Source organism: Streptomyces fradiae (assembly GCF_041270065.1).
Lineage (GTDB): Bacteria > Actinomycetota > Actinomycetes > Streptomycetales > Streptomycetaceae > Streptomyces.
The window spans coordinates 3482144-3597486 of sequence record NZ_CP065958.1 but is presented as its reverse complement, the minus strand read 5'-3'; the positions used below and the strand labels follow the sequence as shown (position 1 = coordinate 3597486).

Sequence of the window (115343 nt, the reverse complement as noted above, 5' to 3'; positions counted from 1 at the left end):
CGGCCGGCCGGCCGGGGAATCAGGCGCGTCCTCGTGCGGGGCTCCCTCCGCCGTGGCTCCCTCGGCCCCCTCGTCCGGAGCCCCTCGGAGGAGTTCCGTGAGGAGGCGGACGGCGCCGCGCTTGTGGAGCGGGTCGTTGCCGTTGCCGCACTTGGGGGACTGGATGCAGGACGGGCAGCCGGCGTCGCACTCGCAGGAGGCGATGGCCTCGCGGGTGGCGTCGAGCCAGGCGCGGGCGGTGTGGAAGGCGCGCTCGGCGAAGCCGGCGCCGCCGGGGTGCCCGTCGTAGACGAAGACCGTCGGCAGCAGGGTGTCGGGGTGGAGCGGCACGGAGACGCCGCCGATGTCCCAGCGGTCGCAGGTGGCGAAGAGGGGGAGCATGCCGATGGAGGCGTGTTCGGCGGCGTGCAGGGCGCCGCCGAGGATCTCCGGGTTGATCCGGGCGGCGTCGAGCTGGTCCTCGGTGACCGTCCACCACACGGCCCGGGTGCGCAGGGTGCGGGGCGGCAGGTCGAGCTTGGTCTCGCCGAGCACCTCGCCGGTGATCAGACGGCGGCGGAGGAAGGAGACGACCTGGTTGGTGACCTCGACGGAGCCGTAGCAGAGGCGGCCGGCTCCCCAGGGGATCTCGGTGTCGGTGGACAGGACGGAGATGGAGGTGGTGTCGCGGGCGACGGTCGAATAGGGCGGGTTCGCCTCCTCGACGAGGGCCACGGAGTCCTTGAGGTCGAGCTCGCGGACGAGATAGGTGCGGCCCTGGTGGAGGTGGACGGCGCCCTCGTGGACGGCGGTGTGGGAGGCGGCCTCGTCGACCGTGCCGAGCAGCCGGCCGGTGCCGGCCTCGACGATCCGGACGGGGCTGCCCCCGCCGCCCCGGATGTCGGTGAGGTCGGCGGCCCGCTCGCGGCGGGTCCAGTACCAGCCGGTGGAGCGGCGGCGGAGCAGTCCGGCGGACTCCAGCTGGGGCAGCAGTCCGGGCACGGCCGGGCCGAAGAGGGCCAGGTCGGCGTCGGTGAGCGGCAGCTCGGCCGCGGCGGCGCACAGATGGGGGGCGAGGACGTAGGGGTTGTCGGGGTCGAGGACGGTGGACTCGACGGGCTGCTGGAAGATCGCCTCGGGGTGGTGGACCAGGAAGGTGTCCAGCGGGTCGTCGCGGGCCACCAGGACCGCGAGCGCGCCCTCGCCGGAGCGCCCGGCGCGGCCGGCCTGCTGCCACAGGGAGGCCCGGGTGCCGGGATAGCCGGCGATCACCACGGCGTCGAGTCCGGAGACGTCCACGCCGAGCTCCAGGGCGGTGGTGGCGGCCAGACCGAGGAGTTCGCCGGAGTGCAGGGCCTGCTCCAGGGCCCGCCGCTCCTCGGGCAGGTAGCCGCCCCGGTAGGCGGCGACCCGGCGGGCCAGGGAGCGGTCGACCTCGGCGAGACGTTCCTGGGCGATCACCGAGATCAGCTCGGCGCCGCGCCGGGAGCGTACGAAGGCGACCGAGCGGACGCCCTGCACGGTCAGGTCGGTCAGCAGGTCGGCGGTCTCGGCGGTGGCGGTGCGGCGGACCGGGGCGCCCTGCTCGCCGTGGAGCTCGGTCAGCGGCGGCTCCCACAGGGCGAAGACCAGTTCGCCGCGCGGGGAGGCGTCGTCGGCGACCTCGGTGACCGGGAGGCCGGTGAGGCGGCCGGCGGCGAGGGCGGGCTCGGCGGAGGTGGCCGAGGCCAGCAGGAACACCGGCTCGGAGCCGTAACGGGCACAGATCCGGCGCAGTCGGCGCAGCACCTGGGCGACGTGGGAGCCGAAGACGCCGCGGTAGGTGTGGCACTCGTCGACGACGACATAGCGCAGAGAGCGCAGGAAGGAGGACCAGCGGGGGTGGGACGGGAGGATGCCCCGGTGCAGCATGTCGGGGTTGGTGAGCACGTAGTTCGCGTACTGGCGGACCCACTCGCGTTCCTCGACCGGCGTGTCGCCGTCGTAGACGGCGGGGCGGATCCGGTTGCCGAGCGGGGCGGCGAGGGCGCGCACGGCGCGCCGCTGGTCGGCGGCGAGGGCCTTGGTGGGCGCGAGGTACAGGGCGGTGGCGCCGCGGCCGTTCGCGGCCTCGGAGCCGTCCAGGAGGGTGGAGAGGACGGGGGTGAGATAGGCGAGCGACTTGCCCGAGGCGGTTCCGGTGGCGATCACCACCGAGCTGCCGTCCAGGGCGTGCTCGGCGGCTTCCGCCTGGTGGGCCCAGGGATGCTCGATCCCGGCCTGCTCGACGGCCGCGATCACTTCCGCCCGGATGCGGTGCGGCCACACGGCATGCCGACCCTCGCGGGCGGGCATGTGCTCCGTATGAGTGATGCGCGCGGCCCGGCTCTCGCCTCGCGAGAGCCGGTCGAGGACCTCGCCGGGAGAGGGGCGGCTGCCCGTTTCTCCCGTGGGTCGGCGGGGGCGGTGATTCATGGCCATCGGCTCCGAGTGTGTCACCGGCGTGACGGACAATGCTCCCAAGGCGTCGTGCATGGCTGCCGGTAAGTGATTGAATGCCATCGCGGCCGGCGATCCGTCCCGTGGCTCCGCCCGGGAGACCCGAGGGACGGCCGCTCGATAGCTAGGTGCTGGAGGACCCGTGGACCTGTCTCTGTCGACTCGCACTGTGCCCGGCCCCAATGGCGACCGTACGGTCGTCGAGGTCGGTGGCGAGATTGATGTGTATACCGCGCCCAAGCTGCGCGAGCAGTTGGTCGAGTTGGTGAACGACGGCAGCTACCACCTGGTTGTCGACATGGAAGGCGTGGACTTCCTCGACTCGACCGGCCTCGGCGTGCTGGTGGGCGGTCTGAAGCGCGTGCGCGCGCATGAGGGATCGCTGCGCCTGGTGTGCAACCAGGAGCGCATTCTGAAGATCTTCCGGATCACCGGTCTGACCAAGGTGTTCCCGATCCACACCTCGGTCGAAGAGGCCATCAACGCGGCCGACTGAGCCCGCGCGGTCAGTCGTCGTCCCGTGCAGCCGCCGAGAATCCCAGGGGGATCGCATGGCCACCGTTGAACTGCTCTTCAGCGCCCAGCCCGAGCACGTCCGCACGGCCCGTCTGGTGGCCGCCGCGGTCGCGCGCCGGGCCGGGGTCGACGAGGCGGTCCTCGACGAGGTCCGGCTCGCCGTCGGCGAGGCCTGTTCCCGCGCGGTGGGGCTGCACCGCAGCAACGGGGTCACCACCCCCGTCCGAGTCGTCCTGACCGAGGAGGAGAAGTCCTTCTCCATCGAGGTCGGCGACGAGGTGCCCGGCGCGGGCGTGGCGGCAGCGGATGCCGCCGGTGTGCCCGGTGAGCGGGACGCGGCCCCGGCACCCGCCGAGGACTTCGACGACGCCGGCGGCGAGGACGAGATGGGTCTCGCGGTGATCCGCGGGCTCGTCGACGACGTGGAAGTGAGCGCCGGCGAGGACGGCGGCACCATCAGGATGAGCTGGCCCGCCAACCCGGACGCCGCGCTCGCCTGACCTCCGCCGCCCGGCCCGCCCGGCGCGACGGATCCGAGAACGAGAAGAGGCCCTGCCCCGCAGGGCCTCTTTTTCATGCCCCGGCCCACACCTCCGTTCGCGCCCGGGCGCCCGGTCGGGAATGCTTTGAGGGCATTACCGCATTCGGCGGTACTTGTGAGGTATTCGGGAATTACCATTGCGGCGACCTGTTTTGATCAGGTTTCCGTCCTTACAATCCGGCTTGTCTTGACCTCGCGTCGTCAAGGAGGACGGAATGGCGGGTCTCGCAGCCGCGGTGCTCACTCAGGAGAACCGCGTGATCGTGGTCGTCGTCGCGGGCGTCGCGCTCGCGGCGCTGGTCGTCGCCCAGCTCCTCGTCCGGCAGGTCCTCTCGGCCGGCGAGGGCACGGAGAAGATGAAGCAGATCGCGGCGGCGGTGCAGGAGGGCGCCAACGCGTATCTCGCCCGGCAGCTGCGCACCCTCGGCGTCTTCGCCGTCGTCGTGTTCTTCCTGCTGTTCCTGCTGCCCGCCGACGACTGGTCGCAGCGGGCCGGACGCTCGCTGTTCTTCCTGGTCGGCGCGCTTTTCTCGGCCGTCACCGGATATGTCGGCATGCGGCTCGCGGTACGGGCGAACGTCCGGGTCGCCGCGGCGGCCCGTGAGGCGACCCCGGCCGAGGGCGAACCGGCGAGGAACCTGACGGATGTGTCGCACCGGGCGATGAAGATCGCGTTTCGTACGGGTGGCGTGGTCGGCATGTTCACCGTCGGGCTCGGACTGCTCGGCGCGTCCTGCGTGGTGCTCGTCTACGCCGCCGACGCGCCGAAGGTCCTGGAGGGCTTCGGCCTGGGCGCCGCGCTCATCGCCATGTTCATGAGGGTCGGCGGCGGCATCTTCACCAAGGCCGCCGACGTCGGCGCCGACCTGGTCGGCAAGGTCGAGCAGGGCATCCCCGAGGACGACCCGCGCAACGCCGCCACCATCGCCGACAACGTGGGCGACAACGTCGGCGACTGCGCGGGCATGGCCGCCGACCTCTTCGAGTCGTACGCCGTGACCCTGGTCGCCGCGCTCATCCTCGGCAAGGCCGCCTTCGGCGACCTCGGCCTCGCCTTCCCGCTGCTCGTCCCGGCGATCGGCGTGGTCACCGCGATGATCGGCATCTTCGCGGTGGCCCCGCGGCGCACCGACCGCAGCGGGATGACCGCCATCAACCGCGGCTTCTTCCTCTCCGCGGTGATCTCCCTCGCCCTGGTGGCCGTTGTCGCCTTCGCCTATCTGCCGTCCTCCTACGCCGAGCTCGACGGCGTCACCGAGCCCGGCATCACCGCCCATGACGGCGACCCGCGGATCCTCGCCCTGGTCGCCGTCGCCATCGGCATCGTGCTCGCCGCGCTGATCCAGCAGCTCACCGGCTACTTCACGGAGACCGGCCGGCGCCCGGTCCGCGACATCGGCAAGTCCTCGCTCACCGGCCCCGCCACCGTCGTCCTCGCCGGCGTCTCCATCGGCCTGGAGTCGGCCGTCTACACGGCGCTGCTCATCGGCCTCGCCGTCTACGGCGCCTTCCTGCTCGGCGGCGCCTCCATCATGCTGGCGCTGTTCGCGGTGGCCCTGGCCGGCACCGGGCTGCTCACCACGGTCGGCGTGATCGTCGCCATGGACACCTTCGGACCGGTCTCCGACAACGCGCAGGGCATCGCCGAGATGTCCGGCGACGTGGAGGGCGCCGGGGCGCAGGTGCTCACCGACCTCGACGCCGTCGGCAACACCACCAAGGCGATCACCAAGGGCATCGCGATCGCCACCGCCGTCCTCGCCGCCTCCGCGCTCTTCGGCTCCTACCGGGACGCCATCGCGACCGCCGTCGCCGACGTCGGGGCCAGGGCCGGCGAGGCCAACCTCTCCATGGACATCTCGCAGCCCAACAACCTCTTCGGGATGATCCTCGGCGCCGCGGTCGTCTTCCTCTTCTCCGGACTCGCGATCAACGCCGTCTCCCGGTCGGCCGGGGCCGTGGTGTACGAGGTGCGGCGGCAGTTCCGCGAGCATCCCGGGATCATGGACTACACCGAGAAACCCGAGTACGGGCGGGTCGTCGACATCTGTACCAAGGACGCGCTGCGCGAGCTCGCCACGCCCGGGCTGCTCGCCGTCACGGCCCCGATCGCGGTCGGCTTCTCCCTCGGCGTCGGCGCGCTCGGCTCGTACCTCGCGGGCGCCATCGGCACCGGCGCGCTGATGGCCGTCTTCCTCGCCAACTCCGGCGGCGCCTGGGACAACGCCAAGAAGCTGGTGGAGGACGGGCACCACGGCGGCAAGGGCAGCGACGCGCACGCCGCGACCGTGATCGGCGACACCGTCGGCGACCCCTTCAAGGACACCGCGGGACCGGCGATCAACCCGCTCCTGAAGGTGATGAACCTGGTCGCGCTGCTGATCGCCCCGGCGGTCGTGCAGTTCAGCTTCGGGGCCGACGCGAGCCCCTGGCTGCGGGCCCTGGTCGCGGTGCTCGCGATCGGTGTGATCGTGGCGGCGGTCCGGGTCTCCAAGCGGCGTTCGGTGGCCGTCGGGGACGACGCGGCGGAGCGCGACGGGACGTCGAAGGGTGCCACCGTCGCACCGTGAACGGAGGCCCCCCAGAAGGTTGATGAGTTCTCGTCAAAGCAGGGGCGGACGGCACGTTCTGACGTGACGTCCGCCCCTGCTTCCTTGGTTCAAAAGGCTGCAATATCGGATGAATCAGTCGCACGATCGGTGGAAGCCGTCCGTCCGGCGTGTATGTTCCGGGGCCGAGAGCCTTGGAAGGGACCGATCCGGTGAACAAGAAGCTTGCGGCCGCACTGTCCGGCGGCGCGGTACTGGTGCTCGTGCTGTCCGGATGCAGCAGCGACGACGAGGGCGACAAGGTCAACGACTGGGCCAAGACGTTCTGCGACCAGGCGCAGCCGCAGATCCAGAAGCGGGCCAACGCCAACCAGCTGATCATCTCCACCGCGGCCGACAGCAAGCCCGAGACGATCAAGGCCGCCGACTCGAAGGCCTTCCAGGACATCGCCGACGCCGACCGGGCGCTCGCCAAGGCCGTCGAGAGCGCCGGCGCTCCGCCGGTCGACAACGGCCAGAAGATCCAGCAGGACGCCATCAAGGAGCTCAACGCCACGGCCGTGGCCTACGACGGGCTGAAGAAGCAGGTCGACGCGCTGGACACCACGAACCAGCAGAAGTTCGCGGACGGGCTCAAGGTCGTCTCCGACAACCTGGCGAAGATCCAGAACATGGACCAGGACGCCGTCGCCAAGCTCCAGGCCGGCGAGCTCGGCCAGGCCATGGCCAAGCAGCCCGGCTGCCAGACGCCGAAGGCGTCCGTGCCGCCGAGCGCCTCCCCCAAGGCCGGCGCCCCCGACGCGGGCACCAAGACCCCGGCGGCCAAGCCCTCGGCCTCGGCGAAGACCGAGGAGTAGGCCCCACAGGAAGCACCCGGGCTTCCGGGCACCCGGGCTTCCGGGCGCCCGGTGGCTCCGGGTCCCCTCGGGGTCGGCTCGGGGACGGTTCAGGGACGTCGGTGGCTGCCGATGTCGGTGGCGGCCGCCACAATGGGGCATGTGAGTACGACCAGCACGACCCCCAGCCTTCCGGTGCCCACGCACGCCGCCCGACTGCGCGAGGCCCTGCTCGCCGCCGACTTCACCGCCGACGGCCTGCTCGACCTGCTCGGCGCCCAGGCCTACGCGGCCCTCGCGCGCAGCGAGACCGTGCCCGCCCTGCGCGCCACCCGAGGGGACTCCCCGCTGGAGACCCTCGTCCGGCTCTTCCTGCTCCAGCAGGACGTCGACACGGCGCGGGCCACCGCCGCGCTCCCGCTCGACGAGGCCCTCGCCGACGGCTGGGTGACGGCCGAGGGCGGCGCGGTGCGCGCCACCGTCGACGTCCGGCCGTACGGAGGACCGGACGGCGAGGACTGGTTCATCGTCTCCGACCTCGGCTGCGCCGTCGGCGGCGCCGGCGGCATCGGCAAGCAGGGCCGTGACGTGGCCGGCGCGGCCGTCGTCCTCGGCGTCGGCGGGGCCTCCACCACCCTCGCCGGCATCACCGTCCGCACCCCGGTCGCCACCGCGCTCGACCTCGGCACCGGCTCCGGCATCCAGGCCCTGCACGCCGCGCAGCACGCCACCCTGGTCACCGCCACCGACCTCAACCCGCGGGCCCTGGACTTCACCCGGCTCACCCTCGCCCTCTCCGGGGCGCGCGGCGCCGAGCTGCTGACCGGCTCGCTCTTCGAGCCCGTCGACGGCGACACGTACGACCTGATCGTCTCCAACCCGCCGTTCGTGATCTCTCCCGGCGCCGGACTGACCTACCGGGACGGTGGGATGGGCGGCGACGACCTGTGCCGCACGCTCGTGCAGCAGGCCGGGGACCGGCTCAACGACGGCGGGTTCGCCCAGTTCCTCGCCAACTGGCAGCACATCGAGGGCGAGGAGTGGCAGGACCGGCTGCGCTCCTGGGTGCCGGCCGGCTGCGACGCCTGGATCGTGCAGCGCGAGATCCAGGACATCACCCAGTACACCGAGCTGTGGCTGCGTGACAGCGGCGACCACCAGGGCGACCCGGAGGCGTACCGCGCGGCGTACGGGCGGTGGCTCGACGAGTTCGAGGAGCGCAAGACCAAGGCGATCGGCTTCGGCTGGATCACCCTCCGCAAGAACGCCGCCGTCGCCGCCGGCGCGGTCGAGCCCTCGATCGTCGTCGAGGAGTGGCCGCACCCGGTCGAGCAGCCGCTCGGCGTCACCGTGCGGTCCCACTTCGAGCGTCAGGACTATCTGCGCGGCCACGACGACGCGGCCCTGCTCGCCGACTCCTTCGTCCTCGCGCCCGAGGTCGTGCAGGAGCAGGTCGGGCTGCCCGGCGCCGAGGACCCGGAGCACGTGCTGCTGCGGCAGAACCGGGGCATGCGCCGCGCCACCCGGGTCGACCACGTCGCCGCCGGCTTCGCGGGCGTCTGCGACGGGACGCTCAGCGCCGGACGCATCCTCGACGCGATCGGCCAGCTCACCGGCGAGGACCCGGTCATGCTGCGGGACCGCACCCCGCAGGCCATCCGGCTGCTCGTCGAGGAGGGCTTCCTGCTGCCGGCCGGCGACAGGGACGGGGGCGCTGCTTGATACGGATCGAGCTCGACGAGGCCGCGCTCGGCGCGACCCGGATCGCCATGAGCCCGCTGCGGGACGCCTTCTGCGCCCTCCACCTCCAGCTGCCCGGCCGCAGCCCCTCCTGGCCGTACCAGGAATGGGTGGGGCACGCCCGCGCGGTGTGGCGGGAGGACGACCGGCTGCGGCCGCTGTGGGAGCTGTTCGCCCAGAGCGCGGGCGAGTTCACGGACTTCCTGCTGCCCCAGCCGGTCGGCACCCCCGACGTGTACGAGGAGCTGGAGCTGCTGCGGGCCACCGAGCCGGCCGCCGTGCGCGCCCTCGCCGACCACTACTACCCCGGCCTGGCCGAAGCGCCGTTCCTGCGGCCCTTTCTGACGGACCCCGAGGCCGCGTGCGGGGCGCTCGCCGACGCGTACGCCGCCTGGTGGGAGGAGGCGATCGCCCCGTACTGGCCGGTGATGCGACGCCTTGTCGAGGACGAAGTCCTGGTCCGGGCCCGGACCTTCGCGACCGAGGGCGTCGACGCGCTGTTCAGCGGACTGGAGAGCCGGGCGCGCTGGCAGCGGCCGGTGCTCGAACTGACCAAGCACACCGAGGCGGAGTACGCGGCGGGGGAGCGGCGGCTCGTGCTCGTGCCGCTGGTCTTCGCCGAGGGCTGCCGGCTCTACTCGACCGACGACCCCGAGGTCCTCGCCGTCTCCTTCCAGGCCAGGGGCGCCGGCGCCCTGCGCGAACCGGCCGAGCCCGCGGCCGACGACCGGCTCGGGCTGCTCCTCGGCCGCGGCCGGGCCGCCGTGCTGCGCGAGCTGGGCGGACCGCTCACCACCGCCGGGCTCGCCGACCGGCTCGGCCTCGCGCCGAGTACCGTCTCCGAGCACCTGTCGCTGCTCGCCGGCGCGGGCGTCGTCACCCGCCACCGGGTGGGGCGCTCGGTCTACTACCAGCTGACGGACACCGGTCGTTCGCTGCTCGCGCTCCTCGCCGGGCAGGAAGTGCTGAGCGCGATCGCCTGACGAGTACCTGACGCGTACCTGACGATTCGGGCGCTCCCGAATCGATGGCCCGGGCCCGGCCGGCCTGGCCAGACTCCGCCCCATGCTCGCTATCGAGGCGGACGCACTGCGCCGCACCTACACCAGCAGGACGGGTTGGCTCCGGCCGCGCCGGACCGAGACCGAGGCCGTGCGCGGGGTCACCTTCGACGTGGCGCCCGGCGAACTCTTCGGCCTGCTCGGTCCGAACGGCGCCGGGAAGACCACCACGATCAAGATGCTCAACACGCTGCTGCTGCCGACCTCCGGCACGGCCCGGGTGTGCGGGCACGACGTGGCCCGCGACCCCGTCGCCGTGCGCCGGCGCATCGGCTATGTCTTCGGCGGCGACCGCGGCCTCTACGACCGGCTCAGCGCGCTCGACAACCTGCGCTACTTCGCCGAGCTGTACGGGGTCGAGGCCCGCGACCAGAAGCGGCGGATCGCCGAACTCCTCGACCTGGTCGGCCTCTCGGGCCGCGAACAGGAGCGCGTCGAGGGCTACTCGCGCGGCATGCGGCAGCGGCTGCACATCGCCCGCGGGCTGCTGCACCGGCCCGAGGTGCTGTTCCTCGACGAGCCGTCGATCGGTGTGGACCCGGTCGCCGCGCGCGATCTGCGCCGTACCGTCGCCGACCTCGCCGCCGGCGGCACCACCGTGCTGCTCACCACCCATTACATGGCCGAGGCCGACGAGTTGTGCGGCCGCGTCGCCGTCATCGCGGGCGGCCGGATTCGCGCCCTCGGCACGCCGGAGAGCCTCAAGGCCCGGGTCGGGGACCGGGACGTCCTGGAGATCGAGGTGTACGGGGTGGGTGAGGACGTGCTCGACGGCGTCCGGCGCGTGCCCGGCGTGCGGGGCGTCGCCGTGGAGGAGCGCGGCACCGCGCAGGCCCTCAGCGTGCAGACCGACCGGGGCGCCGAGCTGCACGCGCCGGTCCTGGCCGCGCTCGACGGCGTACGCGTCGGACGGGTCATCAGCCGCGAACCCTCCCTGGAGGACGCCTACATCGCCCTGGTGGAGGGCGAGGACTCCCCTGAGCCGGACCACGAACGGGCCGGCGAAGAGGCGCACGACCTGACGGAGATGACCGCGTGATCCGGGTCCTGCGGCTGATCGGCGTCGGCGTCCGCACCCATGTCTCGTACATGTCGCGCTCGCCGCTCGAGATCACCTTCGCCGTCCTCGTCCCGCTCGTCTACGCCACCCTCGCCGTCTACCTCTTCCGTGCCGCCGGGGACCCCGACCGGCTGCTCACCGCCTCCGTCGGCGCCGGCCTCATGGGCATCTGGGGCTCGGTGCTCTTCGGCTCCGGCGGCGCCGTGCAGAACCAGCGCTGGCTCGGCACCCTGGAGACCCTGGTCGCCGCGCCGACCCCGCTCGCCCTCGTCCTGCTGCCCGTCACCCTCGCGACCGCCGTCATCGGCACCTACGCCATGGGCGCGACGGTGCTGTGGGGCGTGGTCCTCTTCGGGGTGCCGCTGGACTTCGCGCATCCGCTGCTCTTCCTCCTCGCCGTCCCGGTCTGCGTGCTCTCCCTCGGGATGATGGGGCTGCTCCTGGCCGCCACCTTCGTGCTGCTGCGCAACGCCAACGCCCTGGCCAACCCGCTCGACACACCGATCTGGCTGCTCTCCGGGCTGCTCGTGCCGGTGACCGTGCTGCCCGCCTGGACCCAGCCGATCTCCTGGGCGCTGCCCACCACCTGGGGCGCGCGGGCGGTGCACGCGGCGACCTCCGGCGGCCCGTCCGCCGCGGAGGTCCTGGAACCGCTGCTCGTCGCCGCCGCGCTCGGCGCCGGTTACGCGTTCGCCGCCGTCCTCGTGCTCGGCCGGGTGGAGCGCCGGGCCCGGGCCGCCGCGTCCCTCGCCCTCGCCTGACCCGATGACGCCCATGGCCTCATGGCCCCGTAGCCCCATGGCCCGATGCCCCGAAAGGCCCTGCTGATGTTCCGTTTCCTCAGGCCGGCGCGGCTCGTTCTCGTCGGCGGAGCCCTCTCGTACCGCGCCCTGTTCAACTGGACGACCCCACCGATGTTCATCGGAACGCTGCTGGTGGGGCCGCTGCTCCAGGTCTTTTTCTTCGTCTTCCTCGGCCGGGAACTCGGGGTCGCCGACGACCGTTTCCATCTTGTCGGGAACGCCGTGCTCGCGGCTTCCGCCTCCTGCGTGTACGGCGGCACCATGGCCGTCGCCAACGAGCGCCGGTACGGCACCCTCGGGGCCGTCCTGCTCTCGCCCCGGCACCGGGTTCCGCTGTGGACCGGCCGCGCCCTGCCGTATGTCCTCAACGGGCTGCTCGTCAGCGTCGTCGTGCTCGCCGCCGCCGCGACGCTGCTCGGTCTGCCCGTGCCGGCCGGGGCACTGCCCGGGCTCGGTCTCGTGCTGCTCGCCGGGGCCGCCGCCTGCTCCGCCTTCGGGCTCGCGCTCGGCGCGCTCGGGCTGCGCTTCCGCGATGTGTTCCTGGTGTCCAACGTGGCGAGCTCCGCCCTGCTCCTGCTCACCGGCGCGGCGGTGCCCCGCGACACCCTGCCCGGCTGGATGCGCGCCACCGGCGAGCTGCTGCCGCTGACCCACGCGGCCGACGCGGCGCGCAGGCTCACCGCGGCCGGCGGGCTCGACGGGCGGCTGCTCGGCGCCGAGCTCCTCGTCGGCGCCGGGTACGCGGTCCTCGCGGTCGCCCTGCTCACCCTCTTCGAGCGCGGCAGCCGGCGCCGCGCCACGCTCGACGTCCTGTGACGCACATCCCCCGTGACAGACCTGCCCTGTGACGCACATCCCCTGTGACGGACGTCCCCTATGAGCTCCGGCTGAGCTCCGGCTGAGCACCGGCCGAGTACCGGCCATCCTCGTGAAACCGTTCGGGACCCTCCGCGCCGTTCACCGGGAATTCGCCCTCCTGACGCTGGGAGGTGCCAGCCTCGGCTCCGGAGCCCTTGAGGCCATGGGCGAGGGAACGTCGAGGGAACGGGGTACGGGCATGGAGAGCGGGCCGGCGATCTTCGCGGGAGCGGCGTTCACGCTGTTCGGGGCCGCACTGCTGCTCTGGACGGGGGTCCGGGTACGGCAGGGCGAGCCGGTCGCCCTCGGGGTCGCGCCGCGCGCCGCCGCGACCCTCGCCGTGCTCTTCGGCGGGGTCTTCGTGCTGCTCGGGATCTGGTGCTTCGGCCGGCTGTGACGTGCCCGCGCCGCCGACGTGACGCGGCCCCGTCCGGCAGTCCGGGCGGCAGGAAGGGCAGGAGTCGGGTTACCGTTCGAGTGGCCGTTGCGGGCTTTCACCGTTTGACACGGGGGCGGGTTGTACCGTCACACTCCGCAGCGACGGCAGCGTCACCGTGCGTGCCGCTGCCGTGCGTGCCAGCGCAGACCGCGTCGACCGGAGAGAAGAGCGAAGTTGTCCCCGACCAGCGAGACCGCACAGGGCGGCCGCCGACTCGTCATCGTCGAGTCGCCTGCCAAGGCGAAGACGATCAAGGGCTACCTCGGCCCCGGCTATGTCGTCGAGGCGAGCGTCGGGCACATCCGCGACCTCCCGAGCGGCGCCGCCGAGGTGCCCGAGAAGTACACCGGCGAGGTGCGCCGGCTCGGCGTCGACGTCGACCATGACTTCCAGCCCATCTATGTCGTCAACGCCGACAAGAAGGCGCAGGTCAGGAAGCTCAAGGAGCTGCTCGCCGAGTCCGACGAGCTCTTCCTCGCCACCGATGAGGACCGCGAGGGCGAGGCCATCGCGTGGCACCTCCAGGAAGTCCTGAAGCCCAAGGTGCCGGTGCACCGCATGGTCTTCCACGAGATCACCAAGGACGCCATCCAGCAGGCCGTGCGCAACCCGCGCGAGCTGAACAAGCGGATGGTCGACGCCCAGGAGACCCGCCGCATCCTCGACCGCCTCTACGGCTACGAGGTCTCGCCGGTCCTGTGGAAGAAGGTCATGCGCGGCCTGTCCGCGGGCCGCGTCCAGTCCGTCGCCACCCGGCTCGTCGTCGAGCGCGAGCGCGAGCGCATCGCCTTCCGCTCCGCCGAGTACTGGGACCTGACCGGCACCTTCGCCACCGGCCGCGCCGGCGACCCGTCCGACCCGTCCTCGCTCACCGCGCGGCTCGCGACGGTCGACGGCAAGCGCGTCGCGCAGGGCCGTGACTTCGGCGCCGACGGGCGGCTGAAGAGCGAGAGCGTGCTGCACCTCGACGAGGAGAAGGCCCGCGCGCTCGCCGCCTCCCTCGCCGACACCCGCTTCTCGGTCCGCTCGGTCGAGTCGAAGCCGTACCGCCGCTCCCCGTACGCCCCCTTCCGCACCACCACCCTCCAGCAGGAGGCCAGCCGCAAGCTCGGCTTCGGTGCGAAGGCGACCATGCAGGTGGCGCAGAAGCTGTACGAGAACGGCTTCATCACCTACATGCGTACGGACTCCACCGTGCTCTCCGACACCGCGGTCGGCGCGGCCCGCGCGCAGGTCACGCAGCTCTACGGCGCCGACTACCTGCCGGACAAGCCGCGCGTCTACGCGGGCAAGGTCAAGAACGCGCAGGAGGCGCACGAGGCGATCCGGCCGTCGGGCGACCGTTTCCGCACTCCCGCGGAGACCGGCCTGACCGGCGACCAGTTCAAGCTCTACGAGCTGATCTGGAAGCGGACCGTCGCCTCCCAGATGAAGGACGCGACCGGGAACTCGGTCACCGTGAAGATCGGCGGCACCGCCGCCGACGGCCGCGACGCCGAGTTCACGGCCTCCGGCAAGACCATCACCTTCCACGGCTTCATGAAGGCCTACGTGGAGGGCGCCGACGACCCGAACGCGGAGCTCGACGACCGCGAGCGGCGGCTGCCGCAGGTCGCCGAGGGCGACGCGCTGACCGCCCAGGAGATCACCGCCGACGGGCACGCCACCAAGCCGCCCGCCCGCTACACCGAGGCCACCCTGGTCAAGGAGCTGGAAGAGCGCGAGATCGGCCGCCCGTCGACGTACGCCTCGATCATCGGCACCATCCTCGACCGCGGCTACGTCTTCAAGAAGGGCACGGCCCTCGTGCCGTCCTTCCTCTCCTTCGCCGTGGTCAACCTCCTGGAGAAGCACTTCGGGCGGCTCGTCGACTACGACTTCACCGCCCGCATGGAGGACGACCTCGACCGCATCGCGCGCGGCGAGGCCCAGTCCGTGCCGTGGCTGAAGCGTTTCTACTTCGGCGAGGGCGGCGGACCCGGCGCCGGCGAGGGCTCCGGCGCCGCCGACGCCGGCAACGGCGACGGCGACCACCTCGGAGGCCTCAAGGAACTGGTCACCGACCTCGGCGCCATCGACGCCCGCGAGATCTCCTCCTTCCCCGTCGGCAACGGCATCGTGCTGCGCGTCGGCCGCTACGGCCCGTACGTCGAGCGCGGCGAGAAGGACCAGGAGGGCCACCAGCGCGCCGACGTGCCCGACGACCTGGCGCCCGACGAGCTCACCGTCGAGTACGCCGAGGAGCTGCTCGCCAAGCCGAGCGGCGACTTCGAGCTGGGCACCGACCCGGTCAGCGGCCACCAGATCGTCGCGAAGGCCGGCCGCTACGGCCCGTACGTGACGGAGATCCTCCCCGAGGACACCCCGAAGACCGGCAAGAACGCGGTCAAGCCGCGCACCGCCTCCCTCTTCAAGACGATGTCGATCGACACCGTCACCCTCGAAGAGGCGCTCAAGCTGATGTCGCTGCCGCGCGTCGTCGGCACCGACGCCGAGGGCGTGGAGATCACCGCGCAGAACGGCCGCTACGGCCCGTACCTCAAGAAGGGCACCGACTCGCGGTCGCTGACCAGCGAGGACCAGCTCTTCACCATCACGCTGGACGAGGCGCTGGCGATCTACGCCCAGCCCAAGCAGCGTGGCCGGGCCGCCGCCAAGCCGCCGCTGAAGGAGCTCGGCACCGACCCCGTCAGCGAGAAGCCCGTGGTCGTCAAGGACGGGCGCTTCGGTCCGTACGTGACGGACGGCGAGACCAACGCCACCCTGCGCACCGGCGACAGCGTGGAGACGATCACGCCCGAGCGCGGCTACGAGCTGCTCGCCGAGAAGCGCGCCAAGGGCCCGGCGAAGAAGACCGCCAAGAAGGCGCCCGCGAAGAAGACGGCCGCCAAGAAGACCACGGCGGCGAAGAAGACGACCACGGCGAAGAAGACGGCCGCCAAGAAGACCACGACGGCCAAGAAGACGACGACGGCGAAGGCCGCTGCCGCGAAGAAGACGGCGGCCGCCAAGCCGGAGTGACGTCCGGCCGACAAGCCGGAGTGACACTCGTCGCACCAGGCTTGTCGTACGACGGGGGGTGCGGGCCGACCGGGCCCGCACCCCCCCGTCTGTTTGTTCGGGCGAAGGCCACGGGGAGCTGGGCCGTCCGGATAGGGTGGACGGATGACGCGAGCTGAGCAGCCAGAAACCGACGCCGCACTCGTCGCCGATTCCCGGGAGCGTGCCGTACGGGCCCTCCTGCGCCATCAGCCCCTGCGGAGGCTGTGGAGCGCGCAGCTCGTCGGCGGCACGGGCGACGCACTCGCCCTCCTCGTCCTGGTCCTGCTCGGCCTCCAGGCGTCCTTCGTCGGCGGTGCCCTCGGCGGCGGCGTCCGGGGCGCGGCCCTCGCCGTCGCCGCCGTGGTCGGCGCGCGGCTGCTCGCCGCCGTCCTCTTCGGCGCCGCCCTGCTCGGCCCGCTCACCGCGCTGACCGCGCCGAGCGGCCCGCTCGACCGCCGGTGGACCATGATCGGCGCCGACGGGGTGCGGATCGCGCTGCTGATCGTCGCCCCGCTGTGGATCGACTGGACCCCGGACAGCGCGCTGTGGTTCCTCCTCGGCACCGTCTTCGTGGCCGGCGCCGCCGAGCGCCTGTGGACCATCGCCAAGGACGGCGCGGCGCCCGCGCTGCTGCCCGACCCGCCGATCGAGGGCGCCGCCGTCCGGCCGCTGCCCGACCACCTCGGCGCGCTGCGCACGCTCAGCCTGCGCACCGGTTTCCTCGCCGTGCCCGCCGGCGCCGCCGTACTGCTGCTCGCCACCCTCGTCGGCAACCTGCTCGGCAGCGGCATCGACTGGTTCTCGCAGCACCAGGCCGCGCTCGGCTCGTACGTCGCCGCCGGCCTGTTCACCGCGTCCGTGAACGTCCTCGCCTTCCTCCAGCTGCCCGGCGGCCAGACCCCGCGGCCCCGCTCGCCCCTGGAGGGCCTGCGCCGTCCGACCTCCGGTGAGCCGGGCGCCGAGAAGCGCCCCGAGAAGGGCCGCACCGGCGCCCTCGGGCTGCTCGTCCTCGCCTGCGCCACCGTCGCCTGCGCGATCGCCGCCGCGGCCGCCGTCTCCGTACTGCAGGCCTTCGACCTGGGCGGCGGGCCCGTCACCTTCGCCCTGCTGATCCTCGCGCTCAGCGGCGGCACCGCCGTCGGCATCCGCACCGCCGGATCCGTCCTCAGCGTGCTGTCCCGGCGCCGGCTGCTCGCCCTCGCCATCACCGTCACCGGCATCGCGCTGCTCGCCATGGGCCTGGTGCCCGACACCGCGACCGTGCTGGCGCTCGCCGCCCTTGCCGGTTACGCCGCCGGGGTCGCCGCCGGTACCGGGCACGGCCTCGTCGACCAGGAGACCGAGGAGGCCCGCCGGCCCCGGGTCACCGAGCACCTGCAGGCCGTCGCCCGCGTCGGCATGGGCATCGGCGCGCTCGCCGCCCCGCTGCTCGCCGCCGCGATCGGCCCGCACCGGCTCGCCTCCGGCGACTTCGTCTTCGCCCACGGCGGCGCCGCCTTCACCCTGATGCTGGTCGGCGCGCTGCTGCTGCCGGTCGCCGCACTCGTCCTCGCCAAGACCGACGACCGCTCCGGCGTCCCGCTCCGCCGCGACCTGCGCGACGCGCTGCGCGGCGCAGACCCGGTCCAGGCGCCCTCGCCGACCGGCTTCTTCATCGCCCTGGAGGGCGGCGACGGCGCCGGCAAGTCCACCCAGGTCGAGGCGCTCGCCGAGTGGATCCGCGCCAAGGGCCACGAGGTCGTCGTCACCCGCGAGCCCGGCGCCACCCCGATCGGCAAGCGGCTCCGCATGATCCTGCTCGACGTCTCCAGCGCCGGACTGTCCAACCGTGCCGAGGCGCTGCTGTACGCGGCCGACCGCGCCGAGCACGTCGACTCCCTGGTCCGGCCCGCCCTGGAGCGGGGCGCCGTGGTGATCTCCGACCGCTACATCGACTCGTCCGTCGCCTACCAGGGCGCCGGCCGCGACCTGTCCGCGACCGAGATCAGCCGCATCAACCGCTGGGCCACCGGCGGGCTCGTCCCGCACCTCACCGTGCTCCTCGACGTCTCCCCGGAGACCGCCCGCGAGCGCTTCACCGAGGCCCCCGACCGGCTGGAGTCCGAGCCGCCCGAGTTCCACGCGCGCGTGCGGGCCGGTTTCCTCGCCCTCGCCGCCGGCGACCCCGGCCGCTACCTCGTGGTCGACGCCGGCCAGGAGCCCGCGGCCGTCACCACCGTCGTACGCCACCGGCTCGACCGGATGCTGCCGCTGTCCGCGGCCGAGGTGAAGGCCCAGGAGGAGGCCCGCCGCCAGGCCGAGGAGGAGGCCCGGCGGAAGGCCGAGGAAGAGGCCGCGCGCAAGGCCGAGGAGGAGCGCCTGGAGCGCGAGCGCCAGGAGCAGCTCGCCAAGCTGCGCGCCGAGGAGGAGGCCCGCCGCAAGGCGGAGGAGGAAGAGGCCCGCCGCCTTGAGGCCGAGCGCCAGGCGGAGGAGGCCCGGCAGCGCGCCGAGGAGGCCCGGATCGCGGCCGAGGAGGAGCGCAAGCGGCGCGCGGCCGAGGAGAAGGCCCGCCGCGAGGAGGAGGAACGCCGCCGCAAGCAGGCCGAGGAGGAGGCCCGGCTGCGGGCCGAGGCCGAGGAGCGCCGCAAGGAGAAGCAGCGCAAGGCCGAGGAGGCCCTGATCCGCGCCGAGGAGGCCCGCCGCCTGGCGGAGGCCGCCACGGCGAAGGCGGCGGAGGAGGCGGCCCGCAAGGCCGCCGAGGAAGCCGCCCGGAAGTCCGCGGCGGAAGAGGCCGAGGCCGTGCGGCTCGCGGCGGAGGCGCAGCGCAAGGCGGCGGAGGTGAAGGCGGCTGCGGCGGCCGCCGAGGCGAAGCGTCTGCAGGAGTCGGCGAACGAGGTCACGGTCGAGACGCCGGTGGTGAAGCCGGAGGCGGCACCGGACGTGAAGTCGGCCGTGGATCCCGCCGTGGATCCCGCCGTGGACGAGGCGCCGACCGTCTCGCCGAACGAGGTCACCGTGCCCACCCCGATCGTGCGGCTCGACGAGGAGACCACGGTCATCCCGCGGATCCGGGAGACCCGGGAGACGCGGGATCCCCGCGAGACCGTCCGCGAGAGCGCTCGCGAGACTCCGGCGGTGGACGAGACCGCTGTGCTGCCGGCCGTGCAGGGCGACGAGCCGGCCGACCGGGTCCCGCAGGGCTTCTTCCGTGACGAGGCGGCCCGGGAAGCGGACGCGGGGCCGAACGACCGGACCCGCGAGCTGCCTCAGCTGGACGAGCAGGGCCGGCCGCGCCGCCGCTCCGACTGGGCGGAGGAGACCCCGCTCGACGACCTGCCGACGCTCGCCGACGAACTGCTCGGCGGCTTCGGGGACGACGACGAGGAGCGCCGCCGCCGGCGCTGACGGCCGGGGTGCGCTTGACGGCCGGGGTGTCAGTGCGGTGCCCCACAATGGAACGCGTACGTGCAGCGCGTACCTGAGGAGGGGCATCGGGCATGGCCGTATGGGACGACCTCGTGGGGCAGCCGCGGGTCGAGGAGCAGCTGGCCGCCGCCGCGCGCGACGCCGACGCGCTCGTGACCGCGCATGCCGCCGGCGAGCCCGCTCCCGACGCGTCCAAGATGACCCACGCCTGGCTGTTCACCGGGCCCCCCGGGGCCGGCCGGGACACGGCGGCGCGGGCGTTCGCGGCGGCGCTGCAGTGCGTGAGCCCGGACCGGGCGCTCGGAGGGGCGCCGGGCTGCGGCTTCTGCGACGGCTGCCACACGGCGCTCGTCGGTACGCACGCGGACGTGGAGGTGGTCCGCACCGACCTGCTCTCCATCGGCGTGAAGGAGACCCGCGACCTGGTCCGGCGGGCCCAGCTGTCCCCGGCCGGCGGGCGCTGGCAGGTCATCGTCCTGGAGGACGCCGACCGGCTCACCGAGGGCGCGGCCAATGTGCTCCTGAAGGCCGTGGAGGAGCCCGCGCCGCGCACCGTGTGGCTGCTGTGCGCACCGTCCCTGGAGGACGTGCTGCCGACCATCCGGTCCCGCTGCCGGCACCTGTCGCTGACCACTCCTTCGGTGGACGCCGTCGCCGACCTGCTGATCCGCCGGGACGGGATCGAGCCGGAGCGGGCGCACGCCGCGGCCCGCGCCACCCAGGGACACATCGACCGCGCGCGGCGGCTCGCCACCGACGAGCGGGCGCGGGCCCGCCGCGCCGTGGTGCTGAAGCTGCCGCTGCGGGTCGGCGACGTCGGCGGCGGCCTGCGGGCCGCCCAGGAGCTGATCGACGCGGCGGCCGAGGACGCCAAGCAGGTCGCCGAGGAGGTCGACGTCAAGGAGACCGAGGAGCTGAAGGCCGCGCTCGGCGCCGCCCAGGGCGGCCGGATGCCGCGCGGCACGGCCGGGGCGATGAAGGAGCTGGAGGAGCGCCAGAAGCGCCGCCGCACCCGCACCCAGCGCGACAGCCTCGACCTCGCGCTCTCCGACCTGACCGGCTTCTACCGCGACGTGCTCGCCCTGCAGCTGCGCGCGGCGTCGGCCCTGGCCAACGAGGACGTACGGGACTCCCTGGAGCAGATCGCCCGCGACACGCCGCCCGAGCGCACCCTGCGCCGGATCGAGGCGGTCCTCGCCTGCCGCGAGGCGCTCGACCGGAACGTGGCGCCGCTGCTCGCGGTGGAGGCGATGACGATGGCGCTGCGGGACTGACCGTCCACAGGTTCCGCGGGGGATCGTCCACAGGGGCGGAGTTGTCCACAGGGCCGATTGGACACGTTCCGTACCTGCCCCGATACGCTCCGGGAATGGACTCCAGGCGCCTGCTCCGCATCTCCGCCACGGCCCTCACGGCCGCCGGGCTCATCCTCTCCGGCTGCTCGACGAGCGGCAGTGACGCGGCCGCGCCGTCGTCTTCCGCCTCCGCCTCCGCCTCCGCTTCCGGGTCCCGGTCCGCGTCCACGTCCGCGTCCTCGGCCGGGCTGCGGGCGTACTACGGCCAGAAGGTGACCTGGCGGGACTGCGGCGTGCCGGGCTTCCAGTGCGGCACCGTGCACGTCCCGCTGGACTACGCGAAGCCGGCCGGCGCGCGGGTCGACCTGGCGATCTCGCGGGTGAAGGCGACCGGCCCCGGCAAGCGCCTCGGCTCGCTCCTGGTGAACCCGGGCGGGCCCGGCGGCTCGGCCGTCGGCTACCTCCAGGGGTACGCGGGCATCGGCTACCCCGCCCCGATTCGCGCGCGGTACGACATCGTGGGCGTCGACCCGCGCGGGGTGGCCCGCAGCGAGCCGGTGGAGTGCCTGACCGGGCCGCAGATGGACGCGTACACGCAGGTGGACGTCACCCCGGACAGCGCCGCCGAACAGAACGCGCTCGCCGACTCGTACAAGGACTTCGCGGCGGCCTGCGAGAAGCGCTCGGGCAAGGTCCTCCCGCATGTCTCCACCGTGGAGGCGGCGCGCGACATGGACATCGTGCGGGCGGTCCTGGGCGACGAGAAGCTGACGTACGTGGGCGCCTCGTACGGCACCTTCCTGGGCGCGACGTACGCGGAGCTGTTCCCCGACCGGACCGGGCGGCTTGTCCTGGACGGGGCGATGGACCCGTCGCTGACCGCCGAGCAGCTGAACCGGGAGCAGACCGCCGGCTTCGAGACCGCGATCAACGCGTTCGCCGCGGACTGCGTGAAGCAGATCGACTGCCCGCTCGGCACCGCGTCCGCCCCGGCCGCCCTCGACGCCCTGAAGCGCTTCTTCCGCGAGGTCGACGCCAAGCCGGTCCCGACGGGCGAGAGCCGCGAGCTCGGCGAGTCCCTGGCCACCACCGGGGTGATCGCCGCGATGTACGACGAGTCCGCCTGGCCGCAGCTGCACGAGGCGCTGACCCGGGCGATGGGCGGCGAGGGCTCGGCGCTGCTCGCGCTGGCCGACTCGTACTACGAGCGGGAGGCGGACGGCTCGTACGCCAACCTGATGGACGCGAACGCCGCCGTGAACTGCCTCGACCTCCCGCCCGCCTTCCCCGCGGGCCCCACGGACGTCGAGAAGGCGGTCCCGTCCTTCGAGCAGGCCTCCTCCGTCTTCGGCCGCAACCTCGCCTGGGCCGCCCTGAACTGCACCTACTGGCCCGCCCGGGCCACCGGCAGCCCCCACCGCATCACCGCCGAGGGCGCCGCCCCGATCGTCGTCGTCGGCACCACCCGCGACCCCGCCACCCCCTACAAGTGGGCCCGCTCCCTCGCCGCCCAGCTCTCCTCCGGCACCCTCCTCACCTACGAGGGCGACGGCCACACCGCCTACGGCCGCGGCAGCGACTGCATCGACACCGCGATCAACACCTACCTCCTCGAAGGCACCCCTCCCCAGAACGGAAAGCGCTGCTCATAGCCCCTCCCCCCACCGCTCCGACCCGTGGTCGGAGCACCCCCGGAAACTGTGTAGACTTGGCGACGCTGCTGCACCCACCATGGGACCGCACGGCATGCCGCCTTAGCTCAGTTGGCCAGAGCAACGCACTCGTAATGCGTAGGTCTCGGGTTCGAATCCCGAAGGCGGCTCAGAGAAACCCCAGGTCACACAGCCCGTGACCTGGGGTTTTCTGTTGCTCGGGGCATGGCGGGGCACACGGCCGGAGTGCCGTGACTTTGCTTGCGTGAGCGATGCGTGAGCGGAGCGGATCCAAGCAACCACTTCTTGGGCTTCTTCCGTGCGTTCTTCTTGGCCTTGGCCTTGGCCTGGCTGCCTTCCCCCTGGTCTTACGGGCCCTCTCCCGTCGGTCATGCTGGGATGCCTCGCCACACGCCAGGCGTGCTACAGGGTGTCACCGGCCGTTGCTGTGAATGCTCATTTAAGACAAGAAGAACTGAGACTGGTGTGTCGGGCTATCAGCACTGAGATAATTCGTGTATGCCCAGTTCAGGAAGGACCGGAGCCGCACCGCGTGAGAGTGGCCCCGCAGGCGGCAGTGACCCTGCCCTCAACCGGTTGAAGGCAGTGCTGGGTGACTGGCGTGGCTCCCTGCTCGACCTCGGCAGGCGCAACCGTCTACTGAACTTCCGTCACACGAGGACCGCCACCCTGGAGATCACAGCACCCGATGCCTCCGCCGTGCTGGCTGGGCTCGCTCGTGGCTGGGTCTTCACTCCCGTCGGGGATAGCGACCCTGCCGAGGGGAGCATGGGCGGCGGGGAGGGAGAGGGGGAGGCTTCGGGCGGCGGCCGGACTATCTACGGGTACGGTTCCCCTTCCGCAGTGGGCGACCCCGATCGCGCCTCCGGCTTGGTGACGCAGAAGAGCACGCAGGCAGGGCTGGACGCGTCGCTCTACCAACTGCGCCAGAAGTCCGGCCAGATGTACAACGACTTCGGCCTGTGGGTGCTCTGGCTCGGCGTCGGCATGCTGGACTGGCGGGAGGAGGGCGCCGAGGAGACGAGTTCTGCTCCGCTGCTGCTCGTACCCGTGGAGCTTCGCCGGGACGGCCGACGGCAGATGCGTCTGCACATGGCGGAGAACCAGGACCGGATTCTCAACCCCGCACTCGCGGTCAAGGTGGATCGACTGGGCGTCGAATGGGGGTCGGTCGCCGACTGTGACGTGACTGATCCTGGAGCGGTTTTTGCCGCCGCCCGGGAAATCGCGCGAGGACAAGACGGCTGGTCGGTTGACGAGCGCGTGGTGCTTGGCCTCTTCGCCTCGCACAAGGAGGCCATGTACCAGGACCTCCAGCAGAATGAGGCGTGCATCCTCGCTCATCCGCTGGTCCGGGCCGTCGGCCTTGGACCCGATGCGGGGCTGCCCGACGATCTGATCGGCTTCGAGCCGCCCGAGCTCGACCGCATCGACGAGATCCAGCTGCCCGAGCGGACGCCGCTCGTGCTGGACGCGGACTCCTCACAGCGGCAGTGCATCGCGGCAGCGCTGGAGGGCCGTTCCTTCGTGATGAGCGGTCCGCCCGGTACCGGCAAGAGCCAGACGATCACCAACATGATCGCTGCACTCATGCACGCCGGCCGTTCCGTCCTCTTCGTCAGCGAGAAGGCCGCGGCGCTCGACGTGGTTCGTAACAGGCTGCGAGGCGTCGGCCTTGGGGACTTCGTCATGGCCCTGCACAGCGGTGACACCAGCAAGAAAGCCGTAGCGACGGAGCTCGAGCGGGTGCTGACCACCGAGGTGCGGATCACTGGGGCGGCCGAGCACGAACTCGACCGGGCCCGTCGGCTGCGCGAGGAACTGTCGGCCTACGCGGCGGCGATGAACCAGACGCGTGACCTGCTCGGCCGCTCCCTCCACGATGTCCTGGGTCGTCTGGTCCTTCTGGAGCAGGCGGACACCCCGCAGTTCACCCTCGGCGCCAAGAGCACCGCCACGGTCCGGCGGCTTGGCGCCGGGGAGCTCCAGGCGCTCATTGGAGCCGCCGGCGCTGTCAGCAGGGCCTGGCGCCCGGCAGCGGAGGGCGAGGCGTTCGTCTGGCGGGGGCTGAAGGGGACCTCCGCCGCCCCCACCACGGTCCTCGCCGAGGCCGCCGAAGCGCTTGCAGACCTCCTCACGGCTGCCGAGCGTCGTCCGTTTGCGGCCACGATTCCCGAACTGCGTACCGTGCACGACATACGGCAGACCGTACGGATGCTGGAAGCGGGCTTGCCCGACCGGGACCAGGCCACGGTTGGCGCGGTCGGTGGCGGACTCGCAGACGAGCTGCCTGGAAGCCTCGCCCAGCTTGCCGAGTTGTTCGGACTACCCAAGCCAGACGCACCTCAAGCCGCGTTCGGCCTATTGGAACTCGCCGATCTGACCTCCGCTGCGAAGCGGCCTCCTGCGCGATGGTTCGACGAAGAAGGACTGCACGAGGCACATCGAGCGGCTCAGGAGCTGCGGGACGCGTTCGCCGCCCGCGCTGCCGCCTGTGCGGCAGCGCGGGATGTCTTCAGCGAACAGGTGCTGGAGGTCGAACAGCTGCCCGCGTTGGCTGGGAGGTTCACCGAACAGCATCGAGGCGTGCTCGCGCGTTTGTCCGGCCAGTACCGGGAGGATCGTGCGGCGGTAGCCGCGCTGACGCGCGACGGGGCCTGGCACAAGACGCTGCCCCAGCGACTCAACGACGCACTGGCCTGGCAGAACGCTGCGGCCGAGGTGGCTCGGCTGGTGGCACACCACGAGGCGGCGCTGGGCGGCTATGTTCCCCGCGACGAAGACGAATTGCCCGCCCTGGATGCGGTGCTGGCCACAGCGGACCGCATCGCGGAACTCACCCGCGGGATGGCTCACCGGGACCTTTTGACCGCCCGCCTGGCCGACGGCACTGAGCCTGACCAGCTGCCAGGGCTGCTGGCTCGTAGCATTCGGGGCGCACTGGCAGGCTGGTGTACCGCGGCGATGCGACGCGCCGCTCGCTGGTCGGAGTCCTCGACTGCGCTGCACGACCTCTTCGAGGAGTCCCGCCAGGTCCAGTTGTCCTTTGCCCTGTTCGGTACCTTCGATCAGGCCCAGCAGGCCGTCGACGAACTCCGAGCCGACCCGCGCGGCCCGGAGGAATGGCAGGCGTACCGCTCCGGACTGGACGTCCTGGCCCATCACAGTGTCGACGAACTCGTCCCGCGTGCCGTCGAACGAGGTGTCCTGCCGGAGCGGTTGCCTGCGATTGTTGAGCAGGCGGTGCTGAAGTGCTGGGCCGACGACCTCTTGGCCACGGACACCAGGCTCACCACCACCCGCTCCATGGACTTGGACGCTCGGGTGGCGGACTTCCAGGAGGCTGACCGCCGGCTGGTCGCTGCCGCGAGTGGAGCCGTGATTGAGGCGTGCAACAAGCGTCGACCGCGCCGGTTCAGCGGTGGGGCGGCCGCGGTGATCAAGCGACAGGCGGAGCTGAAGCGACGCCACATGCCGGTGCGAGAACTGCTCGGCCGGACCCGTGAAGTCGTCCGACTGATCAAGCCGTGCTTCATGATGAGCCCGCTGACTGTGAGCCAGTTCCTGCCTTCCGATTATCACTTTGACGTGGTCATCTTCGACGAGGCATCACAGGTTCGCCCAGCCGACGCCGTCAACTGCGTATACCGGGCGGACTCCCTGGTCGTGGCCGGCGATGAGAAGCAGCTGCCGCCCACTTCCTTCTTCGACGCGGCCGTCGAGGATGACTCTGACGAGTACGACGAGGACGTCCCCGACACCTTCGAGTCGCTGTTGCATGCCTGTAAGGCGGGCGCTCTGCGAGAGCTTTCCTTGCGTTGGCACTATCGCAGCCGTCACGAAGACCTGATCACTTTCAGTAATAGGTCCTTCTACAGCAACTCGATGGTGACGTTCCCGGGAGCAATGGACCACGGCAACGACATCGGCGTCGAGTTCTTCCCCGCACAGGGCGTCTACGACCGGGGTGGTCGACGCGACAACCGCGTGGAGGCGGATTTCGTCGCCCGGCGGGTCATCCATCATTTCGACACCCGCCCCGGCCGCACCCTGGGCGTCATCGCTCTCTCTCAGGCCCAGGCGGCAGCCATCGACCAGGCCGTCCAGCAGGCCCGGCTGCTTCGCCCCGACCTGGACCGTTGCTTTACCGAGGATCGACTCGACGGGTTCTTCGTCAAGAATCTCGAATCCGTCCAGGGCGACGAGCGCGACGTCATGATCATGTCGATCGGGTACGGACCCGATGAGCATGGCAAGTTCGGAATGAACTTCGGGCCGATCAACAAAGGGGGCGGCTGGCGGCGCCTCAACGTTGCTGTCACCCGGGCGCGCTTCCGCATGGAGGTCGTCGCGTCCTTCCGGGGCAGTGGCCTGGCCGACAGTGCGAACGAGAGCGTTCAGCACCTCAAGCGGTATCTCGAGTATGCCGAGAACGGCCACGCCGTCCTTGCGCAGGACGTGACACAGGCCGACGCCGAGCCGGACAGTCCCTTCGAGGAGTCCGTCCTTCGGGTGCTGCGCGACTGGGGCTACCGCGTGCAGCCTCAGGTCGGCGTCGCTGGGTACCGCATCGACATCGGCGTGCGCCATCCGGAGTTCCCCGGCACCTACGCGCTCGGCATCGAGTGCGACGGTGCGATGTACCACTCGTCCAGGACGGCTCGCGACCGCGACCGGCTGCGGGAAGAGGTGCTCGCCGGTTTGGGCTGGCGGCTGCACCGCATCTGGGGCACTGACTGGTATCGCGGCCGGGCTGCCGCCGAGCTGAGATTGCGTGAGGCGGTCGAGCTGGCGGTCGAGCGTGGACTGACGTCGGGCTCTGCCTCGACGGAGCCAAGGACGCGCCCGACGGTGGCTGCCGAGGGCGACAGTGTGGGGGATGTCTCGGGCACCAGGGCGGTTTCCCCACTCTCCGGCGTGTCGGTGGCGCCCGGCGCCCCGGGACCGGGAGACGACACGCCTCCGACCGCCGCAGCGGATCACGAGCGCGTTCCGGTCGACACCGAGCCCGACCGGCCGTGGAGTTCTCTGTACGAGACATGCGAGATGACCGTGACCTCGCCGTACGAACTGCACACCCCGGAAGCCCGGCCCGCGCTGCGAAATCTTCTGACCAGGGTCATCGGGATTGAGGGCCCCGTCCACGAAGAGCTGTTGGTGCAGCGCGCCAAGGAGGCGTGGGGCGTGGCCCGGGCGGGTAACAGGATCCGCGACAACGTGCGGGAAGTGGTGCGCGGTCTCGTCCGCTCGGGGCAGGTCACCCCTGATGGGTACTTTCTGGACGTGGCAGGCAGGGAGGAACTTTATGCCCGCGTTCCAGAAGAGGGCGACCCCCCTCGCAAGGCGGCGCACATTGCTCCGGTTGAACGGCAGCTTGCGCTATACGAACTTGCCGTGGAGTGCCCGGGCATGTCGCGGGATGAACTAGTCAGACACGCAGGCGAGTTCTTCGGCTGGCGCCGCATGGGTCGAGACATCCGCAGCTTCCTGGACTCCGACATCGATGACCTGCACCGCCGGGGCAGGCTCAGGGAGGCGAACGGGCACATTACGGCGGTCGGGGGACAGGAACCGACCTGATGGCCATGTTTCGAGAGGGGTCTGAATGATCTTGCGGCCCCTCGTATGCGCAGGTCTCGAGATCGAATCGCAAGTCGGCTTAGAGAAACCCCAGGTCACACAGCCCGTGACCTGGGGATTTCTATTGTTCGGGGCATGACAGGGCACACGGCTGGGGTGCCGCAGGTTTGCGTGCGTGAGCGGAGGGGCCGTCAGCCCTTCTTGGCGGCCTTCTTGGCCTTGCCCTTCTTCCCCTTGGCCTTCGCCTTCGCGGCGCGCTTGGCGTCCTTGGCGGCCTTGCTGGCCTGCGCTTCCTGCTCGGCCTTGCGCTGGAGGGGGACCAACTTCGCGGTGGCTTCGGCGGCGCTCTTGCCGACGTGGGGGAGCACGCTCTGGTAGATGTCGCGCGTGATCCGGGTGTCGCTGTGCCCGAGCGTGTCCGACACGATTTTGATGTCGATGTGGGCGGCCAGCATGAGCGTGGCCGCCCCGTGCCGGAGATCGTGGAGCCGAATCGGCGGCAGCCCGGAAGCGGCGACGAGCCGCTCGAACAGATCCGTCACCTTGCCTGGGTGGAGCCAGGAGCCGTCCTCCTGAGTGAAGACGAGCCCGGTGTTCACCCAGGCCGACCCCCACTCCAAACGGTCGGCTTCCTGCTGCTTGCGGTGCCGCTCCAGGACGCCGACGGTGTCGTCATCGAGCGCGACGATGCGGAAGCCGCTGTCGGTCTTCGGCTCGGACGCCTCGACCTCCCACCCGTCCTGGACGAGCTGCCCAGTCACGGTGAGGGAGTGCTGGTCGAGGTTGGTCTCCGACCAGGGCTGACCGCACGCCTCACCACGCCGCAGCCCGCGGAACGCGATCAGGTGCCACATCGCGTACAGACGGTCGTCGGCGACGAAGTCGAGGAAGGCGCCGGTCTGTTCCGGTGTCCAGACCATCACGGGGGACGGCTTCTCACCGGTCTGCTCCCACTTGGCGACCCGCTCGTCGGTCCACACGAGCGCCTTCGGCTTCCGCACCGGGTCGATCTCGACGTGGGCCGCAGGGTTGAACGTGATGATCTGCTGCCCGATCGCGTCATTCAGGGACGCGCGGAGCGTGGCCTTCACGTGCTGGCGCGTGGCAGGGCCGGTCACCCGACGGAAGGCCGGCATCTCGTCGATCGCCGCCTTCAGCGCCCTCCGGCGAGCACGGTTCTCGGCCCCCTTCCACGGGATGGTCGCCAACTCCTCTACGGCCGCTCGCCGCTGGGCGTTCTGCTCCAGGACCTCGGCGTTGCCGTCGGCGATGGCCGTGAACATCTCGCTCAGGTGGCTTACGCGCAGCCTGTCGAGGCGCCGGTGCCCGATGTGCGGCTTGAGGTGCACGCGGATGTCGGTCTCGTACCGGCTGATGCCTGACTTCCGGATCCGCTTGCCCGCCAGCCACCGGTCCAGCCACTCGGCGACTGTCAGGCTGCCGACGAGGTCCTGGCCGGCCTTGAGGCGTCGGCGGGTCTCCTCCACGTCGGGCAGGGGTAGCTTCTCGCCGCTGACCTCCGCCAGCATCTCGGCGAGCAGCTGGATGCCTTCGGGGTCGTCGGTCTCGGCGAGCCCGAGCAGGGCACGCACGTGGTCGAGGTCGGCCTGTGCCGCCTTGGCGTTGGTGTAGCCGCCACGGGCGAACGACCGCCTGCTGCCGTCCTCGCGGGGTGGCAGCTCCTGGCGTATGGAGTAGGTGCAGTGGTTCCTGCTGTTGCGCTTGGGGCAGGAAGCGCCGAGTTCCTTGCCGGACTTGGGGTCGCGGCAGGAGCAGCGGCGGTAGGTAGAACCCTTCAAATGTCTTCCTCTTCGTAGCCGTCGTCGAACGGGCTCATGAACCGGGTTCGCATCAGATGCGGGGGTGTGCCGCCCTCCTCACGGATGGAGGCGCGTAGGCTGCGCAGCCGTTGTTTGGCGAGCGCTGCTCTTTCTGCGTAGAAGGCTTGGGCGCTGAGGGCCTCTTCGCGTTGAGTGGGGTTGCTGGCCGATTTGGCCTTCCAGGCTTCGTGTTGCTCGCTGGATTCGGCGGCATTGAGGGCCTGCTGCTCGCTCTCGTGCCGATGGAATAGGCGCAGCATGCGATCGAGAGCGAGCGGCTCACCGGGTTCGGCGCCGGTGAACCACCGCATGGCGCCCCAGGTCTGCTCGCTGTCGCGCAGGGGGAGTTTCTGAACCCTTTCGACGTAGCCGACGGGGTAGATCAGGCAGATCGGGTTCGTGTGGAGTGCCTCGGCCAGCACCATGACGTCGACCAAGGGGAGGCTGGCCCGGCGGCCTGACTCCATGTTGGCGATCACGTTGCGCGGGATCCGGTGGCCGATTTCCTCACAGGCATCGGCCAGCTCTTGGGCGCTCATGCCCAATTCCTTCCTGCGTCGCCGCACCTCCTTGGCCACGGTTGCCATGACCTGGTCCACCCACTCTGGGACGTCGTCCTCGTCTTCATCATCGAATCCATGTTGTGTCATGGAGACACATTAGCTCGAACAGGCTTGTTTCTCGTAGGCCCGGAGCCGGACGTGAGGACCGCGTTCGCCGACGGCTGTGACGAGAGGAGCGCTGCGTGCGCGAGAACCCGACTGAAACCGGGTCGAAGGGGATGGGTCGCGGGGAGATATTGGCCCTGCCGGCAGCCATTGACCTGGACACCAGCAACCGTGCGCTGGGTCTCGGGCGAAGCAAGGGCTACGAGCTGGCCAAGCGGGGCGAGTACCCGTGCAAGGTCCTGCGGCTGGGCAAGGCGTACCGCGTGGTGACCGCAGACCTGGTGAACCTGCTGGGACTGGCCGCTTGAGGGCGAGAGAAGGTAGCAGACCATTCTGCGCGGAGCTGACACAGAAACGCTGGACTGTGCCAGGGGTCGGACGTACTGTTCGTCGTCGCCCGGCTCCTCCAAGGGCTCACGGCAAACAAGTGAGCCCCCGACGCGCCAACGTCGGAGGCCCCGGCAACGTCCCCACCCGCAATCACACGGTCAACCCGAGTGGCCAGCACGCACGCGGCCACACGAGAAGGAGCTGCCCCTTGGAACCTACGACATCCACGCCCCCTGCCGCACCTGCCAAGGCGACTTGGCCCGCGGTCGCGGTCCCCGGCCAGCCCGGCGCCCACTTGCAAGACGCGCCGACTCGGGGCCTCGACACGGCCGTCGAAGGCCCCGCTGAGGCGGAAGTTCCCCCGCCCGCACCGTCGACCCCCGCGTCAGAGGGGGAGGCGATCCTGGACGAGCTGCGCGCCACGATCCGCCGGTACGTAGTGATGCCCAGCGAGGAGGCCCTGACCGCCGCCACGCTGTGGGCGGCGGCCACACACCTCCAGACGGTGTGGCAGCACGCCCCGCGCCTCGCGGTAGTCGGACCGGCGAGGCGGTGCGGGAAGTCGCGGCTGCTGGAGGTCCTGATCGAGGCGGTCCACGAACCGCTGATCACGGTCAACGCGTCCGCGGCGGCGATCTTCCGCTCGATCAGCGAGGGCAACCCGCCGACCCTGCTGGTGGACGAAGTCGACACGATCTTCGGGTCGGCGAAAGTCGCGGAGAAGAACGAGGAGATGCGCGGCCTGCTCAACGCGGGACATCAGCGCAACCGCCCCACCCTGCGCGTCTCGGGCCCGAACCACGACGTGCAGAAGTTCTCCACCTTCGCCATGGCCGCCCTGGCCGGCATCGGCGACCTGCCCGACACGATCATGGACCGGTCCGTGGTCATCCGCATGCGCCGCCGCGCCCGCAGCGAGAAGGTCGCCTCCTGGCGCTACGGCCGCGACGACCTGGCGGTCAGGGCACTGCGCGAGCGGTTGGCGGCCTGGCTGGCCAGCGTCCGCGACGAGGCCACCGCGCTGGAGCCCAAGCTCCCTGTCGACGACCGCGCAGCCGACACGTGGGAGCCGTTGATCAGCGTCGCCGATCTCGCGGGCGGACGCTGGCCGATGATCGCCCGTACGGCGTGCAAGGCCATGACGGACTACGAGTCCGGACGGGACCAGGACGGCGGGCTGAAGATCCGCATCCTGACCGACATCCGGAAAGCCTTCGCCAGCGTCGGCAATCCGCCCGCGCTGCGGACCACCCACTTGCTGGACCTCCTCAACGCCGACCCAGAGGCGCCGTGGTCCGAGCACAGCCCCAAGGGGCTCACCCCGCGCGGCCTGCAGATCCTGCTCGATGACTACGGCATCGGCTCGGGCAACCGCCGCTTCCCCGACGGCAACCAGGCCAAGGGCTTCACCCCCGCGCAGTTCACCGACGCCTGGACCCGGTACTGCCCGCCGGAGAATCCCGCCGCAGAGGCGCCGTCCGCCACCAGCGCCTGACCCTCCACGTCTCGTCCCACTCGTCCCCGTGCAGGTCAGCGCGGGGACGGGTGGGGGAGGCGCAACGAGTCGACTCGACATCACCAACTTGCTGACCTGGTGAAACCTCCCGGCGGAGGCATGCACAGCCCGTAAGGCGGCTCCCAGGACGCGCGAGTCGACACCCGTACCAACTCGTACCCCACTCGTCTCACCGACTGCCCGGCACGCGCTATCGGCCGGGTGCAACGAGTCGACTCGACATCAGCCGAGCACCCGTACCTGCCCTGACCAGCGACAGGACGAGTGGGACGAGTCCCCACCCTCCACAGCCACCCAGTCCGGTGGCCACACCTCAGCCCTTGGAGCGCACCCGCTTGACCACACCCACCCCCACGCACAAAACCACCCGAGCCGAGAGGTACGTGCTGGCCGCCGCCGGATTCGTGATCGTCGCTCTGACCGCCGCAGGCTTCTGGCTCTCGTACGCCCACCTGGCCGAGGTCGCCGGACGCCACGGCCTGGGCAACGCCCCAGAACGCCAGTGGGCATGGCCCGCCACCCTCGACGCGTTCATCGTCTCCGGCGAGCTCCTGATGCTCCGCGCCAGCCTGCGCCGGGTGACCGACTGGTGGGCGATCGCCCTGACCGCCACCGGCTCCCTCGGTTCCATCGCCCTGAACGTGGCCGGCGTCTACGGCACACGCGGCACCACCGAGGTCCCGCTCCTGGACTACGTGATCGCCGCCATCCCCCCAGCCGCCGCCCTCATGGCCTTCGGTGCCCTGATGCGGCAGATCCACCAGCACGTCGCCGAACCCGCAACCCCACGTCCCTCGGACGACCGCCACCACCCTGCGGCGATCGCCGCCCAGCTCCCGCCCGACGATGGGCAAGCCGTCGGACGCCAGCCCGCACCCGCGGGCGAGGAGCCGGAGGATTCCGGTGACAACGCCGCCGAGGCTGCCGAGGAGTCGGACCTGGATGCCGGTCCGCACAAAGCCGACCCGCCCGCCGTCCCCTCCCGGAAGGTCGGCCGACCCACAACCGGTGACCTGGACGAGTTCCTCGCGATCGTGGAGAAACTGGAAGGGAAGCCGACGTTGAAGCAGATGCGGGCGGCCATCGAAGCCGAGGGTCACTCGATCAGCAACGAGCGCCTGGGGAAGGTGAAGAAGGATCTCGTGGGCCTCCGCAGGCAGCAAGCCCTCAGCGGAACCGCCCCCGGATACTGACCGATATTCACCGCAGGTCAACGCCGGTAAGGCCGGACGGGGACCGTGGCTGCCTGCTGGCCACGGTCCCCGGCGATCACCGTAGAACCTGCGTCCCCGACCACCGGCCCCCGCCCCCAGCCGGCGACCCGTACCCCACGGTCCCCTGCACCGGGGCAGCCATCTGCGTATTCCGGGGACCGTCGGACTTCCGGTCATCTCCTCGCTGACCGCGCGCCGCAACCTCTGCCAACGCTGCTGGCGCCGCCTGCCGACCCCGCCTGTCCCCGTATCGCCAGCAGCCACCCCCGCATCGGAGAAGCACCCTGTGACGCTCGACCCGAACGCCCCCGACTCCACGCCCTCGCCGGTCTCGAAATCGCCTAGGCTGACAGACCGTTGGCAGCGTGCGTTTGGGATGACGGCCCCTGGCGGAGCCAGTAGTACCCCGAGTCCGACTCAAGGCCGGCCTTCGGGGATCTCCGCCCCAGGGGTGGCGGAGACGGCCCAGCGCCAGGGGGCGCAGGACCGCGGGGTCGGGTCCGAGGGCGGCCCCGACCAGGACAAGCTCCACGCCGTCCAGCGCGAGATCCTCCGCACCGAGCCCAGCCTCCAGCCCGCCGCCGGCGAGCCGTCGGTGCAGTGCGTCCAGCCCACGATCCGCCGCTTCACCGGCAACAAGCGCACCGACCGCGTCGGCCCGCTGCGCTTCACCCGCACCGAGCGCGCCCGCCTGATCGAGGCCGCCGCCGAGCACAACTACAAGGGCGAATCCGGCCTCGCCGCCGACATCGTCCTGGCCTTCATCGACGGCCGGTTCACCGCCAACCTCCCCCTGTCCGAAGACCGACGTCGCACCCACGTCTTCCGCGCTCAGGTCCTCCGCCAGTGCAACCGCATCGGCGTCAACATCAACCAGATCGCCCGCGCCCTGAACAGCGACCTCACCCCGCCCGACATACGCCAGCGTCTCGACGAACTCCACGACCTGCTCACGGTGATCGCCGAGGCCCTGCGCGAGCCCGCCGACCCGAGGGAGGTCCGACAGCCGTGATCGCTGCCATCAAGCCCTCCGGCGCCAACACCCGTGGTCTGCTCGCCTACCTCTACGGCCCCGGCCGCCACGACGAGCACACCGACCCGCACATCGTGGCCGGCTTCGCCATGCTCGCCATGCCCGACCCCGGCCGCGACGAGAACGCCACCCTCACCCAGCTCGCCCGCTACCTCGACGAACCCGTACGCCTCCGCAACAGCGAGTTCGGCAAGAAGATCACCGACCACGTCTGGCACTGCCCCGTCCGCGCCGCTCCCGAGGACCGCCAGCTCTCCGACGCGGAGTGGGGCGAGATCGCCCAGCGCATCGTCGCCGCGGCCGGCATCGCCCCCGAAGGCGACGACCTGTCCTGCCGCTGGATCGCAGTACGCCACGTCGACGACCACATCCACATCCTCGCCACCACCGTCCGCGAGGACGGCCGCCGCCCCAAGCTCCACGACAGCGGCATCCACGTCGGCGACGCCTGCCGCCAGATCGAGAAGGACTACGGCCTGCGCCGCCTGAAGAAGGGCGACCGCACCGGCACCCGCGCTCCCACCCAGGCCGAGATGCACAAGGCCCAGCGCCTCGGCTGGGAACAGACCAGCCGCGAATGGCTCCAGGACCGCATCCGCGCCGCCATCCCCCACGCCCGCACCGCCGAGGAACTCCTCGCCTACCTCGAAGCCGACGGCATCGCGATCAAGACCAGGCGCGGCCCCTCCGGAGACCTCCTCGGCTACGCCGCAGGCCGCCCCGGCGACCTCAACAAGGACGGCGAACAGATCTTCCACCCCGGAGGGAAGATCGCCCCCGACCTCACCCTCCCCAAACTCCAGGCCCGCCTCGAAGCCGGCCAACCCGAGGAGCACCCCACCGCCCGCCGCAACCGCCCGACCACCGCCTGGCACCAGGCCACCGAATCCCTCGACACCTTCCGCACCGACCTCGCCGACGACACCCACGCCCAGGCGCACATCACCGCCCTCGGCGAACTCCTCGAAGCCACCGCCCAGAAGGCCCCCACCCACCTCCGCGCCGAACTCCAAGCCGCTTCGAAGGCATTCGCACGCGCCCAGCGCTCCCAGATCCGTGCGGAAGACCGCGCCGCCCACGCCATCCGCCACGCGGCCCGCGACATCGTCCACACTGCCACCGGCCCCGACGGCAGCGCCCTCGCCGCCCTGATCGCAGCCCTCCTGTGGGCCGGGATCATCGCCAACCGCTGGCACGAGGCCAAGGGCCACGCCCACCAAGCCGACGCCGCCCGCCGAGCCCTCCACCACCTACAGGCAGCCGCTGACCAGGCCCTCACCTCCACGCTCGTCGTACTCGAACAGCATCAACCGAAGCAGGAGACCCGTCGCATACTCGCCCACGACGTACGCGCCGCCGTCCCCAGCCACGCAGAGCGCATCCTCACCGACCCCAGCTGGCCCGCCCTCGCCGCCCTCCTGGCCGACGCGGAGGCCCGAGGCCACCAACCCCACCAGCTACTCAAGGAGGCCGCAGCCCAGCGCGAACTGGCCACAGCCCGCCAACCCGCCCGTGTTCTGATCACCCGCCTCCAGCACACCAGCCGCAACCCAAGCCCCAACCCCCGGGCTGAAGCCGCGCGCCTCCGCACCATGGCGTCGGTGACCGGCCAGCAGGCCACCGCCACACTGCCGCCAGCAGCACCCGGAGGCCGACCCAACCGCCCGCGACGCTGACCCCTGGAATCTCGCCATTGGCACCCGCCCTGCACCCCCAGCAGGTCACGTTTTCCCCCGCAGCACACCGCAGCTGTGCTCAGGTGGGTCGGCCGCTACTGTGGCCGCCCTCCGGGCCCGAGGCCCACAGGCGGATCCGGACGCGATCGCCGGGAGAGGGCCGATATGTATAGCCGACGATCCCCGGTTAGCCAAACCGGGGATTCCCCAGACCATTTACATACACGGGCCCGCGCCCAACTCCACCCAGACGCACAGCACCCGCACGGTGCTGTCGGCACACCCACACCACAAGGAGCACCACCCTGAAGGTCCACCCCACCGCTGCCATGTTCCCGCCGCTCACCAACGAGGAGCTCCACGAGCTGACCGAGTCGATCAGGACCCAAGGCCTGCGCCACCCGATCGTCCTCGGCCCCGATGGAACCCTCCTCGACGGCCGCCACCGACTCGCCGTCTGCAAGGCCCTCGGAGTCGAACCCCGCTTCACCACCTATGAGGGCGGTGATCCCGACGGATACGCCCTGTCCGTCAACATCCGCCAGCGCAACCTGACCACGGGACAGGCGGCGATGATCGCCACCAAGGCCCAAGCCGCCACCGAGACGAACGAGCACCCCTCCCCCGAGGAGGGGATGCGCTCCCTCAGTGAGAAGACCGGTGTCTCCATTGGCCGACTGGAGCTGGCCGACATGGTCATGCGACATGAGCCCAAGCTCGTTGAGCCGGTCATCATGCGTACTGTCAGTCTGGACAAGGCCCACGAGATCGCACTCACCAACAAGGTCCGTGCACAAGTCAGCCAGCAGCACCTCGCCCGCCTGCGCACCGATGCCCCTGACCTCGCCGACCGCGTCATCGCGGGTGAACTCACGGCGTTTCAGGCATGGAACAAGCACCAGGGGCGCATCAAGGAAGACGCACGGCAGCGCAGGGTCGCGACCTATCTCCTGTGCGATGTCGTAACGTCTCTGGCGCAGACGCGCGGCTCCAGGACCTTTGCGAGGTATGACCCCCAGTACGAGGCACCGCGCCGCGCTGTCACCCGCGAGACCATCGCCCACGCGATGACCGCGCTCACGGAAATGGACGCCGTATGGCGGGAGCGCAACCTCCCGTAGCTTGGCGTGAACGTCGACAAGCTGCCCCCACCGCCAGACCGGCGGCGGGGGCAGTGGCACGTCCGGCCGCGATCAGGGGGTGAGGCGGTTCGGTCCGCGGAAGAGGAAGGCCGCCTCGCGGATGGAGTCCAGTCCGAGCATCACCATCAGGATCCGGCCCAGGCCGGCGCCGAGACCGCCGTGCGGCGGGCACCCGAAGCGGAAGATGTTCAGGTAGTCCTGCATCGGCTCGGTGCTCATGCCTTTGTCCTCGGCCTGCTTCAGCAGGACGTCGGAGCGGTGCTCGCGCTGGGCCCCGGTGGTGACCTCCAGCCCTTTCCAGAGCAGGTCGAAGCTGAGCGTCAGGTCCGGTCGGTCCGCCGGGCGCATGTGGTAGAAGGGCCGGATGCTTGCCGGGTAGTGCGTGATGAACGCGAACTCGTGCCCGGTCTGCTCCTTCATGTGCGCTGCGATCCGGCGCTCGCCGTCCGGGTCCAGGTCCTCCTTCACCCCTTCGGGGTCCCAGCCGCCGGCCCGCAGGACTGCCTGGGCCTCGGCCATAGTGATCCGCGGGAACGGCGTCTCCGGAACCGCGACCTCGACCCCGAAGACTTCGCGGATCCGCTCACCGTGGACCTCGGCCACCTTGGCGATGGCGTGGGCGAGCATCTGCTCCTCGAAGGCCATCACGTCCTCGACGTCGTCGATCCACGACAGCTCCACGTCCACACCGGTGAACTCGGTCGCGTGCCGGGACGTGAACGACGGCTCGGCACGGAAGACTGGACCGATCTCGAAGACCCGGTCGATGCCGGCGGCCACCGCCATCTGCTTGTAGAACTGCGGCGACTGCGCCAGGTAGGCCGACCGGTCGAAGTACCCGAGCTTGAACACTTCCGCCCCGGACTCCGAGGCGGTCCCCATCAGCTTCGGGGTGTGCATCTCGGTGCAGCCGTGTTCCATGGCGTACTCGCGCAGCCCCTGCTCCAGGGTCGTCTGCACGGTGAACACGAGCTGCGCGGTCTCGCGCTTGCGGACGTCGAGGAACCGCCAGTCGAGCCGGTGCTCGGGCCCGGTGTGCTCGTCGATCGGCAGCGGCGTCTCCGCCAGGTTCAGCACCTCGACCGACTCGGGGACGAGCTCCAGACCGCCGAGCTTGACCTGGGCCGCGTCCACGACGCGGCCGGTGATCCGTACGGCGGACTCCGGTGTGAGGGACTCGAGCACGGCCTCCAGCGGGCCGCCGTCGCGCTTGTGGGTCACCTGGGCCATGCCGGAGTGGTCGCGCAGGATCACGAACTGCATCTTGCGCTGCAGCCGGAGTGCGTTCACCCAGCCGGACACGGAGACGGTCTGGTCGATGTGGCCGCGTAGGTCAGAGGTCAGAACGCGGCTCGTCGTGTGGATCACCGCAGCCCTCCAGGGGCGTCGTCATGATCCCTTGGGAGTGCGGGCGAGAAGGGAACTCGCGGTACCACCGCACTTTCGCCGCCACCCGAGGGCAGCAGCCTCATTCAGCCCGATGACGGGGGCGAACCGGCGGGGCATTGGGCCAGGTGGCCGTTCCTCCCCGCGCTCAGGAGGGTCTTCACCTTGGGCGCGAGTCCGCCTTCCCAGCTACCGGCGGCTCTCTCTGCTCGCGTGATCCTTGGCTACTCGTCTCCATCAACGCGTTGGGCAAGAGGGTAGGAAGCGGGCGCGATACCCGCAACGCAATAGGCGCGTGCTCCGACCCCGCTGGGCCTCCCGCAACGGAAGCCCAATGAGGCGTGCGCCAGTCGGCTACTTGGTTGCGACGACGTACACGCTCGCCCACTGCCGCTTGGGGTTGGCCATGTTGGGGTCGAAGTCCCACGGTTCGACGGTGACGAAGCCGGCCTCGGTGAACAGCTGGCTGAGCTTCTCGAAGTCGTACGCCCAGTAGTGCGGGTTGTACGTGGGGTCGTCGTCCTGGTCTCGGAAGACGTAGTTGATCAGGTCCAGGTAGGTGTTGATGTCCTTGCGGCAGTCCCGTTTGGCGTACCAACGGGAGATCATCTCCCCGGCCTGCTCGGCGCTGGCGGGGTACGAGCCGAGGACGAAGGCCGCGTCCGGCACTCCCGTGATGAGACGGCCGCCGGCCGCCAGGACGCGGTGGGCCTCGCGGGCGTACTGCTTCGCGGACATCGGGTAGTCGATGTGCTCCAGGAAGTGCTCGGAGAACAGCACCTCCACCGAGTCGTCCTGGAACGGGATCCCCTCCCGGACGTCCCAGAGCAGGTCGGCGGGCGGCACTGCGTCGATGTTGAAGAAGCCGTCGATGCGGTGAGCTCCGCCGCCGACCTGGACCTTCTTCGGCGTGGAGTCGAGCTGGCCTGAGGGGAAAGCGTTCTGGCTGGTGCGGTGGTAGCGGCTGAGCTCGATCTCCTTGGCGGTGGCACGGAGGGTACGTGCCAGACCGTGGCTGGTGGCCGGGTCGGCGAGGAGAGCGGTGATCTGTTCGCCGAGGAGATCGATGGAGGAGCCGTCCGTACGGTGGGCATTCATCAGCCTTGCGTCCTCTCGCGTCAGGTGGCGGCAGGGGTGGGTGAGGTCCACTGGTTGTTGCGCATGAGCGTGTACTTGATGTCGACCAGGCGCGGCGCGATGGTCAGCGTCAGTTCCTCGGTGGGATGGAGCCGGCCGTTGTCGTCCTGCTCGGCGCGCCAGACGCGGTAGTCGAGATCGGGGTACGCGGGATTGATGCCGATCTCGCCCTTGGGGATCGTGCCGTTGAAGGGCGCGATGATGTCCATGTGGTTCCAGTAGTTCCACGCCTGGAGCGCCTTGTGCTGGTCGAAGTAGAAGTAGAAGTCCGGGTAGCGGCCGAAGGTCCGCAGCTCGCGGTGGATCAGGTGGCCGAGGAGCGGTCCGAGCTGGGTGGAGAGGCTGTCGAACTCCCAGCGGGTGTGGTGCCAGGCGTCCGGGATCTGCCCGGGAGTGAACAACCGGGCCGCGACGAGGTGGCTGATCCGCCCGGTGAGGTAGGCGCGGGCGTGGGCGGCGTCGAGACCGGGGTCGATCCGGGCGAGGAGCGTGTCCAGCTCATCGGGGGAAGGCCGGAACTTCGCGAGATCGAACTTGCCTGCCATGTGGGGGAAGGACGCGAAGAGCATGTCCTTGTAGAGCCAGTTGTTGAACTCGCCGAGCTCGGCCCGTTGCCTGGTCTGCGGCGTGGTGGAGTGCAGCATCAGGTACTCCGCCAGGGCCTCGAAGTACACGTATCCGAGGATGGGCAGGCGGGGGATCGTCTCGTCCAGGAGCCGCAGGAACGTGGCGGGCTGGACGGTGGCGCCCTGGTAGGCGACGGCAGCCGCCAGGGCGAGGAAGGCCGTGGAGTTCTTGATCCTGCTGACGGTTGACTCGCGCAGCTGGTGCCGCTCGGTCTTGGAGAGCAAGTACTCCAGGCGGATGTAGATCTGGAGGTGGATCGAGCCGAGGCGGAGGTAGTCCACGCCGGCCAGCCCGCGGTACGCCTGGGGCGGCAGGTTGATCTCGAAGATCAGCGGAGTGGGTACGCGCTGGGGTGCGCCGGCCTTCGCCACGAAGGCCGGCGCCTCCCTGGTGAGCACATACTCGGCGAGGTTGTGCATCCGGTACCCGCGCTCGGTCGGAGTGAGGGGCGCGCAGTACACGCTGCCGACCAGGCAGCCACCAGAGGGGTAGAGCGAGCCGTGCTCGCTGATCTGCTCCAGGGCGTGCGTGACGTGCAGCAGGTGGAGCTTGCCGTCCCCGCCCAGAGCCCGGAACAGGGCGTTGTCCCGGAGCAGCCAGCCGTTGGGAGTCTCGGCGACGAGCCTGTTCTCCCACGCGGCGGCCTGTTCGGAGAGCGGGTCCCGGCCGTCGGAGGGGCTGGGGATGAGGGTCGAGTCGAAGAAGGCGTGGGCGTCGGCCCACTGCTCGTAGGCGTCGAGGAAGTCCATCAGCCGGTCAGCTCCAGCTGCTCAAGTCCTGCGAGTACCGCATCCGCGCTGGTCGCCCCGGCCAGCCACGCGGTCTCGGACCGGACAACGAGCTCGAAGGCGGTCGTACGTAAGCCACTGAAGGCTTCGGACCGGACTTGAGCGGGGTCCGGCCACCAGCGCAGCTTCGGCAGCCGGTAGCGGTCCAGGGCGTCCGCGGCCTTGAGGAGGTCGCAGACGGCCTCGGCGCGGGCGTGGTCTGCATGATCGTCCTCGGAGAAGGCGTCGTACGGCAGGTCGTGCAGACGCACGGCCGTCGCGGCGGCCATGATCCGGCTGGGCGTCGCCACGAGCCCGAAATGGGACCAGACGGTGTCGGCGTTGTCCGTGAGCCAGATGGCGGCACGCGCCCCGTGGCCTCGGTCGTCCTTATCGTGGAGGCGCCGGCAGTCGTGCACAGCGGCGGCCAGGACCAGCGTGGCGGTGTCGTCGTCGCTGAGCCCGGCCGCCTCCGCGAGCAGCGCGGCCACAGCGGCAGTGCGCATCGCGTGCCGGATCCCGTGGAGGGAGTTGAGGCACTTCTCCTCGGCGAGCCACCCGGAAGGGATGGCCGAGCGGGAAAGGAGCCTCTGCGAGGTCGCTCGCAGCCGGGGAGGCGGGCCGTCCGAGAGGACCGGCCGGTTCGCGGCGATCCAGCGGACGGTGGCGGGATCGGTGTACTGGTGGTGCGGTAGCTGCTTGCGTGCAGCCAGCTCGACCAGACTGTCGGCCGGCGAGGTCGTGCTCATCGGGCCCACCCCCTCGGTGGTCTGCGACAGCGGATGCCTAGCTGACGGACGCGGCTTGGGCCGCCTTCTCCTTGCGGGCCTGCTCGGTGGCCTCGAATGCGGCCGTGAACTCGGCGAGCTCCTCCTCGGTCATGAGGTGCACGCCCAGCTCGTCGGCCACGGCGCCGATGCGGGCGACGGCCTCGTCCCGCGCGGTGGCGCTGGCCTCGTCGTCGAGCAGCACCTCGAACTCCGCGTGGTGCCCCCAGGCTTCGCTCCACTTCACGGCGATCTCGACACCGCGGAAGCGGAAGTTGTGGCGCTGGTTGAACGCCTGGTGCATGGTGTCCTCGAAGCCGAGGGCGTTGAAGATCCGCACGGCGGCCGGAACGTCCTCGCGGCCGATGGCGAACTCGGTCTCCGGGAAAGCGGCGCCCTGCCCGATCTTGCTGGCCTTGAGGGTGACCTTCGCGGAGCCGGCCGCGATGTTGTCCGTGACCTTCAGCAGCTGATCGGGCAGCACGTAGAAGTGGATGGTCTTGTCGTCGCAGCCGAGGTCCTCGGCCTCCCGCGTCAGACGTTCGACGAGCTGCTCGTGCGCGTCCTTGTCGAAGCGGGCGCGCATCTCGATCTCGATGGCCACAGTGGCTCCCTTACGGAATTGGGCATGGGCGATCCGCCCGAGCCAGGCGAAGCGGGGCTGGCTCAGTTCAGTGCGGTGTGCGATTGATCAAGCGTCCGGGCGGTGCGGTACGCAGGTACGTGCCGCACCGCCCGGCGGGGATGAGCGTCAGGCGAGCTCGCCGAAGCGGTCACGCACGACGCCCTCGTGCAGGTAGTTCGGGAGCGGCACGCCGCCGACGGACACGCGCTTGGTGGCGACGTGCTCTTCGGTCTCGTCCGGGAAGCCCTCCAGCAGCTGGAGGCACTGCGCCACCCACTCGCGGGACTTCTCCCAGTCGCCGGTGTCACGGCTGCGGACGGCGAGCGCGAAGGCGGTCTCGGCCGCGGCCCATCGGTCGGTGGGCAGCTCCTGCTGGAAGATGTTCTCCAGCTCGGCCAGGGAAGCGACGCGGGTCGGGTTGGTCATGACGTCTTCTCTCCTACGTTGGTGCCTGGTGGTGTTCAACGCGTCGACAGCCGATAGGTGACCTCGGGAGGGCTCAGTACGTGAAGATCTCCGCGAGGGTGCGGTAGTCGTGCAGCTCGTCCTTGCCGAACCACAGCTCGACCTCCTGGTCGGCCTCGGCCTTGTTGCCGGAGGCGTGCACCAGGTTCGCGACGGCCTTGCCGGAGGCCGCGCTGGCGCCCCGGCTGTAGTGCGAGAAGTCGCCGCGAACCGTGCCGGCGGGGGCCTCGTTCGGGTACGTGCTGCCGACGATCTTGCGTACGGTAGCGACGGCGTCGAAGCCCTCCAGCACGAGCGCGATGACCGGGCCCTGCTGCATGAACGTGGAGGTGAGGTTGTAGACGTCGGCGCCGAGCCGCTCCTCCAGGTCGAAGTAGTGGCGCCGGGTGAATTCGGCTTCCATCTGCTTCATCTTGATGCCGACGATCTTCAGTGCTGCGTCCTCGAACCGGGCGATGATCTTTCCGGCGTATCCACGAACCATCGCGTCGGGCTTGAGAAGGACGAGCGTGCGCTCCACGGTGTTTTCCTGATCCTGGGCCATCGGTTCCCTTTCAGCTTTCAGGCAAGCCATATGACGGGCGCTCGGCGCCTCGCCCGCCTGAGGTTACCGGCGTCGAAACCCCCTTCTCTGCCAGTTAGTTGACAGATGTAAGGCTTATCGGCCAAGCGGCCGAGACTGTCGTTCGACGAGGGCCCAGTGCAGCTGCTCCAGGCGGAAAACGCACTTCCTGCACGCGTGGATCTCGACCTCGACATCGCCCACGGCGATGGATCCGATGACGGTCACCTCGACGTCGAGCCGTTCGCAGCGGAAGCAGCTTCCAGCGGCCCACTCGAACCGCTGCCACAGCTGCTGAGGCTTCACGCGGCTGGCTGGCCGCGCGCCGGCCGGAGGCCGTCGATCGGCGCCGTCCACTCCTTTCCGCCGCCCTCCGGCCGCAGCCAGGCGCTCGTGGGCGGCTTCTCGGAGTAGTAAGGCCACGGCTGCACCTCACCTCGACGGCCGGTGCCCGTGTCGATCACCAGCGCGCGGACCGTGAGCCAGTCCGGCAGCGAACTCCAGCCAGCCGCGGCTTCGACGGTCACGGGGCGCTGCGATACGACCTGGACCGCTCCTGCGGGGGCTTGCGGTGCGGGCTTCACGGCTGTGGCATCTCCGATCTCTCTGCCTGAAGAAGACGGGTGGAACGGACGGGCGTCATTAGCCAAAGCCAGTTGATGCAGGACGAGTTGTTCGCATCTCCCAGCGGTGTTCTCGGTCTGCTGCGACAGTAGCCAGGGCTTCCGGCGGCACCCCGGAAAAACCTTCCGGGGTTCACTTCGGCCACGAGGTGATGATCAGGACATGCGAGGTATGACAGAGAACCTGACCATCGGCGAGCGCGTCGCCTGGTATCGGCGTCGGCGTGGCCTGTCCCAAGAGGTGTTGGCCGGCCTTGTCGGCCGCACCACGGACTGGCTGAGCAAAGCGGAGAACAACCGGATCGAGCTCGATCGCCTCTCGGTGATCACCTCACTCGCCGACGCCCTCGATGTCTCCCTTGGAGACCTGCTTGCCGAGCCGGCCCTCATGGAGTGGTCGGCCGACAGCGGTCACCACACGGTTCCAGCGCTGCGGGAAACGCTCATGGACTACAAGCAGCTTGCCCCTTTACTCGGAGCCGCCAGCGGCGAGGAACCGCCCGCCCTGCGGGACCTTCGAGGCAACGTGGGCGACGTGCTCGATGCCTACCAGGCATCTCGGTACGGCTTCGCCACCCGACGTCTCCCCCTTGTCCTGGCCGATGCCCTCGCCGCGTCCCGCGCCTACTCGGGGCACGAGGCGGAGGAGGCCCACGCCCTGCTCGCTCTCGCCTACCACGGCGCCGCCATGGTGCTGGGCAAGGTCGGAGAGTCCGAGCTGGCATGGATCGCCGCGGATCGCGGTCTGGCAGCAGCGCAGCTCAGCGGCCGCAGTGAAGTTACGGGATCGCTCTTCCGCGCGGTCACGCACTGCCTCCTGGCCACCGGCCGCTTCACAGCCGCGGTCCAGCTGGTGAACGACGCGGCAGCCGTCATGCAGCCGGAGCTGGGCAACGCCAACGACGAGTACCTCTCGGTGTACGGCACGCTGTTCCTCACCGGCGCGATGGCTGCCGCACGGGCAGAAGACCGGGCGACCACGCAGACCTTCCTCCGCGAGGCGAACGAGACCGCCCAACGACTCGGCGCCGACGCCAACCACATGTGGACGGCCTTCGGCCCGACCAACGTGGCCATCCACTGCGTGGCCACCGCCGGCGAACTCGGCGACATCCAGATTGCTGCGGACCTGGGCTCACGAATCGACACGACTGCCCTGCCCGTGGAGCGACGCGTACGGCACAGTCTCGAAGTCGCCAGGGCGCTGAGCTCATGGAACCGCACCGACGAAGCCCTGGCTGTCCTACTGGAAGCGGAACAGGCCGCCCCCGAGCAGGTGCGCCACCACTACCTGAGCCGGGAGCTGGTCATCGGCTGGATACGCGGTACCAGGGGCCGGCCTGCCCATCCCGTCGCAGACCTGGCCCGCAGACTGGGCATTGTCGCGGGCGGCTAGAGTCCGAGCCGTGAGCGAGAACGAGCACGAAGCGAAGATGGCCCGCCCCCGCATGGCAGCCGGCGCTCTCTTCTTCGACGAGGAAGATCGAGTCCTCCTCGTCGAGCCGTCCTACAAGGACTACCGCGACATCCCCGGTGGCTACGTCGAGGAGGGGGAGTCGCCCCGACAGGCGTGTGTGCGCGAGGTCCAGGAGGAACTCGGCATCACGCCGCACATCGGCCGCCTCTTGGTCGTCGACTGGGCACCGAACCCCGGCGAGGGAGACAAGGTCCTCTACCTCTTCGACGGCGGCTGTCTGACCGCCGACGACCGCCGACAGATCGCCCTGCAAGCGGACGAGCTCCGCGGCTACGACTTCCACGACGCCGACCAGGTGCCGGACCTCACCATTCCTCGCCTCGCGCGGCGAATCACCGCAGGCATCCAGGCCCAGACGAACGGCCTGACCGAGTATCTCGAGCACGGGGAGCCCCCGACGAGAGGCCACTGACCACTTACCGCATTGCGGCAAGCCCATGGGGCAGCCTGTTCTCGCCGAGGGGCTCGGCTCGTCCTGACGAGCCCGGTCCGAAGCGGAGACGGCCATCGCGTCGCCGACCTCCAGGGTCAGTGAACCGGTTCAGCTGGCAGCCAGCAGTGGCATTGATCGCCAGTGATCCGCGAGCGAGCAAGCCAGACAACGGGTGCTCCAGGCCCAGATTCCAGCATCCGTCCGCCCCGTGTCGGTACTTAGCCCGAAGACGACCCTGCTGTCCGCCAGGATTCGACTCAACTCGGCACCCAGCGACCCCGCCTGGCAGTAGGCTGATCTACCAGCCAGCAACGCTGCGCACGTCACCGTCACCTACAGCGCTCTACAGAGATATTGATCTTGTCGGTGGAATGAGCGAGGCTTTCTGGTGGGTGTGTTCGGAGAGGGTGGAGAATGATGGAGTTCATCCCCGGCGTTGGCGCCGGGTCTTTGCTGCGGTCTGAGCTGCTTGCCGATGGTCGGTCGACCCGGATAGGTGCGATTCACCAGATCGACTACGGCCAGGCCGTCGTGCTAACTCACGACCGCTGGAAGTTCGACGCCGGTGGCATTTCGCAGTTCTCGTTTCTCCTCGCGACCGCACAGGACGTCAATGACCCTCGCGTCGACGATGACGAAGTGCTGCTTCTGCGTGTCGAGGGCACGGCACCGCTGTCGCTTGAGCGCGACCTGCACGCCGTGCGCGAGGAATCCCTGCGAACGGCCCTTTCGAACAACCAGGACCCATCGCCATCCACCGTGCTCGATGCGGAGCTTGACCCGTTCACCAAAAACCGCGTGTCGTTCACTGGCGTGCGGTGCAAGATCCTCGGCACCTTCTACGAAGACGACGTGGATGGGCAGAAAGTTCTGGAGTTTGGCGCCGACGTGGACAACTTCTACGCCACGTCCACTTATCGAGTCCTGAAGCCGATCGGCGACGGCCTCGCGACGATTGCCTCCTACCTCAAGCCGACTGGGCGCCCGGTGGAACGCGTGCGCATCGGCGCGGTGCGGTACTCCGCGACGCGGCGGCGAGCCAAGGCATCTAAGCAAGCCGACGCCGCCGTCGAGGTCAACATTCGGGACTTCATCGGCAATAAGACAGCTCTGCTCGGCATGACTCGAATGGGCAAGTCGAACACGGCAAAAATCATTATCGCGCGCACGTTCGCAGTCTCCGAGCGGCAGCGTGCTTCGGGTGGACATCCCATCGGTCAGCTGATCTTTGACCCGCAGGGAGAGTACGCCAACCCGAACACCCAGGACGGCACTGAGATCGCAGCGATTGGCGCGAACCACGTCCGCATCTTCAAGTTTGGTGCTGACGGATCACAGCCCCACGTTAAGCCGCTCAGCGTCAACTTTTTTGCAGAGAACCAGATCGATGCCGTGCAAGGTCTCATTGCCAACCAATTGAGTGGCGAGGAATCTGGATATGTAAAGGACTTCGCTGGCGCATCGTATGCCGATGATCCCGCCAACAAGTTTAATCCGCATCCAGGACGCGCCCGGATGGTTCTTTATGGCGCCTTGATCCGCGCAGGCTTCCCTGTGCCTTCGAACTTCGCCGCGCGTATCAACATCAGTGCCGCGTTGCAACTGAAGGTCGAGCAAGGTATTCAAGGGACGAAGTCGGTGGTGGGTCTCGGTCGAAATTCGTTCACCCAAGCTGGCAAGTCTGCCAACCTGGTAACCGTAGCTGCCGATGAGATTGAGGCAGTTGTGGACAAGATTATCCAATTGCGCGAAGCCGGCGATACCGACGCGATCGACTTCACAAAAGACGTGCGCTGGAAGAGCGTTGAGCCGATCTTCACCACGAAGAGCGACAAGCGCAACGTTCGTGGTTGGAAGAACCTGAACCCGTTGCGCCCGTTCCATAGCCCGTTTACACAGCAAGATCCTGCTCTGGAGATCTACAACGAGCTCGTCGACGGTCGAGTAGTCATCGTCGATCTTCACGTTGGTGCCGAGGCGATCACCAAGGCGCTTAGCGAGTCCATTACCCGACGCCTGCTTTTTAAGCAGACAGAGGTATTTACATCTGGGAAGGAGCCTCCGCATATTCAGGTAATGCTTGAGGAGGCGCACAACCTATTTTCGTCCGACCGCTACAAGGATGAGCTCGATGTATGGGTCAAGCTCGCTAAAGAAGCGAGCAAGCTCAATCTCGGAATGACCTACGCAACGCAGGAGGTCTCGGGGGTAGCGCACCAGGTCAAGGCGAATACTGCCAACTGGGTTGTCGCCCATTTGAACAACACGACAGAGGTACGGGAACTGGCCAAGTTCTACGACTTCGGGGCGTTCTCAGATGCGATCATCGCCTCCGAGGACCGCGGGTATGTGCGGCTCAAGACACTGTCCTCGCCGTACATCGTTCCCGTCCAGATCGATCGGTACGACATCGCGCTCGTCAACGAAGCACGAGCAGCGGCTGGTGACTCGCCGTTGACGCTGAACGGGACGGCACTCTGATGCCGTACGAGACTGTCGGTGGGGCGCACGAGATCGCATCGCGGCTGGGGCATTCGGCGGCCGCCATCCGGGCGATCGCGGACCAACGTACCTTCCATGTTCCGGCTGAGGCGATCCAGGACTTGGATTCGATCCGCAAGCGAATCCGTCCGCGGAGCGACTTCGCCGCCCCGTCTGCGCCAGAGCGACTCACCGCCGCGCTGGCGATCGACGGTTCACACGTCGTTGAGCAGGTGCGTGATGGCCTGCCATCGGTCTTGTACGGGTTTGCGCAGGCCGCCGCAGCATACGTGGACCTCGGTGTTCTGGAATCGCAGCGGGCCGAGCGCTTTGTGGACCCGTACAAGATCGAGCGTGCGGTCAACACCGCCCTCGTGACGCTAGACCTGCCTGTCGCCGGCGCGTACACACGCGCCGACGCCGACATCGTGACCTCGTGGCGCGAGGTCATCAATGAGCTGTTTCGGCAGAAGAAGATCGACGTCAATCGCCTCGACCAGCCGCTGCTGGACCTGCTCTTCCTTCTCCATGGCGTTCCCGGGTCGCCAGCGGCCACAGTGCCGGTTAACTGCCCGACGCAGGACTGCAAGAAAGACGTTCCCGTGCCGCCCTCTGGTGCCGACTGCGACGCGTGCGGCGTGCACCTTTTTCCCACCGACGTGCTCCGTGTCCATGAGGAGGTTGGCGAAGAGGGCACGAACCAGTCCGCTCTCGGGCGGCTCATGTCGGTGATCGAGCTGTTGGTGCTGGTTGGGCTGGCGACGCTGCTGTGGGAGCAGTCGCGCCAGAAGGCTCTGCCCACGACGCTGTTCATCGTCGATGGCCCGCTGGCCGTGTTCGGCACACCAGCAAAGCTGCGCGGGCGAGCCCTTGAATACTTCCAAGCGATGGGCAGCACTGCTCCGGGCAACGCGCCGTACGTCTGTGGGATCGAGAAGTCCGGAGCTCTGGTCGACTACGCGCGCCAGCTGGCCCGGCATGACATTCTCGAACCGGGTGACCTGTTGGTATGCGACGAACAGATCATCGCTCGAGTCGTAAACGCCAATAACGCCCGCGCTTACGGCAAGGAGACGTACTGGGGCCGCAAGTTCGTGTATCGCGCGCTTGATGGACGAGTCGTCGTCCCGACCGTGCCACCACCTACCGGCGCACCGTACGACGCCAACGGCGGCCAAGCCAACCCGGCGGCCTACCCGACACTGCCGGCAATCCTCGACGTGATCGACCGCACCGGTTCCTCGATGTACGTCGATGGCATCATCCCGGTGGCGGCCGCGCACGGGAAGGCCGCGTTCCCGATCGGCGTGGGCACCGATGTGCTCCGCCTCGTAGCCACCAAACGTCTCGGCCTCGACTTGTCTGGTGGACAAGCGGCTCCGGTACGGTTTGCCCCATGATCGAGAATGTGGCTGTGGTGCCGGTCGCCCCCCTCCGTGATGCTCGCGCTACGCATGTTGCTGCGCCGGCAATCCCGACGCATATCCTCGACAACCCCCGCCCACTCGTTTCACCCCTCGGCGTCGTTGACCACGCGCTCATGATGAGTAGGTACCAGTCGCCCCTGCGCTACCCAGGAGCAAAGTCGTCCCTCGCTCCGGTGATCGCCCGAATCTTGGATGCCGCCAAGGGGTCGAGGGCCGTTCCGGAAATTAACCTGCTGGTCGAGCCTTTCGCCGGCGGAGCGTCGGCGTCCTTGCGGCTCGTCGGCCAAGGGCTCGTCGACCGAGTGCTGCTCGCTGACGTGGATCCGTTGGTGACTGCCTTCTGGCAGACCGCGGCCGCTGATACAGAAGCGCTGATCGGACGTATGCATGATGAGTGGGCCCGATACGTCAAGCGGGGCGGAGTAGCCGCCGTTGAGCGGTGGGACTACTGGCGTTCCTGGGTGCCTACTCGGAAAGCGAAGCCTGCCACGGTCCGACTGGAGTTGGCGACACAGTGCCTATTTCTGAACCGCACAACCTTTTCTGGAATCCTTCATGGCAAGGCAGGCCCGATTGGTGGACGCAAGCAAGAGAGCCCGTACGGCATCGGATGCCGGTGGAATCCGGAGGCCATAGAAGAGCGACTTCGATACGTCGGTCACCTGTACGACACCGGGCGAATCGTCGATGTCTGGCACAAGGACTGGCAACAGACGCTCGATGACGTGCCCAGTTACTACCCGCAGTTGATCCCGTCTCGCGTCGTTGCTTACCTCGACCCGCCCTACATCGAAAAGGCCTCGCACTTGTACCGCACCTCTTTCGACCCCCGAGGTGGATACGGCGGCGACAGGGATGGCAAAGCGGGATCAGACGACCACATGCTCCACATGCAGCTCGCCGGATATCTGCGCACCAAGGCGCAGTTTCGCTGGCTGCTCAGCTACGACAATAACCCAATGCTGACCGAAAGCACTTGGCTCTATGCGCACGCTCGCATGACGCCTAGCCGCGTGGACCGGGAGACGCTTGGAGTACGCTCGTGGCCCTTGACTAAACGATTGGTGAAGACGCGTTACAGCGCTAGTGGCAAGACCGGCAAGCGCGATGCTGATGAACTCCTCATCACAACCCTCCCGCCATCCACTGTCCCTGTAGATCACCAGCTGCGCGAGCTGCCTTGATTGCTGAGGGTCATCCGCCTTCCGTCACCTGCTCAGCACTTTCCGTTCCTAGTTGTTCGTGCCCGAGATCCGGTTCAGCTCCGCTCAGGTCCGCGTACGGCTTGGTCACGTAGGAGGCCACGTCTGCTGCTCGGCTGCCGGCCACGAGTCGTCCGAGATCACCTGTCGGCGACGGCTGTGGCTTTGTGCGACAGACCGAGTCGTCGGTCGATCGCCCACTGGGGCAGGCATTGAGCGAGCAGCTCGTGCACAGCTCAGTATGGGACGGCGTAGCGGTGGGCGGTTTTCACAGTCTTCGCCGCGCCGATGCGCGACTACCGGGGGCTACTGCTCCGGCTGGATCGGCAACGGAGATATGAGCCGTGGGTTGACGGTTGCCACGCCGCGGCGGTTTGGCGGGCTCGAAGCGGTCGCAAGTGGCCAGCCTGCGTGAGCGCTGCGTGAGCGGACTGGGTGGCACAAGGAGGATTGGGCGGCACGTGGGTTCAGGGGCGTAGGTCTCTGACCTGGGGAAACGGGATTCTGCGGCATCGTCCGGCACCAGCCGGGATGATCTTGTGGGGCCTCGTAATGCGTAGGTCTCGGGTTCGAATCCCGAAGGCGGCTCACCTTGAACCCCAGGTCAGATCCACTCTGACCTGGGGTTTTGTGGTTTTGATTCGGGATGTGCGAGGCGGGGGAGCCGGGATGGCGGAGCAGGGGGCGGAGTCGGAGCTCGGGGTGACCGGGCGGACGCGGTTGCGGCGGATGCGGCACAAGGGGAGTCATCGGCGGGGGGATCTCGACGCGGTGCTGGGGGCGGGGTTTCTCTGTCATCTCGGGGTCGTCGTGGACGGGGCGCCGATGGTGGTGCCGACCGTGTACGGGGTCGACGGGGACCGGTTGTACGTGCACGGGTCCGTGGCCAGCCGGAGTCTGGTGCAGGCGCCGGACGGGGTGGTGTGCGTGAGCGTGACGCATGTGGACGGGCTGGTGCTCGCGCGGTCGGTGTTCGAGCACGGGGTGAACTACCGCAGCGCGATGATCTACGGCGTGCCGCGGCTGGTGACCGATCCGGAGGAGAAGCTGCGCGGGCTGAAGGCGCTCACCGAGCAGTCCGCGCCGGGGCAGTGGGAGTACGTGCGGCAGCCCAGCCGCAAGGAGCTGGCCGCGACCGCGCTGGTCGCGCTCGACCTGGCAGAGGCGTCCGTGAAGGTCGCGAGCGGGCCGCCGGACGACGGGGACGGGCCCGACGCCGAAATGGGCCTGTGGGCCGGGGTGCTGCCGGTCGAGACGCGGTTCGGGGTGCCGGAGGCCGATCCGCTGCTGCCGGCCGGGATCGAGCCGCCCGCGCACATCGCCGGGCGGGCCGGGGAGCTCCTCGGGCGGTCTCCCGGGCGGTGACGTGGTCCGTACGGCGCAGTCCGGCGCGACGCGGGGGGACCCGGAGGGCGTGACTGGGGGAGGAGCTTTGTTCGTCCCTCAGTCATTCACCCCGTCATCCGCCCCCGTCGTTCGCCGAGGAGCAGCCATGGCCATGAACACCGTGATCTTTCCCGTGAAGGACCTGGAGCGGGCCAAGGCCCTGCTCACCGCCCTCCTCGGAACCGCGCCCAGCGTCGACGCGCCGTACTACGTGGGCTTCGACGTCGACGGGCAGCACTTCGGGCTCGACCCCAACGGCCACGGCAAGGGGCTGACCGGACCCGTGCCCTTCTGGGACGTCGACGACCTCGACGGGCTGCTCCAGGCGCTGCTCGCGGCCGGTGCGACCACCGTGCAGGAGGTGCAGGAGGTCGGCGGCGGGATGCGGATCACCACCGTGAAGGACCCGGACGGGAACATGATCGGGCTCCGCTCCACCGCCGGGTAGTTCACAGTGGCGCGAGCGTCAGCCGGGACAGGTGCTCTCCGTCTGCCAGGGCGTCGACCGCCGTGACCCGGTCCTCCAGGACGGTGAAGCGGAGCACCGCCTTCGGTTCGCCGTCAGGCGCCGCCCACAGCAGGCCCGCCGCGCCGTTCACCAGCGCCGTACGAGCCTCCCGCACCCGTCCCGCGACACGGTGCGCCACGGCCGGCGCGCCGTGCGCGGGCGCCGCCCCCGCCCGTACCGCCTCGGCGTCCGCCCGCAGCACCGCGTCCGGGTCGAGGAGGGCGAGCAGGGTGTCCACGTCGTTCTCGCGCGCGGCGGCCAGGAACGCCGCCACCACCTTCCGCTGCCGCTCCGGATCCGGGGCCGGCAGCTCCTCCGTGCCCTCGACGCGGCGGCGCGCCCGGGAGATCAGCTGACGGGTGGCGGCCGGGGTGCGGCCGACGAGCGGCGCGATCGTGTCGTACGGCACGGCGAAGTCCTCGTGGAGGACGAAGGCGAGCCGTTCCGACGGGGCCAGGGCGTCCAGGGCTTCCTCGGCCTCCGGGGCGTCCCAGGGGTCCTGCGGGACCGGGCGCAGGGCCTCGCGCGCCCGCAGCCAGTCCAGGCAGAAGGCGGCGAGGTCGGCCAGCCGTCCGCCGGAGGCCCCTACCGCCTCCTCCACGAGGGAGGGGGCGGCGGGTGCCCCGGCGGTGCCGAGCAGCCGCTCGGCCACCGGAGCGGGGTCGAGGGGAGGGGAGTCCACGGGAGTCATGTCCACGGGGGTCATGTCCGCAGGGCTGGTGTCCACGGGGTACGGGTACGGGCGGGGCGGGGCGGCTCAGTCGCCGTGGCCCGGGCCGCCGCTGCCGAAGCCGCCGCTGGAAATGCCGCCCCACTTGCGCTTTTCCTCGCTCGGGGGGTCGGTGGCTTCTTCGCCGGAGTTCTTCAGGTGGTACGGCATGAGCCGGTGTTCACCGTCGGTCTGCGGCATCTCGCTGGGCTTCCGGTACTCGGACGTCTCACCCGGCAACGCTCCGGTGTCCGGCCGGTGCGGCTGGGTGTCGGGGTCGGGTGGCGGAAGTTCCTTGTTCTTCACCCGGATCCCGAACATGAAGGCGCCGATGAGGATGGCGACCACGATCAGACCACCCAGCACCTGGGCCAGTCCGGACTGCCAGACACCAGCCGCCGTGGTGACGTGCGCCGAGTCCACGAGGAAAGTGTTCATACAACAGGGTTACCCCATTTTGCCCGGAATGTGCTCCCTGGGAGGGCGGGAGTCGTCGAGAGCCGTCGAGATCCCTCGAAAGTCGAGGATTCACGTGAAACATTCCCGGGCGTTCGTCGCGTCAATGAGGTGTAGCAAGCAAGCGAACTCGTGACAGCGACGGAGGGGAGGGACATGAGAACGTCCCGCGCGGACGAGTTCCTGGATTTCGCCACCGCCCGCTCCGGGCATCTGTTCCGCTCGGCGTGCCTTCTGACCAGCGGAGACACCCATCTCGCCGAGGACCTGGTGCAGGAGACGCTGGGCCGGATGTACGCCGTCTGGGGCCGCGTCGCCCGGATCGGCAACCCGGCGGGCTACGCACAGACCGTGCTCGTACGGACCTTCCTCAGCCACCGCAGGCGCCGCTCGGCCACCGAGCGTCCCCTCGGCGAGCTGCCCGACCGCGCCCCCGACAGCGGCGAGGACCCGGCGCTGCGCATCGCCCTCCTCGACGCCCTCGCCGGGCTCGCGCCCAAGGACCGGGCGGTGGTGGTGCTCCGCTACTGGGAGGACCGCAGCGTCGAGGAGACGGCCGACGCCATGAACACCAGCTCAGCGGCCGTACGCACCCGCAGCACCCGGGCCCTCGCGGCCCTGCGCAAACGGCTCGGCGGCAGCATCGCCGAATTCGCCACCCGCTGAGCCCGCTGGGCCTCTGAGCCCGCTGAGCCCCCTGAACTTCCTTCCTTTTCGAACCACGGACCCGGAACGGTGATCCCGCCATGCCTCAGCACGAAGAACACGACGTCACGAACGGACGATTCGAGGACGAACTCGGCACCGTCATGCGCCGGGCCGGTGAGGGCTTCGCCCTCGACGACCGCCGCGAGCTCGTCACCGGTGGCCTCGCCCGCGGCCGCCGCCGGGTAGTGCGCCGCCGCGTCGCCACCGTCGGCGGCGCCCTCGCCCTCGCCGCGATCGGCGTGGGCGGGGTGTACGGCGGCTCGGTGCTCGGCGGGAACGGCGGGGTGGAGAAGTCCTCCGTGGCCGGCCCGACCCAGGGCGGCACGAACGCCCAGGACAAGGCGGCGGAGGCCGAGGCGAACCTCGGCGCGCGCATCCCCGCCCTGAAGATGCTGGCCGTCCTGAAGAACAACCTGCCGGCCGGTGCCTGGACCGTCGACAACCCCAAGAGCGCGGGGACGGGGGTCTATGCGACGTACGACGAGGGCAAGGGCAAGGCGGCCGTCGACGTGGGCCTGCAGCGGCAGACCCCCGAACAGATGAGCGGGATCTCCTGCCAGGGCAAGGGCATGGACTCGTGGGACTACTGCAACGTCAGCAAGGGCGAGGACGGGTCGGTGATCCAGGAGCTTCGGGGCGCCAAGGCCGCTGCCACGGATCCCGTGGTGTGGCGGACGCGCGTGACCGACCGCTACGGGTTCACCGTCGTCGTGACCCAGTCGACGGCCCTCAAGGGCCAGCGCGTGGCGAGCCGGCAGTCCGTTCCCTTCACCGCGCAGCAGCTGAAGAACGTCGCCACGCTGAGTGACTGGGCGGTGCTGGCCAAGTCGTACCCGCTGCCCAAGTCCGGCAAGCCCGGCGCCGACGCTCCGCACGCCGAGCCGAGCGGCGCCGTGGTCAAGGCGACCCTGCGGTCGCTGCTGCCGAAGGGCCTGACGGTCGTCGACCAGAGCGAGCAGGCCGGCTACAGCAGCGTGGTCGTGGACGACGGCAAGGGCCGGAGCCTCGTCGGCGTCAACGTCCAGTACGGCATGAACGACGTCCGCGGCCAGCTCTTCGGCAGCGGCGACGTCACCACGCTGCCGGACGGCCGGGTCGTGAAGCTCACCCAGCAGCCGGGCGAGAAGGGCGGGGCGGGCGTCGTGTGGTGGACGGCCGACACGATGACCAAGGACGGCTTCCGGGTCGTGGTCTCCGCGTTCAACACCGGCGACCAGGCGAAGCCGGCGACGCGCCCGGAGCCCGCGCTGACCCTTGAGCAGCTCAAGGCGATCGCCCTGGACCCGAGGTGGCAGAAGCTGCCGACGAAGTAGCCCGGAAGCCGGAAGCCGGAAGGCGGCAGCCGTCAGGCGTGAGGTGAGGGTCCGAACCCCGGGCCCCGCCTCACGTCACTTCGCGTCCGAGTAGCGCTCCACCGTCGCCGTCGTGAACGGGAACCGCACCGGTGTGTCCCCGAACGCGATCCGGCCCGCCTGGTCGCCCGCCGCGCGGATCGCCGCCGTGACCGCCTCGGCCTCCTCGGCCGGGCAGTGCACGATCACCTCGTCGTGCTGGAAGAAGACCAGCTCGGCCCGCATCCCGGCGGTGGCGCGGCGCAGGGCCGCCAGCATCAGCAGGGCCCAGTCGGCGGCGCTGCCCTGGACGACGAAGTTACGGGTGAAGCGGCCGCGGGCCCGGGCGTCGCTCGACGCGTACCCGGGGATGTAACCGTCAGCCCCGGCCCCGGCCACCGACCCCGGCTCGCCCGGGAGCTCGTCCTGCGGGATGCCCGCCTCGCCGTCCTCCTCGGCCCCGGCCGCGCGCGGGCTGGTGCGGCCCAGCCAGGTGCGGACGAGGCGCCCGTCCTCGCCCGCCTTCGCCGCGTCGTCCACATAGGCCACCGCGCGCGGGAAGCGGCGGCGCAGGGCGGCCAGGTTCTTCAGGCCGTCGCCGCTGGTCTGCCCGTAGATCGCGCCGAGCAGCGCGAGCTTGGCATGGTCGCGGTCGCCGGAGAAGGCCCGGTCGGACAGCCGGGTGTAGAGGTCGTCGGGGTGCCCGGCGACCTCCATCAGGCCCGGGTCGCGGGAGATCGCGGCGAGCACCCGGGGCTCCATCTGGTCGGCGTCGGCCACCACGAGCCGCCAGCCCTCGTCGGCGACGACGGCCTGCCGGACGACCTTCGGGATCTGCAGCGCACCGCCGCCGTTGGTGGTCCAGCGGCCGCTGACGGTGCCCCCGGGCAGGTACTCGGGCCGGAAACGCCCGTCGCGCACCCAGTCCGCGAGCCAGCTCCAGCCGTGCGCCGTCCAGATCCGGTACAACTTCTTGTACGCGACGAGCGGCGCGACCGCCGGGTGGTCGAGCTCCTCCAGCTCCCAGCGCCGGGTCGACCGCACCCGGATCCCGGCCTGGGCGAAGGCCCGTATCACGTCCGCCGGCAGATCGGGCCGGACCCGGCGCCCGAACGCCGCCGACACCTCGTCCGCCAGCTCCGCGAGCCGGCGCGGCTCGCCCCCGCCCGCGTACCGCTCGCCGAGCAGTCCGTGCAGCAGCTCCCGGTGCACGTCCGCCCGCCAGGGCAGCCCGGCCCGGTGCATCTCGGCGGCGATCAGCATGCCCGCCGACTCGGCCGCCGTCAGCAGCCGCATCCGGCCCGGGTGCTCGGCCAGATCGTGCCGGCGCTGCTGCTCCGCGTACACCTCCAGGAGCGCGTCGAAGGGCAGCGCGGTCGACGCGGCCACCGGCTCGAAGAGGGAGTCCTGCGCGGTCGGTTCCGCGGCCCGCAGCGGCGGATCGGGCGGTACGGGCGCGTGGTGCAGGCGCGCCCAGGCCGCGGCGGCCGAGCGGGGCTCGCCGAGCCGCCCCTCGTGGCCGAGGAGGAGCTGCTCGGCGTCCTCCATGTCGTAACACCGCTCGACCCGCACCCCGGCGGCGAGCAGCCGCGGATACACCTCGGCGGTCGACCGCCACACCCAGCGGGCGACCTCGGGCCGGGACCGGACCGCCGCGACCAGGTCCGGCTCGCGCCGCACGGCGCCGGCGGGCAGCCCGTCGGCGCCGAGGGGGACGAGCAGCGCCCCGTCCCCGTCCGGCTCGGGCGCGAGGGCCCACCGGCCGCCCCCCGGACCACCAGCCGGTTCGTCCACGCCACCCGGTTCGTTCACAGGTGCGAGTCTGGCACCCGCCACTGACAATCGGGCGCTTTGCCCCTCAAGGGCATGTATACGGCTTATGCGGCGCGGTGGAACAGCGCCGCCGCCTCGCCCCGCGAACCGACCCCGAGCTTGTTCAGGATGTTCGCCACGTGGAACTTCACCGTGGACTCGCTGATGTGCAGCTCCTGCGCGATCTGCCGGTTCCGGTGCCCGAGCGCGAGGTGGGTGAGGACCTCCACCTCCCGTTCGCCGAGCCCGCTCAGCGGGTCGAGCGCGGCCGTCGGTGCCTCCGGCACGGTGAGCGGGACGGTCGCGGTGAGCGTCGTGCCCCAGCCCGGCACCGCGTCCATGTCGAGCCGGCCGCCGAGGGCCTCCAGACGGTCGGTGATGCTGCCCGCGCCGAGCGGGCAGGCGTCGAGGAGGCCGGGCCCGTCGTCCCGTACCGTCGCGCGCAGTTCGTGCTCGGTCAGCGTCCAGCCGACGTGCACCCGCGACACCGCCTCCTGCTCCAGGACCACCAGGAGCAGCGCCCGTACGACCGCCCGCGCGCCGTGCGCCACGTCGCCGGGCAGTCCGCGGGCGGCGTCCGGGCCGTCCGGCGGGCCGAGTTCGAGCCGTACCGGGCTGTGCCGCAGCATCGGGCGCAGCCCGTCGGCGAGCCGGGCGAAGGCCTCGAAGGCCGGTTCCTCGGCGATCGAACGGTCGCGGTCGGACGCGGCCCGCAGCTCGATCAGCGCCGACACCGCGAGCTCGGTCGCGGTCGCCCGGGCCGCCGCGTCGTCGAGCGAACGGCTGCGCAGCACCCCCAGCACCCCGGACAGCGCGGCGGCCTGCGCGGTGCTCAGCTCGGCGGTCACCCGCGCCCGGGTGTCGGCCGCCGCCCGCGAACGGGCGAGCGCCCCCGGCAGCGCCTCGCGCGCGAACCGGTCGAAGTGGCCGGTCACCAGGTCCCACAGGAGCTGCGCCACGGTCAGGGCCGGCTCCTCGGCCGGGGCGGCGCCCTCCTCCCGTACGAGCACCAGGACCGAGCCGCGCGCGGTGGCGTCGCTCCGCACCGCCACCACGTCCCGTTCCGCACCGCCGAGGACGGCACGGCCCTGCCAGGGCCGGCCGGCCGTCCCCGCGGCGAGCAGCGGCGCGAGTTCGGCGGCGGTGATCGGCAGCTCGGGCGCGCCCGTCCGCTTGAACGGCGAGTGCGCGCAGTGCGTCGACAGCTCGACGGCCGCCCGGTGCGGGATCAGCTCGGCGAGCACCTCGGACAGCCGGGGGAGCACCGCGCCCAGCGGCCGGCCGATGATGTCGCGGGCCGCCGACAGGGCCCCGGTCGCGGTGAGTTCCATGAGCGTCAAGCGTACGGACGCGGGCGCGCGGGCGGCTGTCCTTTCGGACGGGGACGACTGGCCGGAAGGACGGCGGGGGCGGGGTGCCGCCGGGCGCAGGCTGAACCAGTCAGCACAAGGACCCGGCACAACTGCCCAGTTACGGGGGAATCATGGAAGCGATCGTGTACGAGGAGTTCGGCGGCCCCGAGGTGCTGCGGTACGAGGACGGGGTCGCCGTCCCGGAGCCCGGCCCGGGCGAGGTGCGGGTCAAGGTGGCGGCGGTGGGGGTCAACCCGCTGGACTGGAAGCGCCGTTACGGGTGGGTGGAGGAGTTCTACCCGACCACCTTCCCGGCCGTCCCCGGCCTGGAGTTCGCGGGCACCGTCGACGCCGTCGGCCCCGTGGCGAAGGGCCCCGACGGGACCGAACTGCGCTTCGGCGACGAGGTGTTCGGCTGGACGAAGACCGGCGCCTACGCCCAGTACGCCCTCGCCGACATCGTGGCCCGCAAGCCCGCCGGCCTCTCCTGGGAGCTCGCGGCGAGCCTCCCGGTCGCGGGCGAGACCGCCGCCCGGGTCCTCGGCCTGCTCGGCGTCCGGGCCGGCGAGACCCTGCTCCTGCACGGTGCCGCGGGGGCCGTCGGGGCGCTGGCCGCGCAGCTGGCCGTGGCGGCCGGCGCGACCGTGATCGGCACGGCGTCCGAGCGCAACCACGGCTTCCTGCGCGAGCTCGGCGTGACCCCGGTGGCGTACGGGGAGGGGCTCGCCGACCGGGTGCGCGCCGCCGCGCCGCAGGGCGCCGACGCGGTGTTCGACGCGGCCGGCACCGACAACCTGCCGGTCTCGATCGAGCTGACGGGCGGCGCGAAGTCCCGCATCGTCACCATCTCCGCCCCGAACGACGTGGCCGCCGAGCACGGCATCGTCTTCTCCGCCGGCGGTACGGACCCGTCCGTCGTGAGCCGGCAGCTGGCCGAGCAGGCCCGCCTGGTCGTCGAGGGCCGGCTGCGGGTCGACGTCGCCGAGACCCTGCCGCTGAAGGAGGCCGTGCGGGCGCAGGAGCTGAGCGAGGCGGGGCACGTACGGGGGAAGCTGGTGCTGCTGCCGTGAGGACACCGTCTTCGAGGGCGGGGGCCTTCCGGGGGCGGCGGGCGCGGGGCGGGGCTAACCTCGCGGGGTGAGTGTCACTCCGGGCGCCGCCGCCGGCGGCCGCATCAAGATCTGGTTCCGCTTCGAGCCCCGCGAGGGCTGGCTCCCCATGGACACCGAGGGGCTGTGGGCCGAGCCGGTGGGCGAGGACACGGCACGGGTCGCCAACGTGCCGTTCCTGCAGAACGGCGTGGCCGAGGGGGATGTCGTCCGCTACAAGACGGACGGCGAGGGCGTGCACTGGGCCACCGACCGTGCGGCGGCCTCCGGCAACGTCACCGTCCGCGTGCTGCCCGCCCGCTCCGGCCCGCTCGGCCCGAGCGCCGGCGCGGTGCACGAGCGGTTCGCCCCCTACGGGATCGGCGGCGAGTCGTACAGCGCGGAGTTTCCGCTGGTGGCGCTCACGGTCCCGGCGGACGCGCCGCTGGGCGAGATCAAGGCCCTGCTCGAACGCGGGGAGGCGGACGGCTGGTGGCACTGGGAGCTGGGGTGCGCGACGGAGGCGTGGAACGCGGCGTGAGCCCGCGCGCGACCGACTCCCGCCTGAGCCCGCACGCGCCCTCGCCCTCGCCGGACCCGGCCCGCCGCCCTAGAACCAGCCGGCCTTGATCACCGCGTGGCCCGCGGCGGCGGCCCGCTCGTAGAAGCCGCGCAGGCTGCGGTGGTGGGTCTCGTACATCTCCCGGACCGTGGCGTCGTCCCAGTCGGGCCCCATGGAGGTCACGATCCGGCCGCCCAGCCGGGCCCACAGGGCGTCGAAGGAGACGGTGGCGAGGAAGGCGGCGGCGCGCGTGACCCCGGCCGGTTCGAGGAGGATCAGGGGCGGGTCCGGATAGCGGTCGGTGGGGGCGCCGGCGGGCTGGCGCCCGCCGAACACCGGGAGTTCGGCGTCCGTGGCCCCCGCCCCCGCCGCCGTCCGGTAGAGCTCGTCGAGCCGGCCGTAGTCCTTCTCGATCGCGTCGGCGACGCCCGCCGCGTGCTCGACCTCGATCACGTCCCAGGCCGCGTTCATGAAGGCGGCCAGCCAGTCGTGGTCGTCGCGTATGTCCGACTCCGCCGCGGCCCGCAGATGCAGATGCACGTCGGCCCCCCTCGCCTCGTCCGCCCCGCCTGATCCGACGAGAGGGACGTTATCGGCCACCACTGACAGTCCGGCGCAGCTCCGTGAGACGGCCCCAGGCCGCCGACGCGGGTCCGTCGCCGAGGCCGGCCGTCAGGAGCGAGGTGCAGTAGGCGCGGGTCTCCGGGGCGGCGGTGCGGAGGGCCTCGCTGACGGCGGCGAGGGCGGCGGTAGCGCGGGAGCCGCGGGCGTGGGCGAGGGCGGCGAGGACGGCGGTCGCGAGGTCGGCGGACGCGGCGGGCGCGGTGACGACCGGCGGAGTGTCCGTGGGGCCGAGGACGAGGGGGCGCAGGCTCAGTGAGGGCCAGCTGCCGAGGCCGGTGGCGAACGGGCCGGCCGCCCAGGCGGCGGTGGCCCGGTCGGGGCAGACGGCGAGGAGGAGGGCGGGCGCGCCGTACCGCTCGCGCAGCCGCGCCACGGCCGCCGTCCAGGCCCGGGCCCGGGCGGGATCGCGCCGGCCCCGTACGTCGATGGCGAGCACGAAGGCCCGCCCGGGCACGGGGCGCACGAGCAGCGCGCTGTCGACGCCGGGCTCGGTCGGGAGCACCCAGACGAGGGCGTGGGGCGGCGGTACGAGGCCGAGGAGGCGGAAGACGGGGGTCGGGACGAAGTGGGGGAGGCTCAGCATGATCGGCACGCTAGGGGCGGACCGGGAGGGCTGGAAGTGCCTTTGGCATATGACAACCCATGTGGGTGACGAGCCTCGCCTCCTGTGCTGACGGCAGTGCTGATGGCAGTGCTGACGACAGGGCTGACGACAGGCGGGACGGGAGGGAACCCGGCTCCGACCCCGGTTCCCGTCCCGTCCCGAAGTACCAGCCTCACCCCTCAGCGGGTGAGCCGCCAGGCGGGGAGCACCGCCCCGGCCGCCGCGACCGTCGCGCAGACGGCGCCCGCCGCCCCGAGGGCCGTCCACGGGAGGTCCGGACTCACCGGCGCGCCGAGGGCGGCGAGGCCCGCGCCCAGGGCGCCCAGGCAGAGGGCGCAGACGGCCAGGCCGAGGACGGCGCCCAGGGCGGTGGCGAGCAGCGACTCGTACGCCACGACCCGGAGGATCTGCGCGCGGGTGGCGCCGGCGAGGCGGAGGGAGGCGAGTTCCGGGCCGCGGGCCGAGGTGGCCATGAGGAGGGTGTTGGCGAGGGCGATCACCGTGTAGAGCAGCGCGATGCCGAGGACCAGGACCAGGCCGAGCCGGGTCTGCGAGCTGCCCCCGGCCGGGCCCGAACCCTCTTGTTCCAGGGCCCCGGGGGCGTTGGCCGGGGTCACGAGCGGCTCGTTGCCGCCCGCGCCGCGCGGCAGCACGCCGGCGACCCGGAGGCGTACCGGACCGGAGCCGTCCGCGCGCCAGATCTCGACCGTGTCGCCGACCCGGTGCCGCTCGAACTCCTCCGTCACCACGATCGACCGGTCGTCCAGACCGCCCGGCGCAGCCCCGCCCGCCGTCCCACCACCCGACACCGCCCGCGCCCCGTACTTGACCAGGGCCTCGGCCCCGTCCCGTACGAAGAGGGAGGTCGGCGCCCCGGCCGGCTGCCGGGCGGACTCCGCCGCCCGCGCCGCGCCGACCGTGCCCGCCGCGCCGAGCAGCGTGCCGGCCAGGGCGACGGTGACCAGGACCGGGGCGGCGACGGCGGCGGTACGGCGTACGGCGGCCGCGCTGTTCTCCCGTACGAGCATCCCCGTCGCCCCGGTCAGGCGCATTGCCCCGGTCAGGCGCTCCGGGAGCCGGACGGCGCGGGCCAGCGGGCGTACGAGCGCAGGCGCGAGCAGCGCCACGCCCGTGATCAGGGGCATCGGCAGGGTCGTGTACGTCTTGCGCTTGAGGAGCTCGGCGGGGTCGGTCGCGTACGTCCACGCCAGCAGCGCGAGGCCGCCGAGCAGCAGGGCCGCGCCGCACAGCGCCCGGCCGCGCGGCAGCGCGTCGGTGTCGACGTCCGCCTCGCGCAGCGCGGCCGTCGGGCCGATCCGCCCGGCCCGCCGGGAGGCGGCGAGCGCGCCCGCCACGGCGACGGTCAGGCCGGTCCAGAAGGCTGCGTGGTACGGCCAGGAGGCCTCCGAGGCGGTGATGGTGAACCAGGGCGGGGCGATCCCGCCGTCCACCAGGGCCCGGGCGAGCCGGGGCGCGCCCCACGCGCCGAGCAGACAGCCGGCGGCGGAGGCGAGTGCCCCGACGGCGGTCGCCTCGGCGAGCAGCAGGCGCCGGACCTGGCCGGGGGTGGCGCCGGCGGTGCGCAGCAGGCCGTACTCGCGGCGGCGCAGGGCGACGGAGAAGGCGAAGGTGGAGGCGACGACGAAGACGGAGACGAAGGCGGTGACGCCGCCGGCGGTGCCGAGCAGGGCGTTGAGGGTGACGAGCGCGCGGGCGTCGCGGGCGGCCTCGGGGTCGACGGCGCGCCGTTCGGGGCCGGTGAGCACTCGGTTCCGGTCCCCGGTGAGCCGGGTGACCAGTGCCCGGACCTGGTTCGCCGGGCCGTCGACCCCGACGGCGTCCGGGCCGCCGTCAGCCGTCGTGCCACTCGTCCTCACCGTCCAGCGGGCGCGCAGCTCGCGCAGGAGTTCGGCGTCCACAGGCTGTGGACGGTCGAGCGGCGCGGTCGTGACGGCCGTTCCCGGGCCGCGCCGCACCTCCACCGCGAGCCGGTCCTGACCCTGGACGACCACGGGCGAATCCGCGAACCGGACCGGCGCCCGGCTCTCCGCCCCCACGGTGGCGGAGAGCCCGAGCCCCATGACGGTCACCAGTCCCACGCCGAGCGCGAGCGCGGTGAACCCGCCGACGAAGGACGCCCAGCGGCCGCGCAGCCCGGCGAGTACGACGGTCAGCACGCCGCACCCGCTGCTTCCCCGTGCGCCTCCAGGCCCGCCATGCGGGCCGCGACCGTCTCCGCCGTCGGCGCGTGCTGCTCGCCGACGAGCCGTCCGTCGACGAGGAAGAGGACGCGGTCGGCGCGGGCCGCCGCCACCGGGTCGTGGGTGACCATGACGAGCGTCAGGCCGTCCCGGTCGACGAGTTCGCGCAGCAGGTCGAGGACCGCGCGGCCGGTGGTGGAGTCGAGGGCGCCGGTCGGTTCGTCGCCGAAGAGCACGGCGGGCCGGGTGATGAGCGCGCGGGCCAGCGCCACGCGCTGCTGCTGGCCGCCGGAGAGCTCGGCCGGGCGGTGCCGCTCGCGGCCCGCGAGGCCGACCCGGGCGAGGGCGTCGCGCACCTGCGCGCGGGACGGGCGGCGGCCCGCGAGGCGGAGCGGCAGGGCCACGTTCTGGGCGGCGGTGAGCGAGGGCAGCAGATTGAACGACTGGAAGACGAAGCCGATCCGGTCCCGCCGCAGCAGCGTCAGCCGCCGCTCGCTCAGCCCGGTCAGCGGCACGCCGTCGATCTCCACGGTGCCGGCCGTCGGCCGGTCGAGCCCGGCCGCGCACTGCAGCAGCGTGGACTTGCCGGAGCCGGACGGGCCCATGACAGCGGTGAAGCTCCCGGCGGGCAGATCGAGGTCGACGCCGTCGAGCGCGCGGACGTCCCGGTGGAGCCGGCGGAGCCCGCGCAGCCGTACGGCGGGGGCGGCGGGGGCAGCGGGCCGGTGGACGGTGGTCGTGGTCGAGGTCATGCCTCCAGCGAACCGTCCGGCCGGCCTCCGATCACGACCACCAGCGGGCGTCCCGGGGGTAGGGCCGGCCCTACCCCCACCGCTCTCGTTCCCCTACCGCGCCGCGCCCCTGAGGACGGCCGAGCGCCGACAATGGTGTGGTGATGGAGTGGCGGGCGAGGTGCCCGGGACCCGCGTTGCCGGGGTGGGCCGATCGTGGAAGGAGGCACATTGATGTCGGAGGGGCACACGGAGGGGACGAGCACGGTCGAGCGCGCCTTCGAGGCGCTGTACGGGGACGACGAGCGGGCCCTCGACACGGCGGCCTCGCTGCTCGCGGCGGACCGCACCGCCGACGCCGAACTGGTCCGGCGCGGCGAGGAGTTCGTCCGCTCGCTGTGGGCGCGGGGCTGGCAGCCGGCCGATGTCGTACGGATGGTGCGGCGCGAACTCGGCGACGAGCACGTGCGGTTGGCCGCCGGGCTCGTACGGACGGAGACCGCACGCTACGAGCGCCTCCCGCACCGCTGGCAGGCGCAGCTCGACGCGCTCGACGAGGGGTCGGTACGTCCGGGGGCGGACCGCTTCTCGTACGCGACCGCCGTCCTGGAGCTCTACCGGCTGCTCGTCCGGCTGCCCCGCCTCGACGCCGTCGGGCCGGTGCCCGGCGAGACGCTGCCGCCGCCCGTCGCGGGCGAGCCGAAGCTGCTGACCCGGATCCGGGCGCTGCTCGCGAAGGCGGAGCGGACGACGTACGCGGAGGAGGCGGAGGCGCTGACCGCGAAGGCGCAGGAGCTGATGGCCCGGCACAGCCTCGACGAGGCGAGCCTGGCGGCGGGCGCGCCGGCGCCGGAGACCCCGGGCGCGCTGCGGATCGGCGTGGACCCGCCGTACGAGCAGGCGAAGGCGATCCTGCTGGACGCGGTGGCGGGGGCGAACCACTGCCGGGCGGTGTGGAACGAGGCGTACGGCTTCTCGACGGTCGTCGGCTTCGAGGCGGACCTCGACCCGGTGGAACTCCTCTACACCTCCCTGCTCGTGCAGGGCACGGCGGCGATGACCCGCGCGGAGGCCGAACAGCGCGCCGGCGGCCGCAAGCGCACCAAGTCCTTCCGTCAGTCCTTCCTCCTCGCCTACGCCAACCGCCTCGGCGCCCGCCTCGCCACGACCTCCCGCCGCGTCGCCGCCGAGACCCCGACCCTCCTCCCCGCCCTCGCCTCCCGCGACCTCGCCGTCACCGCCCGCACCGACGAACTCTTCCCCGAAACCCGCACCACCCGCGTCCGCGCCGCCTGGGACGAGGCCGGCTGGCACCACGGCACGACGGCGGCGGACCGCGCGGGCCTGGGCGCGCGCGGGAGGGACGAGATCCACTAGCGCCCCAAATGCTCCTTTCGTCGCTTCTCGCGGCTACGCTCACCCCATGAGCTGGCTCCGGGCGCTGAAGGAGACCGCGCGGTCGGGGTTCTCCGTCGAGCGGCGGCGGTTGGAGCCTGCCGTGGCGGGGCGGGGGGCGCTCGGCCTCGCGCTGGTGGTTGGGGTGTCGCTCGCGCTCTTCGGGCCGGTGGTGGCGGCGTCGTCGGCGTTCGGGGCGTTCCAGGCGGCGATCGCGACGTTCCAGCGGTCGTACCGGCCGCGGCCCACCCTCGCGCTGGCGTCGGGGGCGAGCCTCGCCGTGTCGACGTTCCTCGGATATCTGACCGGCGCCCGTCTCGTCCTCTTCCTCGCGCTGCTCGCGCTGTGGACGTTCGTCGCCGGGCTCTCCTGGGCCGCCGGCCCGACCGTCGGCATCATCGCGTCGTCCAACGTGGCGATCATGCTGGTCACGGTCACCCTCCCCACCTCCGTGGCCACCGCCGCCGGCCACGCCGCGGTGATCGCGGTCGGCGGACTCGTCCAGGCCGCGCTGATCGTGCTGATGCCGGTGCGCCGCTGGGGCGCCCAGCGCGACGCGCTCGCGGACGCGCTCGCCGCAGAGGCGGACTACGCGCGTCGGCTGCGGCACGACCCGACCGCGTCTTTCGACCCCGTACCGCTCATGACAGCCCGCAGCGCCGCCGCCGTCACCCCGCGCCAGGCCCGCCGCCGGCCCGCCGAACTGCACGGCGCGCGCGGGCTCGCCGAGCGGATCCGGCCGGTGCTCGCCTCGCTCGCGGACCCGGCCGTCGGCGCGTCCGCCGAGGGGCCGGAACGGGACCGGGTGCGCGAGCTGCTCGGCGCGGCGGGGGACACCCTGGACGCCTGCGCGCACGCCATCCGGCACGGCGAACCGGTCGACCCGCCCGCCCACGCGGACGCCGCCCTGCACACCCCGGACACCCTCGCGATCCTCAAGGGCGCGCCCCGCCGCGCGGCCATCCGGCTCGCCGCGCTCCTCGACGACGTCGTCGAGACGGCGGAACCCCGCACCGAGACCGCGGCCTCCGCCCGCAGCCGCCCCACCCTCCTCCAGCTCCTCCCGGTCGCGCTCCGCGCGATGCGCGCCGAGCTGCGCCACGACTCGCCGATCCTGCGGCACGCGCTCCGTGTCACGGCCGTGGCCACCACCGGCTATCTGCTCGGCACCTGGCTCCCCTTCGGCCACGGCTACTGGGCGCCGATGGCCTCCGTGATGGTGATGCGCCCGGACTTCACCCAGACCTACGCCCGCTCCGTCGCCCGCCTCGGCGGCACCCTCGTCGGCGTGGCCCTGGCCACCGGCATCGTGCAGACCGCCCACCCCGGCACCTGGCTGCTCGCCGGCCTCGCCGTGCTGTGCGCCTTCGGGATGTACCTGCTGATGCGCACCGGCTACGCCGCCAGCCAGGTCTTCGTCGCCGCGTACGTCGTCTTCCTCCTCGGCATGGAGGGCGCGGGCGTCACCCAGACCGTCCGCGAACGCGTGCTCCTGACCCTCCTCGGCGGCCTGCTCGCGATGCTGTCGTACGCCGTCTACCCGGCCTGGGAGACGCCCCGGCTCCGCGGCCGGCTCGCCGACTGGCTGAAGGCGGACGGACGGTACGCGGCGACCGTCGTCGGCCACTTCGCCGACCCGGTCGGCCCGGCCTCCCCGGACGTGCGCGAGGCCCTGCTCGGCACCCGGGCCGCCCGGATCGCCTGGCAGGAGGGGGTGGAGCGGGCCACCCACGAGCCGGTACGGCACCGGGGCCTGTCGCGCGCGGCGGCGGCCGAGGCCGAGGACGCGCTCGCCCAGTTCGGGCGGGTCGCGATGCTCCTTGAGGCCCACCTCCCGGAACGCGGCGCCCCGCCGGTACCGGAGGCCGCGGCCCTCGCGGAGGCCCTGCGCACGGCGACGGAACGCGGCGCCAAGGCCGTACGGGACCGCAAGGCGCCGCCCCTGGCCGAGCTGCGCGAGACGATCGAGGCATGGGAACGGGCCGACGCCCCCGACCACTTCCTGCTGCGCAAGGGCGCGCTGCTGCTCCTCGCCGCGCTCGAAGAGCTGTCGGCGGCGCTTGGCGGGGGCGGCGCGGATTCGTCCCGGCCGCGTGTCATCCAGAAGTCGCCATCCGGGAGTTGAAGGAGGTGAGGAGCCACTCCGAGGAGCCACCCCTCACCGACTTCAGGAGCCCGAAGATGAGTACGCGTACGAGTACGAGCACGGCAGGCCGGCTGCTGGCGGCGGCCGTGCTGGCGGCCGCCGTGGCCGCGCCCGCCACCGCCGTGGCCGCCCCGGCCCCCGCCGCCGCGTCCCTGGCGGCGCCGAAGCACACCTCCCCCGTCCGGGTCGTCGCCTCCGGCGAACGCGTCGACGCGGGCGGCGGGTTCACGATCTGGCTGACCCCCGAGGGCAAGCACTGGCTGAGCCCGGACGGCACCGAGAACTTCCGCAGCGTCGTGGACGGCAACGTCGACACCTCCCGGCCGGGCGTCAGCCACCAGTCCGAGGGCGACCCCACGGCGACCTTCCACTCCGGCCTGTTCTACGGAACCAAGCGCGCCGGACAGGTCGTCCTCACCGACGCGGACGGCCGCAAGACCTCCGCGACCCTCCTCGAACTGCCGGGCCGCCCCGGCTGGGGCGTCTGGTACGCGCACCGGGCGGGCTCGGCCGAGGGTGTCGGCGTGGCGCTGTACGACCGCAACGGGCGTCTGCTGGCGGAGCTTCCGCCATTCTGACGACCGACCGGACGCACGCGCGGACGCACGAGCAGACGCTCACCGAGCGGTGCGCGGCAGGGCCCGGCACGGGGCGGGCCCTGCCCACCGCACCACCGACGAGCGTGAGGTCCTCCACCGTGTCGCACGAGTCGTCGTACGAGCCGTCGCCCGAACCACGGGACTTACCGGGCCAGGACGACGCCGGCTTCACCGCGTTCGCGGTCGCCGCGTGGCCCCGCCTGGTGCGCACCGCGCAGCTGCTCACCGGCGACTTCCACGAGGCCGAGGACCTGGTGCAGACGACCCTCGCCAAGGTGTACGGGCGCTGGCGCCGGGTGCCGCGCGAGGAGATGGACCTGTACGTGCGGCGGGCGCTCGTCAACAACAACCTCAGCCGCCTCCGCCGCAAACGCGTGGTCCACCTGCTGACCCCGGTCCTCCCGGAGCCGCTGCGGCACGCGGTCGCGGGCCACGCGGAGGCGGTCGAGCAGCGCACCGCGCTCCTCGCGGCCCTCGCCGACCTGCCGCCCCGGCAGCGGGCGGTGATGGTGCTGCGCTACTGGGAGGACCTGAGCGAACCGGAGATCGCCGCCGTGCTCCACTGCTCGATCGGCACGGTCAAGACCCACGCCCGCCGCGGCCTTGCCGCCCTCCGCTCCCACCCCGGCCTGGCCCTACCCTCCACCGGAGCTCCCCGATGACCCCCGAGACCGCCGGCGAACCGGACGACGACCCCGACCTCGACCCCGACCTGCGGGCCGCCTTCGCCGCGGCCGCGTGCGACATCACGCCCGGGCCGGTGCCGCTCGCGGAGGTACGGCGCCGGGGGCTGGTCCTGCGGCGGCGGGCGGTCGCCCTGGCCGCGTTCGCGGTGCTCGCGGTGTCCGGCGCCGCCGCCGTGGCGGGGCTCGCGCTGCCCACGGGACCCGAGGTCGCCGCGGCCCCGCCCGTCACCGCCGCCGTCACCACTCCCGTACCCGCCGTACCCCTCCCGCCCGCGATACGCGTGGTGCGGCCGGGGGAGCGGGTGGCCGCGGGCAAGGGGTGGACGGTGTGGCTGACCGCCGAGGGCAAGCACTGGTCGGGGCCGGACGGGTACGCCAACACCCGCAGCGTGACGGACGGCAACATCGCGCTCTCGGAGCCGGGGGTCTCGTACCAGCGGGAGGGCGGCCGGGAGGGGGTCTTCCACTCGGGCCTCTACTACGGGACCCGCTCGGCGGGCCGGGTCGAGCTGCGGGACCCGGACGACGGCACGACGGTCCTCGCGACGCTCCTGGAGCTCCCGGGCCGCCCCGGCTGGGGCGTCTGGTACGCGTACACCGCACCCGCGGCGCGCGATCTGCGGGATCCGCGCGAGGTGACCGACCCGCGGCGTGACCAGGAGGGCCTCGCCGACGTCCTTCTCTACGACCGGGCGGGCCGCCGCCTGGCGGAGCTTCCCGGCATTCCCTCCCGTACCGCAGGTGCCTCACGTACCGTCAGTGAGCCGTGACGTGCGGGCCGTTGACCTGCTACCCGCGGGTAGCACGCTGAGTCGCGTAGTCACTACGCCACCCCTCGTGCACGTGCATCTGCTCATGCAGGCGCATATGAACACGGCTATGATCCGAGGAAGTTGACACCTGCACCAATCATCTCGGGGAGCTACCAGTGCATCACGCGCACCACGCGTACAACGGCATGGCGGCCACGGAGCTTCGTGGTGTCGTGTGGCAGAAGAGCCGGCACAGCAACTCCCAGGGATCCTGCGTGGAGTTCGCCAAGCTGCCCGGCGGCGATGTCGCGGTGCGCAATTCCCGGCACCCCGACGGACCCGCGCTCGTCTACACGCCCGCCGAGATCGAGGCACTGCTCGCGGGCGTCAAGGACGGGGAGTTCGACCACCTGGTGTAGGAGTGTCCGCGGACGAGGAAGGGCCCCGGTGGCGACCGCCACCGGGGCCCTCCCCTCATGTCACGGCTCTCACTCCGGACCCAGCCGGAACAGCGCCCACACCACCTTGCCCTGCAGCGTGCCGGCCAGCGGGTGCCAGCCCCAGCCGTCGGCGAACGACTCCACCAGGAAAAGCCCGCGGCCCGACTCGGCGGCGAAGTCCTCCTCGCTGCTCCGGGCCTCCGGGCTCTCCCGGCTGGGGTCGCGCACGGCGCACACCAGGCGCGAGGCCCAGCGCATCAGGTGCAGGCGGACGGGCGGATTCAGGCCTTCCTCGGCGGCCGAGGTCATGGCCGGATCGGTCCCCGCCGGCACGGCGTGGCGCAGCGCGTTGGTGACGAGCTCGGAGACGACGAGGGCGACGTCGTCGAAACGGTCGGTGAGATCCCAGTTGTGGAGCGTCTGGCTGGTGAACTTCCGGGCGCCGCGCACCGCTTCGTAGCGGGGCGGAAGGGCGCAGGAGGCCGAGTTCGACACGGTCGCGGGATCGATCGGCGGAAGCCCCTGCCGTAACGGCTCGAGCATGGTCGATCCATTCGGTCCCATGCGAGGCACTCCCGGGAATCGCGGCGGTGGTGCGACAAAGGCGGTGCGACAACGGTGCGGCAGCACGCGTGAGTACGCGGCTGCGCGAGCACCATGGTTCCGGAGGCGACCAAGGGATGCAAGGGCAGATGCACGTGCACGCGCCGGACCTGTCCGTCCCCGTGCCGATTCTGTGCATAAGTCGTCCCCGGGCGCGGCCGAGGCTGCCCGGAACCCGCCCTCTATCCGTAATCGAATGTGTACGCGCTGAAGCGTTTAGTGGCAGAATCCGGGGCTCGACGGGGGCTCGACAGCGAGAGCAGCACCGTGAAGGGGAGGCTGGAGCCGTGACGGCAGGCGAATCGAGCGGGGCGAGCGGAAGTGTGGTGCGCCGCATACTGCTTGGCTCCCAGTTGAGGCGACTGCGCGAATCGCGTGGCATCACCCGGGAAGCCGCCGGTTACTCGATCCGGGCGTCCGAATCCAAGATCAGCCGTATGGAGTTGGGAAGGGTGAGCTTCAAGGCCAGGGACGTCGAGGATCTGCTCACGCTCTACGGGGTGTGCGACGACGCCGAGCGCGGCTCGCTGCTCGGCCTGGCCCGCGAGGCCAACGTGGCCGGCTGGTGGCACAGCTTCGGCGACGTGCTGCCCGGCTGGTTCCAGACGTACATCGGGCTCGAAGGCGCCGCCTCCCTCATCCGTATCTATGAAGTGCAGTTCGTCCACGGCCTGTTGCAGACCGAGGAGTACGCCCACGCCGTCGTCTCCCGCGGCATGCCGGGCGCCCCGTGCGCCGAGATCGACCGCCGGGTCGCGCTCCGCCTGGAGCGCCAGAAGGTGCTCGTCTCCGAGAACGCCCCGCATCTGCACGCCGTCCTCGACGAGGCCGCGCTGCGCCGCCCGTACGGCGACCGGTCCGTGATGCAGGGCCAGTTGAGGCATCTCATCGAGATCTCCGAACACCCGAACGTGACGCTCCAGGTGATGCCCTTCAGCTACGGCGGCCACGCGGGCGAGAGCGGCGCCTTCACCATGCTCAGCTTCCCCGAGTCCGACCTGTCCGACGTCGTCTACCTGGAACAGCTGACCAGCGCCCTCTACCTCGACAAACGCGAGGAGGTCGGGCAGTACGGCCGGGTCATGGAGCGGCTCCAGAAGGACAGCCCCGATCCCGCCGAAAGCCGTGATCTTCTCCGAGGACTCCTTCAACTCGGCTGATACGTCAGTACGATGACGGGACATCAGTGAGACGGTTGTGACTCTGCAGCCGTCCGTGCCGAAGTCCGCCACCGCGGGTTAGGGGTCTCGTTCCATGGCGTCTGCTCAGTCCTCGGACCACTCGGACTACTTCACCGAACTGGCGCACCAGTACATCGACGGCGAGTGGAAGCCCGGCAGCGGATCCTGGGACATCATCGACTTCAATCCGTTCACCGGGGAGAAGCTCGCCGCGATCACCGTCGCGACCGCCGCCGAGGTCGACAACGCCTACCGCGCCGCCGAGCGCGCCCAGGCCGAGTGGGCCGAGACCAACCCGTACACCCGCCGGCTCGTCTTCGAGCGGGCGCTGCGGATCGTCGAGGAGCGCGAGGAGGAGATCGCCGAGGCGATCGTCGCCGAGCTCGGCGGCACCCGCCTCAAGGCGGGCTTCGAGCTGCACCTGGCCAAGGAGTTCCTGCGCGAGGCGATCCAGGTCGCGCTCCGCCCCGAGGGCAGCATCCTGCCCTCGCCGGTGGACGGCAAGGAGAACCGCGTCTACCGCCTCCCGGTCGGCGTCATCGGCGTCATCTCGCCCTTCAACTTCCCCTTCCTCCTCTCCATCAAGTCCGTCGCGCCCGCCCTCGCGCTCGGCAACGCGGTGGTCCTCAAGCCGCACCAGAACACCCCGATCTGCGGCGGCACCCTGGTCGCCAAGGTCCTGGAGGAGGCGGGCCTGCCGGCCGGTCTGCTCAACGTGGTCGTCACCGACATCGCCGAGATCGGCGACGCGCTGCTCACCCACCCGGTGCCGAAGGTCATCTCCTTCACCGGCTCCGACCGCACCGGGCAGCACGTGGCCACCGTCTGCGCCCAGCACTTCAAGCACGCGGTGCTCGAACTCGGCGGCAACAGCGCCCTGATCGTCCTCGACGACGCCGACGTCGACTACGCGGTCGACGCGGCCGTCTTCAGCCGCTTCGTGCACCAGGGCCAGGTCTGCATGGCCGCCAACCGCATCCTGGTGGACCGCACCCTGGAGGCGGAGTTCACCGAGAAGTTCGTCGCCAAGGTGAAGACCCTGCGGGTCGGCGACCCGGCCGACCCGGCCACCCACATCGGCCCGCTCATCAACGCCCAGCAGGCGGAGGCGGTGGCCTCGGTCGTCGAGCAGACCGTGGCGGGCGGCGCGACCGCGCTGCTGCGCGGCACGGTCGACGGCAGCCTGGTCTCCCCGACCGTCCTCACCGGCATCGCCGCCGACGCGCCGGTCCTCAGCCAGGAGATCTTCGGCCCGGTGGCCCTGGTCATCCCGTTCGACGGCGAGGACGAGGCCGTACGGATCGCCAACGACACCCCGTACGGCCTGAGCGGCGCCGTGCACACCGGAAACGTCGAGCGCGGCGTCCGGGTCGCCAAGCGCATCCACACCGGCATGATCCACATCAACGACGGCACCGTGCACGACGAGCCGATCGTCCCCTTCGGCGGCGAGAAGCAGTCGGGCATCGGCCGGCTCAACGGCGAGGCGATGGTCGAGGCCTTCACCACCCGGAAGTGGATCTCGATCCAGCACGGGCGCAGCCGGTTCCCGTTCTAGAACGCCTCACGCGGAGGAGGGATTTAGGACCGGATCTGTCCTCGATCCCTCCTAACGTGGTCCGTGTCGAGAAGGAAGGCCCGTACCTCGGGCACCACGGAAGGCGGCAGTCATGGTTGCTCTTGTCCCCGCGGAGGCGTACGGCGACGAGCGCGGCGCGTTCCTCAACTTCATCGAGGCCCAGCGCGCCGCGATCGTCCGGGCGTCGTTCGGCCTCACCGAGGAGCAGGCGGCGAGCCGCCCCAGCGCGAGCGAGCTCAGCCTCTCCGGCCTGATCAAACACACGGCGGAAGTCGAGCTGAACTGGCTGCGGCTCGCACAGCGGCGCCCGAACGAGAAGCAGCGCACCCAGGAGACCTGGGGTGAGGCCTTCCGGCTCGTCGACGGGGAGGCGATCCCGGAGATCGTCGCCTTCTGGCGGGGCGTGGCGAAGGAGACCGAGGAGTTCGTCCGGACCGTGCCCAGCCTGGACGAGGAGTTCCCGCTGCCGCCCGCGCCGTGGTTCCCGAAGGACGGCCGGGTCTCGGTCCGCTGGATGCTGCTCCACCTGATCCAGGAGATCGGCCGGCACGCCGGCCACGCGGACATCATCCGCGAGTCGCTCGACGGCAAGGGCTCCTTCGAGCTGATCGAGCTGGAGAGCAAGGTGTAGCCGAAGACACGGAGGACCTACCCTGGTCAAAATTGACCAGGGAGGTCCGTGGGATGTCGGCGATCCGCCTTCTCGTTCTGGGCGCGGTCAAGCAGCACGGCCGCGCCCACGGCTATCAGGTGCGCAACGACCTGGAGTACTGGGGCGCGCACGAGTGGTCCAACGCCAAGCCCGGCTCGATCTACCACGCGCTGAAGCAGATGGCGAAGCAGGGACTGCTCGTCGCCGACGAGATCGCGCCGAGCACGGCCGGCGGGCCGCCGAGGGTCGAGTACGAGATCACGGACGCGGGCCGCGAGGAGTTCCTGCGGCTCCTCCGCGAGGCGCTGTCCACGTACGACCAGCAGATGGACGTCCTGTCGGCGGCGGTCGGCTTCATCGTGGACCTGCCGCGCGCGGAGGCGGTCGAGCTGCTGCGGGCCAGGGTGCGCGGCCTGGACGAGTGGCGGGCCGCGGTGACGGACTACTACACGCCGGAGGGCGGACCGGGCCAGCTCGGGCACATCGGGGAGATCATGCACCTCTGGGTGCACTCGGCCGACTCGGGCCGGGAGTGGACCCTCGGTCTGATCGAGCGGATCGAGGGCGGGGCGTACGTGTTCGCGGGCGAGGGTGAGCCGTTCGTGGGCGTGCTCGCGGAGGGCCAGGAGAACCCCTTCGCGTAATTCCGCGTAATCAAGTTTGACTAGCCCCTCGCGGGGGCATATGGTTCTCCGCTGCGACAGTGGTCAAATTTGACTACGTACGTATCGGGAGGAAAGGGATGTCGGTGTCAGTGGGTGGCGACGCGATCCTCATGGAAGGCGTGCGGAAGCGGTTCGGAGACGACAAGCAGGCGCTCGACGGCCTCGACCTGACCGTCGCGCGCGGCACGGTGCACGGGCTGCTCGGGCCGAACGGCGCCGGGAAGACCACGACGGTACGGGTGCTCGCCACCCTGCTCCGGCACGACGAGGGCCTGGTGCGGGTGGCCGGCCACGACGTGCGACGCGCGGCCGCCGAGGTGCGGCGGCGGATCGGGCTGCTCGGCCAGCACGCGGCGCTCGACGAGGAGCTGTCCGGCCGGCAGAACCTGGAGATGTTCGGGCGCCTCTACCACCTGGGCGGGCGCGGCGCGGCGGCCCGCGCGGACGCGCTCCTGGAGCGGTTCGGGCTCGTGGACACCGGCCGCAGGCCCGTACGGCAGTACAGCGGCGGCATGCGGCGTCGGCTCGACCTGGCCGCCTCGCTCATCACGGAGCCGGAGGTGCTGTTCCTCGACGAGCCGACCACCGGCCTCGACCCGCGCGGGCGCGGCGAGGTGTGGGAGTCCGTGCGCTCCCTGGTCGGCGGTGGCACGACGGTGCTGCTCACCACGCAGTACCTGGAGGAGGCCGACCAGCTCGCCGACCGGATCTCGGTCGTCGACAGCGGCCGGGTGGTCGCGGACGGCACGCCCGACGAGCTGAAGGCCCGGGTCGGCCGGGACCGGATCGACGTGGTCGTACGGGACGGGGCACGGCTCGACGAGGCGCTGAAGGCGCTGCCGTTCGCGCCCGCCGGGGCGGACGTGGACCGCGACCGGCGGCGGATCAGCGCGCCCGTCGAGGACCGGATGGCCTCGCTCGCCCTGACCGTACGGGCCCTGGAGGAGGCGGGCATCGAGGCGGAGGACATCGCGCTGCGCCGCCCGACCCTGGACGAGGTGTTCCTGCACCTGACCGGCGGACGGTCGGCGGACGAGAGGACGGAGGTGGCCGCATGAGCGCGGCGTACGCGGTGAGCGACTGCCTGACCATGACCCGGCGGGAGCTGGCGCACTGGGCGCGGCAGCCGGTGCAGGTCGTGGTCGGCCTGGTCTTCCCGGTGATGATGCTGCTGATGTTCGGCTATCTGGTCGGCGGCGGCCGGGCGGTCGACGGCGACTACGTCGACTTCCTGGTGCCCGGCATGCTCACCCTGACCATGGTGTTCGGGCTCGAAGGCACGATGACGGCGGTCACCCAGGACCTCGACAAGGGCGTGATCGACCGCTTCCGCGCCATGCCGATGACCGACGGCGCGGTCCTCGTCGGCCGGGCGGCCGCCGACATGCTCCAGTCGACCGTGGGCCTGCTGCTGATGATCGGCGTCGGCTACGCGATCGGCTGGCGGGCGGAGGGCGGCTTCGGCGCCTTCCTGGGCGCCGTGGGGCTGCTGCTCCTGCTGCGCTTCGCGATGCTCTGGATCGGGATCTTCCTGGCCCTGGTCGCGGGCCGGGCCGAACTGGTGCAGGCCGTCCAGATCCTGGTCTGGCCGGTCGGCTTCCTCTCCAACGCCTTTGCCGCGCCGGAGTCGATGCCGGGCTGGCTGGGCGCCTTCGTGGAGTGGAACCCGATGTCGGCGACCGCGACGGCGGTCCGCGAACTGTTCGCCAACCCGGGCGGCGAGCCGGGCTGGGTGGGCGCCGCGGTGCTGTGGCCGGTGCTGCTCGTCGTGGTCTTCTTCCCGCTGGCGGTACGGAGGTTCGGCCGCCTGGGCAGGTAGCGCGCGGGCAGCACCGGCCCTCCCTCAGTGGTGGAAGGAGGTCGCGGCCTGCTTGTCGTCGGTGAACGGGTGCGGCTGGCGGCGCAGTTCGGGCAGCAGCCGCTCCAGGTCCTCGACGAGCAGGTTCGCGAGGTCCGTCGAGAAGCCGTTGCGGCAGACGATCCGCAGCACCGACAGGTCCTCGCGTTCGGCCGGGAAGGTGTAGGCGGGCACCAGCCAGCCGGCTTCGCGCAGCCGCCGCGAGACGTCGAAGACGTCGAAGGACGTGACGTCCGGCGCGGTGGTGAAGGCGAAGACGGGCAGCTGGTCGCCGCGGGTGAGGAGGCGGAAGTCGCCCAGGGCCTCGATGCGTTGGGCGAGGTCGGTGGCCACGTCCCGGCTGGTCTGCTGGACGGCCCGGTAGCCGGCCCGGCCGAGCCGCAGGAAGGTGTAGTACTGCGCGACCACCTGGGCGCCCGGGCGGGAGAAGTTGAGGGCGAAGGTCGGCATGTCGCCGCCCAGGTAGTTGACCCGGAAGACCAGCTCCTCGGGGAGTTCGGCGGGGGAGCGCCACAGCGCCCAGCCGACGCCCGGGTAGACCAGGCCGTACTTGTGGCCCGAGGTGTTGATGGAGGAGACCCGGGGGAGCCGGAAGTCCCACACCAGGTCCTCGTCGAGGAAGGGCGCGACCATGGCGCCGGAGGCGCCGTCCACGTGCACCGGCACGTCGATCCCGGTGCGCTCCTGGAGGTCGTCGAGCGCGGCACAGATCTCGGCGACCGGCTCGTAGGAGCCGTCGAAGGTGGAGCCGAGGACGGCGACCACGCCGATGGTGTTCTCGTCGCAGAGCTCGGCGGCGGTGGCCGCGTCCAGGTGGAAGCGGTCGCCCTGCATGGGCACCAGGCGGGCCTCGACCTCCCAGAAGTTGCAGAACTTCTCCCAGCAGACCTGCACGTTGACGCCCATCACCAGATTGGGCCGGGCGGCGGGGTAGCGGTCGGCGTTCTTCTTCGCCCAGCGGCGCTTGAGCGCCATGCCGGCCAGCATGCAGGCCTCGCTGGAGCCGGTGGTGGAGCAGCCGACGGCGGCGGAGGGGTCGGGGGCGTTCCACAGGTCGGCGAGCATGGCGACGCAGCGGCGCTCCAGTTCGGCGGTGCGCGGGTACTCGTCCTTGTCGATCATGTTCTTGTCGCGGCACTCGCCCATGAGCACCGCCGCCTGGGGTTCCATCCAGGTGGTGACGAAGGTGGCGAGGTTGAGCCGGGAGTTGCCGTCGAGCATCAGCTCGTCGTGGACCAGCTGGTAGGCGCTCATCGGCGCCAGCGGCCCGTCCGGCAGCTTGTGCCGCGGTGGCGCCTCGGTCATGCCGCCGACCGGGTCGGCGGCGCCGTAGAACGGGTTGAGGGAGAGGCGGCGTACGGGTGCGGCGTCGGACGGGCGGTCGTCGGGTCCCTTGTGCAGCGGCACGGCGGGTTCCTTCCTGTACGTACGGGGGCAGGGGCGGGCGGGGGCTGGCGGGGGCGGCTCAGTGCAGTGAGTCGCCGTGCTCGTCGAGTTCGAGCTCGGGGCGGCCGGTGACGACCAGCCAGGCGGGCAGGGAGGCGAGGACGAGGAGCGGGATCATCGCCGGCGAGGCGGCGATGACGGCGGCGATGAAGAGGCTCACCCACCCCTGGTGGGTGGTCGCGAGCACCATGCCGAGGACGGCGGCCGAGACGGCGACCGCCGGATGGATCTCCGTCACGAGCGCCTGCGCGCACAGGCCGAACGCGGCGCCGATGAACACGATCGGGAACACCCGGCCGCCGATGAAGCCGCAGGACGCGGCCACGAGCAGGGCGACCAGCTTCACCACGGCCATCTTGGCGAGCTCGCCCGAACCGTAGGTCCCGAGGGACTGGACGAGTTCCTTGGTCTCCGTGAGCCCCTTGAACAGCGTCAGCCGCCCGCCGAGGGCACCGAGCAGACCCAGGATCAGCCCGCCCAGCGGCAGCATCAGCATGGGGTGCTTCAGCCGGTGGAAGGCCCGGTGGGCGTACGGGAAGGCGTAGCAGGCGAGCAGTCCGAAGAGCGCGGCGAGGGTGGCGATGACCAGGGCGGCGAGGAGGTCTTCGTAGCCGGGGTTCGTGAGCGGCGGCAGGCCCATGTCGAAGCTGGGGTGGTCGACCAGCTGGGTGGTCATCGCCCCGGCGCCGGCCGCCACCAGCGGGGCGAACAGCTTGTCCCACAGCCCGCCCCCGGCGAGCCCGGGCGCCGCCTTCGACGCCAGGGCCTCCGAGATCACGAGCGCGGCCGCCACCGGGGTGCCGAAGAGCGCGCCGAACGTGGCGGCGGTGGCGAGCGACACCCACAGCGCGCCCGGCAGCGCCGGCAGGACCATCCGGCCGAGCCAGAAGGTCAGCGCGATGGCGGAGACGATCGTCGGGTTCTCCGGGCCGAGGCTGACGCCGCCGGCAAGCGTGAGCGTGCTGGCGAGCAGCAGACCGGGCACCACCCCGGGCTTGATCGGCGCCCCGCCGAGCCCGACCTCGGCCGGGTCGGCGCCGGCGTGCCCGTACACCTTCCAGACGACGAGGCCGACCGCGATGCCGCTCGCGGTCAGCATCACGATGATCCACAGCGAGGAGTACGAGCCGATGCCGAGTGCGTCCGGAAGGGTGTCCCAGACCAGGTCCTGGAGCCTGTCGGCGAGCTTGCTGATCCCCAGATACAGCAGCGCCGAGCCGATCCCGACCACCAGCGCGGGCACGGACAGCGGCAGCAGGACCTTCCGGACGATCTCCGGACCGGCGGGCGGCGGGGTGGGTGCTTGGGTGACCACGGGCCCACCATAAGTGGGCAAATGCCCTCATACATCCCGAGATTCGGGACCTGCCGTCACGGGACCGCCGGTACGGGCCCGCACCTCAGGGGATCGGCGCGATCACCACGGCGGTGCCGTACGCGCACACCTCCGTGCCGACGTCGGCGGCCTCCGTCACGTCGAAGCGGAACATCAGGACCGCGTTCGCGCCGCGTGCCCGCGCCTGCTCCACCAGCCGTTCCATGGCCTGGTTGCGGGTCTCCACGAGGGTCTTCGTCAGCCCCCGCAGCTCCCCGCCGACCAGCGACTTCAGGCCCGCGCCGATCTGGCTGCCGATGTGCCGCGAGCGGACGGTCAGCCCGAAGACCTCGCCGATCACCTGCTGGACCTGGTGGCCGGGGACGTCGTTCGTCGTCACCACCAGCACGTCCGACTGGGCGGTCTGGCCGCCGCCGTACTCGTCGATGCCCATGCGCATCCACCTCCTGGGCCACAGCCTGCTGCCGGCCGGGCCCGCCCGCATCCGGAACGGGGCCGCCTGGAACCCGGGGCGTTCGCCGTGCGTTGGTACCTTGGGGCAGCTGTCCCGTACGACACCTCCCATGCCCCCACCGACCGCAGGAGCCCGGAACCCGTGAACACGCTTGCCCTCGGACCGAGCTGGCTGGACCCGGACCACCTGATCGCGACCTTCGGTCTGATCGGTGTCCTCGTCATCGTCTTCGCCGAGTCCGGACTCCTCATCGGCTTCTTCCTGCCCGGTGACTCGCTGCTGTTCACCACCGGCCTGCTGGTCACCACCGGCAAGCTGGACACCCCGCTGTGGCTGGTGTGCGCCCTGGTGGTCGCCGCGGCCGTCATCGGCGACCAGGTGGGCTATCTCTTCGGCCGCAAGGTCGGCCCCGCGCTCTTCAAGCGCCCGGACTCCAAGCTCTTCAAGCAGGAGAACGTCGAGAAGGCGCACGAGTTCTTCGAGAAGCACGGCCCGAAGTCGCTGATCCTGGCCCGCTTCGTGCCGATCGTGCGGACCTTCACGCCGATCATCGCCGGCGTCAGCCGCATGAACTACCGCTCCTTCATCACCTTCAACGTCATCGGCGGCCTTCTGTGGGGCGCCGGCGTGACGCTGCTCGGCTCCGCGCTCGGCAAGGTCGACTTCGTGCACAAGCACATCGAGCTGATCCTCGTCGGGATCGTGCTGATCTCCGTGATCCCGGTCGTCATCGAGATCCTGCGGGCCCGCGCCCAGTCCAAGAAGAACCCGGCCCCCGGCCCCGACACCGACCACGACGCCCCCGGCACCCCGAACCCCCCGACGGCCGAGCGCGGCCGCCACGCCAAGCGGTAGGGGAGAACCGGACGACAGGCCCCTCGGGTCGCAGGCGGCCCGTCGCGCTCGCTAGAAGCCTCTCGTACGCTTCGCCGCGCGGCGGGCCGCCGCCGTGCGCGGGGCCTGCATGAAGAGGCGGGCCAGCTCGCCGCCGAGGTTCACGCCGATCGCGATCGCCAGGGCCAGGGCCGCCGCCTTGGCCAGGGACGCGAAGCCCGTGTCCAGGTTGTGCTGGGCGATCGCGAGGACACCGAAGTAGGTCGCGGAACCCGGCAGCAGCGGGCCGATCGCCGCCGTCACGTACGGCAGCGACGAGGTGTGGTGGTAGCGGGCGATCAGCTGCCCGAAGAGGCCCACCAGGCCGGCCGCGACCGCCGTCGCCATCACCGCCGAGCCGCCCGCCGTCACCGCGATCGACGCGTAGATCACCCACGCCACCCCGCCGTTCAGCGTCGCGAACAGCACCGTCGCCCGCGACTGCTGCAGCAGGATCGCGAAGGTCGCGCACAGCACCATCGACGCCGCGATCTGCACCGCCGGCCGCTCGACCGCCTTCAGCGCCCCCTCCGGGTTGAGCTCGGCGCCGAACTGCACCGCCAGGTACAGCACCGAAAGCACGCCCACCACGATCGCCACGAAGAAGTAGCCGACCTCAAGGAGCCGGGCCGAGGCCGTGATGTAGAAGCCGGTCAGACCGTCCTGCACGGCCGCCACCAGGGCCCGCCCCGGGATCAGCGCGAACAGCCCACCGGTGATCACCGCCGAGGGCCGCAGATCCGCGTGGAGCAGCGTCAGCGCCACCCCCATCGCGGCCGGCGGCATCGCCGCCACCAGGAACTGGTAGAACTCCGGCAGCCCGCGCCCCGCGCACAGCCACGCCAGCCGGTCGCCCAGCATCGCGCCGAGCGCCGCCACGAAGAACACCGTCGCCCCGCCGCCGAGCAGCACCGAGGCCGCGCCCGCCAGCACCCCGGCCGCCGCGGTGAGCACCCAGCCGGGGTACGGGTGCCGGTTGCGGCGGATCTCCGCGAGCCGCCGGTACGCCTCCTCCGGCGACACGTCGTGCGCCGGGTCGTTGATGTCGGCGAGCAGCACGTACACCGCCGCGAGCCGCGTGTAGTCGGTGCCCCGGCGCCGTACCGTACGGTTCGCCGTCACCGGATCGTCCACCAGCGACGGCTGGTACGTGATCGACAGCAGCGTGAACGTCACCGTCGGCTCGCAGCGGTCCAGACCGTACGACCGGCAGATCGCGAACATCGCCGCCTCGACGTCCTCCGCGCCCTCCCCGCCCGCCAGCAGCAGCTCGCCGATGCGCAGGGTCAGGTCGAGCACGCGCGGCACCGGCGGCCCCGCCTCGTCCTCCTTGCGCGCCGCCTCCGGCACCGGCCGCTCGCCGACCGGCAGCCGCAGCATCGTGCGCATCCGGTCCTGCCAGGGCGCGTCCTGCGACAGCCTGACCATCGGTATGCCGTACGCGGGCGTGAACGCCGGCGCGGCCTGCTGCGCCGAGTAGCCCGAGGGCGGGGCGAAGGCGGAACCTTCCTTCTCCGGCGACGGCTCCGCCGCGAGACCTTCCGCGAGCCCCTCCGGCAGCGCGAACTCCGAGGTCGGATGCTCCTCCTCCGGCGGCTCCGGCGGCTCCACCCCGGCCGGCGGCACGAAAGCGCTGCGCGCCTCGTCGGACGCGGGCTTCCGGTCCTCCGGCTCCTCGTCCGGAGCGCCCGGCGCGTCCGGCTTCGCCACCACTCTGTCCGCCCTCATTCCGGCCTGGTACCCACGCGACCGGACCCCATACGGCCCGGTTGAAGCCCAGTATGAACGCGCGAAGGGCGGCGCACCTCAGCAGGTGCACCGCCCTCGCACAAGATCGGATCAAGCCGGCTCAGTGGCCGCCCTGCTCCTCGAAGCGCTTGTACGACTTCTCGACCTCGGCCTCGGCCTCGGCGCGGCCGACCCAGTCGGCGCCCTCGACGGACTTGCCCGGCTCCAGGTCCTTGTAGACCTCGAAGAAGTGCTGGATCTCCAGGCGGTCGAACTCCGGCACGTGGTGGATGTCGCGCAGGTGCTCCATGCGCGGGTCCGTCGCCGGGACGCACAGCAGCTTGTCGTCGCCGCCGGCCTCGTCCGTCATGCGGAACATGCCGATGGCGCGGCACTTGATGAGGCAGCCCGGGAACGTGGGCTCGTCGAGGATGACGAGCGCGTCCAGCGGGTCGCCGTCCTCGCCGAGGGTGTTCTCGACGTAGCCGTAGTCCGTCGGGTAGGCGGTCGAGGTGAAGAGGCGGCGGTCCAGGCGGATCCGACCGGTCTCGTGGTCGACCTCGTACTTGTTCCGCGACCCCTTGGGGATCTCGATGAGAACGTCGAACTCCACGGGTGGATCTCCTCCTGAATCAACACATGTCAATGCTCGCGACGACGCGCGATGGTTAAGTGTCTCTCACGCACGCTCTTGATCGCGAAAGGGGCTGGTCATCACATGCCGGAGGCGAGAACCTGGCAGCTCGTGGCGGGCTCCGCCGTGCTCGGTCTGGCCCTGGCCGCCGGAGCGGTCACCGCCGCCGGCCCGTGGGACTCCGGTCAGCGTAAGGCCGAGCGCGCCAGGGCGGCCCTCGCGGACGCCCGAGGTGGCGCACATCACGCCGGCCGCGCCGCCGGTCCGCCGCCCGCCGCCCCCCGCCGCCCGGCCCCCGCCCCCAGCGCCGCCGGCGTGCTGCGCGCCCTCGGCGCCCCGGACGGACCGGCCGCCGCCGGCCGCACCGGATCCACCCGGACGGGCGACGACCTCGCCCCCGTCCTCGTACCGCTGCTCGGCGACCCCGGCCTCGGCACCCTGCGCACCGCCTCCGTCGTCGACGCCAGTACCGGAAAGCAGCTGTACGGCGAGGGCGCCACCACCCCGATGACCCCCGCCTCCACCGTCAAGATCGCCACCACCGCCGCCGCCCTGTCCGCGCTCGGCCCCGACCACCGCATCGCCACCACCACCGTGGCCGCCCCCGACGGGCGCACCGTCACCCTCGTCGGCGGCGGCGACCCCACCCTCGACCGGACCCGCCTGAAGGCCCTCGCCGACGCCACCGCCCGCGCCCTCAAGGCCCGCGCCGGCACCGCGCCCGCCGTCCGCGTCACGTACGACACCAGCCTCTACAAGGGCCCGCTGCTCCACCCGATCGGCCCCAACGACAACCTCGCCCCCGTCACCGCCCTGATGACCGACGAGGGCCGCACCGGCGGCCCCGCCACCGGCCCCGCCCCGCGCACCGCCGACCCCGCCGGAGACACCGCCACCGCCTTCGCCGGACTGCTCCGCCAGGCCGGCGTACGGATCGAGGGCGACCCCGCACCCGGCCGCGCCGCCACCGGGCCGAAGGCCGCCCAGCTGGCCCGTACCGACTCCGCGCCCCTCGCCGACCTCGTCGAACGCACCCTCACCAGCAGCGACAACGACCTCGCCGAGGCCCTCGCCCGGCAGACCGCGCTCGCCCGCAAGCAGCCCGCCAGCTTCGCCGGCGCCGGAAAGGCCGTCCACGACGAGCTGGCGAAGCTGGGGCTTCCGCTCGCCGGCGCCCGGTTCGCCGACGGCAGCGGACTCGACCGGAACGACCGGGTCTCCGCCGCCCTTCTCACCGGCCTCCTCACCCGCGCGGCCGACCCCGCCCGGCCCGCCCTGCGCCCCGTCCTCACCGGACTGCCCGTCAGCGGCTTCACCGGCACCCTCGCCGGCCGCTTCGGCACCGGCCCCGCCGCCTCCGGCGCCGGCCTGGTCCGCGCCAAGACCGGCACCCTCACCGGCGTCAACACCCTCGCCGGCACCGTCGTCACCCCCGACGGGCGCCTCCTCGCCTTCGCCTTCCTGGCCGGCCGCACCGACTCCGCTGCCGCCGCCCAGACCGCCCTCGACCGCCTCTCCGCCGCCCTCGCCCAGACCGGCGCCGGGACAGGCCTCGGGACAGGCGCCGAGACCGGTGTCGCGACACGCTGACCCGGCCCCCTGACCCCGGCGAATACTCGCCCGAACCCTCACCGAACGGGCGCCGAGAACGTACGGTTGACGCATGACGAGCATCGGTGGTGCAGGCACATCGGGGATGGTCGACTGGAATCTCGCCGTCACGACGGCGACCCGACTGGTGCGCCCGGGCCCGGAGGTCACCCGCGAAGAGGCCCGCGAGGTCGTCGCCGAACTCCGCCGGCACGCCCGCGCCGCCGAGGACCACGTCCGCGGCTACACCCGGATGATCCCCGAGGGCCACACCCCCGACGACACCCCCGTCCTCGTCGTCGACCGGGCCGGCTGGATCAAGGCCAACGTCGCCGGCTTCCGCGAACTGCTCTCCCCGCTCCTCGACAAGATGAAGGAACGCCGCTCCACCACCCCCGGCGGCACCGTCCTCAGCGCCGTCGGAGGCAAGGTCACCGGCGTCGAGCTCGGCATGCTGCTGTCCTTCCTCGCCTCCCGGATCCTCGGCCAGTACGAGACCTTCGCCCCCGCCACCCGCGAACTCCCCGCCGGCACCGACGGCGGCGGCCGCCTCCTGCTCGTCGCGCCCAACATCGTCCACGTCGAGCGCGAGCTGGACGTCAGCCCCCACGACTTCCGGCTCTGGGTCTGCCTCCACGAGGAGACCCACCGCACCCAGTTCACCGGCGTCCCCTGGCTCCGCGACCACCTCCAGGGCGAGATCCAGTCATTCCTCGCCGCCACCGACGTCGACCCCTCCACCGTCGTCGAACGCCTCCGCGAAGCCGCCCAGGCCCTCGCCGGCGGCCGCCCCGAAGGCGAACAGGGCGAACCCTCCCCCTCCCTCGTCGAACTCGTCCAGACCCCCGAACAGCGTGAGATCCTCGGCCGCCTCACCGCCGTCATGTCCCTCCTCGAAGGCCACGCCGACTACGTCATGGACGGCGTCGGCCCCGACGTCGTGCCCTCCGTCACCGAGATCCGCGAGAAGTTCCAGCAGCGCCGCGCCCGCGGCGCCTCCCGCCTCGACCTCGCCCTGCGCAAGCTCCTCGGCCTCGACGCCAAACTGCGCCAGTACCGCGACGGCGAACGCTTCGTCCGCGCCGTCGTCGACCAGGTCGGCATGGACGGCTTCAACCGCGTCTGGACCTCGCCCAACACCCTGCCCACCAAGACCGAGATCGCCCGCCCCGCCGACTGGGTGGCGAGGGTGCACCGTAAGGCAGACTCGTGAGACGGATGCGTCGGATGGCGGAACAGCGCCCCACCCATCACCCGTCCGAGGGACCCTAGACGGCGGGTGAGGCGTGCAATGCTCGGCTGACGGCCAGGTTCTGTCACCATCGACGCACTCTGAGTGACCGAACCCCCCTTTCCGACCGTTAAGACTCCGACCGAGGCACCCCACACTCTCCACGAAGGGCACCGGACATGGGTCCCCATCCTGCGGTCGCGGCGATACGCCTGGCGGTCCGCCGCGTACTCCACGACGTCCTCACCGAGCACTCCGCACAGCACTCCTCCCCGCCTGGTGGCGCGCACCCGCTCGTGCTCGTCGCCTGCTCCGGCGGCGCCGACTCCATGGCACTCGCCTCCGCGCTCGCCTTCGAAGCACGCAAACTCCCCCTCCGCGCCGGCGGCGTCACCGTCGACCATGGCCTCCAGCACGGCTCCACCCAGCGCGCCCGCGAGGTCGCCGACCGCATGACCGCCCTCGGCCTCGACCCCGTCGACGCCGTCACCGTCACCGTCGGCCGCGACGGCGGACCCGAAGCCGCCGCCCGCGACGCCCGCTACGCCGCCCTCGACGCCGCCGTCGAACGCCACGGCGCCACCGCCGTCCTGCTCGGCCACACCCGCGACGACCAGGCCGAAACCGTCCTCCTCGGCCTCGCCCGCGGCTCCGGCATCCGCTCCCTCTCCGGCATGGCCGCCGTCTCCGGCACCGCGGGCCGCTACCGCCGCCCCTTCCTGGAACTCGACCGGCAGACCGTCCGCAAGGCCTGCATCGCCCAGGAACTCGCCGTCTGGGACGACCCCCACAACGCCGACCCCGCCTACACCCGCTCCCGGCTCCGCCACGAAGGCCTCCCCGCCCTCGAGAAGGCCCTCGGCAAGGGCGTCGTCGAAGCCCTCGCCCGGACGGCCCAGCTCTCCCGCGACGACGCCGACGCCCTCGACTCCTGGGCCGCCGACGCCGAGACCTCCGTACGCGACGAGACCGGCCGCCTCGAGTGCGCCAAACTCTTCGGACTGCCCCCCGCCGTCCGCCGCCGCGTGCTGCGCCGCGCCGTCATCGCGAGCGGCGCCCCCGCCGGCTCCCTCTTCGCCCGCCACATCGAGGAAGTCGACCGGCTGATCACCGGATGGCGCGGCCAGGGCGCCATCAACCTGCCCGGCCGCGTCGAGGCGCTGCGGCAGGGTGGCAGACTTGTCATCCGGCAAGGCTGACCGCAAAGTCGCAAGCTGCAACGAAAGTGACCCGGGTGAACGAGAAGGACATGGGCGCCGACCTCCAGTCGGTCCTCATCACCAAGGAAGAGATCGACGCGAAGCTCGCCGAGCTGGCCGCGAAGATCGACGCGGAGTACGCGGGCAAGGACCTGCTCATCGTCGGCGTGCTCAAGGGCGCCGTGATGGTGATGGCGGACCTGGCACGCGCCCTGTCCACCCCCGTCACCATGGACTGGATGGCCGTCTCCTCCTACGGAGCCGGCACCCAGTCCTCCGGCGTGGTCCGGATCCTCAAGGACCTCGACACCGACATCAAGGGCCGCCACGTCCTGATCGTCGAGGACATCATCGACTCGGGCCTGACCCTGTCCTGGCTCCTGTCCAACCTCGGCTCCCGCGAGCCGGCCTCCCTGGAGGTCTGCACCCTCCTGCGCAAGCCGGACGCCGCCAAGGTCGCCATCGACGTCAAGTGGATCGGCTTCGACATCCCCAACGAGTTCGTCGTCGGCTACGGCCTCGACTACGCCGAGAAGTACCGCAATCTCCCCTTCGTCGGCACCCTCGCCCCGCACGTCTACGGCGGCTGAGGACCCCACCGCTCCAGGGGAACCCGCGCCGTCTTCCCTCCGTTGAAGCAAGGGAAGACGGCCGCGGGCACCAATGCTGGGGTACCGTCCGAAGAACAGCTTTTTCACACCGCAGCTACTCAGCAGCATTCACCTACGGGCAGGAGGGACGGGGCGGCAAGTGCGCCCCGTATGGATGGACGTGAAGCGATACTTCCGTGGGCCGGTCATGTGGATCGTGCTGGCCGTCCTCGCCGTGGTCGTGCTGATGCAGGTCGTCGGCTCGTCCGAGGGCTACAAGACGGTGGACACCGGCAAGGTCGTCCAGGCGATCGACAAGAACCAGGTCAAATCCGCAAAGATCACCACCGGTGACGAGCAGATCGTCAAGATCGAACTCGTCGACGGCCAGAAGATCGACAAGAGCGGCAAGGTCCAGGCCAACTACATCGGCACCCAGGGCGCCGACCTGGCCGACAAGCTGCAGGAGAAGTTCGAGGCCGGACAGATCGAGGGCGGCTACACCGTCTCCCCGACGAAGCAGTCCCCCTTCGTCTCGGTCCTCCTCTCCCTGCTCCCCTTCGTCCTCATCGTGGTCGTCTTCCTCTTCCTGATGAACCAGATGCAGGGCGGCGGCTCCCGCGTCATGAACTTCGGGAAGTCCAAGGCCAAGCTCATCACCAAGGACACCCCCAAGACGACCTTCGCCGACGTGGCGGGCTCGGACGAGGCGGTCGAGGAACTCCACGAGATCAAGGAATTCCTCCAGGAGCCGGCCAAGTTCCAGGCCGTCGGCGCCAAGATCCCCAAGGGCGTGCTGCTGTACGGCCCGCCCGGAACCGGCAAGACCCTCCTCGCCCGCGCCGTCGCCGGCGAGGCCGGAGTGCCGTTCTACTCGATCTCCGGCTCCGACTTCGTCGAGATGTTCGTCGGCGTCGGCGCCAGCCGCGTCCGCGACCTCTTCGAGCAGGCCAAGGCCAACGCCCCGGCCATCGTCTTCGTCGACGAGATCGACGCGGTCGGCCGCCACCGCGGCGCCGGCCTCGGCGGCGGCCACGACGAGCGCGAGCAGACCCTCAACCAGCTGCTCGTCGAGATGGACGGCTTCGACGTCAAGGGCGGCGTCATCCTGATCGCCGCCACCAACCGGCCCGACATCCTCGACCCCGCCCTCCTGCGCCCGGGCCGCTTCGACCGGCAGATCGCCGTCGACCGCCCCGACATGCAGGGCCGCCTGGAGATCCTCAAGGTCCACCAGAAGGGCAAGCCGGTCGCCCCGGACGTCGACCTCGGCGCCGTCGCCCGCCGCACCCCCGGCTTCACCGGTGCCGACCTCTCCAACGTCCTCAACGAGGCGGCGCTCCTCACCGCCCGCTCGGACAAGAAGCTGATCGACAACCCGGCGCTCGACGAGGCCATCGACCGCGTGGTCGCCGGCCCGCAGAAGCGGACCCGGATCATGTCGGACAAGGAGAAGAAGATCACCGCGTACCACGAGGGCGGCCACGCCCTCGTCGCGGCGGCCTCGCCGAACTCCGACCCGGTCCACAAGATCACCATCCTGTCCCGCGGCCGGGCCCTGGGCTACACCATGGTCCTCCCCGACGAGGACAAGTACTCGACCACCCGCAACGAGATGCTCGACCAGCTCGCCTACATGCTGGGCGGGCGCGCCGCCGAGGAACTGGTCTTCCACGACCCGACCACCGGCGCCGCGAACGACATCGAGAAGGCCACCGCCACGGCCCGCGCGATGGTCACCCAGTACGGCATGACCGAGCGGCTCGGCGCCATCAAGTTCGGCGGCGACAACACCGAGCCCTTCCTCGGCCGTGAGATGGCGCACCAGCGCGACTACTCGGAAGAGGTCGCCGCGCTGGTCGACGAAGAGGTCAAGAAGCTCATCGAGACCGCGCACAACGAGGCGTGGGAGATCCTGGTCGAGAACCGCGACGTCCTCGACAACCTGGTCCTGGCGCTCCTGGAGAAGGAGACCCTGGGCAAGGAGGAGATCGCCGAGATCTTCGCCCCCATCGTCAAGCGCCCGGCCCGCCCGGCCTGGACGGGCTCCGCCCGCCGCACCCCCTCCACCCGCCCCCCGGTCCTCTCCCCGAAGGAGCTGGCCCTGACCAACAGCGCCAACGGCTCCTCGTCGGCGACGACCCCGGTCGACACCACCAAGTCGATCGACCTCTCCCCGGAGGACACCCCGGAGCCGTAGGCCCCGGACGGGCCTGGAAGGCCCCGGAATGGAAGCCGCGCCCTCGCAGGTTCTAGCCTGTGGGGGCGCGGCTTATTTCGCGCCATGTCAGAGGACAGACGGAACGAGGCACAGATGACCGACCCGGTGACGCTGGACGGCGAGGGCCCGATCGGCGAGTTCGACGAGAAGCGCGCCGAGAACGCCGTGCGGGAGCTGCTGATCGCGGTCGGCGAGGACCCGGACCGCGAGGGACTGCGGGAGACGCCGGCGCGCGTGGCGCGGGCGTACAAGGAGATATTCGCGGGTCTGTGGCAGGAGCCGCAGGACGTGCTGACCACCACGTTCGACCTCGGTCACGACGAGATGGTGCTGGTCAAGGACATCGAGGTGTACTCGACCTGTGAGCACCATCTCGTACCGTTCAGGGGCGTCGCCCACGTGGGCTACATCCCGTCGACCACGGGGAAGATCACCGGTCTGTCGAAGCTGGCCCGGCTGGTGGACGTGTACGCCCGTCGCCCGCAGGTGCAGGAACGTCTCACTACGCAGGTGGCGGACTCCCTGATGGAGATCCTGGAGCCGCGTGGCGTGATCGTGGTGTTCGAGTGCGAGCACATGTGCATGTCGATGCGGGGCATCCGCAAGCCGGGCGCCAAGACCATCACCTCGGCGGTCCGCGGTCAGCTGCGCGACCCGGCGACCCGTGCCGAGGCGATGAGCCTGATCATGGCGCGCTGAGCCGCCGCGAAAGACGCGCCCGCGGTCTGCGCGGGAGGTGGGTCAGGAGGCCCGGGCCCGGCCCGGGCCTTCGCCGTTTCCGCTTCCGTCGCCGTCTCCGTCCTCCGGGAGTTTGCAGACGCGTTCCAGGAAGAGGGCCGCGGCGATGACGCCGATGGCCGCCAGGACGGCGAAGGCGGCGTAGATGGCCTGGTCGCGGCGGGCGGGGACGTCGAGGGAGCCGAGGAGGAAGACGCCCGTGCCGCCGTACATGCCGGCGACCAGGGCGGCGACCAGGGCGCTGGCCTGGCCGAAGACGACGGCGCGGGCGGCCATCAGGGGTTCGACGCCCTTGGCGCCGGGGCGGCGCTCGCGCTGGGCCTTGAGGCGGGCGCGCAGCGAGAGGGCCGTGGCGGTGAGGACGACGGCGATGGCGGCGAGGACGATGGGGGCCGCGAGCGGCACGCTGGGGAGCGTGCCGAGCGAGTCCCACAGGCGGGCGGCGCCCCAGGACAGGATGCCGGCGCCGAGGAACAGTCCGGCGAGCACCTTGAGCCGCAGTTGTTTCACCGGGTGTCCTTCGTCCGTGGGTGTCTTCGAGGAGCGTAACGACTACTCGGGGAGTCGGAGTTCCAGGTCGGGGCGCGGCACGACGCCTTCGGTGCCGAGGGCGGCGAGGAGGTCGGCGACGGGGCCGTGTCCGGGGAGCTGGGCGTCGGGGTCCACGTCGTGCCAGGGGGCGAGGACGAAGGCGCGCTGGTGGGCGCGGGGGTGCGGGAGGGTGAGGACGGGGTCGTCGCGGACGACGTCGGCGTACGTGATGATGTCGACGTCGATGGTGCGGGCGCCCCAGCGCTCCTCGCGGACCCGGTGGAAGGCCTCCTCGACGGCGTGGGCGCGCTCCAGGAGCGAGGACGGCGGGAGGGTGGTCCGGACGAGGACGACGGCGTTGAAGTACGAGGGCTGGGAGCCGGGCTCGACGCCCCAGGGCTCGGTCTCGTAGACGGGGGAGACGGCCTTGACACGGAGGCCGGGGGTGTCTTCGAGGGCGTCGACGGTGCCCTGGAGGGTCTCCAGGCGGTTGCCGAGGTTGGCGCCGAGGGCGAGGACGGCCCATTTGGGGTTGGAGAGGGTGACGTCCGCGGCGTCCACGGCGGCGGTGACGGCGGCGGGGACGGGCTGCACGGTGGGGTCGCTGTGCTGGGGCTTCATGCGCGGCTCCGGGTGATGGTGACGGTCACGTCGTCGAAGGGGACGGTGATGGGCGCGTCCGGCTTGTGGACGACGACCTCGACCTCCTGGACGCCGGCGTGCTTGAGGCACTGCTGGGCGATGCGCTCGGCGAGCGTTTCGATGAGGTCCACGGGCTCGCCCTGGACGACGTCGACGACCTCTTCGGCGACGACGCCGTAGTGGACGGTCTTCGTGAGGTCGTCGTCGGCGGCCGCGGCGCGGGTGTCGAGGCCGAGGGTGAGGTCGACGATGAAGGTCTGGCCCTCCTCGCGCTCCTTGGGGAAGACGCCGTGGTGTCCTCGGGCCTTGAGGCCGCGCAGCGCGACACGATCCACGCGAATCACTCCTGCTGTCGTAGTTCGGATGGCCACGCAGCCGGGTGCGGACGGCCGGGTGTCCAGCATCGAATCTACCCGCGGGGACCGACAGCCGGACGGGGGGCTCCTGACCGGCGGTGCAGTCGGTCGCTCGGTCGGGGGTTCAGTCGGTGGTGTCGTCGGGGTCGGCGGGGTCGGTCTCGGGGATGACCGGGGAGCCGTGGTGGGACCACACCTTCCACCCGTCCGACGTGCGGCGGAAGACGTTGGTGGCGACGACGAGCTGTCCGACGAGGGGTCCGAGTTCGGCGCCGTCCTCGGCGGGTCCGCCGCTGAGGATGTTCTCGGTGCACGTGACGATGGCCACGTCGTCGGCGAGGGAGATCTCGACGTCGGTGAGGAAGAACTGGATGTAGTCGGTGTTCGCCATGATCAGGGCGTACGAGCGGAGCACCTCGCCGCGGCCGGTGAGGACGGGCCAGCCGGGGTGGACGCAGGAGATGGCGGTGGCGCCGTCGTCGAGCCAGAGGTCGGTGACGGTGTCGAAGTCCCCCTGTTCCATCGCTTCGTAGAAGGCGGTGTTGGCGGCTTCCACGGCGGCCCGGTCGGCTTCGCGGGCGGGTCCGCGGTCGGGGCCGCGGTCGCGGGCGTGGGTCACCGGGCTCCTTCGACGGCTCTGGCGACGCGTACGGCGTCGGCGGTGGCGCGGACCTCGTGGACGCGGACGGCCCAGGCGCCCTCGTGGGCGGCTATGGCGGAGACGGCGGCGGTGGCGGCGTCGCGTTCGCGGGCGGGCGGCGGGGCGGTGCCGGGTTCGCGGGTGAGGACGTGGCCGAGGAAGCGCTTGCGGGAGGCGGCGACGAGGAGGGGGCGGCCGAGGGCGCGGAGCTCGGGGAGGTGCGCGACGAGGGCGAGGTCGTGGGGGGCGAGCTTGGCGAAGCCGAGGCCGGGGTCGATGACGATGCGTTCGGGGGCGATGCCGCCGTCGACGACGGCCTCCATGCGGGTGCGGAGTTCGGTGACGACCTCGGTGACGACGTCGTCGTACACGGCGAGGCTGTTCATGTCGGCGCTGAAGCCGCGCCAGTGCATGACGACGAAGGGGGCGTGGGTGGCGGCGACGGTGGGGATCATGGCGGGGTCGGCGAGGCCGCCGCTGACGTCGTTGACGAGGGTGGCGCCGGCGTCTATGGCGGCGGCGGCGACGCGGGCGCGCATGGTGTCGACGGAGACGGTGACGCCTTCGGCGGCGAGGCCGCGGACGACGGGGACGACGCGGCGGAGTTCTTCGTCCTCGTCGACGCGGGTGGCGCCGGGGCGGGTGGACTCGCCGCCGACGTCGACGAGGTCGGCGCCTTCGGCGACGAGGTCGAGGCCGTGTTTGACGGCGGCCGTGGTGTCGAACCAGCGGCCGCCGTCGGAGAAGGAGTCGGGGGTCACGTTGACCACGCCCATGACCGCGCAGCGGTCCCACTCCGGCAGGCCTCGTACCGTGCCCCGGTCGATCGTCGTACTCATGTCTCCAGCCTAGGTCCTGTCCGGCGGACAGGACCTAGGCCCGACGGTCCGCGGGGTCTTCCCGGTCAGGCGGCGCGGACCTCGTGCTCGGCCTGCGAGGGGACGATGTGGGCGCAGGGGCGGGGGGTCGGGGTGGGCTTGCGGCGGGTGAAGGGGCGGGGCAGGGAGAGGTTCACGAAGCCTTCGGCCTGCATGGCGGCGAAGCCGATGCGGGGGAGGTCGCCGCTTTTGCGGTAGACGACGAAGCGGGGTTCCCAGCGGGGCTGGAACTTGGCGTTGAACTTGTAGAGGGACTCGATCTGGAACCAGCGGGAGAGGAAGACGAGGAGTCCGCGCCAGATGCGCAGGACGGGTCCGGCGCCGATCTTCTCGCCGCGGGCGAGGGCGGCCCGGAACATGGCGAAGTTGAGGGAGACGCGCTCGATGCCGAGGCGGGGGGACTGCTGGAGGGCGGCGACGATGAGGAGTTCGTTCATGCCGGGGTCGGCGCTGCGGTCGCGGCGCATGAGCTCCAGGGACATGCCGTCGGTGCCCCACGGGACGAAGTGGATGATCGCCTTCAGGTCGCCGTAGGGGGAGCTGCCGGCGGTGTCGTCGTCCTCTTTGTGGGCGGTCGCTATGACCGCCTCTCCGTCGCCGGGGCCGCCGATGCGGCCGAGGGCCATGGAGAAGCCGCGTTCGGTGTCGGTGCCGCGCCAGTCCTCGGCGGCGCGGCGGACGCGTTCGAGTTCGGCCTCGCCGAGGTCGGAGACGCGGCGGACCTTGGTGGTGTAGCCGTTGCGTTCGATGCGCTTGACCATCTGGCGGACGTTGCGCATGGCGCGGCCGGAGAGGGAGAAGTCGGCGACGTCGACGACGGCCTCGTCGCCGAGTTCGAGGGCGTCGAGTCCGGTCTCGCGGGTCCAGACCTGGCCGCCGGTCTCGGAGCAGCCCATGACGGCGGGGGTCCAGGAGTGGGCCTTGGCCTCGTCCATGAAGCGTTCGATGGCGCCGGGCCAGGCCTCGACGTCGCCGATGGGGTCGCCGCTGGCGAGCATGACGCCGGAGACGACGCGATAGCAGACGGCGGCCTTGCCGCTGGGGGAGAAGACGACGCCCTTGTCGCGGCGGAGCGCGAAGTGGCCGAGGGAGTCGCGGGCGCCGTGCTTGTCGAGGAGGGCGCGCAGCCGGGTCTCGTCGTCCTCGGTGAGCCGGGCGGCCGGGTGCTCGGGGCGGAAGGCGAGGTAGATGGTGGTGAGGGCGGTGAGCATGCCGAGGGCGCCGAGGGAGTAGCCGACGGTCCAGCCGGTGTTGCCGGCGTAGTCGACGGGGCCTTCGATGCCGAACAGGCCGTAGAGGACGTGTTCGAGGCGGTCGGTGAGGCTGGGGCTGCCGATGACGCGGCGGGGGTGGGCGCTGACGATGGCCAGGCCGAGGGCGAGGGAGCCGGCGCCCATGAGGATGAAGTTGGCGAGGGCGCGCCAGCGGCTGCGCGGGTCGGGCAGGGCGGCGAACTGGTCGCGGTGCACGGCGAGCAGGGTGACGAGCGCGAGGGAGAGCACGGCGCCGGTGACGGAGTGGCGCCAGGTGAGCTGGGCGGCGGCGCCGAGCGGCAGCAGGACGACGGCGGCGCGCCAGGCGCGGCGCTTGTTGCGCTTGAGGCCGTGGGCGAGGAGCAGCAGCAGGACGCCGGCGCTGAGCGAGAGGGCGGCGGAGAGCGGCCCGAGGGTGCCGGGCAGGACCTCGGCGGCGGCGTGCATCTTGCTGACGCGGAACCGCGGGAGGATGCCCGCGGCGATGTCGATCAGGCCGATGAGCGTGCAGGCCGTGCCGACGAGTGCCGGGACCTTCTCCGGTCGGGGGCCGCGTACGATCCGGCGCACCCGATTCGGAACCGATCCTGATTTGTCCCCATCTACCGTGACAGACATCGCTTCCCGTGCTTCCCCTGGTTCCGCGCTCAGCGAGAGATCGTTGGTCCGGCGGGCCACGGCGCTTGGGCGGGCCGTGCCGGAGGTTTTGCGCCTTCTAGGACGGAGCAGCGATGGGGCGGGTTCACTCGCTCTACGGGAAATCTCAGGGAAAAATCAGGAAGAAAGCTCAGACGTCACATGGGTCTCACCAGCAACAAAGTCCTCGCGCTGGCGGTCGTCGTCGCCGTGGTGTTCTTCGCCGCCACGGTCTGGCTGTGGCCACGCCTGGCGCGCGGCGGCTGGAAGGCCGTCGTGGGGCGGATCGGCATGCTGCTCGTCACCCAGCTGGCGCTGTTCGCCTCGCTGGGTCTGGCCGCGAACAAGTCGTTCCTCTTCTACGGCTCCTGGGCGGACCTGTTCGGCCAGGAGCAGGAGCTCGGCGTGGTCGTGGACCACTCGGCCGGCTCGCGTGACGTGCAGGTCGTCGGCACCCAGGCGCTCGACGTGCCGGGCGGCGGGCGTCCTTCGGTCGGCGGACAGATACAGAAGGTCGTCATAGCGGGCGAGAAGTCGGGGATCGACTCCCCGGCGTACGTGTATCTGCCGCCGGAGTACTTCCAGGGCCGGTACGCGAAGTCGACGTTCCCGGCCTCGGTGGTGCTCACCGGTTACCCGGGCACGGCGGAGAACCTGCTCAAGGGCCTGAAGTACCCCCGGACGGCCTATCAGCAGGCCAAGGACAAGAAGATGCAGCCGATGATCCTGGTGATGCTGCGGCCGACCGTGGCGCCGCCCCGGGACACCGAGTGCGTGGACGTGCCGGGCGGCCCGCAGACCGAGACCTTCTTCGCCGAGGACCTGCCGAAGGCGATCTCGCAGACCTACCGGGTCGGTACGCAGGCCCGGAACTGGGGCTTCATGGGCAACTCGACCGGCGGCTACTGCGCGCTGAAGATCGTGCTGCACCACCCGGACCGGTTCGCGGCGGGCGCCGGCTTCTCCGCGTACTACAAGGCGGCGGACGACGTGACGACCGGCGACCTGTTCCACGGGGACAAGGCGGCGAAGAACCGGGCCGACCTGCTGTGGAGCCTGGACCACACGCCCCCGCGGAACACCTCGTTCCTGGTGACCTCCTCGCGGCAGGGCGAGGGCAACCTGAAGGGGACGAAGGAGTTCATCCGCAAGGTGAAGGCCCCGGCCCGGGTCTCGTCGATCATGCTCGACAGCGGCGGCCACAACTTCAACACCTGGAACCGGGAGATCCCGCCGGGCCTGGTGTGGATGGCGGGCCGGCTCAGCGCGAGCTGAGCTGTTCGGGTACGGGTTCGGGTGCGGGTTCCGGCACGGATACGGCGGTACGGCGCAGGGCGCGGTGGACCCCGGCCGTGGTGAGGGAGCCGAGCACCCGGTCGGGCGCGCCGGGCGCGTGGACGGCGACCCGGCCGGCGTCGTGCTGGAGGAGGACGGCGAGGGCGTCCTTCAGGGAGGCGCCGAGGACGACGGCGGGGTGCGCGTCCGGGGTCTCCGGCAGGTTGTCCGGAGCCGGGGCCTCCGGGGCCTCCGGGGCCTCCAGGTCGGCCTCGGTGACCGGGGTGACGGCGAGCCGCTTCAGGCTCCGGTCCGCGCCGACGAAGTCGGCCACGTACGGGGTGGCGGGCGCGGCGAGCACGGTGGCCGGGGTGTCGAACTGCTCGATGCGGCCCTGCCCGTAGACGGCGATCCGGTCGCCGAGCCGGACCGCCTCCTCCAGGTCGTGGGTGACGAAGAGCACCGTCTTGCGGACGGTGGCCTGGAGCCGCAGGAACTCGCTCTGCAGATGCTCGCGCACCACCGGGTCGACCGCGCCGAAGGGCTCGTCCATGAGCAGCACCGGCGGATCGGCGGCGAGCGCCCGGGCCACCCCGACCCGCTGGCGCTGCCCGCCGGACAGCTGCTCGGGGTAGCGGTGGCCGTAGGTGCCGGGGTCCAGGCCGACCAGGTCGAGGAGTTCGGCGGCACGCTCGCGCGCCTTCGCCTTCTTCCAGCCGAGCAGGGCCGGGACGGTGGCGGTGTTGTCGAGGACGGTGCGGTGCGGGAAGAGGCCGACCTGCTGGATGACGTAGCCGATGGTGCGGCGGAGCCGGACCGGGTCGACGGCGGCGACGTCCTCGCCGCCGAGCAGGATCCGGCCGGAGCTCGGTTCGACGAGCCGGTTCACCATCTTCATGGTGGTGGTCTTGCCGCAGCCGGACGGGCCGACGAGCGTGACCAGTTCGCCTTCGGCGACCTCGAAGGTCAGGTCGTCCACGGCCGTCGTGCCGTCCGCGTACCGCTTGGTCACCTGCTCGAACCGGATCATGGTTCCCCATTCTCACCCATTGTCAGTGCCGGGGGTTAGGGTCGCCAGACAGAAGTGCGAAAACGCGCGGGGGAGGGGGTGCGCATGGCCACGGCGAACTGCCTGGTGACGAACGACTGGATCTGCGGGGAGTATCTGCGCACCCGCACCCAGGAGTTGACCGACGCCACCGTCCAACATGTGGGAATCACCACGGCGTCGGTGCTGCTCGGCCTGCTCGTCGCCTTCCCGCTGGCGCTCCTGGTGCGCGCCCGGCCGCGCTGGGCGGGTCCGGTCCTCGGCCTCACCACCCTGCTCTACACGATCCCCTCGCTCGCGATGTTCTCGCTGCTCCTGCCCTTCCTCGGGCTGTCCACCGCGCTCGTCGTGACCGGCCTCGTGCTCTACTCGCTGACCATCCTGGTCCGCGGCGTCCTGGCCGGCCTCGCCGCCGTGCCCGCCGAGACCCGGGAGGCGGCGCGAGGCATGGGGTACGGGTCGGGCCGGCTGCTCTGGGAGGTCGAACTGCCCCTCGCGCTCCCGGCCCTGATGGCCGGCATACGGATGGCGACGGTCTCCACCATCGCGCTCACCACCGTCGGCTCGGTCGTCGGCCGCGGCGGCCTCGGCAACCTCATCGAGGACGCCCTGCCCACCTTCTTCAAGGCCCAGGTGCTCGCCGCCTCCGTGCTGTGCGTGCTCCTCGCGGTCGCCGCCGACCTGCTGCTGCTCGGCCTCCAGCGGCTCCTGACCCCCTGGACCCGGGTCCGGGTCCGGGCCGCGGCGGGGGGTGGGTGAGATGGGGGTCTTCGCGGACACCTGGACCTGGCTCACCACCGGCGCCCACTGGACCGGGGAGAACGGGGTGGGCCACCGGCTCGCCGAGCACCTGTACGTGAGCGGGACGGCGCTGCTCCTCGCCTGCGCCGTCGCCCTGCCCCTCGGCCTCTGGCTCGGCCACCTCGGGCGGGGCGGCGCGCTCGCGGTCAACGTCTCCAACGCGGGCCGGGCCGTCCCCGTCTTCGCGGTCCTCGCCCTCTTCATGGTGTCGCCGCTGCGCAACGCCGGATACGTGCCGACGGTCGTCGCGCTCGTCCTCTTCGCGATACCCCCGCTGCTCACCCACGCCTATGTGGGCGTACGGGAGGTGGACCGGGCCGTCGTCGAGGCTGCCCGCGGCATGGGCATGTCCGGCGGGCAGCTGTTCCGCGGGGTCGAACTGCCCCTCGCCCGGCCGCTGCTGATGACCGGACTGCGCTCCGCCGCCGTCCAGGTGGTCGCCACCGCGACCATCGCCGCGATGGTCGGCCAGGGCGGCCTCGGCCGGGTCATCACCGCCGGCTTCAACACGTACAACACACCGCAGGTGGTCGCGGGCGCCGTGCTCGTGGCCCTGCTCGCCCTTCTCGTGGAGGGGCTGCTCGTGGCGGCGGACCGGTTGCTCGGCCGCGCCGGACGACCGGTCGGAAGACCGGCCGCAGGACCGACCGCAGGACCGAAGGGATGATCTTTGTGAGCAGGACCTTGCGCAGCACGGGGGCGGCACTGGGCGCGATGGCGCTGGCCGTCTCGCTCGCCGCGTGCGGGGGCGGCGACAGCCTGGAGAACTCCAAGGCCGGCGGCGGGCAGGGCGGGAGCGGGGCCGGGGGCGGCGGGAAGGGCTCGGTCGTGGTCGGCGCGGCCGCCTTCACCGAGGCCAAGGTGCTCGCCGAGCTCTACGCCCAGGTGCTCGACGACGCCGGATACTCCGCGAGCGTCACCACCGTGAAGAATCGCGAGCTGTACGAACCGTCCCTGGAGAAGGGCGAGATCGACGTCGTACCGGAATACGCGGCCACGCTCGCCGAATTCCTCAACGCGAAGGCGAACGGGCCGAAGGCCCCCGAGGAGCGGCCGGTCGCCTCCGGGGACCCCGCCGCCACCACCGAAGCCCTGAAGAAGCTCGCCGAGCCGCGCGGACTGAAGGTGCTGCCGTTCGGCGCGGCCGTCGACCAGAACGCCTTCGCCGTGAGCCGGGAATTCGCGGAGAAGAACAAGCTGACCACGCTTTCCGATCTCGGCCGCGCCAAGCTGAAGGTGAAGATCGCCGCCGGCGACGAATGCGAGATCCGCCCCTTCTGCGCGCCCGGTCTGAAGAAGACCTACGGCATCGACGTCGCCGGCGTCGACCCCAAGGGAGTCGGCACCCCGCAGGCCAAGCAGGCCGTCAAGGACGGGGTGGACCAGCTCGTCCTCACCACCACCACGGACGCCACCGTGGAGTCCTTCGGACTCGTCTTCCTGCAGGACGACAAGAAGCTGCAGAACGCGGACAACGTGCTGCCGGTCGTCAATGCCAAGGACGCCGGATCGCCGGAGATAGCCGCCGCCCTCTTCAAGATCACCCAGGTCCTGAGCACGGCGGATCTCGCCGAACTCAACCGCAAGGTCGACGCCGAGCGGGCGAAGCCCGAGGACGTCGCGAAGGACTATCTGGAGTCGAAGGGGCTGCTCAAGAAGTAGGCCCGGGAGAAGCGGAGTCGGCCCGGCCCGTCGGGTAAAGGCGACGGGCCGGGGCGGCGACGGCGAGAACTCGCCAAGAGATTGCCGGGGCGACCCCCCATACCGCGCCTACGCACGGTAAATTTCAGGCCATGCCACGTGGACGCCACCGCCATTCCCCGCCCCTGCACAAGCTCCTGCCGCCCTCCGCGGTCGCCGGGGCTTCGGTCGTCTGTGCCGCGGGCGCCTGGCTGCTCGGTGATCCCGTGGTGCTGCGGCTGCTCGTCGCGGCCGCGGCGGCCGCCGCCGTCACCGGCGCCGTCCTCATGCGCAGTTGGGACCGCGAGGCCGGCCGCCAGGTCGCCGAGCTCGACCGGGCCCGCACCGCCGACCAGTGGAAGCACGAGGAGCGGATCGCCGAGCTGGAGTCCGACCTCGACGAGTCGCGCGAGCTGCGCACCCGCCTGGACGCCAAGCTGCGCGCCAAGCGCGTCGAGCTGGCCGGTCTGCGCACCGAGCACGCCGACCTGCTCCGCCGCTACGCCACGGCCGAGACCGAGCGCGCCAGCGCCCTGGAGGGGCGCCGCATGCTCGCCCTGGAGTCCTCCGCCGCGGCCTCCGGCGCCGTCAAGGAACTCCCGGCCGCCGGCTCCACGCCGACGCCCGAGGCCTACCGCCGTGCCGCCGAGGCGCTGCGCAAGCTCGCGGGAGGGACGGACGAGGAGGCGGAGGAGCAGGCCGACCCCGAGCCGGAGCCGGAAGTGCAGGCGGAAGCCGCTCCCGTACCGGCGCCCGCGGCCGCGCCCGAGCCCGCGCAGGACGAGGCCGACCACACCAAGGCCCCCGCGATGCGCCATGTGCCCGCCGCGGCCGCGATCGTCCCGTACGCCGCGCGCCGGGCGGCCCGCCCCACCGGCAACTTCGACTACTTCGGCACCCAGAGCACGCAGCCCGCGATCGGCGCCAAGAAGGCCGCCGCCGCGATCGAGGCCGTCCAGGACACGGACCTGGCCGACGTCGTCGGCGAGGAGGTCCTCGCGGCCGCCACGCCGCGCCCCCTGGAGCAGCGCGCGGTCGGCCAGGTCATCGACCTGACCGCGCACGACGAGACCGAGCAGCTGGACGTGGCGGAGCTGCGCGGCGCGGTCAGCTCGTAACGGCCGTAACGCCGAAGGCAGCGCAGAAGGCGCCGGTGGAATCATCCACCGGCGCCTTCCGCATTCGTGCCCGCTCGCGCTACTTGTCGATGTCGCCGACCACGAAGAACAGCGAGCCGAGGATCGCCACCATGTCCGCGACCAGCGTCCCCGGCAGCAGCTCCACCAGCGCCTGGATGTTGTTGTACGAGGCCGAGCGCAGCTTCAGCCGGTACGGCGTCTTCTCGCCCTTGGAGACCAGGTAGTAGCCGTTGATGCCGAGCGGGTTCTCGGTCCAGGCGTAGGTGTGGCCCTCCGGCGCCTTCAGGACCTTCGGTAGCCGCTGGTTGATCGGCCCCTGCGGCAGCGCGTCGAGCCGGTCCAGACAGGCGTCGGCGAGTTCGAGCGCGTTGTGGGTCTGGTCGAGCAGGCACTCGAAGCGGGCCAGGCAGTCGCCCTCGGTCCGGGTCACCACCCGCAGCACGTCCTGGAGTTCCCCGTACGCGAGATACGGCTCGTCCCGGCGCAGGTCGAAGTCGACCCCCGAGGCGCGGGCGATCGGCCCGGACACCCCGTACGCGTGCACCGTCTCCGGGCGCAGCACGCCGACCCCGCGGGTCCGGCCGCGGAAGATCTCGTTGCCGAGGACAAGCCGGTCGTACACGTCCATCCGCGACCGCACGTCCGCGACCGCCTGCCGTGCCCGCCCCAGCCAGCCCGCCGGCAGGTCCTCCTTCAGGCCGCCGACCCGGTTGAACATGTAGTGCATCCGGCCGCCGGAGACCTCCTCCATGACGGTCTGGAGCTCCTCGCGCTCGCGGAACGCGTGGAAGACGGGCGTGATGCCGCCCAGTTCGAGCGGGTACGAGCCGAGGAACATCAGATGGTTGAGCACCCGGTTCAGCTCGGCGAGCAGCGTCCGCGTCCACACCGCCCGCTCCGGCACCTCCATGCCGAGCATCCGCTCGACGGCCATGACGACCCCGAGCTCGTTGGAGAACGCCGACAGCCAGTCGTGCCGGTTGGCCAGCATCACGATCTGCCGGTAGTCCCGGGCCTCGAACAGCTTCTCCGCGCCGCGGTGCATGTACCCGACGACCGGCTCGGCCTCCCGGATCACCTCGCCGTCGAGGACCAGGCGCAGCCGGAGCACGCCGTGCGTGGAGGGATGCTGCGGCCCGATGTTCAGCACCATGTCGGTGCTCTCCGCCGCGCCGCCGATGCCGACCGTGGTCTCCGTCATGCGGTCAGTATCTCGCGCGGTCACCCTTCCCTGTCAGGCACCCGCTGGACCAGCCACCGGAAGTCGCCGAGGCCGCCGGTGGCCGTCAGCTCCGCGGCCTCGCCCGCCGCGGCCAGCGCGCGGACGTATCCGGCGGGGTCGGTGGTGGCGAGCGCGAGCGGCGGCCGGGTCCCGGTCACGCCGAGCTCGTGCAGCGCCTCGCGCTGGGTGAGGAGCCTGGTGCCGGAGGCGGTGCCGGAGCCGGTGCTGGAGCCGAGGCCGGTGGTGCAGGTGGTGTCCGTGGTGCGGGTGGTGCCGGAGCCCGCGCCCGCGCCCGCGCCCGTGCCGAGGCCGGTGCCAGAGCCCGTGCCTGCGCCCGTGCCCGAGCCCGAGCCTGCGCCCGAGCCGGGCGGCATGGCGTACGGCACCGCCGCCGCGCACGCGTCCAGGGCCACGTGCGCGGTCAGGTCCCGGCTGCCGTCCGGCACCGGCGGGACCTCGCGCCCGCCGCGGAAGCCGGTGAGGGTGCCGAAGGGCGGCCGGGCGGGGGCCAGGTGCGCGTAGTCGACGGCGACCGCCGTGCTGCCCGGTGCGAGCGCGCCGACCGCCGCCGCCCAGGCCTCGTCGCGGGTCCGGCCGATCTCCGCCCGTTCGCCCGGCTCCCGCAGCGGCCACCAGCGCGCCAGCCACCGCGCGTCCGCGCCGGTCACGACCGCGCCCAGCCGCTCCGTACCGCCCGCGTCGACCTCCACGTACCGCACCGTGCCGTCCTCGTCGGCCTGCGCCACGTCCACCGGCACGTTGTCCAGCCACTCGTTCGCGAAGAGAAGTCCCCGCGCGCCCTCCGGGACCCGCCCCGTCCAGGTGATCCGCGGGTCCAGGCCGGCCGGGCGGGCGGCGCGCTCCACCCCGTACGCCCGGATCCGCAGGTCGGACGGCGCCGCAGCGAGGACCCCGGTGAGCAGCTCGCCGCGGCCCGCGCCCATGTCCACGAACACCGGCTCGTCGGTGTCCAGCTCCTCCGCCACCCGGACGAGGAGGCGGGCCACCGCGCCCGCGAACAGCGGGGAGGCGTGGACCGAGGTCCGGAAGTGCCCGGCCGGTCCCTCGGGCCGCAGGAAGAAGCCCCCGGGGCCGTACAGGGCCCGTTCCATGGCCTCCCGCCAGCCGAGCCACCCCGGCCACCGCCCCTGCGATTCACCCGTCTCGTCCGTCACGTGCCCCAGTCTCCACCTTGGGGAGTAGGGGCCGGAGCGGAAGGATCGCCCCCACGGTTGACCCCTGCACCTATCCGCTTTCCCTACGCTGGGTCACGTGCAGCGCCTCTACGACTTCCTCCGCAGACACCCGACGGGCGTCGACACCTTCTGGGCCGTCGTCCTCTTCGGGTTCTCCCTGCTGTGGGTGGCCTCGAAGCCCACGGGGACCACGGGGACCGGCGAGGGGGGACCCGCGGCGTACGCCGTCGTCGCGGCGCTGCTCTCCCTGGTCGTGGCGCTGCGCCGGCGCATGCCGGAGAAGATGCTGGTGCTCACGGTGCTGCTCGGCCTCGCGCAGCTCGCCTTCGGCCTCGTGCCGTTCATGGCCGACTTCGCCATGCTCGTGATCATCTACACCGTCGCCGCGCACGACGGCCCGCGCTGGGCCTCCCGGCTCGCCCTCGCCGGCGGGCTGAGCGCCGCGACCCTCTCCCAGCTGCGCTGGCCGCTGGAGGACGGCGCGGAGTCCTCCGCCGCCAAGATCTTCTTCACGGTCATCATGACCGTGCCCTTCGCCCTCGCCTGGGTGCTCGGCGACTCCCTGCGCACCCGCCGCGCCTACTTCGCCCAGCTGGAGGAACGTGCCTCCCGCCTGGAGAAGGAGCGCGAGGCCCAGGCCAAGGTCGCCGTCGCCGCCGAGCGCGCCCGGATCGCCCGCGAGCTGCACGACGTCGTCGCCCACAACGTCTCCGTGATGGTGGTGCAGGCCGACGGCGCCGCCTACGTCATGGACTCCTCGCCCGAGACCGCCAAGCAGGCCCTGGAGACCATCTCCTCCACCGGCCGGCAGGCCCTCGCCGAGATGCGCCGGCTGCTCGGCATCCTGCGCACCGGCGAGCACCAGGAGGCCGGGGAGTACGTGCCGCAGCCCGACGTCCAGCAGATCGAGGACCTCGTCGAGCAGGTCCGCGGCGCCGGCCTCGCCGTCGACTTCAAGGTCGAGGGCACCCCGCGCCCGCTGCCCAGCGGCGTCGAGCTCACCGCGTACCGGATCGTCCAGGAAGCCCTCACCAACAGCCGCAAGCACGGCGGCCCCGACGTCGGCGCCAGCGTCCGGCTCGTCTACTTCGACGACGGCCTCGGCCTGCTCGTCGAGGACGACGGGCGCGGGGCGCCGCAGGAGATGTACGAGGACGGCGGCGCCGACGGCCGCGGCCACGGCCTGATCGGCATGCGCGAGCGCGTCGGCATGGTCGGCGGCACCCTGGACGCGGGCCCGCGCCCCGGCGGCGGCTTCCGCATCAGTGCCCTGCTCCCCCTCAAGCCCGCCCACTGACGACTCTTAAGGAGTCATTGCATGTCCATCCGCGTGATGCTCGTCGACGACCAGGTGCTGCTGCGCACCGGTTTCCGCATGGTGCTCGCCGCCCAGCCGGACATGGAGGTCGTGGCGGAGGCCGGTGACGGCGTCGAGGCCCTGGAGGCGCTGCGCGGCACCGAGGTCGACGTCGTCCTGATGGACGTGCGCATGCCCAAGCTGGACGGCGTGGAGACCACCCGCCGGATCTGCTCCGCGCCCGATGCCCCGAAGGTGCTGATCCTCACCACCTTCGACCTCGACGAGTACGCCTTCTCCGGGCTCAAGGCGGGCGCCAGCGGCTTCATGCTGAAGGACGTGCCGCCGGCCGAGCTGCTCGGCGCGATCCGCTCCGTCCACAGCGGCGACGCCGTCGTCGCCCCGTCCACCACCCGCCGGCTCCTCGACCGCTTCTCGCCGATGCTGCCGTCGAGCGGCCAGGACACCGGCCACAAGGACCTGGACAAGCTCACCGACCGCGAGCGCGAGGTCATGCTGCTCGTCGCGCAGGGCCTGTCCAACGGCGAGATCGCCGCCCGCCTCGTGCTCTCCGAGGCCACCGTGAAGACCCACGTCGGCCGCATCCTCACGAAGCTCGGGCTGCGGGACCGGGTGCAGGTGGTGGTCCTGGCGTACGAGACGGGGCTGGTGCGGGCGGGAGGGGCGGGGGGCCGCTGAGGTGCCCGCCGGCCTGCTGCTGTGGATCAACGGGCCGTTCGGCGGCGGCAAGACGCAGACGGCGTACGAGCTGCGCCGCCGGCTGCCCGGCAGCGTCGTCTGCGACCCCGAGCACATCGGCTTCGGCCTGCACCGCACGCTGCCGGAGGCGCTGCGCGGGGACTTCCAGGACCTGCCGGCCTGGCGGCAGGGCGTGTACGAGGTGCTCGACCTGGCACTGCGCCGCCACCGCGACGGGCCGGTGATCGTGCCCATGACGCTCGTCGAGCCCGCGTACTTCGCCGAGGTCGTCGGGCGGCTGCGGGACGCGCACGGCGCGGACCGGGTGCGGCACTTCGCGTTGCTCGCGGAGCGGGAGCGGGTTCTGCAGCGGCTCAGCGAGCGGGGCCTCGGGCGCGGGCTCAAGCGCGAGAGCTTCGCCGTACGGAAGCTGGACGGCTGCTTGGAGCGGCTCGCGGGCCCGGAGTTCGCCGACCACATCCGTACGGACGAGCTGACCGTGCCGCAGGTCGCCGAGCGGGTGGCGGGGCTTGCCGGACTGCCGATCGCGGCGAACACGGACGGGCGGGTGCGGCACCGGCTGCGGCGGATGCGGGTGGGTCTTGCCCACATCCGCTTCGACTAGCTGCGGTCAGCGGAGTACGGACTCCAGGAAGTCGCTGCCCAGGCGGGCGACCGCCGAGAAGTCCAGCTGGTGCAGCACGTACCGGCCGCGCCGCTGCGTGGTCAGCAGCCCCGCCTTCTTCAGGAGCGAGAGGTGCCGGGACACCTCCGGCGCAGTGATGCCGTACGCGTCCGCCAGCTCGCTCGTCGAGTACGCGCTGCGCGAGAGGTTCCGGCACAGGCTCATCCGCATGGGGTGCGCCAGCGCCTCCAGGCGCAGCCGCACCGTCTCCACGGACTCGGTGCCGCCGACCTCCTGGGCGGCCACCGGGTACTGGATCACCGGCTGCCAGCCGGGCGCGTACAGCGCGAACAGGTGCGGCCAGCCGAAGACGCTCGGCAGCAGCGTCACCGCGCTGCCCCGGGCCTCCGTGCGGCCCATGACCAGCTTGTCCACGACGATCCGGCGGCCGCCGTGCTCGTCCTCCTCCACGCTCAGCGCCGGCGACGCCGCCGTCAGCGCCTCCGCGAGGCCCTTGCGGCGGAGCAGCTCCGTCTTGTGCCGGGCGTCGGCGGCGAGCTGGACGCGGACCCGGCGCCAGGTGTCGCCGAAGAACGCGTCCTCGCAGTCCTCCATCAGGCGCCGGATCCACGCGCGCGTGGCGGTCGGATCCGCGAGCATCCGCTCCACGAACGCGGCCTGGCGCGGGCCGCGCGCCGCCGCCAGATCCAGCGCCCGGCGCCGCGACCAGGCGTCGACCAGCGGAGACGGCAGGCCCTTCGGGTAGTGGTTGGTGCTGCACGAGATCTCCAGGGCCGCGCCCACGAAGGTCTCGTCGTCCATCCGGTCGAGGTCGTCCAGCTCCTCCGCCAGGGTCTCCCGGGGCTGCGCCGGCATCAGGAAGTCGGAGCGCGTCGACCGCCACATGAAGTCGGCCTCCAGGAGGCGGTCCGCCAGCTCCGGCTTCAGCGCGGCGGAGGTCGCCGTCGTCCACGCGTGCAGCCGGGCGTGGTGGGCCGGCTCGGCCAGCGCGTGCAGCGCGTTGGCGAGTTCGGCCAGGGGCGACGGGCAGAAGGTGATCCGCTCGGGCGGCAGTCCGGTGATGTCGATGGTCACGCTCACCCCCCTATGGTGCGGGGTCCCTGGCGGGTGCTGTCGCGCCGTTTGACGACCCGCGTCAATCGGCGCGCGCCGCGGTTGTCCCCGGCCGCACGGTGACCTCATGAACGCTCTTCAGCAACACGCCCTGGACACGTACCGCGCCGCGCAGCACGGGAGCCCCGCGCTGCCGGTGCCGGGAGCGGGTGACCTTGCGGTGCTGCGGGCGGTGGTGCGGTGGTGGCGTGGGGGGCGCTCCGGTGGGCGCATTCGGGACTGCATGATTTACGGCGCGGTCGGCTCCGACGAGCCCTGAACGCCCCACATCCTGCGCCACAAATCACGCTTCACGTCCCGAACGTCGCCCCCCTGCACACCCCCCACTCCCGCCGGGGGTTCTGCCCAGGCCTGATGCCTCGTCCCGTTGTGGGCGGCTTCCCGTCCGCTGTGGGCCTTGCGCCGCTTCGTTGTGGGCCGCCCCGCCGTTCCCGTTGTGGGCATTCGTCCCGCTGGGGCGGGACGGGTGGGCACACGGGACGGCGCGCTCGGCGGCGCCTCCGCCCCCTGCGCCTGGACCCGCACCACGAGCGCGGCGCCCTCGGGCTGGGCCCCCAGGCCCAGGAGGCCCAGGCCCCGGCACGGGGCGCCGCTACAGCCGCCCCAGGAAGTCGCGTACCGCCGTGCGCACATCGGCCGGCGTCCACGCGAGGCCGGGCCCGCCCACCGTCAGTTCCGTCGCCGCGACCCCCGGCGGGCCGCCCGCGGGGGCGGGGAACCAGCGGCGGAAGAGGGTCGTGCCCGTCTCCTCCGCCTGGGCGAGGGCCGCGGCGGTGAGGGCGTCGGCGTCGTACGGGAGCCAGACCTGGAACTGGTGGGTGTGCGGGGCCTCCGGGTGGACCCGGAACCAGCCGGGGCCGCCCGGCTCCGCGAGGGCGTCGCGGAGGGCGGCGGCCACCACGCGCGCGTGGGCGACGTACGAGGGGAGGCGGGGCAGCTCCTCGGACAGGCCCCGCAGCGCGGAGAGCGCGGCCGGGTACTGCTGGAAGACCTGGCCCCCGTACCGGTGCCGCCAGATCCGCGCCTCCTCGATCAGCTCGTCGGGTCCGGCGAGGGCGGCGCCGGACAGGCCGCCGAGGGACTTGTAGAAGGACACGTACACGCTGTCGGCGAGCCCGGCGATCTCCGCGAGCGGGCGCCCGAAGTGCGTCGGGCAGTCCCACAGCCGCGCGCCGTCGAAGTGGACGACCGCGTCCCGCTCGCGTGCCGCGTCGACGACGGCGACCAGCTCGTCCCAGCCGGGCAGCACGAAGCCGGCGTCCCGCAGCGGCAGCTCCAGCATCAGGGCGCCGAAGCGCTCCGGGTGGTCGCGCACCTCGTCGGCGGTGGGCAGCCGGGGCTCGTCGGTGGGGTGGACCGTGCGCAGGCCGCTGACCGCGGCGAAGGCGTTGTTCTCGTGCACCTCGGGGTGGGCCAGCGGGTGCAGCGCGACCACCGGGTCGCCGGTGCGGGCGGCCCAGCAGCGCAGGGCGACCTGCTGGGCCATGGTCCCGGTGGGGAAGAAGGCCGCGGCGGGCATGCCGAGCTCCTCGGCGACCCGCTGCTCCAGCTCCTCGACGACCCCGTTGCCGTACATGTCGAGGGGCAGCTCGGCGCGGCCGGAGCCGTCCGCCCAGTCCGCCAGGTCGCGAAGCCGCGCGCCCACGGTGCCGTCCATCGGCGCGTTCCACAGCTTGCGCGGGGCGCCGCCCCACACCCGGGCCCGGTACGCCGGCCCCGACTCCTGCGCGGTGCTGTTCTCGGTCTCGTTCTGATCCTCCATGAGCAGATCATCACACCGCCGCCCACACCCTGTGGACAGCCACGGGCGAGCGCGAAACGCTGGCGTAGCATGACCAGAAATCGTCCGGTACCCCCCGAGGACTGGAACGGAAGGCCGACCCGAAACCGTGAACGCACCACCAGAACCCCGGCACCCGCAGGTGGACCGCGCCGAGGACCGCCCCGCCCGGCTCACCGTCGGAGTCGTCGGCGCCGGACGCGTGGGCCCCGCCCTCGCCGCCGCACTCCAGCTCGCCGGACACCGGCCCGTCGCCGTCTCCGCGGTCTCCGACGCCTCCCGCAGGCGCGCCGCGGCCCTGCTGCCGGACGTCCCCGTGGTCGAGCCCGCCCGGGTGCTTGCCCTCGCCGACCTGGTCCTGCTCACCGTCCCCGACGACGCCCTGCCCGGCCTCGTCGAGGGCCTGGCCGAAACCGGTGCGGTGCGCCCCGGCCAGCTCCTCGTGCACACCTCCGGGCGGTACGGGGTGCGGGTGCTCGACCCGGCCCGCCGGGCCGGCGCGCTGCCGCTCGCGCTGCACCCCGCCATGACCTTCACCGGCACCTCGGTGGACGTGCAGCGGCTCGCGGGCTGCTCCTTCGGCGTCACCGCGCCCGAGGAGCTGCGGCTCGCCGCCGAGGCGCTGGTCATCGAGATGGGCGGCGAGCCCGAGTGGATCGCGGAGGCGAACCGGCCGCTCTACCACGCGGCCCTCGCCCTAGGCGCGAACCACCTGGTGACTCTGGTCGCCCAGGCGATGGAGCTGCTCCGCTCGGCCGGCGTGTCCGCGCCCGACCGGATGCTCGGCCCGCTGCTCGGCGCGGCCCTGGACAACGCGCTGCGGTCCGGCGACGCCGCCCTGACCGGCCCCGTCGCCCGCGGTGACGCCGGCACCGTCGCCGCCCATGTGGCGGAGCTGCACAAGCACGCCCCCGGCACCGTCGCCGGCTATCTCGCGATGGCCCGCGCGACCGCCGACCGCGCCCTCGCGCACGGCCTGCTCAAGCCCGAGCTGGCCGAGGACCTGCTCGGCGTGCTCGCCGCCGACACCCCGCCGGGCCCGACCGGAACCAGCGGCACGACCGGACCCGCCGACGGGCCGCAAGGAGACGACCGATGAGCCTGATCGCCGAGCAGAGCGCCGGGCGCCACCAGCCGGGTGGGCTGGCACCCACGGCCGCGGACCTGGCGGACGCCCGGTCGCGGTTCGGCGCGCCCGGGCGCAATGCCGTCGTCATGACGATGGGCGCGCTCCACGAGGGCCACGCCACCCTGATCAGGGCCGCCCGCGAGCGGGTCGGCGCCGACGGTTTCGTCGTCGTCACCGTCTTCGTCAACCCGCTGCAGTTCGGCGCAGGCGAGGACCTCGACCGCTACCCCCGTACCCTCGACGCCGACCTGGCGCTGGCCTTCGCGGCCGGTGCCAGTGTGGTCTTCGCGCCCTCCGCCGACGAGGTCTACCCCGGCGGCGAGCCGCAGGTGCGGATCACCGCCGGCCCCATGGGCGAGCGCCTCGAAGGCGCCTCCCGGCCCGGCCACTTCGACGGCATGCTCACCGTCGTCGCCAAGCTCCTCCACCTCACCGGCCCCGACCTGGCCTTCTTCGGCCAGAAGGACGCCCAGCAGCTGGCCCTCATCCGCCGCATGGTCCGCGACCTGAACTTCCCGGTCGAGATCGTCGGCGTGCCGACCGTCCGCGAGGACGACGGCCTCGCCCTGTCCAGCCGCAACCGCTACCTGTCGCCCGAGGAGCGCCACACCGCCCTCGCGCTGTCCCGGGCGCTGTTCGCCGCCCGCGACCGGCTCGCCGCCCAGGCGGCGCTGCGCGCCCGCGCCGACGCGCTGCTCGGCGACCCCGGCCGGGCCGAGAACCGCGCCGAGGCGCTGTCCCGGCTCGGCGAGGCCCGCGCCGCCGCCGACGCCCACGCGGTCGCCCAGGCCGCCGAGGGCCGGGGCGCCGAGGCCGTACGGGCCGCCGCCCGTGCCGTACTGGACGACGCGTGCCATGCCGAGCCGCCGCTCGCCCTTGACTATCTGGCCCTGGTCGACCCGGCCGACTTCACCGAGGTCGAGGACGGCCACGACGGAGAGGCGATCCTCGCCGTCGCCGCGCGGGTGGGGACCACGCGGCTCATCGACAACATCCCCCTCACGTTCGGAGTCGTGAAGTGACCGGAATACGGCTGCACGCGCCTGCCCCCGGATGGTCCATCGACGCGGATGTCGTCGTGGTCGGCTCCGGTGTCGCGGGCCTCACCGCCGCCCTGCGCTGCACCTCCGCCGGGCTGCGCACGGTCGTCGTCACCAAGGCCCGGCTCGACGCCGGCTCCACCCGCTGGGCGCAGGGCGGCATCGCCGCCGCGCTCGGCGACGGCGACACCCCCGCGCAGCACCTCGACGACACCCTCGTCGCCGGCGCCGGGCTGTGCGACGAGCCGGCCGTGGACGTCCTGGTCACCGAGGGCCCCGACGCGGTCCGCCGGCTGATCGCCACCGGCGCCCACTTCGACAAGGCCGACGACGGCACGATCGCGCTGACCCGCGAGGGCGGCCACCACCGCCGCCGCATCGTGCACGCCGGCGGCGACGCGACCGGCGCCGAGGTCTCCCGCGCCCTGGTCGAGGCGATACGGGACCGGGGCGTGCGCTTCATCGAGCACGCGCTCGTGCTCGACCTGCTCAAGGACGAGACGGGCCACACCGCCGGCGTCACCCTGCATGTGATGGGCGAGGGCCAGCACGACGGCGTCGGCGCCGTCCACGCCCCCGCCGTGGTCCTCGCCACCGGCGGCATGGGCCAGGTCTTCTCCGCCACCACCAACCCGTCCGTCTCCACCGGCGACGGCGTCGCCCTCGCGCTGCGCGCCGGGGCCGAGGTCTCCGACCTCGAATTCGTCCAGTTCCACCCCACGGTGCTCTTCCTCGGCGCCGACTCCGAGGGTCAGCAGCCGCTGGTCTCCGAGGCGGTACGGGGCGAGGGCGCCCATCTCGTCGACGCCGACGGGGTCCGCTTCATGCTCGGGCAGCACGAGCTGGCCGAGCTCGCGCCCCGCGACATCGTCGCCAAGGCGATCACGCGCCGGATGCTGGAGCAGGACGCCGAGCACATGTACCTGGACGCCCGGCACTTCGGCGCCGAGATGTGGGAGCAGCGCTTCCCGACCATCCTGGCCGCCTGCCGCTCGCACGGCATGGACCCGGTCACCGAGCCGATCCCGATCGCCCCGGCCGCCCACTACGCCTCCGGCGGCGTCCGCACCGACCTGCACGGCCGCACCACCGTGCCCGGCCTGTACGCGTGCGGCGAGGTCGCCTGCACCGGCGTGCACGGCGCGAACCGGCTCGCCTCGAACTCGCTCCTGGAGGGTCTGGTCTTCGCCGAGCGGATCGCTGCCGACATCACGGCGCACGGCCCGCACCGCGAGGGCCGCCCGGCGGTGGCCGACACCTCCACGGTGCTCAGCCTGCTCGCCCCCGAGACCCGCCGCGAGGTGCAGCGCACCATGACCGCGGGCGCGGGCGTGCTGCGCTCCGCCGAGAGCCTGGCCGGGGCCGCCGAGGCCCTGGAGGTGCTGCGCCGCGGCGCCGAGGACGAGCGCAAGGCCGCCGAGCCGGGCGTGGACTCCTGGGAGACCACCAATCTGCTGTGCGTGGCCCGGGTCCTGGTGGCCGCCGCCCGTGAGCGCGCGGAGACCCGCGGCTGTCACTGGCGCGAGGACTTCCCCGACCGGGACGACGCGGCCTGGCGCCGCCATCTCGTCGTACGCCTGACGCCCGACCGCCGCCTGGCGGTGCACCGCACCACCGGCGCGGACTTTCCGCCCGTAACCCCCGACGCCGTAACCGTCGACGCACCCTGGGAGCCGCAGTCGTGACCACGCCCGAAGAAGCACGTCCGGAGCCCGTGGACGTCCCCCTCATCCAGATCAGCGCCGTCCCGGCCGAGTCCGAGGCCGCGGGCGGCTGCGGCGACGGCTGCGGCTGCGGCGAGGCAGACGAGTTCGAGTGCGGCCTCGACCCGGCGCTCGCCGGGCTGCTCGCCGACGCCGGGCTCGACCCGGTGCAGGTCGAGGACATCGCGCACCTCGCGATCGCGGAGGACCTCGACGGCGGGGTCGACGTGACGACCGTGGCGACCGTCCCCGAGGACGCCGTCGCGACCGCCGACTTCACCGCCCGCGAGGCCGGTGTGGTGGCCGGCCTGCGGGTTGCCGAGGCGGTCCTGTCGATCGTCTGCACCGACGAGTTCGAGGTCGAGCGGCACGTCGAGGACGGCGCGCGGGTCGCGGCGGGCGAGAAGCTCCTCAGCGTCACCGCCCGCACCCGTGACCTGCTGACCGGCGAGCGCAGCGCGCTGAACATCCTGTGCCGGCTGTCCGGCATCGCGACCGCCACGCGCGCGTGGGCGGACGCGCTGGAGGGCACGAAGGCGAAGGTCCGCGACACCCGCAAGACGACGCCGGGCCTGCGCGCCCTGGAGAAGTACGCGGTGCGCTGCGGCGGCGGCGTGAACCACCGCATGTCGCTTGCGGACGCGGCCCTCGTGAAGGACAACCACGTGGTGGCGGCGGGCGGCGTCGCCGAGGCCTTCAAGGCCGTCCGGGAGCAGTTCCCCGAGGTGCCGATCGAGG

General features: G+C 71.7%; 99 protein-coding genes and 1 tRNA gene (2 of these 100 running past the window's edge). 64 read left to right on the top strand and 36 right to left on the bottom strand.

Translation table 11 applies throughout. The features are described 5' to 3' along the window. A protein-coding gene (locus tag JAO84_RS16170; protein WP_370413528.1) for a DEAD/DEAH box helicase crosses the window boundary here: on the bottom strand, positions 1 to 2520 show its 5' portion. The gene continues 30 nt to the left of window position 1, outside the view; only the first 2520 of its 2550 coding nucleotides appear in the window; its start codon is at positions 2518 to 2520; the stop codon falls past the left edge of the window. A 79-nt stretch (positions 2521 to 2599) separates the two neighbouring features. Between JAO84_RS16170 and JAO84_RS16165 the strand changes: the two genes are divergently transcribed. The 16 genes from JAO84_RS16165 (at position 2600) to JAO84_RS16090 (ending at position 27855) form a co-directional block, all read left to right on the top strand. After that, entirely contained in the window at positions 2600 to 2953 is a 354-nt protein-coding gene (locus JAO84_RS16165) for an STAS domain-containing protein (RefSeq protein WP_265865258.1), read from the top strand. Between the two features lie 55 nt (positions 2954 to 3008). After that, positions 3009 to 3473: an ATP-binding protein gene (locus JAO84_RS16160; protein ID WP_265865259.1), complete on the top strand. Its 465-nt coding sequence runs from the start codon at positions 3009 to 3011 to the stop codon at positions 3471 to 3473. A 256-nt stretch (positions 3474 to 3729) separates the two neighbouring features. After that, positions 3730 to 6084 carry a sodium-translocating pyrophosphatase gene (locus tag JAO84_RS16155; protein WP_370413527.1) on the top strand — a complete coding sequence of 785 codons (2355 nt, stop codon included), beginning with the start codon at positions 3730 to 3732 and terminating at the stop codon, positions 6082 to 6084. A 191-nt stretch (positions 6085 to 6275) separates the two neighbouring features. Further along, a complete protein-coding gene (locus JAO84_RS16150) occupies positions 6276 to 6920 on the top strand; it encodes a small secreted protein (RefSeq protein WP_370413526.1) in 645 nt (214 codons plus the stop codon). 132 nt (positions 6921 to 7052) lie between these two features. Beyond that, positions 7053 to 8621 carry a methyltransferase gene (locus JAO84_RS16145; RefSeq protein ID WP_370413525.1) on the top strand — a complete coding sequence of 523 codons (1569 nt, stop codon included), beginning with the start codon at positions 7053 to 7055 and terminating at the stop codon, positions 8619 to 8621. Next, positions 8618 to 9622, top strand: coding sequence for a winged helix-turn-helix domain-containing protein (locus JAO84_RS16140; RefSeq protein ID WP_370413524.1), 1005 nt, complete (start codon positions 8618 to 8620; stop codon positions 9620 to 9622). The genes JAO84_RS16145 and JAO84_RS16140 overlap by 4 nt, the downstream gene beginning before the upstream one ends. Before the next feature lie 82 nt (positions 9623 to 9704). Beyond that, entirely contained in the window at positions 9705 to 10739 is a 1035-nt protein-coding gene (locus JAO84_RS16135; RefSeq protein WP_370413523.1) for an ATP-binding cassette domain-containing protein, read from the top strand. After that, positions 10736 to 11521, top strand: coding sequence for an ABC transporter permease (locus JAO84_RS16130; RefSeq protein WP_370413522.1), 786 nt, complete (start codon positions 10736 to 10738; stop codon positions 11519 to 11521). The genes JAO84_RS16135 and JAO84_RS16130 overlap by 4 nt, the downstream gene beginning before the upstream one ends. 45 nt (positions 11522 to 11566) lie before the next feature. Beyond that, the gene (locus JAO84_RS16125) at positions 11567 to 12379 is read left to right on the top strand and encodes an ABC transporter permease (protein ID WP_370413521.1); all 813 of its coding nucleotides are present in this window, start codon (positions 11567 to 11569) and stop codon (positions 12377 to 12379) included. A gap of 241 nt (positions 12380 to 12620) precedes the next feature. Then, positions 12621 to 12818 (top strand): hypothetical protein, encoded by a 198-nt coding sequence (locus tag JAO84_RS16120; protein ID WP_370413520.1) that lies wholly within the window; start codon positions 12621 to 12623, stop codon positions 12816 to 12818. A gap of 216 nt (positions 12819 to 13034) precedes the next feature. Beyond that, positions 13035 to 15881 (top strand): type I DNA topoisomerase, encoded by a 2847-nt coding sequence (gene topA, locus JAO84_RS16115; protein WP_370413519.1) that lies wholly within the window; start codon positions 13035 to 13037, stop codon positions 15879 to 15881. A gap of 144 nt (positions 15882 to 16025) precedes the next feature. Then, positions 16026 to 19286: a dTMP kinase gene (gene tmk, locus JAO84_RS16110; RefSeq protein WP_370413518.1), complete on the top strand. Its 3261-nt coding sequence runs from the start codon at positions 16026 to 16028 to the stop codon at positions 19284 to 19286. Positions 19287 to 19378: 92 nt separating this feature from the next. Then, positions 19379 to 20581, top strand: coding sequence for a DNA polymerase III subunit delta' (locus tag JAO84_RS16105; RefSeq protein ID WP_370413517.1), 1203 nt, complete (start codon positions 19379 to 19381; stop codon positions 20579 to 20581). Positions 20582 to 20676: 95 nt separating this feature from the next. Next, positions 20677 to 22254 carry an alpha/beta hydrolase gene (locus JAO84_RS16100; RefSeq protein ID WP_370413516.1) on the top strand — a complete coding sequence of 526 codons (1578 nt, stop codon included), beginning with the start codon at positions 20677 to 20679 and terminating at the stop codon, positions 22252 to 22254. A 96-nt stretch (positions 22255 to 22350) separates the two neighbouring features. Further along, positions 22351 to 22424 (top strand) — tRNA-Thr (locus JAO84_RS16095). Between the two features lie 349 nt (positions 22425 to 22773). Further along, the gene (locus JAO84_RS16090) at positions 22774 to 27855 is read left to right on the top strand and encodes a DUF3320 domain-containing protein (RefSeq protein WP_370413515.1); all 5082 of its coding nucleotides are present in this window, start codon (positions 22774 to 22776) and stop codon (positions 27853 to 27855) included. 191 nt (positions 27856 to 28046) lie between these two features. Here the strand turns inward: JAO84_RS16090 and JAO84_RS16085 are convergent, their stop codons facing one another. Both JAO84_RS16085 and JAO84_RS16080 read right to left on the bottom strand, forming a co-directional pair. After that, positions 28047 to 29654 carry a tyrosine-type recombinase/integrase gene (locus tag JAO84_RS16085; protein ID WP_370413514.1) on the bottom strand — a complete coding sequence of 536 codons (1608 nt, stop codon included), beginning with the start codon at positions 29652 to 29654 and terminating at the stop codon, positions 28047 to 28049. After that, positions 29651 to 30325, bottom strand: coding sequence for a helix-turn-helix domain-containing protein (locus JAO84_RS16080; protein ID WP_370413513.1), 675 nt, complete (start codon positions 30323 to 30325; stop codon positions 29651 to 29653). The genes JAO84_RS16085 and JAO84_RS16080 overlap by 4 nt, the downstream gene beginning before the upstream one ends. A gap of 95 nt (positions 30326 to 30420) precedes the next feature. Between JAO84_RS16080 and JAO84_RS16075 the strand changes: the two genes are divergently transcribed. The 6 genes from JAO84_RS16075 to JAO84_RS16050 all read left to right on the top strand — a co-directional run bounded on the left by JAO84_RS16075 (position 30421) and on the right by JAO84_RS16050 (position 37233). Next, entirely contained in the window at positions 30421 to 30651 is a 231-nt protein-coding gene (locus tag JAO84_RS16075; protein WP_370413512.1) for a hypothetical protein, read from the top strand. A gap of 230 nt (positions 30652 to 30881) precedes the next feature. Next, positions 30882 to 32168, top strand: a complete 1287-nt coding sequence (locus JAO84_RS16070; protein WP_370413511.1) for a DUF3631 domain-containing protein — start codon at positions 30882 to 30884, stop codon at positions 32166 to 32168. A 356-nt stretch (positions 32169 to 32524) separates the two neighbouring features. After that, positions 32525 to 33382: a DUF2637 domain-containing protein gene (locus JAO84_RS16065; RefSeq protein ID WP_370413510.1), complete on the top strand. Its 858-nt coding sequence runs from the start codon at positions 32525 to 32527 to the stop codon at positions 33380 to 33382. Positions 33383 to 33854: 472 nt separating this feature from the next. Next, complete coding sequence (gene mobC / locus JAO84_RS16060; RefSeq protein WP_370413509.1) at positions 33855 to 34415, top strand: plasmid mobilization relaxosome protein MobC; 561 nt, start codon at positions 33855 to 33857, stop codon at positions 34413 to 34415. Beyond that, positions 34412 to 36112 (top strand): mobilization protein, encoded by a 1701-nt coding sequence (locus JAO84_RS16055; RefSeq protein ID WP_370413508.1) that lies wholly within the window; start codon positions 34412 to 34414, stop codon positions 36110 to 36112. Before mobC ends, JAO84_RS16055 begins: the two co-directional genes overlap by 4 nt. A gap of 329 nt (positions 36113 to 36441) precedes the next feature. Next, complete coding sequence (locus JAO84_RS16050) at positions 36442 to 37233, top strand: ParB N-terminal domain-containing protein (protein WP_370413507.1); 792 nt, start codon at positions 36442 to 36444, stop codon at positions 37231 to 37233. A 72-nt stretch (positions 37234 to 37305) separates the two neighbouring features. Here the strand turns inward: JAO84_RS16050 and aspS are convergent, their stop codons facing one another. The 8 genes from aspS to JAO84_RS16010 all read right to left on the bottom strand — a co-directional run bounded on the left by aspS (position 37306) and on the right by JAO84_RS16010 (position 44117). Further along, on the bottom strand, positions 37306 to 38622 hold the full coding sequence (gene aspS / locus JAO84_RS16045) for an aspartate--tRNA(Asn) ligase (protein ID WP_370413506.1): 1317 nt from the start codon (positions 38620 to 38622) through the stop codon (positions 37306 to 37308). Positions 38623 to 38994: 372 nt separating this feature from the next. Beyond that, positions 38995 to 39738 carry a methyltransferase domain-containing protein gene (locus JAO84_RS16040; protein ID WP_370413505.1) on the bottom strand — a complete coding sequence of 248 codons (744 nt, stop codon included), beginning with the start codon at positions 39736 to 39738 and terminating at the stop codon, positions 38995 to 38997. A 20-nt stretch (positions 39739 to 39758) separates the two neighbouring features. Next, entirely contained in the window at positions 39759 to 41153 is a 1395-nt protein-coding gene (locus tag JAO84_RS16035; RefSeq protein WP_370413504.1) for a hypothetical protein, read from the bottom strand. Continuing rightward, on the bottom strand, positions 41153 to 41920 hold the full coding sequence (locus tag JAO84_RS16030) for a hypothetical protein (RefSeq protein WP_370413503.1): 768 nt from the start codon (positions 41918 to 41920) through the stop codon (positions 41153 to 41155). The genes JAO84_RS16035 and JAO84_RS16030 overlap by 1 nt, the downstream gene beginning before the upstream one ends. A 37-nt stretch (positions 41921 to 41957) precedes the next feature. Then, positions 41958 to 42542, bottom strand: a complete 585-nt coding sequence (locus JAO84_RS16025; protein ID WP_370413502.1) for a CYTH domain-containing protein — start codon at positions 42540 to 42542, stop codon at positions 41958 to 41960. A gap of 147 nt (positions 42543 to 42689) precedes the next feature. Next, positions 42690 to 42989 carry a hypothetical protein gene (locus tag JAO84_RS16020; protein ID WP_370413501.1) on the bottom strand — a complete coding sequence of 100 codons (300 nt, stop codon included), beginning with the start codon at positions 42987 to 42989 and terminating at the stop codon, positions 42690 to 42692. A 73-nt stretch (positions 42990 to 43062) separates the two neighbouring features. Further along, complete coding sequence (locus JAO84_RS16015) at positions 43063 to 43572, bottom strand: nucleoside-diphosphate kinase (RefSeq protein WP_370413500.1); 510 nt, start codon at positions 43570 to 43572, stop codon at positions 43063 to 43065. A gap of 320 nt (positions 43573 to 43892) precedes the next feature. Next, positions 43893 to 44117: a hypothetical protein gene (locus tag JAO84_RS16010; RefSeq protein WP_370413499.1), complete on the bottom strand. Its 225-nt coding sequence runs from the start codon at positions 44115 to 44117 to the stop codon at positions 43893 to 43895. A gap of 268 nt (positions 44118 to 44385) precedes the next feature. Between JAO84_RS16010 and JAO84_RS16005 the strand changes: the two genes are divergently transcribed. The 7 genes from JAO84_RS16005 (at position 44386) to JAO84_RS15975 (ending at position 53067) form a co-directional block, all read left to right on the top strand. Continuing rightward, positions 44386 to 45609, top strand: coding sequence for a helix-turn-helix domain-containing protein (locus tag JAO84_RS16005; RefSeq protein ID WP_370413498.1), 1224 nt, complete (start codon positions 44386 to 44388; stop codon positions 45607 to 45609). Between the two features lie 10 nt (positions 45610 to 45619). Beyond that, entirely contained in the window at positions 45620 to 46102 is a 483-nt protein-coding gene (locus tag JAO84_RS16000; protein WP_370413497.1) for an NUDIX domain-containing protein, read from the top strand. A gap of 435 nt (positions 46103 to 46537) precedes the next feature. Continuing rightward, positions 46538 to 48604, top strand: coding sequence for a helicase HerA domain-containing protein (locus JAO84_RS15995; RefSeq protein ID WP_370413496.1), 2067 nt, complete (start codon positions 46538 to 46540; stop codon positions 48602 to 48604). Beyond that, positions 48604 to 50004, top strand: coding sequence for a hypothetical protein (locus JAO84_RS15990; RefSeq protein ID WP_370413495.1), 1401 nt, complete (start codon positions 48604 to 48606; stop codon positions 50002 to 50004). Before JAO84_RS15995 ends, JAO84_RS15990 begins: the two co-directional genes overlap by 1 nt. Beyond that, positions 50001 to 51215, top strand: coding sequence for a DNA adenine methylase (locus JAO84_RS15985; RefSeq protein WP_370413494.1), 1215 nt, complete (start codon positions 50001 to 50003; stop codon positions 51213 to 51215). Before JAO84_RS15990 ends, JAO84_RS15985 begins: the two co-directional genes overlap by 4 nt. Before the next feature lie 687 nt (positions 51216 to 51902). Further along, a complete protein-coding gene (locus JAO84_RS15980) occupies positions 51903 to 52598 on the top strand; it encodes a pyridoxamine 5'-phosphate oxidase family protein (RefSeq protein WP_370413493.1) in 696 nt (231 codons plus the stop codon). 127 nt (positions 52599 to 52725) lie between these two features. Next, a complete protein-coding gene (locus tag JAO84_RS15975; RefSeq protein WP_370413492.1) occupies positions 52726 to 53067 on the top strand; it encodes a VOC family protein in 342 nt (113 codons plus the stop codon). A 1-nt stretch (position 53068) separates the two neighbouring features. Here the strand turns inward: JAO84_RS15975 and JAO84_RS15970 are convergent, their stop codons facing one another. Beyond that, positions 53069 to 53854 carry a sigma factor-like helix-turn-helix DNA-binding protein gene (locus JAO84_RS15970; RefSeq protein ID WP_370413491.1) on the bottom strand — a complete coding sequence of 262 codons (786 nt, stop codon included), beginning with the start codon at positions 53852 to 53854 and terminating at the stop codon, positions 53069 to 53071. Positions 53855 to 53884: 30 nt separating this feature from the next. Beyond that, positions 53885 to 54274, bottom strand: coding sequence for a DUF6479 family protein (locus tag JAO84_RS15965; RefSeq protein ID WP_265865286.1), 390 nt, complete (start codon positions 54272 to 54274; stop codon positions 53885 to 53887). A gap of 174 nt (positions 54275 to 54448) precedes the next feature. Between JAO84_RS15965 and JAO84_RS15960 the strand changes: the two genes are divergently transcribed. Both JAO84_RS15960 and JAO84_RS15955 read left to right on the top strand, forming a co-directional pair. Further along, entirely contained in the window at positions 54449 to 54958 is a 510-nt protein-coding gene (locus tag JAO84_RS15960) for a SigE family RNA polymerase sigma factor (protein WP_370413490.1), read from the top strand. Positions 54959 to 55038: 80 nt separating this feature from the next. After that, positions 55039 to 56313, top strand: a complete 1275-nt coding sequence (locus tag JAO84_RS15955; protein WP_370413489.1) for a hypothetical protein — start codon at positions 55039 to 55041, stop codon at positions 56311 to 56313. 75 nt (positions 56314 to 56388) lie between these two features. On the opposite strand, the gene JAO84_RS15950 is transcribed toward JAO84_RS15955, so the two are convergent. Both JAO84_RS15950 and JAO84_RS15945 read right to left on the bottom strand, forming a co-directional pair. Next, on the bottom strand, positions 56389 to 58143 hold the full coding sequence (locus tag JAO84_RS15950; protein WP_370413488.1) for a bifunctional 3'-5' exonuclease/DNA polymerase: 1755 nt from the start codon (positions 58141 to 58143) through the stop codon (positions 56389 to 56391). A gap of 65 nt (positions 58144 to 58208) precedes the next feature. Beyond that, complete coding sequence (locus tag JAO84_RS15945) at positions 58209 to 59474, bottom strand: LuxR C-terminal-related transcriptional regulator (RefSeq protein ID WP_370413487.1); 1266 nt, start codon at positions 59472 to 59474, stop codon at positions 58209 to 58211. A 152-nt stretch (positions 59475 to 59626) separates the two neighbouring features. On the opposite strand from JAO84_RS15945, the gene JAO84_RS15940 reads away from it, so the two are divergent. Beyond that, complete coding sequence (locus JAO84_RS15940) at positions 59627 to 60565, top strand: NADP-dependent oxidoreductase (protein ID WP_370413486.1); 939 nt, start codon at positions 59627 to 59629, stop codon at positions 60563 to 60565. A gap of 67 nt (positions 60566 to 60632) precedes the next feature. Then, positions 60633 to 61124 carry a DUF4265 domain-containing protein gene (locus JAO84_RS15935; RefSeq protein ID WP_265865292.1) on the top strand — a complete coding sequence of 164 codons (492 nt, stop codon included), beginning with the start codon at positions 60633 to 60635 and terminating at the stop codon, positions 61122 to 61124. A 69-nt stretch (positions 61125 to 61193) separates the two neighbouring features. Here JAO84_RS15935 and JAO84_RS15930 read toward each other — a convergent pair whose 3' ends face one another. From JAO84_RS15930 to JAO84_RS15915, 4 genes are all read right to left on the bottom strand, one after another. Further along, positions 61194 to 61685: a DUF1877 family protein gene (locus JAO84_RS15930; RefSeq protein ID WP_370413485.1), complete on the bottom strand. Its 492-nt coding sequence runs from the start codon at positions 61683 to 61685 to the stop codon at positions 61194 to 61196. Positions 61686 to 61734: 49 nt separating this feature from the next. Further along, on the bottom strand, positions 61735 to 62352 hold the full coding sequence (locus tag JAO84_RS15925; RefSeq protein WP_370413484.1) for a hypothetical protein: 618 nt from the start codon (positions 62350 to 62352) through the stop codon (positions 61735 to 61737). A gap of 200 nt (positions 62353 to 62552) precedes the next feature. Beyond that, a complete protein-coding gene (locus JAO84_RS15920) occupies positions 62553 to 64550 on the bottom strand; it encodes an ABC transporter permease (RefSeq protein WP_370413483.1) in 1998 nt (665 codons plus the stop codon). Further along, positions 64544 to 65326, bottom strand: a complete 783-nt coding sequence (locus JAO84_RS15915) for an ABC transporter ATP-binding protein (RefSeq protein WP_370413482.1) — start codon at positions 65324 to 65326, stop codon at positions 64544 to 64546. The genes JAO84_RS15920 and JAO84_RS15915 overlap by 7 nt, the downstream gene beginning before the upstream one ends. A gap of 213 nt (positions 65327 to 65539) precedes the next feature. Between JAO84_RS15915 and JAO84_RS15910 the strand changes: the two genes are divergently transcribed. From JAO84_RS15910 to JAO84_RS15885, 6 genes are all read left to right on the top strand, one after another. Next, complete coding sequence (locus JAO84_RS15910) at positions 65540 to 66682, top strand: DUF2786 domain-containing protein (RefSeq protein WP_370413481.1); 1143 nt, start codon at positions 65540 to 65542, stop codon at positions 66680 to 66682. Positions 66683 to 66728: 46 nt separating this feature from the next. Beyond that, complete coding sequence (locus tag JAO84_RS15905; RefSeq protein WP_370413480.1) at positions 66729 to 68825, top strand: FUSC family protein; 2097 nt, start codon at positions 66729 to 66731, stop codon at positions 68823 to 68825. 56 nt (positions 68826 to 68881) lie between these two features. Next, on the top strand, positions 68882 to 69424 hold the full coding sequence (locus JAO84_RS15900; RefSeq protein WP_370413479.1) for a hypothetical protein: 543 nt from the start codon (positions 68882 to 68884) through the stop codon (positions 69422 to 69424). Between the two features lie 119 nt (positions 69425 to 69543). Then, entirely contained in the window at positions 69544 to 70107 is a 564-nt protein-coding gene (locus JAO84_RS15895; protein WP_370413478.1) for a SigE family RNA polymerase sigma factor, read from the top strand. Further along, entirely contained in the window at positions 70104 to 70901 is a 798-nt protein-coding gene (locus tag JAO84_RS15890; protein WP_370413477.1) for a hypothetical protein, read from the top strand. The genes JAO84_RS15895 and JAO84_RS15890 overlap by 4 nt, the downstream gene beginning before the upstream one ends. 188 nt (positions 70902 to 71089) lie before the next feature. Then, positions 71090 to 71302, top strand: a complete 213-nt coding sequence (locus JAO84_RS15885; protein ID WP_265865394.1) for a DUF397 domain-containing protein — start codon at positions 71090 to 71092, stop codon at positions 71300 to 71302. Positions 71303 to 71371: 69 nt separating this feature from the next. On the opposite strand, the gene JAO84_RS15880 is transcribed toward JAO84_RS15885, so the two are convergent. Next, the gene (locus JAO84_RS15880; protein WP_265865302.1) at positions 71372 to 71887 is read right to left on the bottom strand and encodes an ATP-binding protein; all 516 of its coding nucleotides are present in this window, start codon (positions 71885 to 71887) and stop codon (positions 71372 to 71374) included. 326 nt (positions 71888 to 72213) lie between these two features. Between JAO84_RS15880 and JAO84_RS15875 the strand changes: the two genes are divergently transcribed. The 6 genes from JAO84_RS15875 (at position 72214) to JAO84_RS15850 (ending at position 77822) form a co-directional block, all read left to right on the top strand. Beyond that, positions 72214 to 73086, top strand: coding sequence for a helix-turn-helix domain-containing protein (locus JAO84_RS15875; RefSeq protein WP_370413476.1), 873 nt, complete (start codon positions 72214 to 72216; stop codon positions 73084 to 73086). Positions 73087 to 73180: 94 nt separating this feature from the next. Then, the gene (locus JAO84_RS15870; RefSeq protein ID WP_370413475.1) at positions 73181 to 74665 is read left to right on the top strand and encodes an aldehyde dehydrogenase family protein; all 1485 of its coding nucleotides are present in this window, start codon (positions 73181 to 73183) and stop codon (positions 74663 to 74665) included. Positions 74666 to 74777: 112 nt separating this feature from the next. Then, positions 74778 to 75317 (top strand): DinB family protein, encoded by a 540-nt coding sequence (locus tag JAO84_RS15865; RefSeq protein WP_370413474.1) that lies wholly within the window; start codon positions 74778 to 74780, stop codon positions 75315 to 75317. 53 nt (positions 75318 to 75370) lie between these two features. Continuing rightward, complete coding sequence (locus JAO84_RS15860; protein WP_265865306.1) at positions 75371 to 75982, top strand: PadR family transcriptional regulator; 612 nt, start codon at positions 75371 to 75373, stop codon at positions 75980 to 75982. A gap of 98 nt (positions 75983 to 76080) precedes the next feature. Continuing rightward, positions 76081 to 77061, top strand: a complete 981-nt coding sequence (locus JAO84_RS15855; RefSeq protein WP_370413473.1) for an ATP-binding cassette domain-containing protein — start codon at positions 76081 to 76083, stop codon at positions 77059 to 77061. Continuing rightward, positions 77058 to 77822, top strand: coding sequence for an ABC transporter permease (locus tag JAO84_RS15850; RefSeq protein ID WP_370413472.1), 765 nt, complete (start codon positions 77058 to 77060; stop codon positions 77820 to 77822). Before JAO84_RS15855 ends, JAO84_RS15850 begins: the two co-directional genes overlap by 4 nt. A gap of 24 nt (positions 77823 to 77846) precedes the next feature. Here the strand turns inward: JAO84_RS15850 and JAO84_RS15845 are convergent, their stop codons facing one another. The 3 genes from JAO84_RS15845 to JAO84_RS15835 all read right to left on the bottom strand — a co-directional run bounded on the left by JAO84_RS15845 (position 77847) and on the right by JAO84_RS15835 (position 81076). Continuing rightward, entirely contained in the window at positions 77847 to 79268 is a 1422-nt protein-coding gene (locus JAO84_RS15845) for a glutamate decarboxylase (protein WP_370413471.1), read from the bottom strand. A 58-nt stretch (positions 79269 to 79326) separates the two neighbouring features. Then, positions 79327 to 80622, bottom strand: a complete 1296-nt coding sequence (locus JAO84_RS15840) for an ion channel protein (protein WP_370413470.1) — start codon at positions 80620 to 80622, stop codon at positions 79327 to 79329. Positions 80623 to 80707: 85 nt separating this feature from the next. Continuing rightward, positions 80708 to 81076 (bottom strand): YbjQ family protein, encoded by a 369-nt coding sequence (locus JAO84_RS15835; RefSeq protein ID WP_265865311.1) that lies wholly within the window; start codon positions 81074 to 81076, stop codon positions 80708 to 80710. A 162-nt stretch (positions 81077 to 81238) separates the two neighbouring features. On the opposite strand from JAO84_RS15835, the gene JAO84_RS15830 reads away from it, so the two are divergent. Continuing rightward, a complete protein-coding gene (locus JAO84_RS15830; protein WP_370413469.1) occupies positions 81239 to 81952 on the top strand; it encodes a DedA family protein in 714 nt (237 codons plus the stop codon). 51 nt (positions 81953 to 82003) lie between these two features. Here the strand turns inward: JAO84_RS15830 and JAO84_RS15825 are convergent, their stop codons facing one another. Together JAO84_RS15825 and JAO84_RS15820 are read right to left on the bottom strand one after the other, a co-directional pair. Next, the gene (locus JAO84_RS15825) at positions 82004 to 83698 is read right to left on the bottom strand and encodes a threonine/serine exporter ThrE family protein (protein WP_370413468.1); all 1695 of its coding nucleotides are present in this window, start codon (positions 83696 to 83698) and stop codon (positions 82004 to 82006) included. A 121-nt stretch (positions 83699 to 83819) separates the two neighbouring features. Further along, positions 83820 to 84311, bottom strand: a complete 492-nt coding sequence (locus JAO84_RS15820) for an inorganic diphosphatase (RefSeq protein ID WP_265865314.1) — start codon at positions 84309 to 84311, stop codon at positions 83820 to 83822. Positions 84312 to 84416: 105 nt separating this feature from the next. Between JAO84_RS15820 and dacB the strand changes: the two genes are divergently transcribed. The 6 genes from dacB (at position 84417) to folE (ending at position 91862) form a co-directional block, all read left to right on the top strand. Next, positions 84417 to 85922, top strand: a complete 1506-nt coding sequence (dacB, locus tag JAO84_RS15815; RefSeq protein WP_370413467.1) for a D-alanyl-D-alanine carboxypeptidase/D-alanyl-D-alanine-endopeptidase — start codon at positions 84417 to 84419, stop codon at positions 85920 to 85922. 73 nt (positions 85923 to 85995) lie between these two features. Further along, entirely contained in the window at positions 85996 to 87135 is a 1140-nt protein-coding gene (locus JAO84_RS15810; RefSeq protein ID WP_265865316.1) for a zinc-dependent metalloprotease, read from the top strand. A 197-nt stretch (positions 87136 to 87332) separates the two neighbouring features. Beyond that, on the top strand, positions 87333 to 88352 hold the full coding sequence (gene tilS, locus JAO84_RS15805) for a tRNA lysidine(34) synthetase TilS (RefSeq protein ID WP_370413466.1): 1020 nt from the start codon (positions 87333 to 87335) through the stop codon (positions 88350 to 88352). Positions 88353 to 88402: 50 nt separating this feature from the next. Further along, positions 88403 to 88942, top strand: coding sequence for a hypoxanthine phosphoribosyltransferase (gene hpt / locus JAO84_RS15800; RefSeq protein WP_265865395.1), 540 nt, complete (start codon positions 88403 to 88405; stop codon positions 88940 to 88942). 175 nt (positions 88943 to 89117) lie between these two features. Further along, positions 89118 to 91142: an ATP-dependent zinc metalloprotease FtsH gene (gene ftsH, locus JAO84_RS15795; RefSeq protein ID WP_370413465.1), complete on the top strand. Its 2025-nt coding sequence runs from the start codon at positions 89118 to 89120 to the stop codon at positions 91140 to 91142. Between the two features lie 114 nt (positions 91143 to 91256). Continuing rightward, entirely contained in the window at positions 91257 to 91862 is a 606-nt protein-coding gene (gene folE, locus JAO84_RS15790; RefSeq protein WP_370413464.1) for a GTP cyclohydrolase I FolE, read from the top strand. 42 nt (positions 91863 to 91904) lie between these two features. Here folE and JAO84_RS15785 read toward each other — a convergent pair whose 3' ends face one another. The 6 genes from JAO84_RS15785 to JAO84_RS15760 form a co-directional block, all read right to left on the bottom strand. Next, positions 91905 to 92411: a DUF3180 domain-containing protein gene (locus tag JAO84_RS15785; protein WP_370413463.1), complete on the bottom strand. Its 507-nt coding sequence runs from the start codon at positions 92409 to 92411 to the stop codon at positions 91905 to 91907. Positions 92412 to 92453: 42 nt separating this feature from the next. Further along, on the bottom strand, positions 92454 to 93053 hold the full coding sequence (gene folK / locus JAO84_RS15780) for a 2-amino-4-hydroxy-6-hydroxymethyldihydropteridine diphosphokinase (RefSeq protein ID WP_370413462.1): 600 nt from the start codon (positions 93051 to 93053) through the stop codon (positions 92454 to 92456). Beyond that, positions 93050 to 93409, bottom strand: coding sequence for a dihydroneopterin aldolase (gene folB, locus JAO84_RS15775; protein ID WP_356698728.1), 360 nt, complete (start codon positions 93407 to 93409; stop codon positions 93050 to 93052). Before folB ends, folK begins: the two co-directional genes overlap by 4 nt. A 145-nt stretch (positions 93410 to 93554) precedes the next feature. Continuing rightward, entirely contained in the window at positions 93555 to 93953 is a 399-nt protein-coding gene (locus tag JAO84_RS15770; RefSeq protein ID WP_370416776.1) for a nuclear transport factor 2 family protein, read from the bottom strand. Positions 93954 to 94045: 92 nt separating this feature from the next. Then, the gene (gene folP, locus JAO84_RS15765; RefSeq protein WP_370413461.1) at positions 94046 to 94909 is read right to left on the bottom strand and encodes a dihydropteroate synthase; all 864 of its coding nucleotides are present in this window, start codon (positions 94907 to 94909) and stop codon (positions 94046 to 94048) included. Between the two features lie 65 nt (positions 94910 to 94974). Then, positions 94975 to 96819 (bottom strand): phosphatidylglycerol lysyltransferase domain-containing protein, encoded by a 1845-nt coding sequence (locus tag JAO84_RS15760; protein ID WP_370413460.1) that lies wholly within the window; start codon positions 96817 to 96819, stop codon positions 94975 to 94977. 180 nt (positions 96820 to 96999) lie between these two features. Here JAO84_RS15760 and JAO84_RS15755 point away from each other — a divergent pair, with 180 nt between their 5' ends. Beyond that, entirely contained in the window at positions 97000 to 98112 is a 1113-nt protein-coding gene (locus JAO84_RS15755; protein WP_370413459.1) for an alpha/beta hydrolase, read from the top strand. Here JAO84_RS15755 and JAO84_RS15750 read toward each other — a convergent pair. Beyond that, positions 98099 to 99142 (bottom strand): ABC transporter ATP-binding protein, encoded by a 1044-nt coding sequence (locus tag JAO84_RS15750; RefSeq protein WP_370413458.1) that lies wholly within the window; start codon positions 99140 to 99142, stop codon positions 98099 to 98101. The genes JAO84_RS15755 and JAO84_RS15750 overlap by 14 nt on opposite strands. Before the next feature lie 84 nt (positions 99143 to 99226). On the opposite strand from JAO84_RS15750, the gene JAO84_RS15745 reads away from it, so the two are divergent. From JAO84_RS15745 to JAO84_RS15730, 4 genes are all read left to right on the top strand, one after another. After that, the gene (locus tag JAO84_RS15745) at positions 99227 to 99919 is read left to right on the top strand and encodes an ABC transporter permease (protein ID WP_370413457.1); all 693 of its coding nucleotides are present in this window, start codon (positions 99227 to 99229) and stop codon (positions 99917 to 99919) included. Position 99920: 1 nt separating this feature from the next. Continuing rightward, a complete protein-coding gene (locus JAO84_RS15740; protein ID WP_370413456.1) occupies positions 99921 to 100628 on the top strand; it encodes an ABC transporter permease in 708 nt (235 codons plus the stop codon). Then, entirely contained in the window at positions 100625 to 101623 is a 999-nt protein-coding gene (locus JAO84_RS15735) for an ABC transporter substrate-binding protein (RefSeq protein WP_370413455.1), read from the top strand. The genes JAO84_RS15740 and JAO84_RS15735 overlap by 4 nt, the downstream gene beginning before the upstream one ends. 131 nt (positions 101624 to 101754) lie before the next feature. Continuing rightward, positions 101755 to 102759: a hypothetical protein gene (locus JAO84_RS15730; protein WP_370413454.1), complete on the top strand. Its 1005-nt coding sequence runs from the start codon at positions 101755 to 101757 to the stop codon at positions 102757 to 102759. Positions 102760 to 102838: 79 nt separating this feature from the next. Here the strand turns inward: JAO84_RS15730 and JAO84_RS15725 are convergent, their stop codons facing one another. Together JAO84_RS15725 and JAO84_RS15720 are read right to left on the bottom strand one after the other, a co-directional pair. After that, complete coding sequence (locus tag JAO84_RS15725; protein WP_370413453.1) at positions 102839 to 103981, bottom strand: NADH-quinone oxidoreductase subunit D; 1143 nt, start codon at positions 103979 to 103981, stop codon at positions 102839 to 102841. Between the two features lie 20 nt (positions 103982 to 104001). After that, positions 104002 to 105114 (bottom strand): SAM-dependent methyltransferase, encoded by a 1113-nt coding sequence (locus JAO84_RS15720; RefSeq protein WP_370416775.1) that lies wholly within the window; start codon positions 105112 to 105114, stop codon positions 104002 to 104004. Positions 105115 to 105274: 160 nt separating this feature from the next. Between JAO84_RS15720 and JAO84_RS15715 the strand changes: the two genes are divergently transcribed. The 3 genes from JAO84_RS15715 to JAO84_RS15705 are packed head-to-tail and all read left to right on the top strand — an operon-like array spanning position 105275 to position 107819. Further along, positions 105275 to 106495, top strand: coding sequence for a sensor histidine kinase (locus tag JAO84_RS15715; RefSeq protein WP_370413452.1), 1221 nt, complete (start codon positions 105275 to 105277; stop codon positions 106493 to 106495). A gap of 21 nt (positions 106496 to 106516) precedes the next feature. Then, a complete protein-coding gene (locus JAO84_RS15710; RefSeq protein ID WP_370413451.1) occupies positions 106517 to 107194 on the top strand; it encodes a response regulator in 678 nt (225 codons plus the stop codon). 13 nt (positions 107195 to 107207) lie between these two features. Further along, a complete protein-coding gene (locus JAO84_RS15705; RefSeq protein ID WP_370416774.1) occupies positions 107208 to 107819 on the top strand; it encodes an AAA family ATPase in 612 nt (203 codons plus the stop codon). Between the two features lie 6 nt (positions 107820 to 107825). Here the strand turns inward: JAO84_RS15705 and JAO84_RS15700 are convergent, their stop codons facing one another. Further along, entirely contained in the window at positions 107826 to 108920 is a 1095-nt protein-coding gene (locus tag JAO84_RS15700; RefSeq protein ID WP_370413450.1) for a DUF5937 family protein, read from the bottom strand. A gap of 625 nt (positions 108921 to 109545) precedes the next feature. Continuing rightward, positions 109546 to 110715, bottom strand: a complete 1170-nt coding sequence (locus tag JAO84_RS15695) for a low specificity L-threonine aldolase (RefSeq protein WP_370413449.1) — start codon at positions 110713 to 110715, stop codon at positions 109546 to 109548. Positions 110716 to 110842: 127 nt separating this feature from the next. On the opposite strand from JAO84_RS15695, the gene JAO84_RS15690 reads away from it, so the two are divergent. The 4 genes in view from JAO84_RS15690 to nadC are tightly spaced (each overlapping or abutting the next) and all read left to right on the top strand, a layout consistent with a single transcriptional unit that may run on beyond the window. Next, positions 110843 to 111832 (top strand): Rossmann-like and DUF2520 domain-containing protein, encoded by a 990-nt coding sequence (locus JAO84_RS15690; protein ID WP_370413448.1) that lies wholly within the window; start codon positions 110843 to 110845, stop codon positions 111830 to 111832. Further along, the gene (gene panC, locus JAO84_RS15685) at positions 111829 to 112884 is read left to right on the top strand and encodes a pantoate--beta-alanine ligase (protein WP_370413447.1); all 1056 of its coding nucleotides are present in this window, start codon (positions 111829 to 111831) and stop codon (positions 112882 to 112884) included. Before JAO84_RS15690 ends, panC begins: the two co-directional genes overlap by 4 nt. After that, a complete protein-coding gene (locus tag JAO84_RS15680; RefSeq protein WP_370413446.1) occupies positions 112881 to 114587 on the top strand; it encodes an L-aspartate oxidase in 1707 nt (568 codons plus the stop codon). The genes panC and JAO84_RS15680 overlap by 4 nt, the downstream gene beginning before the upstream one ends. After that, positions 114584 to 115343, top strand: partial view of a carboxylating nicotinate-nucleotide diphosphorylase gene (nadC, locus tag JAO84_RS15675; RefSeq protein WP_370413445.1) — the 5' portion only. 266 nt of this gene lie beyond the right edge of the window; only the first 760 of its 1026 coding nucleotides appear in the window; the start codon lies at positions 114584 to 114586; its stop codon lies beyond the right edge, outside the window. Before JAO84_RS15680 ends, nadC begins: the two co-directional genes overlap by 4 nt.

What these genes read in the sequence shown, in the direction of transcription:
- JAO84_RS15885 (WP_265865394.1), top strand. Translation starts at nt 71,090, where the DNA reads ATGGCGGCCACGGAGCTTCGTGGTGTCGTGTGGCAGAAGAGCCGGCAC.
- folP (WP_370413461.1), bottom strand. Translation starts at nt 94,909, where the DNA reads ATGAGTACGACGATCGACCGGGGCACGGTACGAGGCCTGCCGGAGTGG.
- JAO84_RS15870 (WP_370413475.1), top strand. Translation starts at nt 73,181, where the DNA reads ATGGCGTCTGCTCAGTCCTCGGACCACTCGGACTACTTCACCGAACTG.
- JAO84_RS16080 (WP_370413513.1), bottom strand. Translation starts at nt 30,325, where the DNA reads ATGACACAACATGGATTCGATGATGAAGACGAGGACGACGTCCCAGAG.
- JAO84_RS16005 (WP_370413498.1), top strand. Translation starts at nt 44,386, where the DNA reads ATGACAGAGAACCTGACCATCGGCGAGCGCGTCGCCTGGTATCGGCGT.
- JAO84_RS15710 (WP_370413451.1), top strand. Translation starts at nt 106,517, where the DNA reads ATGTCCATCCGCGTGATGCTCGTCGACGACCAGGTGCTGCTGCGCACC.
- JAO84_RS15945 (WP_370413487.1), bottom strand. Translation starts at nt 59,474, where the DNA reads ATGGAACTCACCGCGACCGGGGCCCTGTCGGCGGCCCGCGACATCATC.
- tilS (WP_370413466.1), top strand. Translation starts at nt 87,333, where the DNA reads ATGGGTCCCCATCCTGCGGTCGCGGCGATACGCCTGGCGGTCCGCCGC.
- JAO84_RS16135 (WP_370413523.1), top strand. Translation starts at nt 9,705, where the DNA reads ATGCTCGCTATCGAGGCGGACGCACTGCGCCGCACCTACACCAGCAGG.
- JAO84_RS16015 (WP_370413500.1), bottom strand. Translation starts at nt 43,572, where the DNA reads ATGGCCCAGGATCAGGAAAACACCGTGGAGCGCACGCTCGTCCTTCTC.
- JAO84_RS16100 (WP_370413516.1), top strand. Translation starts at nt 20,677, where the DNA reads ATGGACTCCAGGCGCCTGCTCCGCATCTCCGCCACGGCCCTCACGGCC.
- JAO84_RS16090 (WP_370413515.1), top strand. Translation starts at nt 22,774, where the DNA reads ATGCCCAGTTCAGGAAGGACCGGAGCCGCACCGCGTGAGAGTGGCCCC.
- JAO84_RS15915 (WP_370413482.1), bottom strand. Translation starts at nt 65,326, where the DNA reads ATGACCTCGACCACGACCACCGTCCACCGGCCCGCTGCCCCCGCCGCC.
- JAO84_RS15910 (WP_370413481.1), top strand. Translation starts at nt 65,540, where the DNA reads ATGTCGGAGGGGCACACGGAGGGGACGAGCACGGTCGAGCGCGCCTTC.
- JAO84_RS15905 (WP_370413480.1), top strand. Translation starts at nt 66,729, where the DNA reads ATGAGCTGGCTCCGGGCGCTGAAGGAGACCGCGCGGTCGGGGTTCTCC.
- JAO84_RS16030 (WP_370413503.1), bottom strand. Translation starts at nt 41,920, where the DNA reads ATGAGCACGACCTCGCCGGCCGACAGTCTGGTCGAGCTGGCTGCACGC.
- JAO84_RS15850 (WP_370413472.1), top strand. Translation starts at nt 77,058, where the DNA reads ATGAGCGCGGCGTACGCGGTGAGCGACTGCCTGACCATGACCCGGCGG.
- JAO84_RS15745 (WP_370413457.1), top strand. Translation starts at nt 99,227, where the DNA reads ATGGCCACGGCGAACTGCCTGGTGACGAACGACTGGATCTGCGGGGAG.
- hpt (WP_265865395.1), top strand. Translation starts at nt 88,403, where the DNA reads ATGGGCGCCGACCTCCAGTCGGTCCTCATCACCAAGGAAGAGATCGAC.
- JAO84_RS15940 (WP_370413486.1), top strand. Translation starts at nt 59,627, where the DNA reads ATGGAAGCGATCGTGTACGAGGAGTTCGGCGGCCCCGAGGTGCTGCGG.
- JAO84_RS15855 (WP_370413473.1), top strand. Translation starts at nt 76,081, where the DNA reads ATGTCGGTGTCAGTGGGTGGCGACGCGATCCTCATGGAAGGCGTGCGG.
- folE (WP_370413464.1), top strand. Translation starts at nt 91,257, where the DNA reads ATGACCGACCCGGTGACGCTGGACGGCGAGGGCCCGATCGGCGAGTTC.
- JAO84_RS15835 (WP_265865311.1), bottom strand. Translation starts at nt 81,076, where the DNA reads ATGGGCATCGACGAGTACGGCGGCGGCCAGACCGCCCAGTCGGACGTG.
- JAO84_RS16125 (WP_370413521.1), top strand. Translation starts at nt 11,567, where the DNA reads ATGCCCCGAAAGGCCCTGCTGATGTTCCGTTTCCTCAGGCCGGCGCGG.
- JAO84_RS15960 (WP_370413490.1), top strand. Translation starts at nt 54,449, where the DNA reads ATGAGAACGTCCCGCGCGGACGAGTTCCTGGATTTCGCCACCGCCCGC.
- folK (WP_370413462.1), bottom strand. Translation starts at nt 93,053, where the DNA reads ATGAAGCCCCAGCACAGCGACCCCACCGTGCAGCCCGTCCCCGCCGCC.
- JAO84_RS16020 (WP_370413501.1), bottom strand. Translation starts at nt 42,989, where the DNA reads ATGACCAACCCGACCCGCGTCGCTTCCCTGGCCGAGCTGGAGAACATC.
- JAO84_RS16160 (WP_265865259.1), top strand. Translation starts at nt 3,009, where the DNA reads ATGGCCACCGTTGAACTGCTCTTCAGCGCCCAGCCCGAGCACGTCCGC.
- JAO84_RS15880 (WP_265865302.1), bottom strand. Translation starts at nt 71,887, where the DNA reads ATGGGACCGAATGGATCGACCATGCTCGAGCCGTTACGGCAGGGGCTT.
- JAO84_RS16155 (WP_370413527.1), top strand. Translation starts at nt 3,730, where the DNA reads ATGGCGGGTCTCGCAGCCGCGGTGCTCACTCAGGAGAACCGCGTGATC.
- JAO84_RS15890 (WP_370413477.1), top strand. Translation starts at nt 70,104, where the DNA reads ATGACCCCCGAGACCGCCGGCGAACCGGACGACGACCCCGACCTCGAC.
- JAO84_RS15740 (WP_370413456.1), top strand. Translation starts at nt 99,921, where the DNA reads ATGGGGGTCTTCGCGGACACCTGGACCTGGCTCACCACCGGCGCCCAC.
- JAO84_RS16145 (WP_370413525.1), top strand. Translation starts at nt 7,053, where the DNA reads ATGGGGCATGTGAGTACGACCAGCACGACCCCCAGCCTTCCGGTGCCC.
- JAO84_RS15995 (WP_370413496.1), top strand. Translation starts at nt 46,538, where the DNA reads ATGATGGAGTTCATCCCCGGCGTTGGCGCCGGGTCTTTGCTGCGGTCT.
- JAO84_RS15860 (WP_265865306.1), top strand. Translation starts at nt 75,371, where the DNA reads ATGTCGGCGATCCGCCTTCTCGTTCTGGGCGCGGTCAAGCAGCACGGC.
- JAO84_RS15980 (WP_370413493.1), top strand. Translation starts at nt 51,903, where the DNA reads ATGGCGGAGCAGGGGGCGGAGTCGGAGCTCGGGGTGACCGGGCGGACG.
- JAO84_RS16105 (WP_370413517.1), top strand. Translation starts at nt 19,379, where the DNA reads ATGGCCGTATGGGACGACCTCGTGGGGCAGCCGCGGGTCGAGGAGCAG.
- JAO84_RS15975 (WP_370413492.1), top strand. Translation starts at nt 52,726, where the DNA reads ATGGCCATGAACACCGTGATCTTTCCCGTGAAGGACCTGGAGCGGGCC.
- JAO84_RS15730 (WP_370413454.1), top strand. Translation starts at nt 101,755, where the DNA reads ATGCCACGTGGACGCCACCGCCATTCCCCGCCCCTGCACAAGCTCCTG.
- JAO84_RS15725 (WP_370413453.1), bottom strand. Translation starts at nt 103,981, where the DNA reads ATGACGGAGACCACGGTCGGCATCGGCGGCGCGGCGGAGAGCACCGAC.
- JAO84_RS15755 (WP_370413459.1), top strand. Translation starts at nt 97,000, where the DNA reads ATGGGTCTCACCAGCAACAAAGTCCTCGCGCTGGCGGTCGTCGTCGCC.
- JAO84_RS15770 (WP_370416776.1), bottom strand. Translation starts at nt 93,953, where the DNA reads ATGGAACAGGGGGACTTCGACACCGTCACCGACCTCTGGCTCGACGAC.
- ftsH (WP_370413465.1), top strand. Translation starts at nt 89,118, where the DNA reads ATGGACGTGAAGCGATACTTCCGTGGGCCGGTCATGTGGATCGTGCTG.
- JAO84_RS15760 (WP_370413460.1), bottom strand. Translation starts at nt 96,819, where the DNA reads ATGTCTGTCACGGTAGATGGGGACAAATCAGGATCGGTTCCGAATCGG.
- JAO84_RS16120 (WP_370413520.1), top strand. Translation starts at nt 12,621, where the DNA reads ATGGAGAGCGGGCCGGCGATCTTCGCGGGAGCGGCGTTCACGCTGTTC.
- JAO84_RS15990 (WP_370413495.1), top strand. Translation starts at nt 48,604, where the DNA reads ATGCCGTACGAGACTGTCGGTGGGGCGCACGAGATCGCATCGCGGCTG.
- JAO84_RS16040 (WP_370413505.1), bottom strand. Translation starts at nt 39,738, where the DNA reads ATGAATGCCCACCGTACGGACGGCTCCTCCATCGATCTCCTCGGCGAA.
- JAO84_RS15985 (WP_370413494.1), top strand. Translation starts at nt 50,001, where the DNA reads ATGATCGAGAATGTGGCTGTGGTGCCGGTCGCCCCCCTCCGTGATGCT.
- JAO84_RS15965 (WP_265865286.1), bottom strand. Translation starts at nt 54,274, where the DNA reads ATGAACACTTTCCTCGTGGACTCGGCGCACGTCACCACGGCGGCTGGT.
- JAO84_RS15750 (WP_370413458.1), bottom strand. Translation starts at nt 99,142, where the DNA reads ATGATCCGGTTCGAGCAGGTGACCAAGCGGTACGCGGACGGCACGACG.
- dacB (WP_370413467.1), top strand. Translation starts at nt 84,417, where the DNA reads ATGCCGGAGGCGAGAACCTGGCAGCTCGTGGCGGGCTCCGCCGTGCTC.
- JAO84_RS15865 (WP_370413474.1), top strand. Translation starts at nt 74,778, where the DNA reads ATGGTTGCTCTTGTCCCCGCGGAGGCGTACGGCGACGAGCGCGGCGCG.
- JAO84_RS15695 (WP_370413449.1), bottom strand. Translation starts at nt 110,715, where the DNA reads ATGGAGGATCAGAACGAGACCGAGAACAGCACCGCGCAGGAGTCGGGG.
- JAO84_RS15900 (WP_370413479.1), top strand. Translation starts at nt 68,882, where the DNA reads ATGAGTACGCGTACGAGTACGAGCACGGCAGGCCGGCTGCTGGCGGCG.
- JAO84_RS15925 (WP_370413484.1), bottom strand. Translation starts at nt 62,352, where the DNA reads ATGCTGAGCCTCCCCCACTTCGTCCCGACCCCCGTCTTCCGCCTCCTC.
- JAO84_RS15810 (WP_265865316.1), top strand. Translation starts at nt 85,996, where the DNA reads ATGACGAGCATCGGTGGTGCAGGCACATCGGGGATGGTCGACTGGAAT.
- JAO84_RS15825 (WP_370413468.1), bottom strand. Translation starts at nt 83,698, where the DNA reads ATGAGGGCGGACAGAGTGGTGGCGAAGCCGGACGCGCCGGGCGCTCCG.
- JAO84_RS15735 (WP_370413455.1), top strand. Translation starts at nt 100,625, where the DNA reads ATGATCTTTGTGAGCAGGACCTTGCGCAGCACGGGGGCGGCACTGGGC.
- JAO84_RS15720 (WP_370416775.1), bottom strand. Translation starts at nt 105,114, where the DNA reads ATGGAACGGGCCCTGTACGGCCCCGGGGGCTTCTTCCTGCGGCCCGAG.
- tmk (WP_370413518.1), top strand. Translation starts at nt 16,026, where the DNA reads ATGACGCGAGCTGAGCAGCCAGAAACCGACGCCGCACTCGTCGCCGAT.
- JAO84_RS15955 (WP_370413489.1), top strand. Translation starts at nt 55,039, where the DNA reads ATGCCTCAGCACGAAGAACACGACGTCACGAACGGACGATTCGAGGAC.
- panC (WP_370413447.1), top strand. Translation starts at nt 111,829, where the DNA reads ATGAGCCTGATCGCCGAGCAGAGCGCCGGGCGCCACCAGCCGGGTGGG.
- JAO84_RS16050 (WP_370413507.1), top strand. Translation starts at nt 36,442, where the DNA reads ATGTTCCCGCCGCTCACCAACGAGGAGCTCCACGAGCTGACCGAGTCG.
- JAO84_RS16035 (WP_370413504.1), bottom strand. Translation starts at nt 41,153, where the DNA reads ATGGACTTCCTCGACGCCTACGAGCAGTGGGCCGACGCCCACGCCTTC.